Genomic DNA, 115,343 nt, shown 5'->3' with positions numbered 1-115,343 from the left:
CTCAAGCATCGCGCCAGTGTGGAAATTGGCGGTTTGAAAATGGCGTTGATTGGTCGTGTGCCGGGCTCTATCGCTGGTGGCGTGTTGCTGGTGATGGTCTCGACCGACATGCTCGCGCTTTGGCTCGGTTTATTAGTGCTGTTTGCCGTGGCGGTGAGTCTGCTGCCTTTTCGTATTGAGCCAACCCCCGTCAAAATGGGCATCGCAGGTTTCTTTTCTGGCTTTTTTGGTACTAGCAGCGCCATTGGCGGGCCGCCGATGGCGCTCTTGTTGCAGCATCAAGAAGCAAACCAGTTGCGTGGTAATCTCTCGGCCTTCTTTGTCTTTAGCTCGATCATTTCTTTGATGATTCAAATGCCAGCGGGCTTTTTGAATTGGCACCATGTCTGGATCACCGTGCCGCTGATCCCTGCCGCTTGGGTGGGCTACAAGCTAGCTCAGATGACGACGCATTCGTTACCCAAAGAGAAAATTCGCGTGGGCGCCTTATTGCTGTGCAGTATCAGTGGTATAACGGCCGTGTGGCAGGCGCTGGCCAGCTAATGAGCGTGCGAAGCGGTTTTGTGTTTGAATAGATGACCAACAGTGAGTGAGGAGATCTGAGAATGACTATGCTAAGAATGCTAGGCAATGTGATTTGGTTTGTGTGCGGCGGCGTCATTATGGGGCTGATGTGGTGGTTATTTGGTCTGCTGGCGTTCATCAGCATCATTGGCATTCCTTGGGGGCGTGCGTGCTTTGTGATGGGCAATTTTTCCTTTTTTCCGTTTGGCCAAGAGGCGATTTCCCGTGAAGAGCTGACCAATGAGGTCGACATTGGCACCAGTCCATTTGGGCTGGTGGGTAATATCATCTGGTTTCTACTGGCGGGGATTTGGCTTGCGATTGGTCATATCTGTTCTGCGGTGGCGTGCTTTATCACCATCATTGGTATCCCGTTCGCGCTGCAACACCTGAAATTGGCGCTGATTTCGCTCGCACCGATTGGTAAAACGGTTGTGCCCGTCGAGCAAGCCGCTCGGGCACGCTATTCAAATCGCCCGTAGATTCCGCGAGTACCACTCACCAAAGAGCCCCCGCTTACTATATAACAGTGTGTGGGGCTCTCTTTTTGACGCTCTCTTAGACGAACGGTTAGGAAAATGCGTAATTCGCTCAGTGACTCATTGGTTCGCCGTTATTTATTCGCCGTAGATGTCGAAGCTAAAGTATTTGCTGGCGATCTTGTCGTAAGTGCCGTTGGCGCGAATGGCGGCAATAGCTTGGTTAAACTGCTCGGCTAAGGCCGTGTCGCTTTGACGTAGTGCCAGTGCGGTGCCTTCACCAATGTAGGCTTTGTCAGTCACCGCTTCACCCACAAATTCAAACCCTGCACCAATCTCTTTGTCTAAGAAGGCAAGCGCGAGTTGATCTGAGTTACCAAAGGTGACGTCCAGACGACCGTTTTGCATGTCGATGTACACTTCATCTTGACCACTGTAGCGTTTGATTTCAGCCACATCACCAAACTTGTCCGTGACGTAACGGTCGTGAATCGTACCTGACTGCACACCGATCACTTTCCCTTTCAGTCCGGCTTGGCTGATCTCAATGTTGCCTTGCTTAGCGGTGACGAAACGTGCTGGCGTTTGGTAATACTTGTCGGTAAAGAGAATGCGCTTTTTACGCTCTTCAGTAATACGCATCGAGGCCATGATGACGTCCGATTTACGCGCGAGTAAGCTTGGAATTAACGCATCCCAACCTTGTGATACCCAAGTGCACTCCAATTTTGCTTCAGCACATAGGGCATCGGCGATTTCAATGTCAAAACCTGCTGGTTTGCCATCGGCATCCATGTAGTTGAAAGGGGGATAAGTGAAATCAGACGCCAGACGCACGGTTTTCGCCAACGCTGGGGCGGTCATCATAGTGGCGGTGCAAGCAATGAGAGTAAGGAGTTTTTTCATCGTGGTTCCTTTTTATAATGGGTTACTGCGCCGAAGTGGCGGGGTAGCGACACATGAGCTCGGCAACTTCATCCATGCTTTGCTCTGAGCCGATGGTAATACGAACGCAATGCTTCAAACTTGGCTCATGAGCCTGATTGCGCGTGACCACGCCATGCTCGGCGAGGTACTGAAACAGATCCACACCGGGTTTGGTGCGAATTAGAACAAAATTTGTCGCGCTCGGATAGAGGGTCTCGATCCAGTTCAGTGAGTCAATGCGCGCGATAAAGCGCTGTTTGGTCTCAATCAGACGCTGAGTCGCCGCGGCGACTTTCTTTAGTCCCTCGTTGCTGAGCGCTTTAAGCACAATCTCCGCCGTGCTGTCAGGCATCGGGTAAGGAGGGACGAGCTTTTTCACATAGTCCATAACCGCGGGTTGAGCGATGATAAAACCACAGCGTACCGCCGCCAAACCGAAGGCTTTGGATAAGGTTCGGATGACGACTAGATGCGGATAGTGATCGATAAGGTCGACCACGCTCTCGCCAAGTTCAAACTCAATGTATGCCTCATCCACGACCACGATGGCGTCGTTCGCTGTATTTTCGAGCACGGTAATGATGTCTTGACGGGCGAGCAGTTGGCCCGTCGGATTATTCGGCGAGCAGAGAAAAATAAGGTTAACCTTTGGCACTGCGCATTTGATGCCTTCAACATCTAACGTAAAAGCATTGCCCATCAAAGGGACATCGATAGTGTCGACCGCGAAGGATTTGGCGCAAAACTCATACATGGCGTAGGTTGGCGAGCAAATCGCGATCTTGTCTTTACCTGGCTGGCAAAAGGTTCTGACCAATAGATCAATCGCCTCATCGGCGCCGCGCACGGCCATCACATCCTGATCGGTATTGCAGTACGCTTGGTAAGCGCGCGCGATGTCGTGAGGCAAGTAGTCAGGGTAGCGGGAGTAATCGGATTGTTGTTCATCAAAAAAGATCGGGGTCTCTAACTCGTTGGCGTTGAGCCACACGCGCCCATGACCACCTATGCGTCGAGCAGATTGATAAGGTATTAATTTTTTTATGCTCTCAGGCGCTAATTTATCCGCTAATGAATCCATTTACGTTCCTTTGACTGATTTTATAGTCGCTCACAATGAAAAATTATTTCTTATAAGCGGTTTGCATTGCCAATTTAGTCAAAAATGGGAGTTGGATGAAACGAAAATAATACATGATAGCTATGCATTTTTATCATGGCTTGTGCTAGGAGTTTTAACATGACCTGTGCTAGAGTCGTGGCATTCTGGCAGACAAGTATTGACGATGAATCATCGACTTCCTTCGACAAAAAATTTGCAAGCCTTCTTGGCAACGGCGGAGCATCTCAATTTTACTCATGCGGCGAGTGCGATGGCGATGACGCAAGGGGCGATCAGCCGTCAGATTCAGTCACTTGAATCCATGATGGGGGTGAGCCTGTTTTATCGCCACGCTCGCGGTTTGGCACTGACACCAGACGGACTCAAGTTTGTGCCACTGGCCGAAGCGGTTATTCACCAATTGCAAAATGCGGTGCGTGAGGTCGCAGAGAGCGCCAACCGCATTAAACTCAATGCACCTAGCTGCATCACCACGTTTTTGCTGGAAAAATTGACGGCCTTTCAGATTTCTCATCCGGATATCAATGTCGAGCTTACCTCGACCACCAAGCATCAGCTCCACCCTAACTTTGATAGTTTTGATCTGGTGATTATGTATGGCCGAGCGAGTGCGACCAAGCGTGTGAGACAGGTGCTTTTGTTTGAGGAGCGCCTTTCCCCAGTTTGTGCACCGCAGATCTGGCACCAAGCGCAGCAAGAGGGGGGCGGTGATGCTTACCAGTCATTGCGGCGCGTTAACTGGCTGCACGCGAATGCGGAGCAATCCGATTGGCAGTTGTGGCTTGATAGTATTGGGTTAAGTCAACTGCGCGGCGCACGTAACCAAACCTTCGCCACATTGGATCAAGCGATGAATGCCGCGCAACTGGGCTACGGGATGACAGTCGGCGATCTCACTCTGGCAGCGCGTCAAATCGAGCATCAGCAATTGATTCAGCCCTTTGAACATGAGGTGCTGTCGGGCAAGGGCTACTATTTGATGGCACCCGCAGACAGCGACAATCCGAATTTGAGCGCCTTTGTTGAATGGTTGGCGTCGGTGAATACGCCTTAGTCTTTGGCCAGGGAGAGATTAATACGCCTTGATACCGTAAGCGCGCAGTTTCGCGGGTAAGCACTCATCGAGTGTCTCGACCTCTTCTGGGTGTATCTCAATCAGTTCAAAACCGTGTTGAGCGTAGAGGGCGCGAAGGGGCTCACGTTGGTCATCTGGCATTGCGCCGCTGTCTGAGCCCCAATACTGGATATAGACGTTGCCTGTAGGTAGATAAAAATCGCTTAACACATCTTGCTCAATAGGCAGCGGTCTATCGTAGGCGTGGACAACGCCGTTCATGTACAGCCAGTTATCAATCAGTAGCTCACCTTTTGAGCGAACATAGTGCCCGTCTAAGGTGCGATGTTTGGCTTCAAACTTTTGCCGAAAGCTAGAGAGGGATTTATCCGTCGCGTGCGCGTGTGCATCTTGACCGGAAAACTCGACCACCGTTTGCCTCAGGCGTTTGTTGCGCGCTATTGAGTCATGCCAGACGACAAATTTCTGGCCGCTCTGTTTATCCTCACGTTGGTAACCACCGACACTGAGCCCCGTCTGGCTCACTTGCCAGCCTTGCTCGGTTTTTTGGATCCAACCGAGTTCTTGAAGCAGTTGATTGATTTTTTTCGCCGCTAGGGAAAAGCGCTCGCCAAGCTCGGTGGCGGTGAGCGTTTTGCCGCTGGTGGCGTCACTATCAATCAGTAGGTTGCTTGGCCAGACGATAAACTGGCCAAATTTGGGGTGGGTGGCGTAGTCACCACCAAACTTTTTGCCCAGCTCCGTTAGCACCCAACTCTCGTCATCACGATTGATGTAGCCAGCCAGTTTCAACTGATTGAACAAGGCCTTGGCCTCCAAGCCGCGCTGTTTTGCCAGCGCGGTGGTAGAGAGTTTGTCGGCCACTGGCTTAACTTGCCTTATAGTGGAAAATCGCCATCGATCCTGGCGCGATGAGCACTTGTTTGTGATCAATGGTTTGATGCACTTCGTGCGAATCGGTGTTGCAGATCATCATCCACTCTTGTTGATTTTCTGCAGGCAAGGTAAAGCGCGCGGGCGCGGTGGTTTGGTTGATGCAATAGAACAGTTCGTCACCTGCTTTGTCGATGCCCAGTTGCAACGCGACGCAACTCAGTTGGTTCCAATCTTCATGTTCCATGAAGGTGCCATCAATGCGTCGCCAAAGTACGCGGTTTTCATTGCGGGTATCGCCACTAAAGGCGCGAATGAACGGCACCATGTAAGTTTGACGTGCTTTCACCATTAGTGCCAACCACTCACGAAAGCTCTGCTTTTCTTGGGTCATAGACCAATTGAGCCAGCTAATTTCGTTGTCTTGGCAGTAGGCGTTGTTGTTGCCCCCTTGGGTGTGAGAGAGGACGTCGGCAGTCAAAATATGCGGAATGCCGAAAGCGAACAGTAAGCTGGCCATGAAGTTGCGTTTCTGCCGCTCGCGTTTTTCGATAATGCGCGGATTATCGGTTGGCCCTTCGATGCCATAGTTTGCGGAGCGGTTATCCCCGTGACCGTCCCGGTTCTGTTCGCCGTTGGCGTCATTGTGTTTTTGCTTATAGGAGACCAAGTCCTGCATGCAAAAGCCATCATGATAGGTGATGTAGTTAACGGTCAGTTTATAGGGCCAATTCGCAGCGCTGTAGAGGTCACGCGAGCCCATAATGCGCGTTGCAAACTCTTTCATAAAGCCTTGGTCACCGCGCCAAAAGCTGCGGGTGATGTCTCTTAGGCGATCGTTACACTCATTCCAGCCAACCGGAAAATTCCCCACTTGATAGCCGTTCGGGCCAATGTCCCAAGGCTCGGCAATCAGCTTCACCTCACGCAAGATGGGATCTTGGGCGACGGCTTTAAAGAAAGCGGTATTGGGGTTAAAGGCTTCACGTTCACGACCCAAGGTTGCGGCTAAATCAAAGCGGAAACCGTCCACTTGGAACTCCTGCGCCCAATAACGCAGCGTGTCCATGACTAAGTTGAGGCTCGGCTGGTAAGAGAGATCCACTGTATTGCCACAGCCAGTGTAGTTGGCGTAGTGATCGTCGTGACGCAAGTAGTAGTTAACATCTAGTGCTTTGAGGTTAAACATTGGGCCATCTGCGCCACCTTCGGCGGTGTGGTTGTAGACCACATCCAAAATCACCTCGATACCGTGGCGATGCAGCTCGCGAATGGTGGTTTTCAGCTCAGTCACGGCATCGTGCATCGCGTATCTTGGGTCAGGCACCATAAACAAGTATGGGTTATAGCCCCAATAGTTGACCTTATCCATCTTAAGCAGGTGCGGCTCATGCATACAAGCAGCGACAGGCAGCAGTTGCAAGGTATTGATGTTCTGTTGCTTATAAAATTGGATCATCGCTTCGCTGACTAAGCCCAAGTAGGTCCCGCGCGAGTATTCAGGCACATTCGGGTTAAGTTTGGTGACCCCTTTGACGTGTGTTTCAAACAGCACCATTTCGTCACGCGGGCGATGAGGCTTAGCGACACCTTGCCAATCAAAACAGGTTTTAGTGACGACGCACTTGGCTAATTGGAAACTTTTTTCAGCATTGAAAGGGAGGTCATAGAAGAGAGGCTTATCGAGGGCTTTGGCATAAGGGTCAGAGAGATAATGCTCTGCATTGTTGACCCGGGTAATAAAGCCGTATTTTTGCCCCGCTTTAATCCCTTCTATATAGGTGTGCTTAACACCCGCGTCTTCATTATCGAGCGGGTACGTCGTATAAGAGCCATCGGCTTTAAAAAGCGCGAGTTGTAAGTCTTGGTTAGAAGGCGAAAAAATCGAGAAGTTACAACCTGCTGCATCCAAGGTGGCCCCTAATGGGTATGGGCGAGAGCACTGCATTGTCTTTTACTTATTGTCGTGTGTTTTTCAATCTCACTTTAGTAAATAGTTTTGTTTATAGCAGGTCAAGCCTATTACCAAAATAATTCTCAATGAAATTTAATTACAATTTAATGAAATCAAAAAATCAAATCGTGAGCCGTGTGTCATTTGGTGCGAAACTTTGTTTCGAAATCCTCCTCTACTCCTCCCGATTAGTGTGATCTCAACCAAATCAACGGCGTACTCCCACATTCCTCCTCCCTTCTCATCCCCCTCAAATTAATCTGAGGTGGAGGAAGTCAGCCTTACCCCGCTTCGTTAATCTAGCCACAGTTGAAACGAACGAGGATGAAGCGCAAGCCAAGTCCTATCTTACCTCTCTTTTTCAAACACTCCGTTACTGCCTTGCGGGATGTCCTTAGAGGAAGAGAGCAAAAGAATAATAATCCCTATAAATGGAGTTAAATAATGAAAAAAGTAAGTGTAATTGCTGCTGCAGTGGCTGCGACATTATCTGCTGGTGCTTTCGCAGCTGATGTGGAATTCCACGGTTACTCTCGTGCAGGTGTTGGCCTGAGTGGTGAAGGTTCTCACGTAACTTACGAGAAAAACAAAGTAGGCCGTCTTGGTAATGAAGACGACCTCTACGCAGAAATTGGCTTGAATGCTGAGCTGTACAACAAAGGCGATGTCTCTTTTAAACTGGAGTCTTTGGTTGCTTACGGCCAAGCGGGTAACAATAACTGGGAAGGTAATTCTAACGCTTTACGCGTGATGAACGTGCAAGCCAAAGGCTTGATCGATTCAGACAAAGACGCCGTTCTATGGGCTGGCCAGCGTTACTACCAACGTAAAGACATTCACATCACTGACTTCTATTTCCTAGACACGTCTGGTGGTGCAGGTGGCGGTATCGAAAACCTATCTCTAGGTGGCGGTAAACTGTCTGTTGCTTTGATGCATGATGATGGTAGTCAACAGGTTGTGGACGGAAAAACACTTAAACTATCAAAGGCCGGAGAAGCAAATCTCAAGGCATGTAATGGTGACCTAAAGTGTGAAATGGATGTTAAGAACAACAGTGCAAATTACGAAGAAACGGACGCATTTAAAGATGAAACAGTTTCTGGTTACACTTTAGATGTAAGATATGCCGGTATCGATCTTTGGGAAAATGCCAACTTAGAACTCGCCTTAGCGTATGATTTTGCTTCTGAAGCGAAAGGGCAAACAGTGGCGGCTGATGACGGTGTGTTGCTAACGGCAGTCATCGGTCAAGGCTTATCGAATGGCTTCAACCAAACTGTTCTTCAATACGGCACCTCTTCTTACGGTAAGCAAATGGCGACCTATGGTGGCGGTGGCTGGTTTGATCGCTCAGGTGGTAACAATGACGCTGATGGCTTCCGTATCATCAACTGGGGTGTAACAGGTCTGGGTGACGCTTGGGAATTGGGTCACGTAGTCATGTATGCACAAGCTAATGATACTGACAAAGGTGATATCACCGCATACAACGCAGTTGTTCGCCCAATGTATAAGTGGGATGAGAACATGCGCACTATCTTTGAAGCGGGTTACTTTGCTGACGAAACAAAGTCTGGTGGCACGACGACAGACGCGTCTGGTTCTAAGCTAACGATTGCACAAGCATGGTCTGCGGGTTCTAGCTTCTGGGCGCGCCCTGAAATCCGTATCTACGGTTCATACTTCATGGATCACGAAGCAGATAGCTTTGCAAATGATACCGATGACACAGAGTTCAGTGTTGGTATTCAAATGGAAGCTTGGTGGTAATATAGTTTCCTAGTCTTATAAGTCCATAAATCCAAGCCGGCTTATTGTAGTCGGCTTTTTTCGTTTAACGCAGAGGTAGCGATGAAACAACTCGTATTAGGCTGTGCAATCAGCATGGCACTACTTGGCTGTACTACGACGGAAACCGTTGTCTTTGATTCCGCGGGTGTTGCTCAAGTGGCTCAGTCATACTCAGACATTCAATGGGTTGAGGTAACGCCAACCAAGCGAATTAATTTTGCTATTGATAAAACCAACCAGACCTACACCTTTACGACAGGTCAAAGTGCCATTGCCGCGTTTACTATCGATACGCAAGGCAAAGAGTTGGAGTTAGAACTCGTTAGTCATTTTAAAAAAACGGTCTTTTACCCCAATGCGTTGCTGCTCAATGAAAATAATCAAGTCCTCAAGCGTTTTGGAAAAGACGATTTTGAATACAAACATGCGTACGCGCTTGATGGCGATCGCCTTGTCAGTGAAGTGACGGTTCAGCCTGTAGGTAAACAGAAAGTAAAATTGTTGGTCTTTACTACGCCTGAGTTGGTCGCGGGGGAGTCTGAAGTCTTGCATCCCGTTAAGCTTGACGCTATTGCTCGCGGAAACTATCCGCCGGATGTCCCTAACCCAATCATTCCTCATGCAGAATTTGGCCAGCTGACACTGGTTGCAACCGTGGATGATGCGGTCATCGTTGAAGAGCCGATCACCGTTGCAAGCACGGATACCGCTCATGCTCAGTTCCAAAAAGAGTTGGCAGAGAAGAAGAGCACCGCGAATCAACTGACGTCGGAGGTTGCGGTGATCAGCACCGATGAAGTAGCAGAGTCGTCATTGTTGACTGACGCTCAGCAGTCTTTCTACTTGTCTAGCATTGAAAACGCGGTCAATGCAGGGTTACTCGACAAAGCCTTGAGTCTGCTAGAAGAAGCCAAAGCGCTCAACGTTGAAGGCGCACAAGAGACCTTTATCAAAGCGGTGAATGCACGTTAACCACTAGAACGTAGTTAACCGTACGATTGGTTAAAAAGAAGCCCATGTGGATGATGAATCCCATGGGCTTCTTCGTGATTATATAAACCAACTGTCTGGATGGCATAAGCGAGGCAGTGATGGGCGCCTCGTTGGTTAGCCTCACCACTGAAAGTAGGGTCTATGTCTTTTCGTCATTTATGGTGTTGTTTACCGTGCGACTGAGTTTTTCCCATTCGTGATACCTTTGGTTGGCAGAAGTATTCACACACAACCAAAAATAACAGTCGCAGATCTGAATTTATCAGATTGGTAGGTTAAATTGTAAAAAAACTCATTTAGAATCGGTGCTTTAGTTGACAACGACAATTGATCACCACGGATGGAAAAATGACGTCAATAAAACTCGGCAGCAGTGAGATTACCCCTAGCAAAATCGTCTGTATTGGCCGCAACTATATCGAACACATTCACGAGTTGGGTAACGCCGTTCCAGAGCAGATGGTGGTGTTTAACAAGCCAGCCAGTGCGATTACGTCAATCTTGTCCTCTTTTCATCAAGAGCCGCTTCATTACGAAGCAGAGATTTGTTTTGTGGTGACGAACGGAGAGTATAGCCATGTCGGGCTAGGGCTTGATTTGACCAAACGCGGCTTGCAGTCGTCTCTCAAAGGGAAAGGGTTACCCTGGGAGCGAGCAAAAGCGTTTGATGGCTCTGCGGTGCTTAGCCGTTTTATGCCACTCGATGGCATAGAGGTGAATGCGCTGAGCATTGAGCTCTACATCAACTGCGTGCGCGTTCAAAAAGGTGCAGTCACGCAGATGATCTATTCTCCACAAACAATTTTGCAAGAGCTCGGCAGCTACACCACGCTACATGACGGGGATGTGGTCATGACAGGCACGCCACAAGGGGTGGGCGAAGTGCACAATGGCGATCGCTTCCTTGCGCGGTTGAAAACCGATGACACCACCTTGATGGAGATTGAGTGGATTGCACATTAATCGGATGTGTGAGTTACATCAGTTTCAATAGTAGGAAAAGACACATACTGATGACGGTGGTCAGTAATACGTTTTTGGTTTTCCAAGCAATCAAGGCCGCAATCACTGCGCCCACTAAATAGGGATTGCTGTGTGACAGCCACAGATCTCCTTCCGGCATAAAGACAATCGGTGCCCAAATGGCGGTTAATACCGCAGGCGCTGAGTAGCTGAGCAAGCGCTGCATACTATGATTGAGCTTGAGTGGTAATTTGGGCTCAAGAAACAGGTAGCGGCTGAGAAACACCAACGCCGTCATCGCTAAAATTGATCCTAAAATCATGCTGATCTCCCTTTCACTTGCTCCGTCACATAACCTGCCAACATGCCACTGATACTCGCTAGCATCAGTCCTCCATCGAGTGAGAAATAGTGACAAGTGACGGCGACGATCAGCGAGGTGAGTACGGCAACGATCACTGGCGACGACTGAATATTGGGCACGACGATGGCAATAAATGTCGCCGCAACCGCAAACTCGAGACCGAGCTCATTCATCATCGGGATTTGATTGCCAAGCACAATGCCCGCTAATGTGGCTAGGTTCCAGCACAGATAAAAACTGAGGCCAGCGCCCAAGGCATACCAGCGATCGAACTGCTGCTCAGATTGCTGACCACAGATAGCAAACAGTTCATCGGTCAGCAAAAAACCGAGCGTCAGACGCCATTTTAGTGGCAGTGGACTGATTCGATTGCGCATCGACACGCTGTACAGCAAATGACGGGAAGTAATAAAGAAGGTGGTGAGCAACATAGTGGCAAGCCCTGCGCCCGCTTTAAACATGCCCGTTGCGACTAATTGCGCGGAACCCGCAAACAAAATCGCCGAGAGCGCTTGGCTCTCTATACTGGTCAATCCCGCGTCGATGGCAAACGAGCCTGCGAGCAATCCCCAAGGGATCACCGCAATACTCAGAGGCACCATAGCAAGGCTACCTTTGAGAAGTTGTTCTCGTTTACTGGTTTGGTGGGTGGGGAGTGTGTCGGTGTCCATAAGCCTCAATTATCCGTTTTGCACTGGTCTCTATTTTTCGCCAGGTGAAAAGCCAGCGCGATAGGCGACATGCCATTGATTCTGCTAGCTTATCGATAATGAGGCCGTTATACAAAGCGCTTTCGTGTCACAAAAGCGCTTGAGTGCTAAAGGTGCGTTAAGCTGGTTTGATGTTCACTGATGAGCAAATCCATCACTTGCTGAGCGTGGCTGCTGGCTTCGGCAAAACTTTGCTCAGGTGGGAAGGCTTCGACCACTTCGTAATAACATTTAATTTTAGGTTCAGTGCCGGAAGGGCGAACAATCACACGCGCGCCACCCGCGAGATGATAGATAAGCACATCACTGGCCGGTAAATTTATGGTCTCCACTCGACCATCTTGATGGGTGGTGGTGAGCGTTTTGAGATCGTCGACCCGTTCGATGTCACGCCCTGCAATTTGGCTGACTGGTGAGGCTCTTAGGCTCTCTCCAATAGCGGGGGCGCTTGGGTCAAGGGCAATACTGCGCTGCGCATTGACCACCATGCCATGTTGACGATAAATCGTCTCCAGTTGATCCCACACGGTTTTTCCTTGGCGTGCTAACTCTGCCGTCAACTGAGCAAACGCCACCAGCGCTGACAGGCCATCTTTATCCCAGACAGTGGTGCCAATGGTGTAACCTAACGCCTCTTCATAGGCAAACAGGAACGGGCGATCACTCGATACTTTACTCATGGCAACGTTAGTCAGCCACTTAAAGCCCGTCAGCGTTTGGTAGTACTCACCGCCAAGCGAGCGTGCGATGCTGGCGAGCAGCGTTGAAGAGACAATGGTATTTCCCACTAGCGGCCTGACACCTTGGCTACGATCAAAATGACTCAGTAGATAATGACCAAACAGCGCGCCCACTTGATCGCCGGTTAACATTTGATAGTCGCCTTGCGCGGTTCTTGCCGCCACCGCAAAGCGATCCGCATCGGGATCATTGGCGCAGGCGAGATCGGCGTTGTGCGCCTTGGCTAATTCAATCACTTTGTCCATCGCGCCCGCTTCTTCTGGGTTGGGGAAGTTGACGGTCGGGAAATGGCCATCTGGCTCACGCTGATCTTTGACGCTGTATACTTGGTTAAAGCCCGCATCGCCGAGCAGGGCTTCTGCCATCTCTGCGCCGACACCATGCATGGCGGTGTAGCTGATGGTGATGGGGGCTGGCGCTTGGCTGAGTTGCGGGTGAGTGTTGATGGCCTGTCGATAGGTGTTGTAGTACGCGTCATCAAGCCAAACGAGCAAGCCTTGATCCTCAGCATCACTAAGATCCATCAGCGCGAGCGGCGCCGTCGCGGCGTCTTCAATGTGCTTCGCAATGCCGGAATCATGCGGTGGAATGATCTGAGCGCCATTCTCCCAGTAGACTTTAAATCCGTTGTATTCCGGTGGGTTGTGGCTAGCTGTCACCACCACCGCCGCTGCCGCGCCAAAGTGTTTGACACCAAACGCCACGATAGGCGTCGCGGCAACGTGATGCGTGAGAAAGACTTTAATCCCAAGGGCCGTCAGTACCGCAGCGGTATCGTGTGCAAACTGTTTGGAATCGATGCGGCCATCGTAGCCGACCACGACGCCGCGCTCAGCTGCCTGTGGGATTTGTGCTAGCAGATAGTGACCTAGCCCTGTAGCGGTTTCTTGAATCACCAACCTATTCATACGGTTAGGCCCACAACCCACTTTGCCCCTTAGGCCCGCGGTGCCAAATTCGAGCCGTTGGCTAAAACGATCGTCCAGTTCTGCTTGTTGCTGCTGCTCGATGAGACGTTGTAGCTCTTCACGGGTGGCGGGATCGGGATCGCGTGCTAGCCATTGATCATACTGTTTCATGTTAAGAGTTCCTCGTAGGTCTTGCGACTGACGGTTTGTATGTCGTTCTCTTTGTATTGTAGCTATCTATTACAGCAATGGACGACAGCAATGGACGACAGTGTAAATAGGGTTGTGATGATTTTAATTGATATCAATTATCATTTATAGGAGCGCAATCGTTAAATCACTATGCGGCCAAAATGGCTATGCCGACAAAATTACTTTGCCGATAAAAAACATTGGGTCACAAAAAAATCATTGGACCTGATCAACCGCTTGCACAATCTGAAAACGCCAACTAGCTTTTAATTACACTCATTTTGTTAACATAAATATAACAAATTAAACCAAATTTCGCTGTTTATAGGAATCAACTGAGCGACTCCCTTCGGGTGATGTGTAGTAGGCCGAGGTGCGGTGAGGGAACGCTGAGTTCAAGCGAGTTAGCCAGTAGGCTACCGAGCAAAGGAGACATCGTTTGAAACGAGTACAGCAGGCACTGTGGCGATTACTTGGGCAATGGCTTGGCTATGGAATAACCAGTGTGTGGTTGGTGTTACCCGCCCACGCGTCAGCCGAGGAAAGCCCCAAAGACACCACCTACAACATGACACAAGGTGTGACCAATATCAGCGGTCAGGTGTATGAACTGCACATGCTGATTTTTTACATCTGCTGCGCCATCGCACTGGTGGTGTTTGGCATCATGTTCTATTCCATGTATCACCACCGAAAATCCAAAGGCGCGGTTGCGGCCCATTTCCATGAAAGTACCAAAGTCGAAGTGATCTGGACGGTGATCCCGATAGTCATCTTGGTCTTGATGGCGATCCCCGCCACCAAAACCTTAGTGGCCATGGAAGACACGTCACAATCGGACTTAACGATCAAAATCACCGGGTCGCAGTGGAAGTGGCACTACAGCTACTTTGATGAAGACGTTGAGTTTTTCAGCTTGCTCGCGACCAGTCAAAAAGCGATCGATGGCATTGAAGAAAAAGGCGCCCATTACCTGCTGGAGGTCGATAACCCGTTAGTGTTGCCGATCAATCGCAAAGTACGATTTTTGATGACGTCCGATGATGTGATCCACTCTTGGTGGGTGCCAGATTTTGCGGTCAAGAAAGACACCATTCCAGGATTTATTAACGAAGCGTGGACGCGCATCGATAAGCCAGGGGTGTATCGCGGCCAATGTGCTGAATTGTGTGGGAGGGCGCATGGTTTTATGCCCATCGTGGTCCACGCAATGGAAGAAGCAGAGTACGAGCAGTGGCTAGCGGATAAAAAAGCACAACTCGCTCTAGCCAAACAAGAGGCTGCGGCGTCACTGACGGCAACACTCTCTCTCGAAGAGCTCGTCACCTTGGGCGAGAAAGTCTATCTCGATCGCTGCGCGGTATGTCACCAAGCCAATGGCGCTGGTATTCCGGGGGCGTTCCCGGCAATCACGGGCAGTAAAGTGGCGACGGGTGAGATAAACAATCACATTGACACCATTGTCTATGGCCGCCCGGGCACTGCTATGCAGGCGTTTGCTAATCAATTGTCCGACAAAGAAATTGCGGCGGTGGTGACTTATCAACGTAATGGACTGGGTAATAATACGGGTGACGTCATACAAGCGTCAGACGTTGATGCCTATAAAGCTTCAAAAAGCGCTAACAATGCTGGCGCAGCCGAGGAGGGACAATGAAAACGTCCAAATCTGACTCTATGACGGCGGACAACGTCAAATCTGCGCCTGTAACGGATGCGGAGCTAAGCCGCGCTGGACACGCTGAAGGGGTGATAGAAGATCATCATGACGATCACCACGATGCGCCAAGCGGTATTTACCGCTGGATTTACTCCACCAACCACAAAGACATCGGCACGCTCTATCTTTGGTTCAGCTTTATCATGTTCCTTACTGGCGGCGCGATGGCGATGGTGATTCGCGCTGAGCTGTTCCAACCGGGTCTACAACTGGTGGAGCCGCAGTTTTTTAACCAAATGACCACGGTTCATGGATTGATCATGGTGTTTGGCGCCGTAATGCCGGCTTTTACTGGGCTTGCAAACTGGATGATTCCAATGATGATTGGCGCGCCGGATATGGCGCTACCTCGTATGAACAACTTGAGTTTTTGGATTCTGCCTTTTGCGTTCTTGATTCTGATTGCCTCGCTGTTTACTGAAGGCGGTGGCCCCGATTTTGGTTGGACGTTTTATGCGCCGCTGTCGACCACCTATGGCCCTGATAGCACTGCGCTGTTTGTCTTTTCTGTACATATCATGGGCATCAGTTCCATCATGGGCGCGATCAATGTGATCGTCACCATCGTCAACATGCGCGCGCCAGGAATGACTTGGTTCAAAATGCCGTTGTTCGTTTGGACTTGGCTTATCACCGCGTTTTTGCTTATCGCGGTGATGCCAGTGTTGGCGGGGGCGGTCACCATGGTGTTGACCGATAAGTACTTTGGCACCTCGTTTTTTGATGCGGCTGGGGGCGGCGATCCGGTGATGTTCCAGCACATTTTCTGGTTCTTTGGTCACCCGGAAGTGTACATCATGATTTTGCCCTCATTCGGTATCATTTCGGCGATTATCCCCGCTTTTAGTGGTAAAAAACTCTTTGGTTATCACTCAATGGTCTATGCGACGTGCAGTATCGCGCTGCTCTCTTTCTTGGTTTGGGCGCACCACATGTTTACGACCGGCATGCCGGTGTTTGCAGAGCTGTTCTTTATGTATTGCACCATGCTTATCGCGGTGCCGACTGGGGTGAAAGTGTTTAACTGGGTCGCGACTATGTGGCGAGGGGCGATGACGTTTGAAACGCCGATGCTGTTTGCTATCGCGTTTATCATTCTTTTCACGATTGGTGGATTTTCGGGCTTGATGTTGGCGATCGTTCCCGCGGATTTCCAGTATCACGATACCTACTTTGTGGTGGCACATTTCCACTATGTCTTAGTCTCGGGCGCAGTCTTCTCGATCATGGCGGCAGCGTATTACTGGTTGCCGAAGTGGACGGGTCACATGTATGACCATAGGTTGAGCTTGTGGCATTTCTGGTGCTCGGTCATCTCCGTCAATATCTTGTTCTTCCCGATGCATTTCCTTGGTCTTGCGGGGATGCCAAGACGCATTCCTGATTACGCCATTCAGTTTGCCGACGTCAATCAAATCGTCTCCATCGGTGGGTTTGCCTTTGGTCTCTCTCAACTGATCTTCTTGTGGCTCGTCATAAAGTGTATTCGCGGCGGCGAAAAGGCAAGCGCGAAACCGTGGGAGCGTGCAGAAGGTTTGGAGTGGAGCGTGCCTAGCCCTGCACCACATCACACGTTTTCAACACCCCCTAAGATTGATTGAGGTGAGAGATGAGCCAAGCAAATGCGAACCAGAAATTGACCTTAAAGCTGTGCGCTGCGGTCGTCGCTATGTTCGGTTTTGGCTTTGCACTCGTGCCGCTGTATGACGTGATGTGCGATGCGTTGGGCATCAATGGCAAAACCAACAGCGAGTCGGTGGTGGCACCTGCCGGGTTGAGTATCGATACCTCGCGTACCGTGAGAGTGGAATTTATGGCGCACAATAATCCGGGTATCGAGTGGCAGTTTCAGCCCAAAATTACCCACCTCGATGTGCACCCGGGCGAGGTGATTCAAACCGCGTATCAGGCGAAAAACCTCGCCAATCATACCGTAGTGGGGCAAGCAGTACCGTCGGTCTCACCCGGCCTAGGGGCCACCTATTTCAACAAAATAGAGTGCTTTTGTTTTAATCAGCAACCCCTAGATTCAGGGGCAGATGCCGAGATGCCACTGATTTTTTACATCGAACCGGACATTCCCGATTCGATTCATACACTGACACTCTCTTACACCCTGTATGACATCACGCAAAAAGAGACGCCATCCGTTGTTGATGACACCTCAACGCCTGTCACTGCGATGGCTCGGGTCTCATCGGTGCCACTGGCGGCTCAAGACATATTCCGTCAAGGTAGTCGGAGTCAAGGTAATGGACGTCAAGGGAATGGAAGTCGAGGTATTGTGAGTCAAGAAAGGGTGAGTCAAGGAAGCCTTGAGCAAGGAGTTACCCCATGAGTACGAAACATCAACCGTATTTTGTTCCCGCGCAGAGTAGCTGGCCTATCGTCGGCGCCGTGGCGCTCTTTTTAATTGCTGTTGGCGCCGGGATCACGGTGCAGAGTATGGCAGAAGGGGGTGATACCAGTGTCTTCGGAAAGCTGATTTTAACCGCAGGCTTACTGTTTTTACTCTATATGTTTGCAGGTTGGTTTAGCAATGTGATCACTGAGAGCATGAGTGGCAAATACTCCGAGCAGCTTTCTCGCTCGTTTCGTCAGGGAATGAGCTGGTTTATCTTCTCGGAAATCATGTTCTTTGGCGCCTTTTTTGGTGCGCTGTTTTACGCGCGCATGGTTTCTGTCCCTTGGCTTGGCGGCGCGAGTAACAACGCCATGACTCATGAGGTGCTGTGGCCCGCTTTTGAGGCGTTGTGGCCGCTCACCACCACTCCCTCAGGCACGACCACCACAGCGATGCCTTGGCAGGGCATCCCGCTGATCAATACCTTGTTGCTGCTGACTTCCTCCATCACGCTGCATTTGGCCCACACCAGTTTGGAAAAAAATCACCGTATGGCCCTGATCGTTTGGTTGGAGCTGACGATTGTGTTGGCCTGCTTCTTCCTTTACTACCAAGGGGTGGAATATGTGCACGCCTATCAAGATTTAGGGCTCACTCTGCAATCCGGGGTGTACGGCAACACCTTCTTTTTGCTGACGGGATTTCATGGCATGCACGTGCTGCTCGGGACAACGTTTTTGATCATTTTGCTGGCACGTGTGGCGAAAGACCATTTTACGCCGAAAGACCATTTCGCCTTCCAAGCGGGCAGTTGGTATTGGCACTTTGTGGATGTGGTGTGGTTGTGTTTGTTTGTCTTTGTCTACGTGCTTTAAAGAGGTAGACGACGCGGTAGACAAAGAAAAAAGACAGGCAGATGAGAGCGGTTAATAGGGGCGCACGTTCGGCTCAATGAAACCACTAAGAAGCGCGGCAATTAACAGAATAACCGCGAGAGCAGAGAGGAACACGCGTCGCCCCAAATAGTGACTCATGGGTTTGTTGTCTTCTTTGGAGGTGTCTTGGCGCGGGCCTTTGACCATCTCAATTAATGCAAGGCCAAGATTAAACAGAATGAACAGTAGTAAGAGAACGAGCAGCAGTTTAAACAAAAAAATCATCCGAGATTCCTTACGTCGCCGGTTTTATACCCGAGGCTTTGCGTTGATGGTTCTGTTAACTGTGGTTGCCTTTTGCTTTTTGGTCAAACTTGGCTTGTGGCAGCTCTCGCGAGCAGAAGAAAAAGCGCAGATCGCGCAAAGCGTCGCAGAGCATTTGCAGCAAGGCCCTGTCGCGCTTAGTGCGTTGTCTCAAGCGCAGAGAGCGCAGCCAACCGGTGTGATGGTGCATTTCGATTACACCCCCATCGCAGGAAAAACCGTCTTGCTCGACAATCAGTCATACCAAGGCAAGGTTGGCTACTTAGCGATTCAATTGGTGGATGTGCGTGGTGTGGATGAGCATCTGTTGGTCGAGCGCGGTTGGGTGGAAGCAAAAGCAACACGAGATGTATTACCTGAGGTGGAGTGGTTGCGCGAGCCCGGTTCGATGAGCGCAAGGTTGTATCAGAAATCGTTCAACCCGCTCAGCAATGAGCTGTATTACGAAGCGGGCAACCCCGCGCGGGTGCAAAACATCAATACAGAGGCGCTTACCAAACAGTGGGCCGCACCGATGGCGACATTTATCGCCCAGCCTACCACTTGGTCGATGGGGGCAACCACTGGGGAAAGTTGGCCCTACCCTCAGCCGTGGCAACCCATATCGATGAGCCCAGAGAAGCATTTGGGTTACGCCGTGCAATGGTTCTCTATGGCGTTGGCTTTGCTACTGATTGTCTCACTGCTGCTGTTTCGTACCATCAAAAGAACGCTTGCAGAGGTCAAGGCGCATCATCGCAGCCTAGACTCTACTCACAAGGAGGTGTCGCATGACTCATGCCGCTAAAATGGGAACCCCGAATTCGATCGATACACGTCGTGTCACCCGAGGACGCTTGACGCTGATCGCGTTGGTGCTGTTTTTCACTCTTCCCGTGATTGCCGCCAAGGCGATTTTGGTCAAGCAGTGGTACAACTCGGGCGTGACCAATCAAGGGACTCTCATCGAGCCGCTCACCACCTTTGAGTCGCTCGGTGTCGCCAATCCTTTTCAGCACAAACATTGGCAACTGGGCTACGTTGTGCCGAGCGAATGTGAGGCGCGATGCCAACAGCAAATTCACCTTCTTGGTCAAACTCACATTGCACTAGGAAAATATCAAGAACGCGTCACCCCAGTATTGCTGCGCACCGATAAAAGCGCACCGCTAGAAGAGGGCGCGCTGACCAGCATTGCGATCAATGACGCGTTTCATCAAGTGGTCGGGGACTTTGAATATGTGATTATCGACCCATTGGGGCAGCTAGTGATGCGTTACCCGCCAGAGCAAGATCTCGCCCAACTACCCGCGCAAAGCAAAGGCTTACTGGCGGATTTGCGCAAATTGCTCAAGCTGTCTCGGGTTGGGTAAGGGGGAAGTATGATTACGTTACTAAGAGCCAGTTTACTGCTCACCTTGATGGTCATTCTTCTTGGCGCCTATACCCGTTTGGCTGACGCAGGGCTCGGGTGTCCGGATTGGCCCGGTTGTTATGGCCATTTAACGGTGCCCAACGAAAGCCACGAACTGGCCAAAGCGAACGCGCTTTACCCTGAGCTGACGGTAGAAGCAGACAAGGCATGGCTTGAGATGATCCATCGTTACTTTGCCGGCAGCCTCGGCTTGCTGGTGTTTGCCATCGCCTACCTTGGCTTGAAGCATCGAGCGTTACCTGTTGGGCTGTCTCTCGCACTCCCTGCCGTGATTGTGTTTCAAGCGTTACTGGGGATGTGGACGGTCACGATGAAGCTGATGCCGATTGTCGTCATGGGGCATCTGCTTGGTGGTTTTACGTTGTTTAGCCTGCTCTGTTTGAGCTATTGGCATGTGACTCGTTATCCGTTGGCGCACCGACTGGGTGACATTTCAGTATCTCGTGGATTGCGCTGGCTGGCAGAGAGCACGGCATTGGTAGTGGTAGCGCAGGTGGCATTAGGGGGGTGGACCTCATCAAATTACGCCGCGCTGATGTGTACTTCTCTGCCGATTTGTGAGGGAAACTGGACGCAATATTTGGATTTTGAGACGGCCTTTGAGCTTATCCAGCCCAAGAGTGAGAGTTACGAATTCGGTACTCTCGACTATGGCGCGCGAATGACGATTCATGTCACGCATCGTTTTGGCGCTATGCTGGTGATGCTGTTTGTTCTCGCGTTGGTGGTCGCGCTTAAGCGTTATCGGAATACGGAGTTTACCCTCTGTGCCCATTGGCTACTTGGGCTGTTGGTCCTTCAAATCGCACTGGGAGTAAGTAACGTACTGCTCAGTTTACCTTTGGCTATTGCCGTTGCACACAACCTTGGCGCAGCGCTGCTGTTGGTCGCCACGCTGAGAGCCAATTACTTGCTGAGCCAAGTCAGTGCGTCAACGAAAGCGACGCAGTGCATCAGCCCTAGAATCGCCGCGTCTGTGAGGGCGCAATCCCCAAAGCGCCAGTCAGTGATCGACATTAAGGAGAGTGCTCATGAGTAAAACCGCGACGTTTACCTCCAGCGCGGAGAAATCACTCGCGCATCACTATTTCACGCTCACTAAACCGAAAGTGGTGGCACTGATGCTGCTTACCGCACTGGTGGGCATGTGTTTGGCCGTGGAAGGCCCACTACCCATACAGCAAACGGTGCTTGGGTTGGTCGGCATCGCCTTGATGGCGGGTTCAGCAGCGGCGTTTAATCACCTGATCGATCGCCGAATTGACGCGATTATGGCGCGTACTTATCAAAGACCTCTGCCCTCTGGTCGCATCAAGGCGGTCAATGTATTTGTGTTCGCTTTTGCTCTTGGCGCCGTGGGGATGGGGGTGTTGCTCTTTGGCGTCAACGCACTCACGGCTTGGCTGACGTTAGCGAGCCTTCTTGGTTACGCGGTGGTGTACACGCTCTACCTTAAACGTGCGACACCGCAAAACATTGTTATCGCAGGCATCGCTGGCGCTATGCCTCCCTTACTTGGTTGGACGGCGGTCACCGGTGAGATGCACGCACACGCTTGGTTGCTGGTGATGATCATCTTCATCTGGACCCCGCCTCATTTTTGGGCGCTGGCTATCCATCGCAAAGCGGATTATGCCAAAGCCGACATCCCCATGCTGCCTGTGACGCATGGCGAGGAGTACACCAAAACCTCGATCTTGCTCTACACCGTGCTGTTGACCTTGGTTTGCTTAATGCCTGCCTTAGTCGGTATGGCAGGCACCATGTATTGGGTCGGGGCAACTCTGCTCTGCCTCGGCTTTGTTGCTCATGCCTGGAAACTGAAATTCGCCCCCACCGACAAGTCAGCCATTGAGACGTTTAAGTACTCAATCTATCAGTTAATGCTGCTGTTTCTGCTGCTTTTAGTTGATCATTACTGGATGTAAATATTAATGTACGGATGGTGTAAATTTTAAAGTTGGAGATAATATTGCCTTTTAAATAAAATAATGCTTGCAAGCCTTGTTTTTGGCAGATAAGTTACTGGGAACAGAGTGACGAGAGATTGAACATTTTTGCATCACTGTCTTTGATGCTGTGTTCAGGCCAAGAAAATAGGAAGAAGTAAGCGATGTTTCAAACTGATGATGTACGAATTAACCAAGTAAAAGAGTTATTACCCCCTGTTGCTGTTTTAGAGAAGTTTCCGGCGACTGAGTCTGCTTCTTCAACCACGTTTCGTTCGCGTGAAGCGATTTCTAATATTTTAAAAGGCGATGATGACCGTTTGTTGGTCATCATCGGGCCTTGTTCTATTCATGATCCTGAAGCGGCGCTAGAATATGGTCAGCGTCTTAAAGTTCTGCGCGATGAGTTAGGCGATCGTCTTGAAGTCGTGATGCGCGTTTATTTTGAGAAACCGCGTACCACCGTTGGCTGGAAAGGCTTGATCAACGACCCGTACTTGAATGACTCATTTGCGATCAATGATGGTTTGCGTATGGGGCGTAAATTACTGTTGGATTTGACCGACATGGGCATGCCCACCGCAAGCGAATTTTTAGACATGATCACCCCGCAGTATGTGGCGGATTTGATCAGCTGGGGTGCGATTGGCGCACGTACGACAGAGTCGCAAGTGCACCGTGAACTCGCCTCGGGTCTCTCATGCCCGGTTGGGTTTAAGAACGGCACGGATGGCAACATCAAGATCGCGTCTGATGCAATTCGAAGCGCTGGCGCATCGCACCACTTCCTTTCGGTGACCAAATTTGGCCATTCAGCCATTGTCGAGACAGCAGGCAACCCAGATTGCCACATTATTTTGCGTGGTGGTAAAGAGCCAAACTACAGCGCCGATCACGTCGGCACCATCAAAGCGGAGCTGGAAGCCTCAGGTTTGCCACAGAAAGTGATGATCGACTTTAGCCATGCGAATAGTTCAAAGCAGTACCAAAACCAGATGGTTGTAGCAGAGGACGTGGCAGGACAAATTGCAGGCGGTGAAGACGCAGTATTTGGTGTGATGATTGAATCTCACCTTGTGGAAGGTCGCCAAGATTTGGTGGCGGGCTGTGAGCTGACGTACGGTCAATCGATTACCGATGCGTGTATTGGTTGGGATGACACCGAGAAGGTACTGCGCCAACTCGCTCAAGCGGTCGAAACGCGTCGTAATAACCGTTAATTCTCACCTTCTTGAACTCTTTCCAAGAAAAACGGGCTCCGCGGAGCCCGTTTGCTTTTCTATTGCACGCGCTAATGTGCGTTAGCGGCTAATGCTCTCATTCACTCTTTACTCGCGCTTGGTGCCGACAAAGGCAACAACGACCTTGTCGTCTCCTAAGGTGCGAGAGAAGACGTACTCTTGGTTGTTGTCAATCACGCGGTGTACTCCGCCGCCAATCGCTGGGTGATTCTGACGAAATTGACCCACACGTTGCCAGTGTGCAAGAAGTGCCTGGCGCTCTTTATCCAGTGTCCAAAGCATGTCTGAGCGTGTCCCTTGATGGAAGTCATCGGCATAAGGGCCTATTTCGCGTCCCACTTCATCGCCGTAATAGACTTGGACCGCCCCCGGGCTGAGCAGCAGCGCGTTGGCTGCACTGCGCTGCACATCAAGCGAGCTGAAACGGCTGAAAAACAGTTCGGTATCGTGTGATGACATGTAGCTCACCGGGGTAAAGTCCGGCGTTTCTTGCATGGAATCTGCGTAGTTTTGATAGGTGCTTTGCATCTTGCTAAAGCAGGCGGCGCCCTTATCCATTTTCTTTTGTAGATCAAAGTTGATTAGGGCATCAAAGCCTTGATCGGCATAGGGAGAGCGGTAAGCTGAGTGTCCCCAGACTTCACCCATCATCCAAAACGGCTCGCCCGATTGACCATTGGCTTCACGCCACTGCTCTAGACTTGTGCTAGCTTGTTCTTTGAGCCGTTGCCATACTTCGCCCTCGACGTGTTTGACGGTATCAACACGAAAACCATCAATACCAAAACGTTTAACCCAGTCACTCTGCCATTCAATCAGATAATCCGAGACGCGATAATTGTCGCGGCGTTGAACGCGTGTGCCCGGGTTGTCCAATAGCCATTGCGGCGGTGTCACAAATTGTTGTGATTCAGTACGGAAATCAGGTAACCCAGCCAGTGTCATTTCGATGTCGCTGGAGCCCGGTGCAGGGTAGCCCGGTAGGCCCGCTCTGACCCAATCGCCACCCCACCAAGATTGCCATTGTGGGCTGTTGTAATCGATGGCTTGGTGGAAACTGTGCCAATTCTCATCACCGTTTGGTTGCCAATCTTGCCAAGTGGCCGGCATTTTACCTGCATTGACAACGTCGATGTTGTCGGTTTGCAGATCGGCTAAGGTGGCGTACCCCGAATGGTTGATCACGGCATCGAGGAAAATCTTCATACCGCGTTTGTGGGCTTCGGCGACTAACGTTTTCAGGTCGTCCTCTTGCCCAAAGTTGGCGTCAATTTTCGTGAAATCACGTGTCCAGTAGCCGTGATAGCTGTAAAACGGGAAGCTGCCCTTTTCGCCGCCACCGACAAAGCCATGCACCTGTTCTACTATGGGCGATAGCCAAATCACATCCGTTCCTAGGCTTTGAATGTAATCGAGTTTTTCTATCACCCCTTTAAGATCGCCGCCGTGGAAGGTGCCCACTTCATCTTTGCCATCCTTGCGACGACCGTAGCTGGCATCATTACTGGTATCGCCGTTGTGGAACCTGTCCACCATAGCGAAATAGATGTTGGCGTTACGATAGGTAAAGTCTCGCTCTACTGGCTCGGTGAGCACTGGTTCAAGGAGTAGGACGCCACCACTGCTCTCACTAGGTTCGAGTGAGACTTGGCCGTCGCGAACGGTGACGATTTGACCGCTTAAGGCCTCTTTTAGCTCGGTACCATCGGGGAAGGTGTCACCTAAGTTTAGCGTGACGGGGCCGCCGACGTATTGACGACAATTCACATCCGGCAGCGGCCGTTTGAATGTCGTGGTGGTGTTTTTCTTCGCTTCGCGGGCGATCACCAATGTATTTGCTTCGGCATCGTATTCGAAGGAGTAATCGCCGCTAAAGCGGATGTTGACGGGCAGAGTCGTTGACGTTTGACAGTTCAGGGCAATCGGCTGCCTAAACTTGACCTGCTCGAGGTTTGTGGTGGGGCAGTCTCCACCGGTAGCGGAAATGTGTAGCGTATACTCTTGCTTGGGCAGCGGTAGGACCAAGAGCGTATCGCTATTGAGAGGAAAATCTCGGCTGGTGGTTGTGGTTGAGAGAGTGAGCGTGGGTGACGCGAATGCAGTCGCACTCAACAGCCCACCAATCACTATGCAGTGTGGTTGATATCGTTTCACGTTCTGTCCTTGTTGTTTTTTTAGACAGAATACTGCGAAGGAAGCGGCGCCACATCCTACCCCCGATCTACGCCCTAAATTTTGCTTTTAGTCACAGTTCTTTCGGGCTGTGACGATGAAGAAATTGCAGCATCGACGCCTGGTCAAGATAGCCATCGGGTTTTTTATGGGCGCGTAAATATTGGTATGCCGCGATCACCTTGCGATGTTGCTCGATGGGCTCTGGTGTTTGGCCCATGACGGTCTCATACGCCATGGTGTAAGCGGGCATATCGACCACTTCCGCTTGCCTGTAGAGATACCCACACCCTGTGGCTAACCACTCCAGTGAGCAGTTGGCCTTCATCGCGATCTGATTCGCTTTGGCCAAGCTAGGTTCACTGCCTTTGAGATATTTGCGAATCAGGGCTTCGGAGAGCTCGACCCGACGCGCAAAACCAGAAATGGACTCTTCACCGATGAGGGCTTGAAGACGCAGTGCAAAACTCATTTTCGTACTCCAGTTCGAAATTCTGCACAGTATACGTTGTAGGTTGAAACAAACAAGAATAGGGTAGAAGCGTTCTTTTTTTAGGAGGTAAAAGATGGTGTCTAAAGTAACAATTGCGCCGCAGGGCCCCGAATTTTCACAGATGATTCAAGGCTACTGGCGTTTAGCAGAATGGGGTATGACGCCGCAAGAGCGTTTGACGTTCCTTAAGCAGCACATTGAGCTAGGCGTAACCACGGTAGACCATGCGGACATTTACGGTGGCTACGAGTGTGAGCAGCTGTTTGGTGAAGCGTTGAAGCTGGATCCTTGTGTACGTGACCAAATTGAGATTGTCACTAAGTGCGATATCAACCTATGCGTGGACAAGTTCCCGCAGCGTAAAGTGAACCACTACGACACCAGTGCGGCCCACATTTACCAATCGGTGAATAATTCACTGGAGCGTTTGGCAGTGGAGCAGATTGATGTATTGCTGATCCATCGTCCAGATGCCTTGATGGACGCAGACGAAGTGGCAGAGGCTTTTACCGAGCTACGCAAAGTAGGTAAAGTGAAGCACTTTGGTGTATCGAACTTTTCTCCTCGTCAGTTCGAACTGCTGCAATCGCGCGTTTCTCAGCCTCTGGTGACCAATCAGGTGGAAATTAACCCACTCAATTTTGATGTTGTCCATGACGGCACCCTAGATCAAATGCAAATGCTTCGCACGCTACCGATGGCGTGGTCTTGTCTTGGTGGAGGCAGCATTTTCAGCGGGGACACAGAGCAAGCAGCTCGCGTACGTGATGAACTGGAAGCGATCCGCGCTGAAATCGGCGCAAGCAGCATCGATCAAGTGATCTACGCCTGGGTACGTCGTCTACCGTCGAATCCGCTGCCTATTATCGGTTCAGGCAAAATTGAGCGAGTGAAATCGGCCGTCGAGTCGCTTCCGTTCGAGCTCACACGTGAGCAGTGGTATCGTGTTTGGGTTGCATCGAAAGGGCACGGTGTGCCATAGAAATCGCAAAAGAATAATAATAATGAGAAGGGAGTCAGCATTTGCTGGCTCTTTTTGTTTTATCGTCCCCTATACTGAAAGTGTCAAATATCACTGTTGAGACTGTGGCGAAAAAGCTTAATCTTTTCTTACTCTCGCTGTGAGATTGAGTGATGATGTTAGATGTGCATGTTTTTTGCTTCTCTAAAATTACAACTCTAATAATAAATTCTCGTTTCAGTCAGTTCGCTTTAGTGCAACACCCGTATCCACGTCAAAGACGTGGGACGCTAATTCACAAAGGGAAATGTTATGGACGTAGAAGTCATTCGCCAGCCAAGTCGTGTCAAAGAAGTGAATGGTGATGTCGTGATCGCCTCGCCCAACGGGGAGGCGCGCAAAGCGCAAGTCGGTGAGAATATCAACATCGGTGAGATGATCATCACCGCTCAAGGTGGGACGCTCGTTCTCGAAGACGTATCAGAAACACTGTTTATTGATGAAAATTGCGTCAGCTGCATAGAACCAGGTGACGGATTGGGTTGGGCAACCGCGCCAGTCAGCGGCGACATTCAGGTTGATGATGCGCTACTTGGTGAAGGGGCAATGAGCGGTGATGAATTGGCGGCCATTCAAGAGGCTATTCTTGCGGGCGCTGACCCGACGGCGATTTTAGAAGCCACGGCAGCGGGTGCAGGGACGAGTGGCTCAGCCAACGGCGGCTTCATTACTATCGCGTACAATAATCCCGAAGTACTGGCGAGCACCTTTTTCGAAACCGCGGGTTTCAATGCTCAGGCCCAGTCTGAAACGCAAGATACTGGACGCCGCTTTCAATTTTCTCAAGGTGGCGAGAGCGTAGCAGCCACCCTGTCTGAAGGTTCGTTATCTCTCGGGACCTATCCTGCCACTATTGTCAGCAGCACTCTCATTGCTGCCGGGGATCTTACTCTCGATCCCGAGTCTTTTTTTCCTGAGACCTCATCCATAGCCGCGCTGCTCACAGAACTCAATAGTGATATCACTTCGAATGGCGGGGATGTCCTGTTTTCCTATAATGACTCGCAAAATGCAATTATTGGTGTCAATGTGCAAGGGGAAGTATTACGCATTGACATTAACGCAGCCAATATTGGTCGAGACATCAATCTGGAGATCACCACAACGCTGAGTCAACCGATCGATCATCTTCCGTCAGTGGCGGGAGGATTGGTGGCGATTAATGATGACCAAATCACGATCAACATTGAGATTCAGGGAGCGGATGCTTTAGGTAACCTATTACGCTCACCCGTCAGTGTGAGCACGGCGATCAGTGACGGTGAGGCGCCGACACTGTCTCCTATCGACGGTAAAACGGCACTAGAATCAAGTTTGGCGACGGGAACGGAGGCAGGCAGTGTTAGCCCGATTGTAACGGGAACGATAGCCGGTCAGCTTGGGAGTGATCAAGTGGTGGATGTTCGCCTGGACGTCGAGGCATTCAACCAGAGTCAGCAGGCCAATGGTCTCACCTCTGCAGGGCAAATCGTGACTCTTGAGGCTAACCCGTCGCAACCGGGTGAGTATGTTGGGTTTGTCATACAAGGTGAGGAGCGAGTCGATGTCTTTTCTCTCATCATTGAGAGCGTCAGCAACCTGAGTTCTGGCGGCTTTGAAGTCGCGTATCAATTCGAACTGCTTGCGCCGCTTGACCATTCAGAGCAGGGCAAAGACGACGTTTTAGTTTCATTGCCTGTTTTCGCGATTGATGCCGATAACGATACTACCGCCAATAGCAACTTAGTCATTGCCGTCGTGGATGATGTTCCTTTGGTATCTGATGCGAAGATTGTGGTGACCGAACCGGATGTTCAATATGGCAACGAATCTCAGTCTATCACGCTCATCAGCGCCTCGGGCGCCGAGCAAGGCGTGGTGACGCAATTCACCTTTGATGGCGGCGATCCGATTACGCTGGTTGACGGTCAAAGTGAATACTTGGTCACCGATGGCAAAGTGATCGTCTCTGCCGATGGCACGCTCTCGTTTGCGCCAGACAGAAACATCGACCACTCAACCAGTGACGTGGTGAGCCATACCTTAATCGCGACCATTGAAGATGGCGATGGTGACGTGTTGACCAGCACGGTGATTATCGATATTAAAGATGGCAATGACCCTGTCATCACTCAAATCGAGACTGCGCAAGTCTCAGAATCTGGGTTAACCAGTGGCACTGAAGACGGCCAAGCCGCGGTGCAAGACAGCGGCACCATCACTATCGATGTGGGCAGTGATGACATTACCGCGCTGAAACTCGATATCACGCGCTTTACCGAGCAATCGACATTGAAAGCGCAAGGGCAAACCGTGCGCTTGATAGAAGACTCTGATGTGCCCGGTCAATACCAGGGGGTGATCACCGTTGACGGGCAAGAGGTGCCTGTTTTTGAGGTCGCGCTCGATCAAACCACCCTTAAAGATTACACCTTTACCTTGCTCAGACCGCTCGATCACAGCGGTGATAATGATGAGAGCTTGGTGATTAACTTGCCGGTGGTCGCGGTGGACAGCGATGGTGATGACTCGGCGTCGGTGAATCTCGCGATCACCGTCAATGACGACATTCAGACGGTGGTAGATGGCGAGATAAAGGTCACCGAGCCCGATACGCAGTACGATAACGAATCACAGCCGATTACGCTCATCAGTGCGTCGGGCGCTGAACAAGGCGTGGTGACGCAATTCACCTTTGATGGTGGCGACCCGATTCCGTTAGTCGACGGTCAAAGTGAATACTTGGTCACCGACGGTAAAGTGATCGTCTCTGCCGATGGCACACTCTCGTTTGCGCCAGACAGAAACATCGATCATCACTCAGTCAGTGACGTGGTGAGCCACACCTTAGTGGCGACCATTGAAGATGGCGATGGTGACGTGTTGACCAGTACGGTCACTATCGATATTACCGATGGTAATGACTCCGTCATCACTCAAATCGAGACGGCGCAAGTCTCAGAATCTGGTTTAACGAGCGGCACCGAAGACGGCCAAGCTGCTGTGCAAGACAGTGGCACCATCACTATCGATGTCGGCAGTGATGACATTGCCGCGCTGACACTCGATATCACGCGCTTTACCGAGCAATCGACATTGAAAGCGCAAGGGCAAACGGTGCGCTTGATAGAAGACTCTGATGTGCCCGGTCAATACCTGGGAGTGATCACCGTTGACGGGCAAGATGTGCCTGTTTTTGCGGTCGCGCTCGATCAAACCACCCTTAAAGATTACACCTTTACCTTGCTCAGACCGCTCGATCACAGCGGTGATAATGATGAGAGCTTGGTGATTAACTTGCCGGTGATCGCGGTAGACAGCGATGGCGATGACTCGGCCTCGGTGAATCTAACGATCACCGTCAATGACGACATTCAGATGGTGGTGGATGGCGAGATAGAGGTCACCGAGCCCGACACGAAGTACGATAACGAATCACAGCCGATTACGCTCATCAGTGCGTCGGGCGCTGAACAAGGCGTGGTGACGCAGTTCACCTTTGATGGCGGCGACGCGATCACGCTGGTTGAGGGGCAAAATGAATACTTGGTCACCGATGGCAAAGTGATCGTCTCTGCTGATGGCACACTCTCTTTTGCACCTGATAGAAACATCGACCACTCAGCCAGTGGCGTGGTGAGTCACACCTTAGTGGCGACCATTGAAGATGGCGATGGTGACGTGTTGACGAGTACGGTCACTATCGATATTACCGATGGTAATGACCCCGTCATCACTCAAATCGAGACGGCGCAAGTCTCAGAGTCCGGTTTAACGGGCGGCACGCAAGCAGGCCAAGCTGCCGTGCAAGACAGTGGTCAAATCACCATCGATGTCGGCAGTGATGACATTACCGCGCTGACACTCGATATCACGCGCTTTACCGAGCAATCGACATTGAAAGCGCAAGGGCAAACCGTGCGCTTGATAGAAGACTCTGATGTGCCCGGTCAATACCTGGGAGTGATTACCGTTGACGGGCAAGATGTGCCTGTTTTTGAGGTCGCGCTCGATCAAACCACCCTTAAAGATTACACCTTTACCTTGCTCAGACCGCTCGATCACAGCGGTGATAATGATGAGAGCTTGGTGATTAACTTGCCGGTGGTCGCGGTGGACAGCGATGGTGATGAATCAGCATCGGTGAATCTCGCGATCACCGTGAATGACGACATTCAGACGGTGGTGGATGGCGAGATAAAGGTCACCGAGCCTGATACGCAGTACGATAACGAATCACAGCCCATTACGCTCATCAGTGCGTCGGGCGCCGAGCAAGGCGTGGTAACGCAATTCACCTTTGATGGCGGCGACCCGATCACGTTAGTGGACGGTCAAAGTGAGTATGCCGTTACCGACGGCAAAGTGATTGTGTCTGCCGATGGCACACTCTCGTTTGCGCCAGATAGAAACATCGATCACTCAGTCAGTGACGTGGTGAGCCACACCTTAGTGGCGACCATTGAAGATGGCGATGGTGACGTGTTGACCAGCACGGTCACTATCGACATAGAAGATGGCAACCTTCCTGTGATCACTCAAGTGTCTGGTGGCAGTGTCTTTGAAGCGGGACTTTCCAGCGGTTCTGGAGGAGAGAATACGAATCTCGACGTCAGAGGTACCGTTACCATGACGACAGGCAGTGATGATATTGCCAAGCTGGCGTTTGATTTGGAGCAGTTCAATGATCTCAATAACGAAGGTATCTACGCCTCCGGTCAACGTATTAGGGTCGAAGAAAAGTCTGCTGAGCCAGGCAGTTATGTAGGCTATATCGAACTTGATGGTGAAAAACTACCCATATTTGAGCTGGATTTAGGTCAGCCGTCGCTGAGTGACTATCACTTCACCTTACTGGCTAATATCGATCACACCGTGCAAGGTCTTGATAGCCAAATCATTGCTTTACCCATTGTCGCGATAGATGCTGATGGCGACGCGTCCTCAAGCGCAGACATTGAAATCAGTGTCACCGATGATATTGCCAGCATCGACGGGTTAAGTAATACCAGCGAGTGGAATGTCGAAGAAGCCAATATTGAGGGAAGTGGTGCATGGGTCGAAGGGCAACTGGAATATACGCAGGGCGCGGATGGCGTGGTGAGTTTTGCGCTCAGCAATCTCGCTCAGACTCAAACTGGCCTGACTTCGGGCGGTACTCCTGTCGTCATTCAACTGATTGAAGGCGCAGATGGTACGACAAGCTATCAAGGTATCGCCAATCAGCAACCCGTCTTTACTTTAGTTCTTGGTGATGACGGCAGTTATCGCTATCAGCAACTGAGGGCTTTAGACCATGCTGAAGACTCCAATGTTCTGACCATTCCTTTTGATGTGGTAGCTGTGGACGGCGATGGGGATCGCTCTTCTGCATTTCGTCTCGGAATCAATGTTGCAGATGACGCACCCACTTTAAATGGTTGGAGTGGGGGCAATGCCGTCGATGAAGATGACATTGAGTCTATTGGTTCAGATCAAAGTGATTCAAGTCGCGTCTCGGGGCAGCTTGCTGTCGATGACGGTGTGGATGGTGTCACCGAGTATCGATTAATGGACGCGGACGCCATTTTGGCCAGTGTCAGTTCGGGTGAAGACGCTTTAGTCTGGCAAGATGTGATTAACACTGGCTCCACATGGAGCTACACCGCCGTCACAGCAACCAATGCAACCCCGGTTTTTCGAATCATATTTGATACGCAAGATGACAGTTACGCGTTCGAGTTGTTGGGGCCAATTGATCATCCGGTCGCAACCAGTGAAGACGATGTGACACTCTACTTCACTGTAGCAGCGGTAGATTATGATCACGATGCAAGTAACGTACTGACATTGCCGATTGTGATTACTGATGATATTCCAACCTTGGCTGACCAATCCATCACCAAAGTAGAAGGCAGCGGGTTCGGCCGTACGAGTGTCAACTTCTTTGACCAGATAACGGACCAAGGGGCTGATAGTGCTGAACTAACGCGCCTAGAAGGCGGAGTCAGTGGTGATGGCAATCCGATCGTATTTAGAGTCTCAGCCAATACCTATGAAAGCGCCATTGAACTCTCAAGTGGGCAACAAACTGTGCGAGTCTTTGAGCAGCTAGGTGGGGATGACGCCCCCAGAGAGTTAGGTATGCTGCGTATTAACAGCGATGGCTCGGTTCAATTTAAAGCCAACGGTTATTTGGATCATGATGGTGACGACATCACGTTCAGTGTCCATGCCATTGCCACTGATGGCGATGACGATATCGATCAAGCGACGTTGGACGTCACTGTCACAGACAGAAACGCCCGCACGATCAATTTAAATGTCACCACCTTTGAAGATGTCGGCCGAGATGCATCTATTGTTTACGCCGCTGGTGATGAGCCCGAGCGCGAGAACATCAATGACAATCAATCTGAGCTTGATAATGCACCGACCAAATTGAGCGTGCAGGTCAATCTCTATGATGTCGATAATGACGAGTCGATTGGCGCGTTGACCATCATTGGTGGTAATTACGCAGGGACATTCTATTACCAAGACAGTACCGGTGTATTCCACGCCATTAAACAGGATACGGATGGAAAACTGCGTTTAGATGGCAGTGAACTGGTGCAGAGCCAAGCTCAAGATGGCAACAATGTCATTGCCACTATTGATAACCTCTACTTCGTGCCTGATCGTAACTTGGCCACCAATGGCAATATGACTGTGCGGTATTCACTGGATATCCTCAACGGCACCGAAGTGGATCACAGCGTGAATGGCCGAATCCGAATAGACGTTCAGTCGGTTGCAGACATCGCTGTTTGGGATGAAGCAAATAGCATCGATCACTATGAAGTGCTTGAGGATGATAGCAACGTCACACTGACTCTACACGCCCAGACCCAAGACAGTAGTGCGCCAGAGACCATTACCTATGAACTTCGAGCAGTGACGGGAGACTTCGAACTGCTCGATAAAGACGGTCAGCCGCTGACGGCAAATAGTGAGGGTGTTTATCTTGTATCTTCCAGCGATATCAATTCGATTCAGATTGATCCTGCGGAGCACTTTTCGGGGCAAATTCAACTGAGTGTGGTTGCAATCAGTGAAGAAGAGGTGAATCCATACATCGTCGGTTCTGTCGATAAGTCGACGGCGCGATCCGAGGCGAAAACCATTACTATCGATGTGGCGCCACATGCCGATACTGGCACACTCAAAGTGAGCCGGATTCGCATCAATGAAGACAACATCGCAGACCCAGACAATACCGAACTGCAAGGCAATCGTGATCCATTGACGTTGGATGAGGTGATTGAAATGTTGCCTTCGGCAGACGCAGATGACTCTGAAGTCCTGTTTGTGCGTATCGCCAATATCACCGAGGGTGCGTCGCTGGCTTGGGTCGGTACGGGCGACAGCCCAATTGTGGAGATCAACGTCGATGGCGTAACGTACCAAGAGATCCCATATGCCGTTATTTCGCAGGTTGAAGTCGTGCCCGCTGCGCACAGCAATGAAGATTTCCGCTTTGAAGTGACGGGTGTCGTGAGAGATAGTGCGTCACTGTCTGATGACGCGACGTTGAGTGCTACACACGACGCCTACATCGGGCCTAAAGTGGTCAATGTTGAAGTGAAAGGGGTGGCTGATGTTCCGATACTCAACGATGAATTTGATTCGGGCTGGGTAGCGGTGACCGATAATGGCCAAATGCGTATCGAGACCACCATTGAAGAGAGCCAAAATGCGAGCAATTTTGCACAACTTGATTTTGAAGTGATCTCCGGTGAAAGGGCGCAAGAGCTGACGGATAACTCAGAGACGCTCAGTGTGATTTTGTCGAACATTCCACAAGGGGTGGTAATCGAGGATACGGATGGCAGTGTCATTGACTTAAACTTCGTCGGCTATGTGAATGGTCAACCTAGCTACGAGGCGAACATTACCGGTGCGATCAATGATTCTGGTATCGTTATTCGCCCTGTCGATTCTTCAACCCAAAATATCGATATTACCGCCACCATTGTCGTCACAGAAAACGATGGTCACAGCTTAAGTTTTGATACTGACATTCGCGTCAATGTCGCCCCTGTCATTGATGCCTCAGAGCAATACACCAACCGCTCGGTGGGCAATGAGGATTCAGCTATTAATATCGATTGGCACCCCAAAGGGAGCGACTATATTGATAGCGATGAGCACTTTACGTCGATCACGATCACTGGTATTCCAAGCGGAGCGATGATTAACGTCAACAACCCAGACGTCAATGTCGACGTGACACAAGACGCCAATGGGGTAAGTACTTTGGTCGTCACGCCTAACGGACTTAGCCATGAGGCGTTCACTCAAGTCGCGTTAGAAGCGGACTTTATTCAACTCACCCCTGCCAAAGATGCCAGTACTAATTTCACGCTCTCGACAAGCGTCGAGATAGAAGAGCGCGATGTCGAATACACCAGTGATGATATTGTCGGTGAAGGCGGTCGTGTTAGCGCGACACTCACAGGCTCAATAGAAGTGGTGGTGCGTCCAGTCGTCGAGCCACAAGATGAAAACAATGGCCTGCGTTTATCTAATGAGCAAGGCGTGGTGTTTGAACCTCTCTCTTTGACAGGAGATGGGCAGCTAAACTATGTGCCTATCGTCGCGACGTCGGGTGCGATTACGTTTACCACTAATCAAGACAATCCTGATCTCAATGATGAGGTCATCATCTCGTACCAAGAAACGGATAACTCGTCGGTCGAGTTGGTCTCTCAAGTGGTGCTTGAACTGAGTTATGTACCAGACCCTAATAATCCTCTTAAAGATCTAACGTTACCAGACTCTGTACTGGATCAGTTGCTGGTGACAGGGGCGGCCTATGAAGGCAATGGACGCTGGGTGATTACTGACGAGAGTAATTTCAGTGTCAAAGCACCAGAAGGACTTAACTTTGGTGATATCGATTTAACCGGTACGAATGAGCTCCAGATGACCCTGCACACCCAAGTGGTCGACCCCGGTGATATTGATGCCAATGGTGAACTCCTGGAGCCGAATGAATCATCGACTGGTGCTCAGCGCTCAACCAGCGTTGTCATCGCTTTTGCAAAACAGATTATTCCAGGAGATGAGGTGGCTGCAGAGGTCGCCATCACAGACGATCAGATTGTGACGGCGCAAGAAGATACGGTTGTCAATCTCGGTCAGCAGATGACCACACTGAGCGTGTTGTCGTTGAGCGGCGCTATCGATGGCTCGCCTGATGAGGTCACCTTGGTGTTTGAACCAAGCGTTGAGATAGGAGGTGTTGTTTATCCGATCACGATTCAAGGGGGCGATGTCGATTTCGTTAATGGTAAGTTTGTTTATCAGACTCAATACAATGACGGCGCTTTGGGTTCTATCGATGGGTTGTCGCTTGTGCTGCCAAACGATTACTCCGGTGATTTTCTATTACCGTTTACGGTGATCAGCAAAGATACCACCAGCGGTGATGAAAACGTCGCGTCTGCCAGTGTGATCGTGCAAGTTGCCCCTGTCGCCGATGTGGAGAGTGGTAACAGCGCCAAGCCGAGTTTTTCTATCGATGTTCTAGGTTCACTGGACGACGACATGAGCGCGATTGACGCTGATAACAACGGCCAATCCGATGCTATCGGCTATGAAGACAGTTACATTCAGCTTGCCGTCACCCACGCCATTGCTGATCAATTGAACGGTGAGACTGAAGGTGGCCAAGAAACCTTGAATCAAGTGATGTTGACGCTGGCCAATTCTAATGTGGGCGCCTTTTATCAAGTGGTCGATGACGGAACAGGTGGTCAAGTTTATCAATGGGTAGGTACCTCGGTGTCATTTGATCAGCAAGCCATCAATGACGGAGCATTAGATACGTTATTGTTCAAGCCAGCGTTAAACTATCCGTCTGCAGATGGCAATAATCAGGTGGTGGTGAATATTAGTGGTGAAGTTGTCGATAGCGCGGTCTTCAATCAGTCACCATCAACCGGAGAGGCAACCGATAGCCAAACGTTCACCACGTCGGTGAGCTTTGAGGTCATGCCAGTGGTTGATGACGTGATCGTGTCAGGGCCTGGAAACTCTGCGGAAACGATAGAGATTGAAGGTAATGAAGATGAGCTGATAGCGCTTAGCGCATCGGGACCGATCGATATTGCGCTCACCGACGATGATGGCTCCGAGCAGTTTGTGTCGATCAAGTTGACTGGGGTACCCGAGGGATTTTTACTGCTTGCCGATGCGGATAGCGACTACAGCGTGAAAAACAACGGCGACGGTGTGTGGAGTGTGCGTTTACCATCGGCGCAGATGACTCATGTGGATTTGAGTGGAATATCACTTCAAGCGCCGAAAGACTTCAGTGGTACGGTGGAGTTCAACCTAACGGTATTTACTCAAGAGTCACTGCTTGGTGTGCCAACGGAAGTGACAGCGCCGCTACCTAAATTTGTCGTTACCGTGAATCCAATAGGCGATGACGTCGACCTCGACAGCACGGATCGCATCGAAGGCTTGGAAGGAGATAACATCGATATCGAGGTAGATGCGTCAGTGATCGACAATGTGTACAGCGCCTCAAGCGTTTCAGGGGTAAATGAAAATGGTCCAGAAACCCTGCGCGTTACCGTCACAGAGGTGCCTGAAGGCGCGAGCATTTACTATCCCGATGGCGTGACGTTAGCGCAGTTCGACGACGCGACACAGACATGGGTGCTCAATATCAATGCGCCGCATCTAGACAAAATCGTGTTCAATTCAGGTGATCGCAACAGCGATAGCCAAAGTGCGACGGCTATCGATAAGCCGTTGACAGTCAAAGTCCAATCGGTAGATAGCGACGCGCAAGGTGTTGAGGTATTAGGTACTCCGGCTGAGTTTTCGGTGATGCTGCTCATCGATGCAGTAAACGATCAGCCAAGGTTTGTTAATGTTTTGGATGTAGACACCTTAGAAGATACATCGGTGGCACTCAACACTTTGCAGATTGACGATATCGATAGCACGCTTGATGACCCGGATGCTATGTATCATCTCACTCTCAGCGTGGATAAGGGCTCATTGCTGGTGCTCAGTGATGCAGAACTCGTCTATGGCTTGACCACAGTGCAAGGGAGTGACGGTCAATGGATTTTGGAAGGCAAGTTGGCGAACATCAATGCTGCACTTGCGGCGTCTGTGGTCGTCTATCAGCCTGCGGACAATGCGAACGACTTGAATAGTGGTGGTCCTGCTCTCGTCACTGCCGAAGTGAACGATTTAGGTAATTTTGGCTTAGTCGATGATACCAACGCGTCAACCAGTCAGAGTGCACAAACCTCGTTCGCAATTCGAGTCACTGAAGTGAATGATCAGCCTGTCGCGGCCTCGCTGGATCTAGGCACCATGTCTGAAGAAGGCTCGATAGTCATTAGCGCGCAGTCACTGATTGATGCCAGCTCAGATATTGATGGCGATACGTTGAAAGTGATCAATCTTCAACTGATGGAAGGGGTAGGGAACCTGGTTGCAAGCTCTGACGGTTTATCTTGGACTTTTACCGCAGGTGAAAACTACTCTGGGCCTGTGCGGTTTAGCTACACCATCGAAGACAATGGTCAAACCCAAGGCAATGATGACTTTCTTCAAGATACCGCGGAGCTGCAACTGCATGTTCAAGGCGTGAGTGACATACCGACACTGACTATTGCCCCAGAAAATGAGGCAATAAGACACATCACTGCCAGTCAAAGCGTGAGCAACCAAGGTATTGCGTTGCTCGGTATTGTCGCAGCACTCACCGACAGTAGTGAAGAACTGAGCTTGTTGATTGAGGGAGTACCAGAAGGCGCAGTGCTAAGTAGCGACAGCGGTACGGTAGTCAACGAGAGTGGGGATTGGTATGCCAGTGCTGATGCGATTAATTCTCTACAAATACAAAACGTTAGCCTAGGTGAGTATTCCTTGACGTTAACCGCAGTATCGACAGAGATTGAAGAGGGCATTGGGATCGACAGTGCTTTTTCTGAACCCATCGAGTTGTCACTGACGGTGGTAGAGGAGGCCAGTGACATTGATGGCTCTTCACAAACCCGTCCTCAGTGGATCATTGCAGGTGACCAAGATACTCAACTGGTCGGCGGCAGTGGTGATGACATCATTGTCAGTGGTTTAGGTTCTGATATTCTCACCGGTGGTCCGGGAATGGACACCTTTGTGTGGAACAGCATTGAAGATGGCGCGGCAGATACGGTCACGGATCTCAATATCGCAGAGGGCGATAGGATTGATTTGAGGGAACTGCTTCCTGAGCTCAAAGCCAATCAGGTGGATATGGATGTGCTGCTCAGTCATGTCAATGCCAGACTGGTCGATGATGATGATATCGAGCTGGAGATCCATCCCGAGGGAGAAAACGGTGCGCGTCAAACTGTGACATTAAAAGATCTTGGTCAGCAAATCAGTTTTGCTGAGATGGACTCATCGCAGATTGTCTCCACCCTAATTGAGCGCAATGTGATCATGCACGATTAGCGTCATTAAGCTAGCCAACCGAAAGATTGGCTAGCTTGACGCTGACTTCTTAGGGCTTGGAAGTCAGCTATTTGCTGCGAACGTAAGCGGCGCAGAACGTGACCACCGCCTGATCGATGGCGGCGTCAACCGCATCATCACTGGGTGTTGGCAGATGGCCAAGCAGTTGAGGCCAAAAGATCACGGCTTTGATTGAGCCAATAAATTGATCGATGGCGAGTGGAATGTTGGCGATCTCGAGTATACCTGCGTCGATGCCCTGCTGCGCCCAGCGGTACAAGCCGTAAGAATCCTCAATTGAGGAGAATTTCTCCATCATTAAGGCGGACGTCTCTGCGCAGCGCATACACTCGGTCATCACCATGCGCGCCGTCATCTGGAAATCGTCCTTGTTGATGTGACACATCTGTTTGCGTGTGATGGCTTTAAGCTGCTGCTCTATTGCAACAGAAGTGTCAAACTTCAGGTCGTTTTGGTCATCAAAGCGACACATCAGCTTGTCTACAATAACCTCAAACAGGGCATCTTTGTTTGGGTAGTACTTGTAGAGCGTACGTTTTGATACGCCCGCATGGCGAGAAATCCCTTCCATACTCGATTGCTCAAAGCCTTTTTTTGCAAAGACTTCGATGGCGGATTTGATGATATCTTCTTGTTTTATATCGCTTCTAGTGCTCATTAGCCGAACCCAACAAAACTAAAAGTAAACGGTAGTGTTTACTTTTTTAGGATAGAACCTAAAGTATACACCATCGTTTACTTTTTTGGGTAGCCAATAGGTCATGAAAATGAGCAACGTGATTAAAGCCTCAGTGATTTCTGCGTTAGGTGTCGTAGGATTAAGTCAATTTAGCAAAGCCAATCCCGATTCAGCCCTCGCTCGTAGCGAGCAACAGCGCGCTGAGCGCATCGCCCAGTCGCCTCAGTTTCAAGGTGGTAAAGTGATCACTAGAATGCCTTCAGTGCCTTCTCCTGAAAGTATGTCTTCAGTGATGTGGACCTTCTTTTTTGAGCGCAGCTCCCTAAAGCCGCAAGGTTCTCTACCCAATAGGCCAGTTGATATCGAACGCTTGAATCAGCGTAGTGATGAGATGCGTGTCACTTGGCTTGGGCACTCGAGCCTGTTTATCGATATCGACAAAACGCGCATCCTTATCGATCCGGTTTTCGAATACGCTTCCCCGCGCTTAGCGAAGCGATGGTTTGATCGTAATGTGAGCGCGCCAGTCAGCCGTGAAGCGCTACCTACACCGGATGTGATTGTGATATCCCATGACCACTATGATCACTTAGAAGAGTCGACGGTCCGTTATTATGCCGATAAAGAGGTATTGTTCTTTGTGCCTCTTGCGGTTGGTCGTCACCTCGAAAAATGGGGCGTGCCAGCGGAAAAAATCCAAGAATTCGACTGGTGGGAGTCTGCTCGCGTGAACGGTGTGGAGCTGATCGCTGCACCCGCTAACCATAACTCAGGCCGCACGGGCTTTGATTCCAATACCACGCTGTGGGCATCCTGGGCGATCAAAGGTCAGCATGGTTCACTGTTTTATAGCGGCGACAGCGCGTATGACGATCATTTTGCTCAAATCGGCCAAAAGTTGGGCCCGTTTGACATGGCCTTTATTGAGGTGGCGGCAAACGTTAAAGAGGGCAAAGGCTTCCCCGTTGAAAACTGGGGCCACATGCAGGCCAAACATACCATGCAAGCGTTCTTGGATTTAGAGGCTAAACACCTGTTCCCAGTGCATTGGTCCACGTTTGAGCTGTTTGCTCACAAATGGGATGAGCCGATGACAGACCTGATCGCGGAAGCGAAGCACGCTAGCGCCCAGTTGGTCACGCCGATGATTGGTGAGACGATTTTGGTCAGTGACGACATTCAAACCAGCTACTGGTGGCAAGAGCCTGTGACCTATCTGGCGAATGCCCAATTGAGCTACCAAAATTAGTCTGCGATCATCGCCTAACTTGTAGCTAAAAGCCTGCATTTTGCAGGCTTTTTGTATTTCTGGATGGTCAAACTTGTTCGTCCGGGCCAATTAAGGGTGTTTGATTGGCGTCTATTTTGAGCGTTTGGGTTGGGAAGGCGATATCCGCTCCGTGACGGTGGACGATATCTAAAATCTGCAACAGCACATCTTGCTTTACTTTGTGAAAGCGAATCCAATTGACGGTTTTCGTAAAGGTGTAAACCATGATGGTGAGTGATGAGGGAGCAAAGCCATTAAAGTTAACAATCAAGGTCTGTTTTGCGTCAATATCTGGGTGATTTTGCAGCATGCTTTTTATGTCATTGGCGATCGGTTCGAGTTTGGTGCTGTCGTCATAGCGAATGCCGATGTTTTCGTGAATCCGACGGTTGAGCATGCGAGATGGGTTCTCCACTACAATACTGCTGAACACGGAGTTGGGCACATAAAGAGGGCGTTTATCGAAGGTGCGGATGATGGTCATACGCCAACCAATTCGCTCGACGGTACCTTCAATCTCTCTGTCTGGGGAACGCACCCAATCGCCGACTTTAAATGGGCGGTCAAAGTAAATCATCATCCCGCCAAAGAAGTTTGACAGCAGATCTTTTGCGGCAAAACCGACCACTAAGCCACCGACACCACCAAAGGTAAGTAAGCCTGATAAGCTTAGGCCGAATGTTTGCACAACGGTTAATGCGCCAATGACGACAAAGAACAGGCGCGTCACTTTAGCGATGGCTTGTACCGTGGTTTCATCACGCTTCTTTTGTTTGAGAATGTACTCTTCAACATTGCTGATCAGCCGCATCACTACCCAGATGAAGATACCCACAACGAGAAAATGCTTTAGTGTGCTTAACCAGTTGAGGTTAGAGTCAGTTTGCTCTTGCAAGACAAAGCCGAGAGAGATGGTCGCAGGCCAACACCAAATCAGCGTGCTAACGGGTGTTTTGAGCGCAGAAAGCACGAGGTCATCCCAATGGAAATGCGTTTTCTCCACCAAGACTTCTAAGCGCCCATACACCAGACGCCAGACTATCCAAGCGACAAAACTGGCGAGTGTGATGAAAATAACATTGGTGTTCCACTCTTTGATAAACAGCAGCACATCCTGTTGCCAAGCTAAGACTAACTCATTCATTTTATTTATCTTTGGGTTATGCGCAGAGGGTTCAGTATAGAGGTTTAGGTGAGCTGTGAAAACCAGCCGAATGTCAGAGTTTATTGACTGCTGAAATGATCGGAGAGTGCCGTACGTCGGTGCTTGGCCGCGCCGCCACCTTCTAAATCGACCGTATCTTCATAGCCTTCTTTGATAAAGCGCTGCGTGGGGCTGTTGGGCTCGAGTCGTTTCAATTGCGGAGAGCTAAAAGTGCCCGCAATTTGATAAATGGACTTACCGCCCCCTGTGGTGACGAAGACTTTTTTTCCATCAAACTCGAAATCTGTTGCCACTAATCGGTCGTTACGAAATACCCCTTCGCTACTGAGCGTCAGTATTTCGGTATTGTAGGTGGGTGCGCCAATTTCTATCCAGCGTCCGTAGACATGTTTAGGGTGCACATAGTCTTGATAACTCACATACAAGAGTGCGGAAAAGCCGAGCGCTAAACCGATGATCACAACGGGCAATACCACTTTAAAGATGGATACTTTGTTCATAGTTTCGCTTCGATCTTGTGTGAATAAACAACGTCCTACCAGTCTAACCCCTCGCTCGCCGGTTCGATATCTCAAATGAGACCAATTCAGAACTTAGACAAAAAAGTTTGATCTTTAGCCAAATAATGATGCTTTGATAAGCGGTGACGCAATAGGAATCCAATAAGTATAGCGTTCGATGCGTTGGCGTGATGATGCAGTGGAAAGTCGACAAAGGAAATGCTTGCTCTGTCGGGCGGTTTCGTATAAAAGTTTCACTATATCAATGATAATCGAGTCGTTATTCAAGGAGAGAATCGTGATCAAAGTCAACTCGTACTTCGAAGGGAACGTTCAGTCGTTAGGGTTTAATCAGCAAGGTGAAGCGTCGAGTGTCGGTGTCATGCTCGCGGGTGAGTACACCTTCGGTACAGCAGCACTAGAGCGCATGACAGTGGTGAAAGGGGCATTGACCATCAAACGTGTGGGTGATGCAGACTGGACAACCTATTCCAGCGGCGAGTCATTTGACGTGGCGGGCGATTCTTCGTTTGATCTGCAAGTCAAAGAGGCGACGGCCTACCTGTGTGAATATCTCTGATGCAGTGAGAACCGTATTGGTCTAGATTTGAAACCACGCAATGGCGTGGTTTTTTGTCTCTGCGCCAAAATGATAACGGTTGTTTCGAAAAATCCGAAAGGATAGTCAGTTATTATCAGTTTAATCACGACAGCCATGAACTATACTCATTAGTATGCCGTGATGCATCGTGAGGAGGTGACTATGGCCGTTGTACCCAAACACAAAGACCAGAATAGCCGTTACGATCCCAGCCAGGATTTAACCGCCGACCAGCTTCATCGCTTTGGTAAAGCGGCTAGCAAAGCGCATGAAAGGCGTAAAGAGCTGGCAGAGAGCGGTTCGGTAGTGTCCGCTGCGCGCGCTGCGAAGGATGCGGCATTTCGCCCTGTCTATCGTCCTAAAAAAGACAAACCCAATACCGTTCGTTATGCCGTATGGTTGGTGGTTGTGATGGTATTCAGTTTGTGGCTGATGTACATGTCTCGTTAAACTCACTTCTCATCCAATTACGCAGAATCAACACGTGCTCGTTTTTGAGTTTTTCTTTCGCACAAGCAAAGTAGAAAGCTTGATGCGGATTGAGCACAGGTTGGCCAATTTCGACCAAATACCCCAATTTAATGTCATCTCGAACGAACATTCGGTGCGTAACCAACACGCCCAAGTGACGTGTTGCGGCCTGTACGGCTTGGATGGATGCGCTAAAGCTCAGATTCTTGGCGAAGGTGGGCAGAGCAAGTTGATGGGCTTCAGACCAGATTTGCCAGTCGTTTTTGCGTCGATCGTTGAGCGCGACAATGGCGGGTTGTTGAGTGAGAATGACCGCGGGATCCATCAAATGCGCATCCTCAACGTCACCGGCATAACACTGCCTAGCGACCTCTGGACTGGCGACCAGTACAAGTTCGTCATCGGCGAGTTTTTCACAGTAGTAGTCCTGCCAATCGCTGGTATTGCCATGAATGAGCGCCACATCCACCCCTTCTTCTTCTAAAACGAATTGACCAATCAAGGTGGAAATACGGATATCAATATCGGGCGCGTGTTGATTGAACTGGCTTACCCGCGGGATCCACCAGTGCATAGCAAGCGAGTTAACCATGTTGAGGGTCAGACGGTTGCTATGGCGATTGGCTAAAAGGTGCGAAGTCGCCGCGACGATCTCTTCCAGTGCTGGTGCCACACGGCGATAGTATTGCCGTCCCGCTGAGTTGAGAACCACTTGACGACCAACGCGAGTAAATAGAGGTTGCTCTAGTTGTTGCTCGAGGGTTTTTATCGCCTGACTGATCGCGGAATGACTGACATACAAGGCTTTAGCGGCGGCCGTCATACTTCCGGTTTCGGCAACGGCAACAAACGCATATAAGGATTTCATCGGAGCAACTATTTTCATTTGTAAGTTTTTCTAACAGTTGATGTTGTGATTACTCATTATTCATTGCTGAAAAAGGTCGATAGACTGGGCGCAGATAACGGAGGAATAATGAAAACCACACAAGACATCTCTGCATCACCTGTCCTTTTTATGTTGGCCTCTACCTTCAGTTTGTCACTGACTGGGCTAATGTCAAAACTTTTAACAGATTCTATCGCACCGAGCGCACTGAGTTTTTTGCGTTTTTCGGTGCCTGCACTGTTGATTGGGTTGATGATCAGTCGGTCGTCATGGGCGCCGCCTCGCGGACAAGTCCGAAAAGCACTTTGGGTACGTGCGCTGTGTATTGCTGCGTGTCAGATCTGTTTTATCTACGCCTTGAGCCACCTCAGTTTGGTTGAAAGCGTGGTGCTGTTTGGTACCGGGCCGCTGTTTATCCCCGTGTTGGAAAAACTCATTTTTCGCACTGCTATTGGAGCAAAGGCGCTGTGGGGACTGACGTTGACATTTGTTGGTGTGGTATTGCTTGCTGGGGAGTGGGGAGCGCTGACCTTCAAACCGGCGTTATTGGTTGGGTTACTGGCCGGTCTTTTTAATGCGGGCTCGCAGCTCAGTTTGTACCGAGTCAGTCATTCGTCGATGAGCAGTTTGGCGATTAACCTTTGGACCTTCGTGTTTGCGACCTTGCTGGTTGCCCCCTATTTGATTTGGCAAGCGGTCACCTCTGCGCCGCTTGTTTCTCCTCTGACTGGATATTCGCTCCATTGGGGCTGGGGCTTACTGGCTTTGTTGATTGTGTTGATGTCACTGCTGATCATTAACACTCAGGTATTTCGAGCCAAGGCGTACCGTTTAGCGGCTTCGGGCTCTCAACTTGCTCCGCTTATTTTCACCAATTTAATCTTTTCCACCCTATGGCAATGGGTCTTTTATGATGAGCATTACCATCTATGGCAGTGGATTGGCCTGTCGATTATCGTTCTCGCTAACGTTATGGTGGTGCTAGTACCTCACTGGCAGAATAAAAAGCCCAAGCTGTTATGGAATAGATAGTACTTCGTAAGCCGAGTGCCACTAGTCAATCGATGATGGCTTGATGCGCAAGCCATAAGGCAGCGCACTGAACACCGATTTGTGACGCGACGGTATCGGAGCCTCGTTCACGCCTTGCCAGTCAAGCAGCATAATAGCCAATACGTTGCGATGTTCACCGTAGGTCAAATCAAAATCACCGCTGACTGAAGCGATCATACCGCGCTCAGCATTGATGGATTGTTGAATCGCGGCGCGCGTTTTATCGACAACAGGATCATCCTCAAGCCCCGCCAGTAAAAAGGCGATGCCCACTTCGGCGACAATGTCCTCTTTGGTACGAGCTAAAATGGTGTCGATGTTCTCGCTTAGATAGTGGTAAATCCACTCATACTGTTTCTCGTCAACCGCGTGCTGATAGTAGTGTGATGCGGCAAAAATGATGTGCGTCATACCGTAGATTTTATTGCCGTATTGTTGATTGGATAAGGCAGCGTCTTCGGCATCTGGGTAGGTGCTTCGAAAGGTCTGTGTAAATGCCTCAACCACATCTTGCTCTTCGAGTTGTTGTAGCCAATAGACTTGATTGGCCAGTTGGGCTGCCCACGCTTTGATCATGTCTGGGTCGGTGACATAGCGTTTGAAATCGTAGCGACGGATCACGTTTCGTAGCGCGTTATCATCCAGATGCTCTAAATGATATTCGTTGGCGCGAGCCAGAGAGCCGAGCAGGTCGACACCCAGGTAAATGTACTCTGGGTAGCGCTTAGTCATTTGATAACGGCGTTGACTGCGCTCATCTGAATCCCCTTCATAGCTGCGATTGCGCTTTTGGGCGTAGGCCATGATTTGCTCTGGAGTGTGTACTTGCGCTGCAAATCGGTTGAGTCGACTCGCCACCCTTGCCATATCGCTCCACACTGCGGCTGCGTATTGGTCATCAAGCGTTTGGCGATACATTCTCAAACCGTAATGGCCCTCTTTAAAGGCTGGCAAAGTGTAAAGTTTACGCTCGTAAGTTTGGCGGATAACCTCTGCCGACTGCTCGTACGTCATCGTCTGAGCGTGAAGCAGCGTACTCAAAGTGGTTATGCACAAAATAAGCAAAGTGGTAGGGAGTCGCATTCATGTGTCCTTACAATCGGATACCGAGACAAAAACGGTGAGCGTGGAGTAAAACAAACATTCTTCAATGTTATGTGAGCGCCCCGTCAAATGAAGGCGAATAATGCGTGAGATGAGGTAAAGCACAAGCGATGGAGAGGAGAGGTTGAGAAAGTCACGTCTTTGTTGTTAATTTAGCTATCATTAAATTAACAAGTGTGAATGAAGCGACTGAAAATATTAACAAAGGTGTGTAACCTTATGGGCAATACTGGTAATAACTAATATTTGCGCCAATAATAAATCACTGATCTTTATGTTTTTTATTTTTATGTGTTTCAAAGCCATAGGAGGCTGAGTGAAATCAAGCTTTGGTAGGCAGTGGCCAGTCTATCTCCTGTTTATGCTGTTGTGTGTTTGCTCCGTGAGTTTGGTGGAGTTCCTAGACCGCAGCCAAAAGAGTTTTCTGCGCGATAGTATGTTAGCGCGAGCGAAAGAAGAGTTGTCCATTATTCGCTCAGAGATTGAAGCCTCAATCGTGTCCGATATTTATGTGGCTAACGGCCTCTCTTCTTTGGTTGCTGCCAATCCTGACTTTGACTTTTCTGGTTGGGATTTAATCGCATCGAGCATTATGCGCCGCAGTAATAATGTCATGGTCGTCGCACTGGCACCGGATGATGTTATCCAATACATCTACCCGCTAGATGGTAATGAAAAGGCCGTAGGTTTGGTGTATCAATCGATTCCAGAGCAATGGCGTACCGTACGAAAAGCGCAGCAATTACAAGAAATTTTCATTGCCGGACCCGTCGATCTCGTGCAAGGCGGACAAGGATTGATTGCACGCGTGCCGATTTTTATGGACCCTCCCTACAACAGCAAGTATTGGGGAGTGTGCAGTGTGGTCATGTCACTTGAGTCTCTCTATCAACAAGTCGGGGTGGAAGCGTTTGAATACAAATACCACCTAGCGATGCGAGGGGTAGACTCTTCTGGTGAAGAAGGCGAGATTTTCTACGGCAGCCAAGCGGTATTTGATGACGCATTTTCTGAAGAGATCGTACGCTTCCCCTATGGGAACTGGCAAATTGCTGCGTCAGAGAAAACCGATTTGCTCGCCACTATTGAGTGGTATCGCGTTAACGCCGTGCGCATTTTAGGCTACCCGATGACCATGCTGCTTTTGTTCGCGTTCTCTACTATCTATCGATTGTATGACAATGCACACAAACGCTCCCTGCAAGATGAGCTCACTGGTCTGCCCAATCGTCGCTACTTTATGTACTCACTCCAGCAGCAGTTTGATCTGGTCTCAAGAGATGAGAAAAAAGGCGGCTTTGCTCTTTTGAATATCGACCTAGATGGCTTTAAGTTCATTAATGACACCTACGGGCATGCCGCGGGTGATAAGGTGCTGGTGGCGGTGGCTGAGCGTTTGGTTAGCACGTTACGCGCCTCGGACACTGTAGCTCGTGTTGGCGGGGATGAGTTTTTAGCTATGCTGCCTCGCGTCAATCGTGAAGAGGACGTAGACCGCATTCGCACGGAGTTAACTAAAGCGATTGCCCGAAACCCGATCATATATGAGCAGCACTTGATCACAATAGAGGTGAGTATCGGCCACGCGATGTACAACGCGAATATGCGCAATATTAATCAGCTGCTCAAGCTCGCGGATAGCAGTATGTATGACATCAAACGCCATCACCGCAAGGGATTCGGCACGTCTTAGAGGTGGATGATGAAGAACTTGACTCAATGGCTAGCGGCGTACGGTGAGAGCCATCAAAACCCGATTAATCAGAAAATTCATAAAGTGGCTGTGCCGGGTATTTTCTTGTCGGTCGTTGGGCTGATTTGGTCACTGCCGAGTTTGGAGTTGTATGGGTTCCGTCTCAATTGGGTTTGGGTGGCCGCACTCCCTGTGATGATGTTCTATTTTCGCTTGTCGCTTAGCGTGTTTATTATGATGCTAGGCTTCCTTCTCGCGTGTATTGCGTTAATTTGGTCTCTGGAGATCATGAGGGCCCCGGTGTTGTTGGTCTCCATAGCACTGTTTGCGGTGCTCTGGATAGCACAATTTATTGGTCATAAGATCGAAGGGAAGAAGCCGTCGTTTTTCGAAGATATCCAATTTCTTATGATTGGACCGATTTGGGTGTTTCGTAAACGCTAGTCGATGATTCTATCCCTTGTTCTCTGCGCCGCCCAACCGATGTTGGGCGGCGCTTTTTTGATCTCTGGGAAACTCGATGCGTCATGGTTTGCATTTTGCAATGATCAACATTTTCGCAAAACGCAATTATTCTTATTTTGCTTGACGATTATGTGTTCTGTTTGCATGAAACTGATGACGAAGTGAGCGAAGTGATTGATTTTTGGTTAACTTAAAAGTTGGCACGGTTACTGCTTTATTTATAGTGACCCTTATTAAGCCGAGGGTCACCTAGCCAACTGACGTTGTTAGTGAATACGATTTTGTTCACAATCATATACAGCCAATCACACCGATTTGTGATTGGCTTTTTTCTTTCTGTCTCGCCTTTCTGTCTCGAATGGGTTTCTTCAACCTCTATTCACCACCTTGGCAATTTTCATAACAGCTTGGTTTCCTCGGACACACGGCACCTCGTGAGCATATCACGCGCGCATCTGACTGAATGCCTCGCTCAATCCAGTTAATGTTCAGTATTTTAGCGATGGTGGTGAATTCCCGGCTGATATGACGTGGAATGGGGGCGCTACCACCCTGACTGACGCATAAACTTTTGAGTTCCTGAGCGATATCGTGTGAATTCCCGCCCTGAGCATCAATGGCTGGGTTAAGATCGATGCCTGCGCACAAGACGCGGTTGTTCCCTGCAGGATCGGTCATGTTGACTGACTCACAGCAGTAAATTCTTGGCTCATCCCCGACGTTGAGAATAGAGATCTGCGCCGAGCTACCTTGTTGTGGCTCAGACAAGCGACGGAAAACAGCCCAGTGCTGACACGGGTCATTGACCTTCCGCATGTTGCCCCAAGGAAGCGGGATCCCGTTACCACGATAGACCGCTTTAAGCTTGTTTTGTCCGTACGCATCAAAATAGTGCCAGTGAGGATAGGGCGAAACCACGGTCATACGACGCATCGCAACCGATGGTGATACGCCTGCTTTGAGGTGGACGTCAATCTCATACCCGCTGCGGTCTAGTAATTGTCGGAAAGGGACTTTAGGGCAAAGTAGCGCGCCCGCAAAAAAACTCGACTCAAAATCACGCCACGCTTGCAAAATGTCTTGCGAGTTGAGCTCTGAGCTCGGCGTGGTTTGGTTGTAGTCCTCCCAACTGTTGGCATGCCCCACCGTCAGTACGCTTTTCAACCCTTCTTTGCTGTGCAGAACACAATGGCCGATATAGACCGCCAAATCATACTTAAGGCGAGTCGGATACTCTTTGAGGATTTCATTAAGGAACAGAGTTCCGGGCGGTTCAAAGAAGGATGTCACGACTTGCTTGGCGTTAATCCCAAGCTCATCCACCACATCTTGCGGTGCGCGTTTGACCCAGCGAATGGTGAGCCCAAGGCTTCGGGCAATGCCCATCAAATCTTCCGCTGAGAGGTTCAGGCGTTTGAGGCCCACTTCTTCTGCTGCACGTTCGAGATCAGGAAAGTGGTTTTGATGGCTCTCTTGATGAGCGCGAATCAGCAAATGAGCAAACTGACGACCTGTAATGCCGGTTTGCGAGAGCATCTCCGGAATGGCGATTTGGAGAATTTCATTCGAGAACAGAAAGCTCGGCTCAAGCGCCATGCCGCTGATCCCACCGCGGTTGCCTTTATCAGGCGTGATGTCGGCCTGTTCTGGCTCGTCATCTAAGAACCAAGCGGGATCTTTTTGGAAAACTTGTGCAATGACCTCCAGCATGTCGATGCTTGGCACGCGTTTTCCTCGTTCGATCATTGAAAGGTAAGAGACCGACGGTGCGTATTCAGGGCTAACTCTCACACAGCGTGCAGAGAGATCCTCCATAGTTAAGTGGTTGCGTTTTCTCAGGTTTCTAATTTTTGTCCCGAGGAAATGGGATTGGCGAATCAAGCTTTTTGACACTGGCATTTTGTAAAATTCACATTGTAAAATTTTTGTTGTGAAATTGTAGTCAAAAATTCACTAGTATACAAAGTAAGCAAAGTCACAAATTTGCAACTTGTTAAACGCGAGTTTGAAATATTTGCTCTAGGACATGATGCTGTGAAATATCCGTGAGGGAAACACTATGAATATGCTGACATTCGATAAGACAGAAATCCAAAATCAAAACCGCCCTTTTATCGCTGAAGCAGTCTTCGCGGTAGAGACCATCAACGCTAATCAAGCAAGTGAAAAGCAAACCAAATCGAAGCAGCTGCTCGATAGACTGTTCCCCCTAGAAAATGGGTCGCACAAAAATGTCACAGCGTACGTGATCGACTATCGACACGTTATGGCGTACTTCAAAGACGGCAGTCACAGTGGTCTCAAGCATCCCAAACACTTTGTTGCTTACACAGGAAGTAAAGAGACGCCTGCCTCCTTACTGCTTCGTGATGGGACTGGCAGCCATGTTGAAGTGACCTTTGGCCATCACAAAGGGACAGGTTGTGTGGAGCTCGTGTGTATCGATGACATCCAGCTTGAAACCTGCACCATGTTCCCTCACGAAATGGGTAAGATGTCGGCAATGCGTCACTGGATTAGCCTCGTCAAAGGCGATGAGAAGGGTAAACCACAAGCGTGTACAGAAGAGAAAGAGTACACAGCGAAAAATGGCGACGATTACCAATTAGGCTGTTGCTACACTATGGGCAACTAAGCGCCACTATAGTACAAAGTCAAAAAAGGATACGACATGCGTATCCTTTTTTGTTTATTGGGTTTGGCTTTGAGCCACGCTGCTAAAAATGAAGTTGAATCACTGACGTGACAACAGCACCTGGACGGCGAACGCCTTCAATTTCGACTTTGATCTCGCGCTCCACCTCTAATCCTTTACGGATCGGCGTGACCTTAGACAAAGTACTGACCGCACGGACTCGGTTGCCTGCTTTGACTGGGTAAGGGAAACGCACTTGGTTCAACCCAATGTTGACGACCATCTTAGCCGTCGGGAATAGGCTGTTGTCTGGATCGACACTGTCGGTCAATTTTGGCAGCAGAGCCAAGGTCAGAAAACCGTGAGCGATGGTTGTTTTGAATGGCGATTCACTGGCTGCACGCTCAGGATCCGTATGGATCCACTGCATGTCTTCCGTAACCAAACCAAATTGGTTGATGCGCTCTTGTGAGACATCGAGCCATTCACCCGTATGAATTATCTCGCCTAATTGAGTCTGTAGCTCATCAAAGACAGCTTGGGCTTGCGGTTTAAGTTCGATTGGCTTCTCAACAGGCTCAGATGCCTCATCGTTCACTGCGGGTTGTTGAAGATCGCGCAGTCGAGTGAACAATTGACGGTTATTGGCCTTGCTTAAAAAGTCTCCCCAGTACTCACGTACCGCAGGCGACATCCATTGCATGAGATCAGAATGATGCTTTGAAATTGACTCACCACGATGTTTGAACAAGTCAGCAACTTTCATAACAGCCTCGAATTTATACAGAATACCTAACGAATTTTCTAATTTTGAATTAGTTCACATTATTGTTCAAATACTTTCGGGCGCACATGTGTTAACTGAACAGTGTTTTAATTAATAAATTCAAATAATTAACAATAAAACACTATTTTATTGGCTCATTAAAATTAGAGCTACAACACTAGTGTTTCAAACCAATGACACCCGTTAATTGGCTAAAAAATCACAGTAGAGAGACAGTTTTTGCTCACATTGTCATCACTCGAACAATTCAAAGCAAATTAGCACTTTACAACCTTTCTCCAAGTACCTAATATACGCCTCACCGACGGAGAGATGGCTGAGTGGTTGAAAGCACCGGTCTTGAAAACCGGCATACGTTAATAGCGTATCTAGGGTTCAAATCCCTATCTCTCCGCCACTATTCTAGAAAAAACCGCTGTTTTTACAGCGGTTTTTTCGTTTCTGGGATCTGGTTTTTCTTTTCGAGACACTCTATGTTGAATAGAGTAAGTACCATAGGAAAGGGAACGCATGCCGCTCAGACCATTCAACAAAGGTGATATTGATCAACTCATTGCTTGGATCGATTCTTCTTCGCTCAATTACCAATGGGGCGGGCCTACCTATCAATTCCCCCTTACGAAAAGACAGATCGTTAGACACATTAAACGTCAAGAAGTGACGCCATTTCTCTACGAACGTGATGAACAGAGCGTTGGTGTTGCCGAACTATTTTTTGTTGAAGAGGGGCACTATCGTATATGCCGAGTGTTTGTCAGTGATTCACACAGAGGCCAAGGCGTGGCCAAGCAGATGCTTAAGGCGCTGATCATTCACGCGGCGACAACACTGATGGCCCAAAAACTCTCTCTGGTTGTGTTTGCACACAATCACCCCGCTATCCGCTGTTATCAATCCCTTGGTTTCGAAACGGTGGCGTTTGAGCAAGGTGCACGAAAGCATGACGGTGTGTCTTGGGATTTGATCAAAATGGAAAAATACTTAGATCATAATGACCAAGCGCGTTAGCACTTGGTCATTATGATTATCGCTTAATTCACCACTTCAGACCAAGCGAGCACGCCACGCACGGCGCGTTTCCAACCACTGTAGCGGGCTTCGCGTTTCTCCGGATCATCGTGAGGGATAAAGGTATGATCGATTTCCGCTTTGTTGGAGACTTCCACCAATCCATCCCAGAATCCGACCGCAATACCGGCTAAGTATGCGGCGCCTAGTGCGGTCACTTCAGTCACTTTTGGTCGCTGAACTTGGGTGTTTAAGATGTCAGCTTGGAATTGCATCAAGAAGTTGTTCGCCACAGCGCCGCCATCGACGCGCAGTGTGGAGAGTTTGATGCCAGAGTCTGCTTGCATCGCATCAATCACATCGCGGCTTTGATAGGCGATACTCTCGAGCGTGGCACGAATGATGTGATTCGAACCTGTGCCTCGCGTCATTCCGACAATGGTGCCGCGAGCATACGCATCCCAATACGGCGCACCCAACCCAGTAAACGCCGGCACCACGTACACGCCATTGGATGAGTCTACTTTGGTCGCGAAGTACTCTGAATCGTGGGCATCTTCGAGCAATTTCATTTCATCTCTGAGCCACTGAATCGACGCACCGCCCATAAAGACAGAGCCTTCCAGCGCGTAGGCGACTTCACCTTTTGGCCCGCAAGCAAGGGTCGTGAGGAGGCCATTTTTCGAGGTGACTTTCTCATGACCGGTATTCATCAGTAGGAAGCAGCCGGTTCCATAGGTGTTCTTGGTTTGGCCGGGCTCGACACACATTTGACCAAACAGCGCCGCTTGTTGATCGCCAGCGATACCGGCAATAGGGATGCGAGTGCCGCCTTTACCGCCAATATTAGTTTTGCCATACACTTCTGAGGACGGTCTCACCTCAGGCATCATGGATAGGGGGATGTTGAACTCTTGCAAGATGCGTTCATCCCACTCAAGGGTGTTGATATTAAACAACATGGTACGAGAGGCGTTGGTGTAATCGGTGACGTGCACACGCCCTTGAGTCATCTTCCAAACCAGCCAGGTATCAACGGTGCCAAACAGCAACTTCCCTTCGTTCGCCAGATCGCGGGCGCCTTCAACATTGTCGAGAATCCATTTGACTTTGGTGCCGGAAAAATACGGGTCTAACACCAGGCCAGTGTTCTCTTTGATGTAGCTTTCAAGGCCGGAACGTTGCTTCAACTCTTTGCACAAGTTGGCTGTACGACGACATTGCCAGACAATCGCATTGTAGATGGGGGTACCGGTCTCTTTGTTCCATACCACGGTGGTTTCACGCTGATTGGTGATACCAATCGCGGCGACCTGATCTGAGGTGATGCCTTTTTGTCCTAGCGCTTCGATGAGTGTCGAGCTCTGTGTGGCATAGATTTCCAGTGGGTCATGTTCCACCCAGCCGGCTTCGGGATAAATTTGCGTGAATTCGCGCTGTGCGACGCTGACGATGTTGGCGTCGTGATCCAGTACAACGGCACGAGAACTGGTAGTTCCTTGGTCAAGAGCAACAATATATTGAGTAGTCATAGGGTAATCCTTGTTATCACGTTATGCTTTTTTGTAGGTAGACCTTGTCGAGTTGACGAGGCACCGCGTGCATTATGGGTGCACTTCATTATCTTCAACGACGCAATCATCACATTGCGCTGGGCTGGTGCAGCCGCCATCGTCGGGGAGGTACGCGCCGATGACTTTCGGGTACAGCCAGCCGCCAAAGCAGGCTCCAGCGATGGGTGCGATGATGGGGACGATGAAATAAGGAATCTCTTTCGCGCCAGTGAGGGCGTAGTCCCAGCCCGCTAAGAAAGAGAACAGTTTAGGACCAAAATCGCGCGCGGGATTCATCGCAAAGCCGGTCAAAGGCCCTAATGAACCGCCAATCGTTGCGACCAGTAAGCCAATCAATAGCGGCACCATCGCCCCGCGAGATTCACCACCGTTGTTGGAATCACCAAAGGCCAAAATGCCAAACATCAGCACGGCGGTGATGGAAAATTCCACGGCCATCGCCCCGCCAAAGGAGAGCGATGGGTTAGGGAAGGTGGAGAAAATACCGGCGGTCGCCAGCGCTTCAGGCATGTCTCTTGCGATGCCGTTGGCCAGTTCCCATTCGACGAACAGGTTGCCATATAAGCCATAGATGAGCGCCGCCGCGCAAAACGCGCCAGCGATTTGTGAGCCGATGTAGGGGATGACTTTGTGTTTTTCAAACCCATGGAAAGCCGCAAGCGCGATGGTCACCGCTGGGTTAATATGCGCGCCCGATACACCTGCGGTGCAGTACACCGCCAGAGCGACCGCCATGCCCCATACAATGCTCACTTCCCACTGACCAAATTGAGCGCCTGTCAGTACTAACGCTGCGACGCAGCCCACCCCCCAGAAAATGAGTAATCCGGTTCCTATAAACTCGGCAATACACTGCCCTAATAGAGTGTGATCTTTACGTATAGCCATAATGATGTCCTTAAGGTTGGATGTTGGTTCGGTACAACAAAAACCGATTGAGCGCGAGTGAGTGTATAGAAAAGGTTGGATATGAAACGGTACTTCGCTCTCATATGAAGTTAATTTGAGCGAAAATGTTTTTATTTTGTTCGTTTTTGTTATCTATTCCACATAAATGTCATGGTTAATTGGTGGTGTTAACTAATAGTTAATCATGGATTACGTAGAAATACGCGCTTATAGTGCTTTATTGTTAGTGCTTTATCCTGATCTTTCTCCAGTTGTTCATTAAAAATGTCAATTCTTCTCTTACTCCATCTATGTTGTGAAAATAATCAATTAATGCTCGTTCGAGCATTTGTGAGTGTGATCTCGAAATGATAGCCACAAACCGTGCGAGACTAAAAGCAGAATAGACAAACGGGAGTCGGCGATGGCAACGCGATTTGAAACTCAGGTGGTCATTATTGGCGGCGGCGCAACGGGAGCAGGGGTCATGCGTGACTGCGCGTTGCGCGGCATCGATTGTATTTTGGTCGAGCGTGATGATTTGGCTGCGGGCACCTCGGGGCGCAATCACGGTTTACTCCATTCCGGTGCGCGTTATGCGGTGACGGATGCGCATTCGGCGAGAGAGTGCATTCAAGAAAATCGGATCCTTAAACGCATTGCGCGCCATTGTGTTGAAGACAGCAGCGGGTTATTTATCTCATTACCAGAAGATGGTCTTGAGTACCAAAAAACCTTTGTCGACGCATGCCAAGCCGCTGACATAGAGACAAGACTTCTCAGTGCTAAAGAGGCGCTTAAGCTGGAACCCAATGCAAATCCAAGCCTGCTCGGCGCGGTGCAAGTGCCCGATGGCACTTTGGATCCGTTTCGTTTGTGTGCCGCCAATGTGCTTGATGCCAAAGATCACGGCGCGCGTTTATTTACCCATACTCAGGTCACGTCGCTTATTCGAGTTGCAGATCAAGTGCTGGGTGTACGCTGCCAAAGTAGACGCTCGGGCGAGTCTTTTGAGATCTGGGCTGATCAGGTGGTCAATGCTGCGGGCATTTGGGGGCAGACTATTTGCGAATACGCCGATCTCAATATCACCATGTTCCCAGCGAAAGGTTCGCTGTTGGTGCTCGATTATCGCATCAATAATGTGGTGTTAAATCGGTGTCGCCAGCCCGCTGACGCTGACATTCTGATCCCCGCCGATACGATTTCGCTCATCGGCACTACGTCAGAGCACATTGATTACGATCAGATCGATCGCTTAGAAGTGAGCGCCAAAGAAGTGGATTTGCTGTTAGAAGAAGGGGCGAAACTTGCGCCGATCATGGCGCACAGTCGTGTGCTGCGCGCTTATGCGGGGGTGCGTCCTTTGGTCTCCTTGGATGACAATGGCAGTGGTCGAAATATCAGCCGTGGTATTGTGTTGGTGGACCATGAAAGTCGCGACGGCCTAAAGGGCTTCACGACCATTACCGGTGGTAAGTTGATGACCTACCGCTTGATGGCCCAAATGACCACGGATTTGATTGCTACTAAATTAGGTCATGTGGCGGAGTGTGACACTCACCGCCGTCCGCTGCCCGGCTCTGAACCTCCTCAAACCGCCAAGCGTCGCCATGCATTGCAGGCCAAACCGGCAGAATTAGCCGCGGTGGATCGCCACGGTCAACGCGTCATCAGCTATCTCATGAAAACCCCGCAAAGCCAAAGTGTGATATGTGAGTGTGAAATGGTCACCAGTGGCGAAATCGAATACGCGATTAAAGAGCTTGATGTTCACAACCTGACTGATCTTCGCCGCCGGACGCGTCTTGGAATGGGACCCTGCCAAGGGGAGCTTTGCACCTACCGCGCGGCGGGGCTTTTCGATGAGTTTACCCAATGTAGCGGAATAGAATCAGGCGAGCTGTTGGTCGAGTTTCTTGAAGAGCGCTGGAAAGGGGTGAAACCGATTTTATGGGGAGATGCGCTACGTGAGGCCGAGTTCAGTTATTGGGTCTATCAGGGCCTATTGGGTATCGAACCCACCGACTATAACGCACAGTTAACCCGCAACGAGGAGGCGACAGATGCTCAATTATGATGTGGTTGTGATGGGCGCAGGACTATCCGGCCTAAGTGCCGCACTGCGCTGTTTGCAATTGGGCCTTAAGACAGCGGTGGTCTCTAGTGGGCAAAGTGCGATGCATTTTTCATCAGGCTCGATTGATCTGCTCGCCCACTCGCCAGTGACGGGGCAGGCGGTGCGCTTACCGTACCCAGCGATAGACGAACTGACGCAAGCTTGCCCAATGCATCCCTACGCTAAATTAGGCGCAGACAAAGTGCGACAAGCGATGCAATGGTTCGGCGCTATGATGGCTGAGCAAGGCTTGCCGATGCGCACCTTAGGTCAAGAAGAAAACCACTTGAGACTCACAACGGTGGGCACGCTTAAACCGACGTGGTTTTCTCAGCCTTATGCGTTGTGTACGGATTTTGATGGGTCAGCGCTCAGCGCTTTTCACCGAATTACTGTGGTATCGATAGCGGGCTTTCGAGATTTTCACCCCAACATGACTCGTGATTACCTTGCGCAGCAACCGATGTTCACAGGCAAAACCATCCGCAGTATCACTGTAGACCTGCCTTCGCTGCGTGGGTTTGGCCGTCAATGTGGCGATCTGCGCTCTATTGATTTATCGCGCTTATTGCGACAGCCCCACGTCCTGAACGAATTCGCTCACCAACTTTTACGTGTGTCTCAAGCGGATGATGCCGTGGTCATACCTGCCTTGCTCGGAAATGGCGATGGGCTAATCCTCCTTGAACAGCTGAGAGTGCAGACACAGCGACAGTTATTTGAAGTGGCGACCATGCCACCATCGTTGATGGGCATACGCATTGAAGAGTGTTTGACTCGCGCGGTTCGTCAGTTGGGTGGCGTGGTGCTCAAAGGTGACAGCGTGGTTGGCGGCGAGCTCATCGAGTCGGAATCGGGATATCAGCTGGAGCAAATTTATACCGAGAAGATGAGCAAGACGCCATTGCGTGCGGCTCACTATATTATGGCGACCGGCAGTTTCTTTAGTGGTGGACTGGTGGCTGAGAGACAAGCCGTGCAGGAGCCGCGTTTTCACTTTGACGTTAGTGCCGATGACGAGCGTGACCACTGGGCCAATGACGCGTTTTTTGCTGCCGACTCCCAACCTTTCTTGGCGTTTGGCGTCAAGACCAATGCCGATTTTTCCCCTCTACTGAATGGCGAGACGGTGCGCAACGTGCGTTGCGTTGGCGCTCTGTTGCAGGGCTTTGATCCGATTAAGCAAGGTTGCGGGGGCGGCGTCGCCATCAGCACCGCTTATCACGCAGCCACTGCAGTCGCAAAGAGCCATCAACACGCAGCTTTTAAAGAGGAGGTTGAGGTATGAACGCTCAAGTTGGTCAATTGTCTTTTGAAAACTGCATCAAATGCACGGTGTGCACCGTGTATTGCCCGGTCGCCAAGACCAACCCTCTTTACCCCGGCCCGAAACAGTGTGGCCCGGATGGCGAACGCTTGCGCATCAAAAGCCCAGATTACTATGATGAGGCCCTGTCGATGTGCACCAACTGCAAGCGATGTGAAACCGCTTGTCCTTCTAGGGTTCGCATTGGTGATTTGATCGCGAACGCCAAAGGCTCCTTAGGGAAAAAAACGCTTAGCCCAAAAACCGTACGCGATTACGTGCTCAGCCACACCGACTTGTTCGGTTCACTGGCCACGCCGATGGGACACGTTGTCAACAAGATGACGCAACTGATTCCAGTCAAAACTATTTTGGACAAAACCTTAGGGGTGGATCACCACAAGTCCTTACCTAAATATGCCCAAGGCACGTTTCGCGCATGGTTTAAAAAGCACAAGTCGTCACAAGCAAAGTTTTCCCGACATGTGAGCTATTTTCACGGCTGCTATGTCAATTACAACCATCCGCAACTGGGCAAAGATGTGGTTGCGGTCCTAAATGCGATGAATTATGGCGTGACCTTACTCGATAAAGAAAAGTGCTGCGGCGTACCCTTGATTGCCAATGGTTTTTTAGACAAAGCGCGTAAAAACGCGCGAATCAACGTTGAGCAGATGACCGCTGCGTTACATGGCTCCAGCCACGGCGTGATCTCAACGTCATCCAGTTGCTGTTTAGCATTGAAAGAGGAGTACCCTCACGTGCTAGGGGTTGAGAATGATGCCATTGTCAACGACGTGCATTTTTTCAGTCGTTTTTTGCTGCGCGCGTTTGAGCAAGGCGAGGGGCCGACACTCAAACCATTAAACAAAGTGGTGGTGTACCACACGCCGTGCCACCTTGAGCGGAGTGGTGAGCATCTTTTTACCATCGAACTGCTTAAACGGATCCCCGGTCTAAACGTGATAGTGTTAGACAGTCAGTGCTGCGGATTAGCGGGTACTTATGGATTCAAATCGGAAAACTACGCCACCTCAATGGCGATAGGGGCGCCTTTATTTGCGGCGATGGAAGAATCCGGTGCGGACTATGCGATAACCGACTGTGAGGCGTGTAAATGGCAGATTGAAGAAAATACTTCCCTCGCGTGTCACCACCCGATGACGTTGTTGGCGATGGCGCTTGAGTCTCAATCTCCTTATCCAAGTAATTAAAGACGACATCTTCGATGGCTTAGCGCTATGATGTCAAAGAACAGACAATCAAAAGGATAGGGCGATGAAGTGGTGGCTAGGCTTGAGTATGGTGCTATTGGCATCAGTGGTGAATGCAGAGGAGGAGGCGCATCAGCCCTTTGTACAGGTGTCGATGACATTAGAGTTGGAGGGAGTTGAGCGGGCACTGGATGACACCCGACAGTCGTTAGATACCATTGGTAGCGCGCTTGCAGACATCGCGCAAAGTGAGCACTTGACAGGGCAACAGCAAGAAAAACTCGACCAAACCATTGGCAATCTCAACGAATTGGTATTGCTCTCTAGACAGTCTATGGAGGCACTGCCAAGCGCGTTTCAGCACTCTAAACAGACCATCGCCACAAAAAGTCAGCAGTTCTTTGATGAGCTGCGCCAGCAAGTGCTGGTGGCGATCGCACTGATTGGAGTGGTCATCATCGGGATAATATCGGCCATTTTTTGGTTCGTGTTGCGTCCGATGCAAGCGACACTGCTCGGCGCGACTTCACATCTCTCCTCAATGGCCGGAGCAATAAAGACCACAGCACAGGCGCTAGACTCGATCTCTCAGCAGCAAGAGGAAATAGCCAAACGGTTAGAATCGGCGCAGTCTTCATCGCGTTGATCTCATCGTGGACAGAGTTGACATGGCGGTAGAGTAAGAGTGACCACTTCATTTGGATTGCACGTAAAACCCTCGAACAATGAGGAGTACACATGCAATCTATCAACGTCGTCTGGTTTAAGCGCGATTTTCGGCTGAGCGATCATGAGCCACTTAATCGCGCTTTAAAGACAGGAAGACCGACATTACTTTTGTGTCTATTTGAGCCAGAGTTGCTCGGCAATCCCCACTACAGTGAGCGGCATTGGCGCTTTGTGTGGCAGTCACTACAAGATCTCAATCAGCGACTGGCCCCCTTTGAGGGTGAGGTTCACTGCCTGCAAGGTTCAGCAGAAGCGTGTTTCGAGGCGTTGGCGGAGTGTTACATCATTGCCGCCGTTTACTCCCATCAAGAAATTGGTTTAGATGTGACTTTCCAACGAGATCGGCGCATGAGCCAATGGTTCAAACAAAAAGAGATTGCTTGGTTTGAATCGCCGATGGGCGCAGTGATTAGGGGAGCGAAGAATCGAGACGGTTGGGATCAACATTGGTCATCCGTAATGCGCACATCGATTGAATCTGTGCCGCTTTCCGACGGCAATATCGCTCAACTCGATCAACGCTGCCAGCAATGGCGTGTGGATCCCCCTGAGGCTTGGCAACAAAAAGTGAGTGGCTTTCAAACCGGTGGCGTGACGATGGCGTGGCGTACATTAGAAGATTTTTTTGATCGCCGAGCGATTTCTTATTATCGAAGTATCTCAAGCCCTACGGCTGCTCGACATGCGTGCAGTCGATTGTCACCTTATCTGGCTTGGGGAAATCTGTCGTTGCGCGAAGTCTATCAAGCACTGCTGGCTCATTGGCATAGTCCCGGGTTGAGGCGAAGCATGGTCGCCTTCTCTTCGCGGCTACATTGGCATTGCCATTTCATGCAAAAGTTTGAGTCTCAGTGTGAGATGGAGTTTGTTTGCGTCAATAGGGCGTATGATGCCTTGTTGGCCAGAGAGTGCGTGGAAAGCACAACAAAACTCAATGCATGGAAAGAAGGGCGAACCGGAATACCCTTGGTGGATGCCAGTATGCGTTGTTTGCATCGTACAGGGTACTTGAACTTTCGTATGCGCGCGATGTTGGTCAGTGTGTTGACGCATCACATGAACATCGATTGGCGCTTGGGCGCTGACCATTTGGCGCAGCTGTTTCTCGACTTTGAACCGGGTATTCATTATCCCCAGTTTCAAATGCAAGCCAGTGTCACAGGCACCAATACCATTCGCATTTACAACCCGGTCAAACAGGCGCAGGAGCACGATAGCGACGGAAAATTTATCTACCAGTGGATACCTGAGCTTTCAGAGGTGCCTACACCGCTGCTGTTCAAACCGTGGACCATGAGTGCAATGGAAGCCGCGTTGTATCAGCTGCCCCAAGAGAGCCCTTATCTCAGGCCAGTGATTGATCTCGATGCTGCGGCTAGTGAAGCGCGAGAGCGTTTATGGGGTTGGAAAAAGCGTTTAGATGTTAAACGTGAGGGACGTAAGGTGCTTGCCACTCATGTTCGTGCTTCGTCAACAGTCAACGCGCGGTGATCGATAGCGAGTTGACCGCGTACGAATCGCCATCAGTAATGTCGATGACACGCAGGTAGAACAAGCATGATAGAGAAAGAGTGGAGCGCAGACGATATTGACCAAATGGCGCCGCGTAGCCGTGCTCGGTTAATCAATTCCTTGACAGGTTTTAAGAGCGCTAATCTGATTGGCTCCACGGATGGGCAGGGGAACGACAATCTTGCTATTTTCAGCTCGGTGATTCATTTTGGCTCTAACCCGCCGCTACTTGGTTTTGTGTCGAGGCCAAGACCTGCGCAACGCGACAGCTTAACTAACATCCTCACCACGGGTGTGTTTACCATCAACTCAGTGTCACGCGAGTGGGCACTGCAGGCCCATCAAACCTCAGCGCGTTATCCTAGTGACGTAAGCGAGTTCGATGAAACGGGGCTGACTCGCTATTACCATGACGATTTCGCAGCGCCCTTCGTACTCGAAAGTCCAATAAAAATCGGATTAAAATTGGTTGAGCATATGGTGATTCAAAGCAATCAAACAGAAATGTTGATTGGTGAAGTGGTCAGATTATTGCTGCCGGAGCAGGCAGTGATGTCCGATGGGTATCTTGACCACGAGCAATTGGAAACCGTGACCATCTCGGGTTTGGATAGTTACCACGTCACGCAGAGAGTCCATCGATTGAGTTATGCAAAACCAGACCAACCGCTTCACCCCCTTACCCTAGAGGGCGAACCCTCCTTATGGCAAGCGCTATACAGCGAAGAGGGTTTACCCTAACGCCAAAGCACTATAAGGTGTTGATTCTTCATGTTGTGATACTCAAGGATTTGCCATGAACAGCACCATAGACACGTTATTGAATCACCGCTCCATTCGTCAGTTTACGTCTGAGGCGATTGGCCCTGATCAGCTTGACACTGTGCTCAAAGCGGGATTAGCGGCATCATCATCGAGCTTGTTACAGGTGGTCTCAGTGATTCGTGTGACAGACCCTGGCAAGCGGGCACGTCTGGCCGAATTTGCCGGCCATCAGTCTTATGTGGCGAGTGCGGCCGAGTTTCTCGTGTTCTGTATCGACTACCAGCGCCATGTGGAACTCAACCCAAATGTGCAGGCAGATTTTACCGAGCTAACGTTAATCGGTGCTGTCGATGCGGGCATTATGGCGCAAAACTGTTTGGTAGCGGCAGAGTCGATGGGGCTCGGTGGCGTTTACATTGGTGGTTTGCGTAATCGCGCGGCTGAGGTAGACGATTTGTTGGGTTTACCACAGCACTGCGCGGTGTTATTTGGCATGTGCCTTGGGCATCCCGCTCAAGACCCAGATCTAAAACCGAGATTGCCGCTAGAGGTGATTGTCCATCAAAATCACTATCACCCGCTCGATAAACAGGCCGTTGCACACTACGATGAGACCATGCACACCTATTATCAACAGCGCTCTAGCAACAACAAGCAGAGTGGTTGGTCAGAGCAAGTGACGGCCAAATTGTCGGGCGAATCTCGCCCGCACATCTTGGGTTACTTGAATAGTAAAGGATTGGCAAAGCGCTAACCCTTTATCCACCTCAGAGCTTAGCGAGCGGCGAACCTTTCGGTTTGCCGCTGTTGTTTCTTCTGTTGGCTTTTTTAACCAGTGCGATCAAGGTTGAGCTCGACCAAGCACTGGTTTTTGGTGAAAACTGACTGCGGTTCATCGCCTCCAACTCGGCGTGGATAGATGCCCGCAACTCTTCTGACATCGACACTTCATCCAACCAGATCGCTGCCAGACGGTTGGCTTGCACATAGTCTTGTTGGCGCAGCGCCTCAATCAACGAACCAGCGCTGTTTAGCGTGGGTTCACGGTTTTGTTGCTCAGTGGTCAGCGTGTGAAGCGCGCGTTTGGTGCGCCACCACAGCCCAAGGGTAATCAACCAACCCAGCGCGAGTAGCGCGCTCAGCAAAGGCCAAAAACCACGCTCAATGGTGGCAGTGGGTGGGACAGTCTCGACGGGCGCCGCAGCGGTAATTGAGGGCGCAGTAGAGGTATGGCTTGTGACGGCAGGCTTGATGCTCAGCGTCAAACCATCAACGATTGCTTGGCGCTGGGTCTGTGTGGTGGTGTCCCACCAATCCACGATGACCTCAGGTAGAGTGATCTCTCCGGTCAGTTGAGGGATCAATACTTGTTTTAACTCCATGCGAACGACACCTGGTTGTGGTTCGCTTACCTGCGGTTTTTCGGCGTATTGGCGCACAGACGATGGGTAGGTTATGGACAGGCTGGGTAACTGCTCAGCACTGATCCCAGAGATCTCAAGGGTGAAGGTTCGCGTGATGGAATCGCCTAACTCTAAGCGGTTCGTTGTCTCACCGAGCTCACCTTGTGATGATTGCCACTGCTGACGCAGCGTCAGCTCCGAGGCAGGTAGCCAAGTGCCTTGATAGTCGCTTGGTTTATCCAATACGGTGATGGCGTAGCCCTTCGCAGCAGTGCTGGCATCAATCAGGCGGGTACTCCCGTCACGATCACTGCCGTAGACGATACTACCGCGAAAGCCAATACTGTGCAGTGTTTGTGCACCCGGTGTGGTCGCCGTGACTCGATAGTCTTGATCGACAAGGGTGACCTCTAATCCATCCATCACACTTTGGTATTGGTTGGGTTCTCCAAGCGGCGAGAGCGTCAGCCCTTGAGCTTGAGGGGCGATAACCTGCGGATTTTGTAGTCGACGCGGATTGGCCTTGACGATGAGCCTAGTGCGCAAGGTGGCACTTTCACCTGGATAGAGTGTCTCTTTGCTTAATGTGGATTGGATTTCAATTAAATCCGAGACTTGTGGCGGATTTTGATCGGCCAAGACGGTGATCTCAATCGGCTCAGAGCGCGCACCGCCGACCTCAAAAGCGGGGATCACTGCGGTGCCAATGCGACTGGCAGCCAGTGAGAGATTCCATTCGCTGCGTGTTGAACGGTTGCCATTGATGATGTTGAGCGAGGAGCCAAAGCTTGGTCGCCCTAGATAAAAGTCATCGCTAAGCAGATTAAAATCAATGTCATCCGATTCGGCTTTTTGATCCAGTACCACACGCAGTTGGAATACCTCATTTTTCACGACCCGATTTTTACTCACGGTGACCTGAAGCGTGGCGGCGCTGATGGCGCTAGACCAAAGGAAAAAAAAGATAAAAAGGGATCGAAACGCTGTCATTACCATGTTTTTCCTGTTGATGCTGGGGGAGACTTTTGCTGCGCTTGCAACAGCAGTTGCGCGCGCAATAGGCGGCTAGGATCGCGTGCGGCTTCGACTTGCTCAAGTTTACGCAGCGCGGGATCGATCTCGTTGGTCTTGGTGTCGCCGAGTGTTGCCGATGTGTTAGGCGGCTCAGTTTGGTCGTTTGCCTCCTGCGAACCTCTCTCTTGCTCTGACATCGAGTCTTGTTCAGAAGTCGTGGATTGCTCTGTAGTTGAAGATTGCTCTGAACTAGAAGAGTTCTCAGAAGTAGAAGGTGCCTCGGACGTAGACGGCTGCGAAGGATTGCTCTCTTGGCTTTGCTGAGGTTCATTGTTTGGGCGCGGTGCTTCGTCTTGTTGCTCGGGCTGCGCGCTAGCGTTGCCTTGAGAGTTTTTACCAGATTGGGAATTAGGCTGAGACGCGGCTTGTTCAGATTGCTCACCTGATTCACCCCGCTGTTGCTGCTGTTGTAGCGCTTGTTCCACAATCGCTTTGTTGTGGCTTGCCGATGAGAGCTCTGGGTTAAGCGCCAACGTTTGCTCATAGTGCTCAATGGCGGCGGAATATTGACCGCTTTGTGCGAGTGCATTGGCGAGGTTGTAGTGCTGGTTGGCCGTTTTTGCGCCGCTTAGGTTTTCAATGGCGGCGTCAAAATCGCCCGCTTGATAGTGTGCCAAGCCTTGCCATTGCGCATCGTTAAACTTCTCGGCGGCGGCTGAGTAGTTACCCGAGAGATAATCTTCATACGCTTGGAGATCTTGAGGTTTAAACGGGTTAGCGGCAACCTCCTGACTGGGCGAGAGCCAGAGCAGCGGCACTAGCAGCGCCGACAGCAAGACGCCACGGCGAAACAGTAGAAGCGAGAGCAGCACGATGAGTGGCAGCAGCCAATAGCCTTGGTTGACCTGATTGCTGACCGATTGATGACTGACGGCGCGAGTGGCTTGGTCGGTTTGATTCATCACGCGGTGAATGAGGTTGATGTCGTCGTTTGTCACCTGAACGGGCACAAAAATACCTCCGCTGGTGGACGCCAAGCGGCGCATATTATCAAAATTGCTTTTCGCGACCACCGTTTGGCCGTTATGCGTCAGCAATTGCCCATCTTGCAAAGGGATTGGCGCGCCGCTTTCAGTACCAATAGCCAAGACCGACAGCGACCAAGCACCAGAATCGATCAGCTCGGCGCTGCGTGTTTGCTCGTCATCATCCAGATCATCACTAACAAGCAAGATATGGCCGCGATCTAAGCCCGCATTTTTCATCAACTCAATCGCTAGTTCGATACCTTTGTCTGCCCGAGCGCCCGGGTAGGGCATGATGTCAGGTGAAAGATTTGGCAGCAGGTTGAGCATGGTTTGGCTGTCTGAGGTGAGCGGGCTTACCACATACGCGTCCCCGGCGTAAGCAATCAGCGCGGTGTCACCCTCTTGCCATTGGGCCAATAAATCCGACACCTTGTATCTGGCTTGGCTCAAACGATTGGGTTTGATGTCATTGGCGTACATGGACATCGACATGTCCATCACTATCACTCGCGCTTCGGTGCTGGAAAACGCCGGTCGCTCTGCTTGGCTAAAACTTGGCCCGGATAGCGCAACGATGGCAAGCGTCAGCATTGCGCCTAGCAGTGGCAATAGTCGATGAGTGGGCTGTGATGAGCTCATACCAAGCGCGGCAGCAATGTGCGGCGCAATGAGCGTATGGCTCTTTTGACGTTTGCTGAGCCAGTACAGCAATGCATAGGTGGGCAGCAGTGCCCACAACCACATCGGGTAGAGTAGCGTAAAGTCAGACATGATGCCTCCGCACGATAATCAGGCCGAGTAGGGTGAGAAGGGCGAGCGTGAGCGGGACATAAAACCATTCAGTTTGAGGGCGCCAGACTTGCGTTGCCAACGAGACAGGCTCAAGCGCATTAATGGTGTCGTAGATGGTGGCGAGCTCATCGGCGTTTCTGGCCCGAAAGTACTGCCCGCCGGTTGTCTCAGCGATTGCCATCAAGGTCCGTTCATCGAGATCATGGGCGGTATTGACTTTACGGCTCATAAAGAACTCTTTGACGACCATTTCACCGGCGCCGACACCGACCGTATAGATGGTCGCGCCATATTGCTTGGCAATGTCTGCGGCTTCAAGAGGATTAAGAACGCCCGAGGTGTTCGAACCATCACTGAGGAGGATCATCACGCGCTGCGGCGCATCACTGTCGATAAAGGTTTTGGTCGCAAGGCCAATTCCTTCACCGATGGCGGTTTTTTCACCGATTAAGCGCAAAACCAATTGATCCACTTGTTTGGCGACGGTACGTCTGTCTAGGGTCAGTGGCGTTTGCAGATAGGCGTGATCAGCAAACAGCACCACGCCGATCCTATCGCCTTCCCGTTTGGCGACAAAATCATTGACCACCTGTTTGACTGCGCTCAGCCGATCAATGTAGTCGTCCCCTTGAAGCATGTCTTGCTGGCTCATCGAATAAGAGAGATCGAGCACTAACATTAAGTCACGGTGTTTCGGCTGTATTGTGACGGGATCGCCAAACCACACCGGTCTCGCCGCCGCGAGTAACAGGAGTAGCCAAGTGAGTGAGAGGAGCAGACGTGTGACGCGCAAATTCGGCGTAGCCTGGGCTGCGCCCTGAGGTAAAATGGGCAGATAGAGCGGCGTTCGCTGCGCGCTGGCAGGAGCGAAGCGGTAAACCAACAAGGGCAGCGGCAGTGCAAACAGCACCCACCACCACAGCAGTTGCCAATCAGCCTCGAACAGGGCCACGAGATTTCCTCCGTTTCTTCGGTGGCAGCGCGTGCTCTATCCAATGGGCGCAGTGTTCGATCAACGCCTGAGACTCATCATTGTGTTGCTTGCTGTAGAGTGCATGTTGCCATTTATCGTAATTGTCGGCAAAGAGCGGGGTGCTCAATTGCTCATCCAAAAATAGATACCACTCTTTTCCTGTTAGCTGAGCGATCTCTTCGCGTGGGAAATAGCACAACGCCGATTGGCGAACCAACTCAATCGCTGATGAAGGTGTGCTGCCTTGTTTCAAAATGCGTAGGGCGGCTTTTTTCGGTGCAAGGCGTTTTTTCTTCCAGTGGGTGAAGCCCCAAATAGCGAGCAGCGTCATGATACCGGCGGCGATACTCGCCCACCATGCCCAGGTAAGCGGTAGCCAACTTGGTGGCGAGGGTAATATCATAGGGTCTAGCGGCAGCAATGAAGATTGACTGTTCGAGCTCATTCTAAAATCCGTGTAATTGTTGTTGTAGTGGTTGTGCACTAGAGAGTGCGCTGACGCTCATTCCTAGTTTAAGCGAGAGCCTAGAAAGCTGATTTTGCTTGGCTTTAAAGGCGGCTTCAATGTTTTTTCGCGTTGTTTTTTTTCCAAAATCAATCCATTGGGTATGCTGACGATCCGTCACCTGTTCGCAGCCGCGAAAATCAGTGACGCCTTGCTCTAGAGGATCCCACAACTGCACGATGCGCACGCGATTGTGGGTGTTGAGCCCAGATAGGGTGATCTCATCTTGTTCTGTCAGTCGGGTGAAATCGCTCAGTAAGATAATATCGCTGCCCTTGGGACAGAGACGGTTGAGTGCTTCCAGCGCGGGTGCCATCGAGCTGTTTTGCGTGACGTGATGGTTCATCAGCGCTTTTTGGTGTTCATTGACCAAAGCGTGATTGAGTGCCAACGCCCCTCGCTGCCTTGGAAGGGGCTTGAGGTCAGTCAGTGTTGAGCCGGTATCGATGACGGCGCCGATTCTATCTTGCCCTTCGGTGGCTATCCACCCGGTGAGCGCGGCAAAATGCGCCGCTTGCACCGACTTTAGTAACAACGTTGAGCCGAACCTCATGCTCGGACTGAAGTCGACATAGACGATAACCGGCTTTTCGCGTTCTTCACTAAACAGTTTGGTGTGTGGCTTGCCTGTGCGCGCCGTGACGCGCCAGTCGATGCTTCGAATGTCATCGCCATGTTGATATTGTCGTACTTCACTGAAATCCATCCCGCGGCCAAGTTGGCGACTTTGGTGTTGCCCTGCCATTTGTGACCACAAACTTTTGGCTGGTGGCAGCCATTTCACCGCGTGCTGCTTAAGATGAAGCAACTCCTTCATGGTGAGGTTCACACCATCACTATGAGGCGGCAGTGTCGGCGTAGGGAGGACGGTATTTTCTATGGCCATGTTTATGCGCTACCGACCAGAGAGAGCAAGGTAGAGACCACGTGATCGCGGCTGATGCCTTCTGCTTGGGCTTGGTAGGTCAGCAGTAGTCGATGTCTTAGCACAGGGTAGGCCATTGCTTGGACGTCTTCTGGCGTAACAAAATCTCGCCCGGCCAACCAAGCGTGAGCGCGTGCGCATCGATCCAGTGCGATGGTGGCGCGCGGGCTGACGCCCATCTCCAGCATCGTTGCAAGGTTGTCGTCGTACTGCTCGGGCTCGCGGGTCGCCATCACCAATCGGATGATGTACTGCTCGACGCTCTCAGCCATATGTACGTTGAGCACTTCTTGTCTGGCGGTGAAAATATCGTGTTGCGAGAGTTGCGGTTTCTGCGCGCCGACTTCGCCTTTGGCTTCACCGCGGTTTAAGCGCAGGATCGCGAGCTCACTGTCGGCGTCAGGGTAGCTGACGTTAAGGTGGAGCAAAAAGCGATCAAGCTGAGCTTCAGGTAAGGGGTAGGTACCTTCTTGCTCTATCGGGTTTTGTGTCGCCATCACCAAAAACAGCTCGGGCAGCGGGTAGGTTTGTTTGCCGGCAGTAATTTGCTTTTCTGCCATGGCTTCTAGCATTGCGGCTTGCACTTTGGCGGGGGCACGGTTGATCTCATCAGCGAGCAGCAACGAATGGAAAATCGGGCCCGGTTGGAAGCGAAATTCCCCGGTTTCTGGTCTAAATATGTCGGTTCCTGTCAAATCCGCCGGCAATAAATCCGGTGTAAACTGCACGCGATGGAAGCTGCCTTCAATGCAATCGGCTAGGGCTTTTACCGCGCGTGTTTTAGCAAGCCCCGGTGGTCCTTCGACAAGGATGTGGCCGTCAGCCAAGAGTGCAACAAGCAATTGCTTGACCAATTCACTTTGACCAATCACTTGACCGTTCAAATAGTGTTGCAGCTGTGATAGAGCGTGAGTGTGCATGAGCCGTATCTCTCCATGAGTTCTCGCCATAGGCGATAGCGCAGGTTAAGTCTCTGATATTGAGAACAATTAGAATATGGGTATTTTCCCTCGAGATACAACTCTTTCCCCGGTCAATTGACCAAAATTTTGCCAATGGGCATAAGACATTGTGGAAATACAACCAAAGTGTGAGCTAGTCTAAATGAAAGAGGTAAAGTAATGCTTAAACCTTACGATATAAGTAAAGTGAATAGCACACTCGATGGCTTAGACTCTGTGAAAGCAGTCTGTCGCGGGATGTGCTTGTTTGTGCAATAGGGCTAGGATCAGCATGATAAATTTGAACTCCATTAGTATTAAACAGAAAGTGGTCGCAGGGATTACCTTTGCGGTACTGGCGTCTACCATCATTGTCGGCGTGATGGCTCAACGTCAAGCGAGAGCAGTATTAGAGCATCGCTTGATCGATATTGAGTTGCCAACCATGCTGGAAAAAATCAAAGGAGAAATCGACAACGAAGTGACCCAGTTGTTGATGGCAGCACAACAGATCGCCAACAATGAGTTCACCCAGCAAGCGATCAACACTCGTAATATCGATGCCGATAGCGAGCGTCTTTTGGTGAAGTCACTAAATAACGTCCGCACGCAGTACAAGCTCAACGATGCGTCAGTGGCCAACCGAGAGACCGCCTACTACTGGAACCAAAATGGCTTCCTACGTGAGCTTAACAAGCAGCAGGATGGTTGGTTCTTTGGCTTCACGCAGTCAGGCAATGCGACTATGGTCAGCATGTTCCAAGAGGCCAGCGGTGAAGTGAAGATGTTCGCTAACTTCCAGCAAGTCGACGGGTTCTCCATGTCAGGGGTGTCAAAATCAATGGATGATATGGTGAAGCTACTGAATGGATTCAAGATTGAGCAAACCGGCTTTGTCTTTTTAACCAACGCCAAAGGTGAAGTACAAATCCACCGCGACCAAAGCCAATCAAAAGCGACATTGGCGCAACTCTATGGTAGCAACGCGTCTGATCTATTGGATAAGTCAGACTTTAACCTTGTCCAAGCGAATTACAACGGCCAAAACGTCTTTGTTTCTTCCACTTATATTCCGGTCATGGATTGGTTTGTAGTGGGCGTGGTACCCGTAGATGAAGTGTTCGCGGATTTGACCAAAGTGGCGCATCAAATGCTGATCACGACCATTGTCGTCGCGGCACTGTTTATTTTGATGGGGCTGTTTTTGGCCAACAGCATTGCTAAGCCGATTCGTGCGATTGCACTGCGTTTTAGCGATCTGGGCAAAGGTGATGGCGATCTTTCTCAACGTATCGAGATCAAAGGTCGCGATGAAATCGGTCAATTGTCAGAAGGGTTTAACGGCTTTATTGAGAAGATTCATCAATCAATGAAAGAAGTAGCCTCGACCAGTAGTGCGCTTCAGTCAGCGGCGGATGGGGTCTCACACAAAGCCAATACCACACACGACAATAGTCAAGTGCAGCGTGATCAAACCATACAAGTCGTGACCGCGATCAACCAGATGGGCGCCACCATCAGTGAGATTGCCACCAACGCTGCCACTGCTGCAGAAACTGCCACCCAAGCGTCCGACAACAGTGAAGTGGGGCAACAAGTGGTTAGCAAAGCGAAAGATGCCATTAGTCGTCTCGCGCTTGATATCGAAAATACCGGTCAAGTGGTGGAGCAGTTGGCGTCGACAACGCAAGAAATTGGCTCCATTTTGGACGTGATTCGCGACATTTCCGAGCAAACCAATTTGTTGGCGCTCAATGCGGCGATTGAAGCGGCACGTGCGGGCGAGCAAGGTCGAGGCTTTGCGGTTGTGGCGGATGAAGTCCGTAACCTCGCCAGTCGAACCGCCGATTCGACCGAAGAGATCCAAAAGATGATCAACCAGTTACAAAGCGATGCCAAAGACGCGGTAACGGCGATGGAGGCGGGTAAATCCGTCACGGGTGAAGGGGTGTCTGCGTCGGACGAAGCGGTAAAAGTGCTACTGAGTATCTCAGAGCGTATCCATGACATCTCGGATCGCAACACTCAAGTGGCGACAGCGACGGAGGAGCAATCTACCGTGGTGCACACCATCAACCAGAATATTGAAGAGATCAACGCCATCAATGAAGTGACCACTAGCACGGCGGAAGAGTTGGCAGCAGCGAGTACTGAATTGAAAGAGTTGTCCGTTCGGTTGGACAAAATGGTCGGCAGCTTTAAGTTATAACGACGTTCAACGCTTTCACGTGTCAAACTAGAAACTCTGGGGTTAAGTAGGTAAACTTGCCCCAGTTTTATTTTGGTAAGGGTATGTCAATCATGAGTGATGTTGAAAAAGAACTGGAGCTGATGTCTCAAGAAATGGGGGATGAGCCAGAGGTGGCATTGCCATCAATTGAAGAGCAAAAAGCCATCGCACAAAAGCTGAAAGAGCTTGAAGCCGAAGGTAAATTGACTCCAGAGGTATTGGAAGAGTACTTTGGAAAATTCTACGCCAAGACGGACGCGCCGATTCACTGATTGCGCTGGTTTTCTTGGTCAAGAAAGCAGAAGAGAAGGTTGGCATTGCCAGCCTTTTTTGCTTTTTATCCCCTATGGCCGTTGTGTTGATCGACGTGGGCGCGGCGCCAACGACTATCTGGCGACGACTTGGTTTCTCCCCGCCTTTTTCGCCTCATACAGCGCTTGGTCAGCGCGTGATACCGCTTCACTCCAAGTATCATGCATGTTGAGGCTGCTGACGCCAAAGCTTGCTGTGCAGAATTCATCGTGTTTAGGAAGCAAGTGAGTGCGCTCAATGACCTGACGCAGCTTCTCTGCGACAAATTCAGCGTCTTCAAGTGACGTCTCGGGCAAAATGAGCAAGAACTCTTCACCGCCGTAACGAAAGCAAAAATCGTTGGCGCGCGTTTCCACGTGCAGAATACGACCGATACTGTTTAACACGCGATCGCCTGTTTGGTGGCCATAGAAATCGTTGATCTCTTTAAACCGATCAATATCCAGCAACACGAAAGAGAGGTCGGTTTGAAAACGGCGTGCTCGAGCGGACTCTTTGGGTGCTAATTCAGACAGTGCACGTCGATTATAGAGTTGGGTGAGGTCGTCTTTCAGGGATGTGTCGTAGATGGTGGCGACCAAGCGACCGGTTAGGAGCCAAGTGATCGAAAAACCAATAAAAATCACCATAGAAATGAGAGAGATGAATGCCAGTTGGTGCACTAAGCCTGACTGCATGAAATCCTGAATTTGTTGTTGGAACGGCAGAGTAGCGACGCGAAAGAGGCTGTATCCACCTTGAATAATCATGGCAATAGAAAGTAAACGTTTTGAGCCAGGGATGTCTTTGTGCGTCCCTTTGAGGTTGGCGTATAAGGTGAGGAAAGACATTAATGCAATAAAGCTTGCGACCAAAAAAATCCGTACATTAGTCGAGGGGGAGAAATAGGTAAAGTAGGTCAGCCCCAAAATGATCAACGGCAAGCCATAGTAGCCGATGTTCGCCAAACGATGAGGAAAGCTGCGCAACAAGCACACGCCGTGGAGCAGCAAAACAAAGCTGAGCACAATCGCTGAATTGGCGGTGATTTTTGAGATCCAATAAGAGGTGTGATTACCAAAACTCAGCAGCAGAAAACCAACGCCGAGCAAAAGCAGCGCCAGCGCTATAGTATTGATTCCCCTAATGTTTGGCTGTAGGCGCTGAATCAGCAAAAGCCCAAACGCGTACGTAAACGACAAAAAAACACAAATCACCGACAAGGTCGGAATATCTAAACGCGGCAAGTTTATGATCCATTTGATTTATTTGTGTTTAAGTGTAGTTGATATAATTGTGTTTAATAGAAAAAGACCACCGAATTCGGTGGCCTTAGTCAATAAAAGTGCCCGATGGCTCGATCGCGTGCTGGGTGTGGCTTATTTCACACGCCAAGCGATGGTTTCGCCGCCACGAATAGGAACCACGATGTCGTCACCAAACGGCATGGTTGGTTCGACCGACCAGCTCTCTTTCACCAAAGTGACGGTGTCGCTGTTGCGAGGGATGCCGTAAAAATCGGGGCCGTTGTGGCTGGCGAAGGCTTCCAGTTTGTCCAGTTTTCCTTCGTTCTCAAACACTTCAGCGTAGAGCTCTAACGCTGCGTGTGCAGTGTAAGAACCCGCACAGCCGCAAGCTGCTTCTTTTTTGCCCTTGGCGTGTGGCGCCGAATCGGTGCCCAAGAAGAACTTCTTGCTGCCACTGGTAGCCGCTTCAATCAACGCTTTTTGGTGGGTGTTGCGTTTAAGGATCGGCAGGCAGTAGAAATGTGGGCGAATACCGCCGACAAGCATATGGTTGCGGTTGTAGAGAAGGTGGTGAGCGGTAATCGTTGCTGCGACATTGTCATTGGCGTTATTCACAAACTCAGCGGCATCGGCAGTGGTGATGTGCTCAAGAACAATCTTTAGATTAGGAAAGTCATTGACGATTGGCGCAAGTACAGTGTCTAGGAACGCTTTCTCACGATCAAAAATATCCACTTCGTGATGAGTCACTTCGCCGTGGACTAACAGCAGCATGCCCACCTCTTGCATCGCTTCAAGCACGGGGTAGATGTTTTTCGCATTGGTCACCCCAGAGTCGGAGTTAGTGGTCGCACCCGCTGGGTAGAGTTTCGCTGCCACCACTTTGCCTGATGCTTTCGCTTGGCGGATATCCTCGGCGGTGGTGTTGTCAGTCAGATACAGCGCCATCAATGGTTCGAACTGCTCGCTTGGCTTTTCTGCCAGGATGCGCTCTCGGTAAGCCAGCGCCATCTCGGTGTTGGTCACAGGTGGGATAGTGTTTGGCATGATCAGCGCGCGGCCGTTGTAGCGACTGATGTCACGCACGGTGTCTTTGAGTACGTTACCGTCGCGTAAGTGAACATGCCAGTCGTCAGGACGTGTGATCGTAAGTGTTGTCATTGATTGCTCCCACCATAGATTGAATTATCGGATTGGAGCCTAAACGCGGCGAAAAGTGTGAAGGCAAACGCTTACGTTTAGGCGACAGGATGATAGAGCAAAGTCACTGGGATTTCATCTACTTTCTCGGATTTTGACCGATTTCGCCTTAAGTATCCGCGCGCTGCAGCGTATACTGCTGAGACAATCATTACGCTTAGGATTAGCAATGTCAGCGCCAGATTCTTCACAACAACCGCAACTCTCCCAAATCAATGTCTACCCCGTCAAATCGGTGGGCGGTATTGCTCTCTCGACCTCGTGGGTGGAAAGACAAGGCCTCACGTTTGACCGTCGTTTTATGCTTGCGACTGCCGATGGTCAAATGGTCACCGCGCGCAAGTTCCCGCAGATGGTCATGGTTCGTTCCAGTTTAATGGCAGATGGGCTGGCGATAACCGCCGAGGGGCATGCGCCACTTCGCTTACGTTACGACGCCTTTAAAATGCAAGCGGCGTCCGCTCAAGTGTGGAATGACCGATTTACTGCCTACACCACTACGGATGAGGCCGATGACTGGTTTAGCGCAGTCATTGGTCAACGGGTTGAGCTGCTTTATACCGGCGAACAGTCCAATCGTGTGCGTGAAAAGCTGGGCCACAATGTCAGCTTCGCTGATGGTTATCCGCTGCTTATTATCAGTCAGTCGTCGCTTGATGAACTCAACCGCCGTAGCCCTGAACGCCACGATATGGATCAGTTTCGTACCAACTTAGTGGCGGGAAACACTGCGCCTTTTGAGGAAGATCGCTGGAAGCGCATTCGAATCGGTGACGTTGAATTTGAAGCGGTGAAGCCTTGTGAGCGCTGTGTGTTGACTACAGTGGAAGTCGAAAAAGGCGCGTTTCGTCGAAGTAAAGAGCCTTTACAAACCTTATCGCAATTTCGCGCCAATGAGCGCGGTGGCGTGTTCTTTGGTCAAAACTTGGTTGCAAAGAACGAAGGCTTGATTCGACAAGGTGATGAGATAGAAGTGTTGGAGTACAAAGAGCCAGAGCTCTACGCTGACAAAGGTCAGCTGAGTCTCTCTGCTGTGGAAGCGCCAGTGCCGGACTCAGTAAAATCGCTGACCATCAGTGTCAACGGCAACATCTTCAGTGGTGATAACCAACGCACCTTACTTGAGCAAGCGGAGGAAGCGGGTATCCCGATGGCAAACAGTTGTCGTGCTGGGCTGTGTGGTGCGTGCCGCGTTACGGTGGAATCTGGCGAAGTGGACCAAGAAGATGTGCCGGCACTTCATGGCTTTGCTCACGAACCGGGGTTAGCGTTAGCTTGCTGCTGTGTGCCGAAATCGGATATCGAAGTCATCAACTAAATAGATCAGTTAAATAAAGAGATACCCTTATCTCCGAAATGAAACAAGCCCCAATTGCGCGGAAAATATGCAGCATATAATCCGTGCGATTGGGGCCTTGATGTGAGAGGGGCTCTCACTATCCGCTGACAACAATAACCGGTGTGTCGTTTTCCTGTGCAAACAGCGCAATCTCTTCCGGCGGCGCTTCGTTGGTGATGACTAAATCAATGTCGGCCAAGGTACCCAGTTTTACCATCGCATTGCGGCCAAATTTACTTGAGTCGACGCCAAGAAAGACACAACGGCTATTTTCCATAATTGCGCGTTTGACGCGCACTTCATGATAATCGAAATCCAGCAATGAGCCATCGAAGTCAATTCCGCTGATGCCCAAGATGCCGAAATCGAGGCGGAACTGGGAGATGAAATCCAGTGTCGCTTCACCCGTCACACCGCCGTCCTTACCGCGTACTTCGCCGCCTGCCAAGATGACTTTAAAGTCCGGTTTGCTCATTAATAGCGTGGCGACATTGATGTTGTTGGTGACGATACGTAAGTTTTGATGCTTGCTCATCAGTGCACGTGCGACGGCTTCAGGCGTTGTACCGATGTCGATAAACAAGGTGGCACCGTCAGGGATGTGAGTCACAAGTTCTTGTGCTACTTTGCTTTTTTCCGATTGGTGAGACACTTGACGGATTTGATAGGAAGAATTTTCTGAGCTTGAGACAATGGTCGCGCCACCGTGGTTACGGCGGATCTTGTTCGCCTCGGCCAGCTCGTTTAAGTCACGACGAATTGTTTGTGGGCTGACATCAAAACGCTCAACTAACTCTTCGGTACTGACGAAACCTTGGGTTTGAACGAGCTCGATGATCTCTTGATGACGTTTTAATGCTTTCAAATTCACTTCCTTATTAAATGGCGTACAACACAGAAGTGTACGGACAGTCGCAGAGAAAAGCCAATGAACTTGGTCGTTCGAAGTGAAAGTATGCGCGTTTTCAGAAAATGTTCACAAAAACGCGCGTGACGAGTTTAAGTTTTCAGCGGAAAAACTCGGACTCGCGCATCCGGAGTGTGCAACTAGGCCGTCTCTTTGGCCACAGGTGATGCCAATAGCGGTTTGTCACGCCCCAGTTTGACCTGCGACAAAATGACCCCAGTGATCACCATCAACCCTCCGACAAGGTGATAGAAATGCATAGTTTCACCCAGTAACACAGAGGCCAATGTCACCGCTAAGATCGGCAACAAGTTCATAAACATTGCGCTTGAGTCTGCGCCGATCGCATCTATCGATTTGACCCACATCCAAGGCGCGAGCACTGAGGCGGCGATGCCAGCGTAAGCGATAAGCGGCAGAGCATCGCTACTGGGTATTGGCGACGCGCTGGTGACGAGCAGTGGAAATAGCATCATGAGTGCAAACACGCCTTGTAAATAGATGACGACCCAGTTTGAGAGCGGCATTTTCCAACGTTTAAGCAACACGCAGTAGGCGGCGTAGCAAAGTGAGGCTAACAGCATCAAGCCGTCTCCTGGCGTCATATCTTGATGGAGGAAATAGGTCATATCGCCTTGGCCCAACATATAGCTCAAGCCGATTAAAGAAAGTATGCCACCGAGAATACTCACCGCAGAGATCGATTTACCCAGCAAGGGGACACTCAGAAACACACTAAGCAGCGGGACCAAAGAGGTGATGAGCGCCATGTTCGAGGCGGTCGTTGTTAAGCCTGCGTAGTAACCGAGCGACTGGTTGAGCACCATGCCCAGCATTGCAAGAAACGCCAGTTTCGTCAGGTGTTGTTTGACGTGGTGCCACTGTTTCACCACGCTCGGAAGACAAAAAGGCGATAGAAGTACCACGGCAACAAACCAGCGATAGAAACTCATCGCACCGGGTTCAATGTGGCTGGCGGCCAGTTTGGTTACGATGGTATTCCCGCCCCAAATGAATACGGTAAACAGTGGAAGTAAGTAGTTCATGTGAGCCCCATCGCAAAGTAATCAGTGGAACCGAGTGTGACAGGTCTATATAATTATAAATATCTCCATAAAGACATTGCGCGTCATAGGAAGACAATCTTGAGAAAATCGGCAAAACACCTTCATCCTTCCTTATCCATTGATAAGGCACCATCAGACGTATTTATGAATTTCGAGGCGTTTCTTTCGAATACAGAAACGCGTATGCATAGCCACCCTTGGGGGCAAGTTCAACTGATCAGTGGTGGGATATTGGAGATGGAAGCCGAAGATACGCGCTTTTTGGCTCCGCCCCATTTGGCTATTTGGGTGCCTGCGGGCGTTCGTCACACCAGTTACAATCGCAAACCTATTTCCTACTGCTCTCTCAATGTGGCGCAATCGCTGACGACAAATTTCCCAGATAGAACCAGCCTGATTAAAGTGACGCCGATTGTTTCCGCGATCATTGATGATTTTCGTCAGCGAGATATCAACGTTGCTGATTCTGATGCGGATAAACGCTTGGTTCAGGTGCTGCTTGACCAATTAGCCACCCGAGATACTCAGCATCACTTCTTGCCCTCGAGCGATCATAAATATTTGGCGCCGATTTTAGCCGCGGTGGAAGAGAACCCCATCGATAACACGAGCTTGTCGCAATGGGCTGAGCGCGTCCATACGACGGAACGCACGTTAGCCCGTCACTGCCAAGCCGAGCTGGGGATGAGTTTTACCGAGTGGCGATTGCGCGTTCGTTATTTGCATTCGATGGAACTGCTGCGTAATGGTCACTCGGTGAAAGAAGTGGCGTTGACGCTCGGATATAACCAAGCCAGCCCCTTTATTGGCATGTTTAAGAAGTACTCTGGCCAAACGCCAGAGCAATACAAGAACAAACTACTTCATCCGGACAAAGGCTAAGATAGCCGCAAGCGTGAGCCAAGTAGGTCGGATTACTCCAATTCCACTGGCGGTCTAAAGACCATTTCATGAATGACGACATCGTCGGGTAGGTTCAATAAAGTGAGGACGGTCTGTGCCACGCTAGCGGGCTGCATATAGTTAGGGCGACTGGCAGCGCGAAATCCAGTGTCTGTACCACCTGGGAATAAGTTGGTGACTTTAATGCCGTGTGGTTGCGCTTCTTTCATCAATACGCCCGTCAGACCTGCCAATCCTTGCTTCATCGCCGTATATACCCCCATGGTTTCACTGGAGCGTTTGGCCACGGTACTGGCGACGTTAATGATGTAGCCGGATTGCTGCGCTTTCATCAGTGGTAGTGCTTCTCGGCAAAGAAGAGCGGGAGCACGTAGGTTGATCGCGTATTGCTGGTCAAACTCTTCTAGGGTGAACTCATCAAGGCCACACTTTCGGCTGTTCATGCCGGCGTTATTGATCAGCACGTCTAGCCCACCTAAGGTGTCGGTCGCTTGCTTGAATAGCGCTATGCACTGGTTGGCGTCGGCAAGATCAAACGCTGCGACATGGCATCCGGTCTCTTGTTGTAAGGTGGCCAGTGCTGCTGCATTTCTTCCGGTGGCAAACACTTGGTGCTGCTGGGCGCAGAGCTGCTGCGTCAGCGCGTAACCAATTCCACCACTCGCGCCAGTAACCAGTATCTTCATCATCCTTTCCTTATGTTGGTGTTGCTCTGTTTGGATGAAGTCTAACAGAGGCGCAGTGAAAAGAATTGGTCAACATACACAGGAATTGACTAACTCGGGTACATAAACAAAAATCCCCCCTCGCTGCGCATTAATTTGAGCTCAGTGAGGGGGGATGTGATTAGCCAATGTCGTTGTTAGTCTGTACACGCTTCGCGCCAGATGTGTTTTGTAAATCTAGAAGAGCGATCTCGGTTTGCCAAATAATTGTTGATAATGATATCGATTATTCTTCCTAAACTGTGATCTCACTTCAAAATTGTGTAAGGTCACCACGCTATCGAGTTCCTATCTCTACTCAATCACTGAAAGGGCGGGATGCAATCTTTATCACAATCTCATTAAACACCTTGCTAAATAACTGAAAAATTTGGCGAATACCATTACGCTTATTTGGATGATGACAAGGAGATGAGGTGTTAGATGAGAGTATTGTTGGGGCTACTCAGCCATCTCTTGGTGTTTGCTGCGGGGATTGGACTGGGTATCTACGCATTGCCGATTATTACCCAGCCTCCGTCTCCAGATATCAGTCAGATTAAAGCCTTGTCTCATATCGCGCTCTACAGCGCCACATTTGATAGAGCACGCCAAGACAGTGATTTTCTTCATTGGGGTGAGGGCTCTGTGTCGATTACGCCAGATGCTATCGGGTTTATAGGTCAGCTTGCACCGGGCCCAGATTATAAACTCTATCTTTCGCCTCAATATGTGGAAAGCGAAGCGTCGTTTTTGGACCTTCAGGCAGAAATGGTGCTGATTGGGGATGTGAACACCTTCGAGCGTTTTTATCTCACTATTCCTGCTGGCGTCCATGTGGAAGAGTACAACACGGTGATCGTCTGGTGTGAAACCTTCAAAGAATTTATTACTTCTGCCCGTTACAAATAAAGCGTGTTTGACGTTCAAAACACGAGCCCCTTGGTCAAAGTCACTTATTTATTCTCTTCATCCATTGTTTGTATGGTTAGGTATTCAGTACACTAAGGACAAATAATATTTGCGGTGCTCGGCGATGGGCACTGTGCAACATAACGAGGTTTGGTGTGGACAAAATTCACCTAGTGATTGACTTCCTGTTGACTCACAAAATGGTTTTTACAGCGCTGATTATTTTGCTGATTGCTTTGGTTCGTCGCGTGGTATTGGCTAAGATTCGTGGGGACGTGGCTTTTGTCAGTGAAGAGCAACGCAGCTGGATGTATCGCACAAAAAACGCCGCTTTTGCGGTCACTGTGGTGTTGCTGTTCACATTGTGGAAACCGGAAATCAGTGAATTCGCCCTCTCAGTGACGGCGATTGCGGTGGCCATTGTGGTTGCCTCAAAAGAGATTATCCTCTGTTTCACGGGCTCCATTCAGCGTGCGAGCTCGCGTTCGTTTCGCATGGGCGATTGGATCGAAGTGGGCAAAAGTACTGGTGAAGTCATCGAACACAATTTGATGGCCACCGTGATTCAGGAGATTGATATCTATCACGGTGAGTACAACTACACAGGCAAGACCATCACCTTACCAAACAGCTTATTTTTTACCTATCCGGTTAAAAACTTGAACTTCATGAAGCGGTATGTGTTCCACCATTTCTCAATCATCGTGCCGGATTTTGTCAATCTGTATCCGATGCTTAAAGATGTCGAAGATAAAATTAACGAACGCATTCATTACTTTAGTGAAGTCGCCAAACGATACAATGCCATTATTGAAAAGCGAGCGGGGGTCGATTTGCCCGGTTCAGAGCCTCATATCGCGGTCACTAGTGCGGCGACGGGTGAGCAAATTGTTCAGTTCACTCTCTTTTGCCCTACAGACAAAGCGTCTCATCTAGAGCAGGGGATTCGTATGGATTTTATGGCTTTGTATGAGCAGCGTTTTCCTAAGGTAGCGCCGTAGCGCTATCAAGAAATTCTTAAGGAGGAGAGCATGATCAAGCAAGTGGGTCCGACAACAATTAAAGAAACACACACGCTAAGTTGTCACTGTGGTGCGGTTAAACTGGCGCTCTCTTTGCCTAATGGGATTGAGAAACCGCGCCGTTGTGATTGCTCCTTATGTCGTCGTAAAGGAGCGATAGTGGCCTCTGTGCCATTGGATGGGATCACCCTACTGCAAGGAGAAGAGAGCCTGACTCTCTATCAATTTAATACCCACACAGCAAAACACTATTTTTGCAAAATATGTGGCATCTACACTCATCATAAGCGCCGTTCGGACCCGACAGAGTATGGCTACAATGTCGGATGCCTTGAAGAGGTGAACCCGTTTGATCTTGGCGACATAACGACGATGGACGGAGTGCACCACCCCGCCGATAGGTCTTAGAACATGCCGAGCAGATCCTCGGGATTGGGTTTGCTCAACCTGTAATCAGTAACGCATCTTCATTTTCAACGCAATAGCCAGTTCAAAATTATTCCCTGTCGCGGTAAATCCAATTTCGAGAGGCTGTTATGCAACAGATAAAGCGATCGTCATCACGCCGTCTCAAAAGTAGGATGCTCCGATGTTTATGCCAGTATGGAAATTAACCAGCATAAAATGCTAATCATTCATGGTGCTAATGCTCTAAATCAGTGGGTTTTATCTATTGAATTATTAATAGGACATGTTGCGCTCTGTATTCAGTGTTTTGTGATATCGAGCCCTAAAAAGAGTGCTAAATTTACAAAATAATAACAACAGCGACGAATTCAACATCATACCCAGTGTGTGACGTTGGAAGCAGTTCAAAGCAATAACGATAAAATCGATTCAGAATGGCTAGGAAAACAGGTATGAAACCACTAAAAATCAAGGACGTGTCCATTGCGGTCAGAGCATGGTCAATCCTAGCGCTATTCGCGCTGGGGCTTATTGTTAACACTCTACTTAACATCGACAAATCCCGAGAGCACATGCGTTACAACTACGAGCATGGGGTTGAAACCTTAGTGCAAAGCGCGATGGGTGTCGCCAATCGCTACTACGAATTAGTCCAAAGTGGCGAGCTGACGTTGGAAGAGGGGCAAAAGAACGCCCTTCAATCGATCTCTGCAATGCGTTTTGACGAGGGGAACTACATCTTCGTGGGAGACAAACACGGTGTCCAATTGGCAACGGGTGTCGATTCTTTGCTAGGCAAAAACATCATGGAGTTCAAAGACAGTTCTGGACATTTCTTTGTTAAAGACTTGTACAAGATGGCGCAAAGTGGTGGCGGCTTCGTCAACTACACTTGGAAGAATCCAGATAAAAACACCATCGATCCGAAAACCAGTTATGTGATGCAGTTTGAACCCTGGGGTTGGATGATAGGGTCTGGGATGAACATGGTGGCGCTTGAAAATGCAACCAGAATGTCGGAAATCGCCTCATTGAGCTACGCTCTGGGGATTTTGGTGGTCTTATCCTTGATTGTCGGTTACTTCATAAAAACCATCACTAGCCCAATTAAACGCACGGTGAGAGCGATGCGTGAGTTGTCAAAAGGTGAAGGCGATCTGACTCAGCGCTTGCCGGAAGAGGGCAGTGCAGAACTGATATTACTTGCGCGTTATTTCAACCAGTTTATTGCCTCACTACAGACCATCATGCAGAGCATCAGCGATGCCGGGGCTCAAGTCTCAGCATCCGCTTCGCAACTGACACACTCGGTGCATCATATTGATGACAGTTTGAACCAGCAGCAAAACGACGTCGATATGTTGGCGACGGCGATGACTCAAATGCTCGCGACGGTGGAAGAAGTGGCCAGTCGCACCGTTGAGGCCAATGATGCCAGTGGATTAGCGGCGAAAGAAGCCTCGAATAGCCACGCGATTATTAGTCAAAATGTCACGGTCGCCAATGAACTTGCACAGCAAATCGAAGCAGCAACAGAGGTGGTGCAGCAACTAGCGAGCGATGCTAATAACGTTGACACGGTTCTGGAAGTCATTCGAGGCGTCGCTGAGCAGACCAACTTATTGGCGCTCAATGCCGCCATTGAAGCGGCGCGCGCCGGTGAACAAGGTCGAGGCTTTGCCGTGGTCGCCGATGAAGTAAGAACGCTATCGGTGCGAACGCAGGAGTCGACATTAGAGATCCAGAGCATTGTTGAAAAACTGCAAGCCGGCGCGAAAAATGTGGTGGAGGTGATGAACCAAGGCGCTGAAAAAGCGGGCAGTGCGTCTGCGTTATCGAGCCAAGCGGGAGATGCGCTGAATCTCATCAACAAAGAGGTACACACGATTGAGGAGATGAACCAGCACATCGCAACGGCTGCGGAGCAACAAACGGTCACGGTCGGAGACATCAACCGCAATGTTGTCAGCCTGCGTGATATGGCGTCAGAAGTGTCGGTAGAGTCAAAACAAATGGCGTCATCAGGTCAAGAGTTGAACCGTGTCTCCAATGATCTACTGGCCATGATTCAGCGCTTCAAGCTGGCATAAACGTCTCTCAACACACAAGGCACGTCTTTCGACAACTGAGGTAAATCGCCAGCTCTGATGATAGAATCACGACCCATTATTTAGAGCAACATCCATCAGAGCTGCGCGATTCATTATGAGACACCTTAGAACTACTCTTCACCCCGATATTGATCACCTAGACGAAAAAACTGTGTTTAAGCGTAATGCTGCACGAGCCATTGTCATTAGTGGAGAGGATATCCTCTTACTCTATACCGCGCGTTACCACGATTACACCATCCCTGGTGGCGGCCTCGATCCCGATGAAGATGTCATCGCAGGCATGGTGCGCGAACTGCAAGAAGAAACCGGCGCGCAAAATATTCACGCCATCAAGCCATTCGGCCTATATGAAGAGTTTCGTCCTTGGTACAAAGATGACGCCGATGTGATGCACATGATCTCCTACTGCTACACCTGCAAGGTGGACAGAGAGCTCGGTGAGACGGCCTACGAAGATTATGAAATAAAAAACGGGATGAAACCTGTGTGGATGAATATCCACGATGCCATCGCTCACAACGAGAAAACCATGGCGCAAAGTGACAAAAAGGGCATGAGCATCGAGCGCGAAACCTTCTTGCTGCAACTGATCGCCAAAGAGATGCTGTGAGCGAACATGGGTTTCGTACAGCCCCCATGCTCGTTTGACATGATGGCACTATCTTAGTATCGAGCAATGATATCGCTGCGCTCAATTAATACGGTGCCATGACCAAAGATGAAATCGACGGTGCCACTGATTTGTGATTCGTCAAAATAGGCGCGCCCTGCACGAAAATATAATGTGTCTTGATAACTGTTAACGGAAACATCTCGAAATTGAGCCCGATCCCCTCGATGGGAAATAAGCAACGCCACCGCTTGAGTCCCATTCTGGCGGCCTGGATCGTCTTTTGCTTTCTTTTGGTTTTGTGGGAAATCAAAGCCATTTTCTATCATGAGGCTTCGAGCTTGAAAGTCAGCGGCATCGACACTGACCGTACGACTGCCAAAGGTGCCAAACTTCTTCCCGTTCTCATCCATCATACTGTTTGCTGTGACAATATGCAGGGCTGACGTCGCTCCGATTCCAAGAATTACCAATCTATTCACGCTGTAAATCCTTTTTTTTATTTCATTGAAAATAAATAGAAACACTGTTTTATTATGATCTGATTCAGGTTTTTGATTTGCCTTTACTAAGTGTTTTTATATTAATTTATAGGAGTTTAGTAAATATTATTTAAATCACATTTAGTAACGCAATTTATTAAAACATCGTTTCACTGATCGCGTTTTGGTTAAATACCACTTTCAAATAAGGGTCTTTAAGGCGTAAGTTAAATTGAACTTAACGAGAACAAAGCGGTGTTTCGAAATGAAAAATAAAATTATAACTTCTGCTATCCTACTCGCACTAACCAGTACAGCGGCGCATGCGGTCTCTATCAATATGCGTCACGAGTGGACGCCTAAATTTGAGGGCAAAGACCAAGTCCATAAAGACCGTATCGCGGTTTCCCATCGCCATGCGAATGGTGTCGGTTGGGAAGTGGAAACTAAGTGGCAAAGTGGTGACGGCTTCTTTGACTTCGACCAGTTTGTTGATGCGGGTAACCAAGCCAACATCAGCTACCGCTGGAAGCTTGATGGCCAATTTACTCTAACCCCTCAGTACAAATGGGAAACGGGCAGTAATAAACATGCCCACCAGTTTAACCTAACGTTGGGTTACAAAATTAACGACGATTGGTCGACATCTTTCCGTCATCGTTACCACTATGAGATCAAAAATGGTGGCGACGATAACTCACACTACAACCGTTGGACTGTGGGCCTAGGTTACAAAGGCATCGACAACTGGTCGCTGAGTGCATCGTCAGACTACACCTGGAAACAAGAGGGTGAAGATGTGTGGAAAGGTGACAGTGACGGATTTACTGAATTCAACTTCAAAGCAGAGTACAAAATGGGTGGCGGATGGTATCCGTTTGCTGAATTTGGTGTGACACCAGATAAGAAAGAGAACAGCTCTGAGAAAGATGCTTGGAAACCTCGTTACCGTATCGGCATGAAATACAGCTTCTAATCACCATCTTGACGATACCTAAAACCCTGTTGGTACTCCGGTGCCAATAGGGTTTAAATGAGGATACCCATTATGCAAAAAACGCCCATTGCTCTGTGTATCGCGGCGGCGATGTCTATCACTGGATGTGCGACCGATACGCAACAATCACAATCTCTCTCTCCTGATACGCTCACTTGGCAGGCCATTACGTTTGGTCAATCCACCGATTTAAACTTTGGTTCAACCATACTGCCGGAAAAAGTCGGCACCAATGAAGTGCTCGTTAATGGCCAACCGGCCACCGCAGGTGCTTTGGCGGACACCTTTACCATTGAAAGCCGTGGCGGCAAGCTCGCTAACTCTCATGAAGGTGTGACTTTTTACTACACCAAAATCCCAACCGATGTGAATTTCACCCTGTCTGCGACCATCACCTTGGATCAGCTTGGCCCTGAAACCGGTTCAAAACCCAACCGCCAAGAAGGGGCTGGGATCATGGTACGCGATATTATTGGTGAACCAAGATTGAATCCTCAACCTGAAGGTTTGGAAGAGTTTCCTTCGGCATCGAACATGGTGATGCATGCGCTGCGTGCAAACAAAAAAGCGACCAATGGTTTGGTGAACATCAACGCCAATTACCGTGAAGGTATCTACCAACCTTGGGGTACGGGCGGCAACCGCATGAGCCGTGATGAGTTCATTAAAGGCGTGCCATTTGGCTCAGATAAGCCCTACAAAATGTCGCTAACACGTACCGACAGCGGCTACCTTGTCACCTATGATGATGGCACAGTGCAGCAGAGCGAAGAGATCAAAGGTGCGAATGCCAATATTGTTCAAGTGCAAGATCCGAATTACCAATATATCGGTTTCTTTGCCTCTCGAAATGCAAAAATCACCGTCAGCGATGTGGATCTCACGCTAACTCCAGCCAACACAGTTGATGCGCCGTTGTACAAAGCCACATTAGAAGACGTGGTGCTGCAACAAGCGTCACCTGATCGCAGTGCGATTGATAACTATACCTTGCAGTCGCGTGCCAACTACTCGGGCACGTTCAGCGTGAGCCAAAACGGTCAGACCTTGGTCGATAACGTGGCGGTCAGTGCCGGTGAGTTTTTCAACTACGATGCCACGCTCAAGTACAACCAAGCGCAATTTACTGTGACTTATACCCCTGTCGAAGGGCCGGATCTGAGCGCGAAAAGCTACGTTCAATCGGTTGAAAAAGTCACGGTGAGCGATCCAATGAACCTCACCGTTAGCCCTAACAGCCAGCTTGATCTTGCGGCAGCTGTAGAGCTAGTGGCACCGGGTGGTACCATCACATTAGAGCCGGGTGTCTACCCAGGTTTGACGCTGCCAGTGTCTGTGAGTGGTACCCAAGATAAACCCAAGCATCTGATCGCAAAAGATGGCGTGACCTTTAGCGGCGATATTTTGCATGACGCCAGCTACTGGAATGTGAAGAATATCGAGGTGGCAGGTGCGCGCTATATCGTTCACGGCAGCCACAACCACTTTGATCGCATTGTGACGCACAGTGCACCTGACACAGGTTTCCAAATCACCTCACAGGCGAAGATTGGCCGTGCACTGTGGGCAAGCTACAACGTGGTGGAAAACAGCGAAAGCTACAACAACATGGATGAGTCACAAATCAATGCTGACGGTTTTGCTGCCAAAATGCGCATCGGTGACGGGAACACCTTTATCCGTTGTGTTGCCCATCACAACATCGATGATGGCTGGGATTTGTTCAACAAGGTTGAAGATGGTGCCAATGGCGTCGTGACTATTCTAGATTCTGTTGCGTACCAAAATGGACAAACGCTTGAAGTAGCAGGTAAAGGCGGTTCACGTGGTAATGGCTTTAAGCTCGGCGGTGAAGGTTTACCTGTGGCGCATATTGTGCGCAACAACTTAGCCTTCCACAACCACATGGACGGCTTTACCGATAACTTCAACCCGGGTGCATTGCAATTGGAAAATAACGTGTCTATCGACAACAAACGTTTCAATTTCCTCGTACGTAAGAGTCCATACACAGAGACAGTGAAGCAGGGTACCTTTACGGGTAACCAGTCATACCGCTTCTTTGTTGACAGTGACTACAGTGATGTGGTGAACGCGGATGTGAAGCAGAACAACTACCTGCTTGCGGATGGCATTACCGTCAACGACCAAGGTCAGGCGATAGAGTCGCAGCGTTTGGTGGAGCTGAAAAAAGCATCGAAAATTTCCGCTACCGAACCGGTTCCCGGTCAATCGGAAGCGATGCGCTTAAAAGCGTTGTTATCACAACCCTAACCACCGAAAGGCTTAGCAAACGCTAAGCCTTTTTTTATCGCTTTTTATGGAGTACAACACGATGAAAATCGCCTCACTTTTCATTCTTCCATGTACCATGTTGGCGCTACCCACATGGGCAGCGTGTTCACCTGACACCGATTCGACGCCAAGCTCTGTTGGTGCAACAGGCTGGGCGACTGGTGTGACGGGGGGATGCGGCGCGACACAAATCACCACAGTCACCAACCGTCAAGAGCTGATGGATGCACTCTACGAGGGTCAACCAAGCATCGCCTCAGAGGGTGCGTGGGTTGAGCCATCTCATCAGGCAAAAATCATTTACGTCAAAGGTTTCATCGATTTGAACAGTGATGCGACAGGTCAACCCATCGCACCTGAGCAGTATATGGCACATTGTGACTCGCCATACGATAGCTACGACGATTTCTATGCCGCTTATTATCAGGCCTATCGTCCGCAAGAGTGGAACAAACAATCGCTTGTAAACGGTCGTCCGCCGGAGTTAACGGGTGAACTGGAAACTCTGCGTCAATGCTTTAGTCGCCAGCAAAACAACCATATCGTGCTGCGTGTCGGCTCGAATACATCACTGATTGGCGTTGGCACCGACGCGGAAATTTAGCATGGTCAGTTGCGATTAGGTCAACTGCGCTATGACAGAGAAAAGAATCAAGCCAAACCGTACAACTATCATGCGCAAAATATCGTGATCCGAAACCTTCGCTTTACCGATGCGTTTGATGATTTTCCAGGGTGGGGACCAAGAGATTCGTTTAAAGTCGACAAAAAAGAATTTGGTCAAGGAAATTGCAGTGAGACGTTTGTTGATGACAAGGTCAATCCAACCGGGTGCACGCTGCGCGGAGGACGTTGGAACTCTGAGTACGACAACATCACAGTAGAAAACGCGTCTATGGTTTGGATTGATCACAACAGTTTTAGCAATGGTGAACGGACTGACGATCGCTTCCCACCCGTTTGGGACGCTCCATACAACGAAAAGACGCAAAAAGTGCAACACCACGACGCCTTGATCGATATCGTTGGCGCGTCAACCAAAGTGACGGTCTCGAACAACCACTTCAAGCATCACGATAAGGTTGGCTTGATTGGTTACAGCTCTAGCCAAAGCAACAAGAAGAAGTGTCTTAATGCGGGTTGGAGCGAAGCAAAGTGCGGCTCTTATTACTTCGCGCACAACAACTGGTTGAACGGTCAGCCCGTTGAGTTGAACGAGGTTGCCCACGCGAAGGCGAAAAAAGGCAAAAGCAATGCGCCGCTGATCTCGCTAGATCCGGCTCAAGAGGCGCGTTTTTGGCACCCAAGCCAACACTACGCCTATGATGTCAAAGCACCCGAAGAGTTGCTTAACATATTGAAAGATAAGGTTGGTGCGGGCAAGCTGAGTCAATAATTCAAACGGTATTGTCGCCAAACAAAAAAGCAGCCATCTGGAAGGAGGCTGCTTTTCTTCATTGCGTTTCTGACAGCGCGTCTATTACCGCGTCACCGAGGCCAAAAACTCACCAAAGCGTTGCCACGATTTTTCGTCGGCGTCTTTTCGATAGCGGTCGCTGTCAAACACGGTGAATGCGTGGGGCGCGCCGCTGTAGGTGATCATTTCATGGGGCACTTGGGTCGCTTCTAACTCGGTTGCGAGCGCGGCAAATTGATCCATGGTAATGGCCGTGTCCGCGGTACCATGCAGCACTAGGATAGGCGCTTTAGTTTGTTGATAGGATTGCCCTTCAGGCGTCGATAGGCCGCCGTGAAACGTCGCAAAACCCTTTGCTTGCATGCCTGCACGCGCCGATTCAAGAACTGCGGCTCCGCCAAAACAGTAACCCATGACCACCGCGTTGCTGACATCGCCCCCTAAGCTGGCGGCAAAGTCTAAACTGCCTTGCATCAAAGCACGCAATTTGTCTCTGTCTTTATAGAGCTCGCCAGTGTGTTGGCGACGATCTTCAATTTTCTCAGGCCGAATCCCTTTGCCGAACAAATCCGCAGCGAAGACGTTGTAGCCTTGCTCTGTCAACATCTGTGCCCGTTTCATTTCATAATCGGTCAACCCATCCCAGTCGTGCACCAGTAAGACCAACGGGGCATCGTCACCCGCTTTGGACCAGTAGCCCTCGTATTCACTACCATTTACATTGTAAATTTTACTTTCGCCTGCCAACGCATTGACGCTCATCAGCGCGCTACTGAGTAGCGTTAACCCTAACCCGATTCTCTTTTTCATTGTTCACCTCCGTTGTTTCAACAAGCTTAGTACGTATTGAGTCAAAATACGTTATCGCTTGTCTTACGTAAGCGGCGCACAAAGAGCGCAAATCGAAGCCATGTTTTTATAGGGGAGGATTAGGACGGCGTCGACACCTCATCCACCAAGTACAGAATCGATTGATACGGGATGCCACTGTGATGGGACAATCCGATTTCACAGGTGCGACTGTTACTAAATCCGCGGCGACACCCTTCGGGAACTTGCGCTTTGAGCGATTCGAGCGCTGCTTGGTTGAGCTCCGGTGTGGTGAAGCCTTTGTCGCCCGCCCAGCCACAACAGGCGATGTGCTCAGGTAGCACGACGTCGGTGGCGCACGCCTTGGCGAGCGCGAGCATGTCGGCTTCCAATCCCATGCGTCTTGCGCTACAGGTGACATGCAACATCACGGTTTCTTGTTTGGGCGTCAACGTTAAGTGTGGCAGCAAGTAACGATGAACGAAGCCCGTCGGCTCGACAATGGTCAGCGGCTGGGTAAAGTGCTCAATACTTCGCTTCGCGCACGGGCTGGTGTCCATCAAAATAGGATACTCCCCTTGGTAACTGGCGGCGTAGAGCATTTTTTCCAGTTGTAGGGATTTTTGCTTGGCGAGATCCGCCATTCCTTTGCTGTCATAGGGCATGCCACAGCAGAGGCTGTCGAGCTGGTCTGGGATGATCACTTCAAAGCCTGCTTTTTTGATCAGCGAGAGTGTGACTTGAGTCAAGCTGCGTGAGTCTGGGTTGTCCGCTTGCTGGCCCATAGTTCTTGAAGCGCATGAGGGCAGATAGACCACTTTTTTATCGGATTTGACCAAGAGTTCCATCGCCTTATTGACGCGGTGGCGGTTTGCGGTGGGAATTTCTGCTAACCATTGTGGCGTTTTGCCTTTGGTGATTCGGCGAATTTGGCTCATGACCGCCGCCATATTGTTAGGGCGTAGTAGGGCAGAGGCGATACGGTTTGCGCCCAGCGCGGCGCGGGTTAACGTGGTCGTAGTGGCGAAGTGATCCGCTGTCCAACGTGCAATCCGCGTGAAGGACTGATACTTGGCACTGCGCAGTTGCTTGACCAGATCACCCGTGTTGATGCCCACCGGGCAGCGATCGGCGCACAGTCCGGTGGCGGCGCACGTATCCAAACCTTGATGTTCAAACACTTGCTCTAGCTCATGCGCGCTAGGCAGTTGATGGCGTTTGCGGTGCTGGATCTCACGATACAACACAATCCGCTGGCGAGGGGAAAGCGTTAAGGTGCGCGATGGGCAGACCGGCTCACAGAAGCCGCATTCAATGCAACGATCGACAATCGGATCCGCCGCAGGCATCGGCTTCAAATCCTCAAGGTGCGCGTTGGGGTTGTCGTTGATGATGACGCCGGGGTTGAGCAGTCCGTCGGGATCAAACAAGCGTTTAATTTGCTGCATTAATTGATAGCCGTCCTGGCCCCATTCGAGCTCGACATAAGGGGCCATATTGCGCCCTGTGCCATGCTCTGCTTTAAGTGAACCTTGGTATTTCACCGCGACCAACTCGGCAACGTCATCCATAAATGCGCCATAGCGGGCGATCTCTTCTTGGCTATCAAACCCTTGGGTAAAAACAAAATGGAGGTTGCCTTCCAGCGCATGGCCGAAAATGATCGCCTCATCGTAGTGGTAGCGATCGAACAGTTGCTGCAAATCGCGCACACCGTGGGCCAAATGCTCAACGGGAAAAGCGACATCCTCGATGATAACGGTGGTGCCCACTTCACGAACGGCGCCGACTGCAGGAAACATGCCTTTTCGAATGCCCCACAGCGTGGCGACGGTGTTCGCATCGCGGGTAAAATCGACCGATTCGATAATCGCGTAATCGGTCAGAGCCGCCATCACACGCGCACATTGCGCCTCGAGCTGATCAGCACTTTCTGCGTGGGTTTCAACCAACAGCGCGGCTGCGTCCGTGGTCAGTGTCGACATAAAGTCGGGCATACCCGGTTTATCGGCGACGGATTTCAGCGCGCGGCCATCCATCAGTTCGACGGCGGCAATGGGCGATTGGGAGAGAGTCGTGACGGCGCGACTGGCGGTCTCGATATCAGCAAACACCAGTAACGACGAGGCTTTGAACGGGTGATCGGCCACGGTGTGGTAAGTGATGTCTGCGATAAAGCCTAAGGTGCCTTCTGAGCCAATCATCAGATGTTCGAGCACTTCAATCGGATCATCAAAATCGACCAGTGCGTTAAGGGCGTAGCCTGTGGTGTTTTTTAGGCGATATTTGTGACGAATGCGTTCGGTGAGTGTGGGGTTAGCGCGCGTTTTTGCCACCAGTTGGGTTAAGCCGTCAATGATGTCAGGGCGCTGGCGTTTAAATGCCTCGACACTGGCTGGGTCAGCACTATTGAGCACGGTGCCATCGCTTAAAACCAGTGTCAGGCTATCGATGGTGCGATAGGAGTTTTGCGCCGTACCACAACACATTCCACTGGCGTTATTCGCTGCGATGCCGCCAATTTTACAGGTGTTGATTGAGGCGGGATCGGGGCCAATTTTACGCTGATAGGGCGCAAGGTAACGGTTGGCGTCAGCGCCAATCACACCGGGTTGCAGGCGGATTTTTTCGCCATTTTCGATAACCTCATGGCCGCGCCAGTGATCGGTCAAGGTGATCAACACCGAATCCGACACCGCTTGGCCTGAAAGGCTGGTGCCTGCGGCGCGAAAGGTAAAGGGCACCGCAAACTCGCGGCAGGTGCGGATCACCCAAATCACTTCATCGAGGTTGGACAACTTGACCACTAGTTTTGGAATCAAGCGATAGAAACTGGCATCGGTGCCATACGCAAGGCGCTTGGCGTCATCGGTGATCAGTCTATCCTTATCAAGGCGCTGGCTCAGCGTCTCAATCAAGGCCGAATAAGGATGAGAGTTTAACGTATTGGGCATATCCGCTTCCTGCTGTGTAGAGTGGGGCTATCATGGCCTAACCACTTGTTTTTATTATGTCGTTTGGTGCCTGTCTTGCTGCACGGTTTGCTGATTATATTTGGCTCAGCGCATCGAGATTGAGATCCGCAAGTGATTTTGCGCCAGTCAGTGTCATCGCGACGCGCATTTCACTTTCATACAGGCTCAGTAAGTGTTCAACCCCGGCTTGACCTTGCGCGGCCAAGGCATAAATAAATGAGCGACCGAGCAGGGTGCAATCGGCGCCAAGGGCGATCATTCTGACGACATCAAGGCCGCTTCGAATGCCCGAATCGACCATGATCTTCACCTCACCTTTGACGGCGTCGGCGATAGCGGGGAGGGCTTTGGCGCTGGAGAGGACGCCGTCGAGTTGGCGTCCTCCGTGGTTTGACACCACAATGCCATCGGCGCCAAATTTCACCGCGTCTTTGGCATCCTCAGGATCTAAAATGCCTTTAATAATCATTGGGCCTTGCCAAAATTCACGAATCCACTCGAGATCTTTCCAACTGATGGAGGGATCGAAATTGGCCCCCAACCAGCCAATGTAGTCCTCTAACTGAGTCGGTTCACCGCGATAAGCTGAAATATTGCCCAGATCATGCGGCTTACCGTTGAGACCCACATCCCATGCCCACTTTGGGTGACACGTCGCTTGCCAGACCCGCTTTAGCGCGGCGTAGTCACCACTCATGCCTGAATGTCGGTCACGGTATCGAGCGCCGGGTACGGGCATATCGACGGTAAAGACTAACGTGGTGACGCCGGCCGCTTTGGCCCTTTCAAGAGCGTGTTTCATAAAGCCGCGATCTTTGAGTACATAGAGTTGAAACCACATCGGGCGCGCCATCACAGGGGCCACTTCCTCAATTGGGCAGACAGACACCGTCGAGAGCGTAAACGGGATGCCTTTGTTGTCAGCGGCGCGCGCCGCTTGCACCTCGCCACGCCGAGCGTACATACCGGTGAGCCCGACGGGGGCTAGAGCAATAGGCATCGAGAGGGTGTCGCCAAACAGATCGCAAGAGAGTGACAGATCTTCCATGTTGCGCAGTACCCGCTGCTTAAGTGCAATGGCCTGTAAATCCTCGCAGTTGCGGCGCAGCGTATGCTCCTGATTTGCGCCGCCATCAATATAGTGAAACAGAAAGGGAGGTAAGGCACGTTGAGCGGCCGCGCGATAGTCGGTAGGGGCGGAAATGATCATGGCGATGTCCTTACGGCGTTACATTGTGATTGAATTGTTTCTTAATTGTGAATTTATCGCTTTCCTTTTTCTCGGTATAGGGAAATAATGAAAATGATTAATTCCAAAAATGACATAATACGATGCGCGCAGACGATCTTATTCTCTTCTCTCAAGTGGTGGAACTGGGCAGTTTCAGCAAGGTGGCAGAGCAAAATAACCTGACAAATTCGGTAGTTAGCAAACGAATCGCAAGATTGGAGCACGATCTCGGCGTGCAGCTTTTATATCGTACAACGCGCAAATTGACCCTGACAGAAGCGGGCAAAGCCCTGACGCAAGGTGCGAAAAGTGTGAAGCAAGCCGCGCAAGAAGCGCTCGATACGGTGTCAGGGTATGGCGAGAGTATATCGGGTCACATTCGCATGTCGGTGCCGACCATCTCGGGCGATTTGATCTTGGCTGATGCGGTGGCGGAGTTTTGCAATCTTCACCCCGGTTTAACGGTCGATATGTCACTGGATAACAAGTTTGTCGATTTGCTGGAAGGGGGTTTTGACTTAGTGATCCGCACCGGTTACCTGGAAGACTCGAGCCTGATCGCGCGTCATATTTTAGACTCGCAGTGGGTGGTGTGCGCGTCCCCTTCCTATATTGCCAAACAAGGCAAGCCGATTGAGCCTCGCGATCTGTTGCAGCACAACTGCCTGCAATACGCCTATCAAACCACGGGCGCCAGTGAGTGGGAGTTCAAGGGCAAGCAGAGCCATTATTTTGTTAAAGTCTCCGGCAGTTTTTCCACCGATAACGCCACTGCTCTGCGCAAAGCGGCGCTCGGTGGTCACGGCATTGCCTATGTACCGCGCTGCTTGGTTTACCATGATTTGCGCAGCGGTCAGCTGGTTGACCTCTTCCCAGAACAAGTCGCTAAGCGGCTAGGCATTTACGCCGTCTATCCTTTTACTCGCCAGCCGCCCAACAAGGTCAAGCTGTTGATTGAACACATCCGCACCCGATATCTGGCGATTTCGCACTATTTTTGAGTCCGCTCTCTATTCGAGCACCGATGCCTGTTTAAGCTGATGAATATCCGATTTCAAATCGCTGATGATCCCTTGGTAACTGCTCATTTGGCTGTCCGTTTGCTTTACCTCAGCATCATAAAAATGGGGGTACTCTTTTTCTAGGCTTTGGAAAGCCATAGTGGTGATCGCGAGCTGCGCCATCAAGTAGGCATCATGCGTCGTCGATTCCGCAATCAAGCTATCGAGTTCATCGCGTGTCAGGGCGAGTTCGTTTTGCAACTGCATGAAGGTGCGTTCACTTTCCGGGGTCAATGTGTGTTGATCATCGTCTAGTTGCGTTAATGTCGCGTTATGGGTGAGCAGAGTGAGTAGTTTCGCGACCGATTGAGAGAACCGTTTGGGCTCGCTAAGCATGCCGGATTGATAGGCTTGGCACAGCGCAAAGGAGGCACCTCGATAGAGCTGAATGCTTTGCGAGCGTTTGTATTGATGAGAAACCCCGGCGGAGTAGGCACGCAGCGCTTCAATCTTCAGTTCATTGGAGTCGGATTCAAAGGCGGTGTTGACCATCAGTGCGAGCGCTTGCTGATTGACAGCGCTGGTATCACCAGCATGGATAATGCAGGTGCGATAACGTTCTTGCTCAGCCATGATCGCGTCTTCGTTTTTCCACAGTGAAGTCAAAATAGAGCTGGTGGCGCTGTTGGAGCTACATCCTGTTAATAGGACGCTGCCAAGTAGCAACAGGGCGGTGCGAACGGAGCGAATCTCTATGATGGAGTCTAGGGTGACAGGCAATGTCGATGTCGTATATTTCACGCTATTTGTTCCTTAATTAAATATCTTCCTCAATTAAAAGAAGTAACCTAACCCGATCCCGTACGTCACTTGTACATCGTCCCCTTGTTGAGCGGTGATAGTGCTGTGTTTGGCATCGTTAGTGAGTTGCTGCAGATAGACGCCTGCACCCAGTGCCCAGTGGCGATTGAGGCGATGGACTACTCCCGTCCAGGCGTAGTATTGACGTAGCCTACCACTGGCTGCAAAAGGCGCAATGCCGGTCAATTGGCTCTCTTGGTCACTGACGGAAAAGTTGTGGCGCATAAACTCGCCGTTGGCCCAAGTCAGACCCGCACCAACGCCGACAAACGTTTCTTGGTTAACCGGCACCCAGACACTGTTGTAGAGGTTAATGTTGGCGCCTTCGGTGTCACCGCTAAAGGCATGGCTTGCGAGTGCGCCAGCGCGATAGCGAAACGGTAACGCGTAGTCGGTGTTCACGACGCTGTAGCCGACAAACAGCCCCAACTCGGTGCCGGACTCTATGGCGTTGAGCTGATCCACCGCCGAATTTTTGACCTCATCTCGACCCAGTTTGTACAGCACGGCGGGACCATATTCAAAGTGTGAGTCAGTGTTGACTTTAATGCCCGCATAAGGCCCATACCACTCCATATACCTTCCCGATTCAAACGCGTAGCGTCCGCCGGGTACTGCGCCTGTCATGCTCTCTTTGGCGCCGTGATATTCCGGTGTTTTGCCAATACCAATGCCGAAAAAATCGGGAAATCGATATGGCGTCGCCGTGACATGGCTCGAATACAGGCTGGTAATAAGCAGCAGATAGAGACATAAGCGAGCAATGGGCGTTGGGGGCGAGCTGAGAGTCATAGTCATCAAGATGTCTTGGTTGCAAGGGGAAGAAAAGCGCCTTGGAGCGCGCGATTGGCGCCATTTTAGTGATCTTGATTCATCACCGTACAGGCATGCTCAGTTATACATTGCATAACAAGTGGAGATGTAATGGTGCGGGATTGCTGAGGAAATGTGATCTTCTTGGCGATGGTGGCGCTTTCAAATCAGAAGAAGGGATTGGGTTGATCGAGAATTCATCAGATTCATAACGATTGAAGATGTTTTGAATAAATTTGGCTTTATGTATTTCACGCTTATCGAAAATTATTATGCACACCGTTCAATTACCAATAATTATTCGAGGGCTTACAAATGAACAGCAACAAAACACTTTTGGCTTTGGCCATCGCATCGCTAACGGCAACCTCTGTGTCGGCTTCAGAAATTTACAATGACGGTAAAAACTCTATCCAAATGGGTGGACGCGCAGAAGCGCGCGCGTCAGTCATGGACGGCGAATTCGAAGATCGCTCACGTATCCGTCTTAACTTCTTAGGTAAAGCGGAATTGGCCAATGGCTTCTACGGCATCGGCTTCTACGAAGGTGAATTCACCACCAATGAGCAAGGTCAAGCGACCGATACTGACGCAGATAACCTCACCAACCGTTACGCATACGCAGGCTTTGGTTCCCTGTTTGGTGAAGTGACTTACGGTAAGAACGAAGGTGCGCTGGGCGTCATCACCGACTTTACCGACATCATGGCTTACCACGGCAACTCGGCGGCGTACAAAATCGCTATCGCTGACCGCACCGACAACATGCTCACCTATACCGGTAAATTTGGTGGCTTGGGCGTGAAAGGTTCGTACCGCTTTGCAGACCGTATTACTGAAGATGCGACAGGCAAACTCGATAAATTCGACAACAATGACGCGGATGGTTATTCACTCTCCACCACCTACGCGTTTGATATCGATGAGTTTGGTATCAACCTTGGCCTAGGTTATGCCGATGGCAACGAGTTTGATGAGCAAGGCTACGTGATTGAACGTGACCAATTTATGCTCGCAGGCTCGGTTGCGTTCCGTGACTTCTACTTCGCCGCTGCGTATGTCGATGGTGAAGACAAAAACCGCACCCTAAGACAAGCGTCGGATCTGTCAGGTTATGAAGTCGCGGCGTCGTACACACTGAATAAAGCGGTCTTTACTGCGACCTACAACTACCTAGAAGAGAAAAACAAATACACCGGTGAGAAGAGCGACGCAGCCGATAACATCGCGATTGATGCGACCTACTACTTCCAGCCGAACTTCCGTGGCTATATCTCATACAACTTCAACAACTTGTCTGACAGCGATGTGCAATACAAGTGGCAAAAAGAAGACGAGCTAGCGCTTGGTATCCGCTACGACTTCTAACGTTATCCCCCGCACCGAAGTGGTTTGGCCGCTTCGGTGCGTTCAATCTCAACCGATTGTCACGAGCCAGTGGCTCACATACCAATAGGACCCTAACCCATGAATACGTTTACGCACAACAGTTTACTGGTGGCGATGGCGCTCGGCTTAACCGCGTGCAGTGAAGGCGAGGTGACCCTGCCGTCGACTGCCGTAGAGCAAACCACCGTACAGGTGGTTGAGCTTAAAAGCCCTTTCTCGCAAACCCTCAAGCACTTTAATGGCATCATCAGCTCGCAAAATAGCGCAGGGCTGTCGTTTCGCGTGGCTGGCACCATAGAGACGCTGCTGGTCGATGAAGGCGACTTCGTTGAAAAAGGCCAACTGCTCGCCACACTGGATAAGCATGACTACCAAGTCGCGCTTGAAGAGCTAGAAGCGAAGATGCTGGAAGCTAAGTCGGCGCACGCTCTTGCCAGCAATGAACTGAAACGCGTTAAGCAAGCGCGCGCCGATGACGCGATCGCCAGTGTCAATCTTGATCGTGCTATGAGTGCGTATGAGCGTTCGGCGGCGATGGTCAAAGTGGTGGAGAAGAACATTCAGCGCGCGCAAGATGCGTTGCGCTACACCGAGTTGCGCGCCCCGTTTTCTGGGCTAGTGGGCCGTATTGCGTATGATGAATTTGAACAAGTGCTGCCGGGCGCGGCGGTGATTGGCTTGCAAACCCCTAACGCGCTGCAAGTGGAAATTGATGTGCCGGAAAACTTGATTGCCTCTATCAACACTGGCCAAGAGGCGACATTAAGCTGGTACGGCAGCGAGGCTCAGCGTGCGGCCAAAGTGACCGAAATAGCACCGTTTCCTCACCTTATTAAACAAACCTACACGGTCAAACTTGCGCTGTCTGAGCCAAGTGACGAACTCTTTATTGGTAAATCTGTTGTTGTGTCGACCACTAACGCTCAGCAGGTACCGGCTTACTGCTTGCCTTACTCGGCCTTGATGGGCGAGCAAGACACACTGCACGTACACCTCATCCGTGATCAGCAGGTTGAGAAGCGCGCTGTCGCCGTTCGTTCACTCAATGCCAATACTGCGTGTGTTGACGGACAACTCTCGGCAGGTGAGCAGGTGGTGGTGAGCGGTACGCACTATTTGTCTGATGGACAAAAAGTGGCGAATGTTTTGGTTCGAGCAGATTAAGGGTGAGATGCAAGCATGATGAATCTAGCCGAATTTGCTATTCGACAGCGCACCTTTGTGCTGTTTTTTACTGCGTTGAGCGTGATTGCCGGTCTGTTTTCCTATTTTGATCTTGGCAAGCTCGAAGATCCCAGTTTTACTGTCAAAACCGCCGTGGTGGTAACGCTTTATCCTGGTGCGAGCGCTGAAGAGGTCGAGCAGCAAGTCACCGACACCATAGAGACCAAGCTGCAAGAAATCGGCGCGTTGGATAAGCTGCGCTCCATTTCTGTTCCGGGGCGTTCGATGGTGTTTGTTGATCTACACGAGTCAACCAATTCCAAAGCGTTACCTCAGCTTTGGGACTTGATGCGTCACAAGATCAATGATGTCAAATTGCTGCTGCCATCCACTGCGCAGATCAGCATAGTGCAAGACGAGTTTTCAGAAGTCTACGGCATGCTGTTCGCCATTCATGGCGACGACGCCAAACCGGAAGAGCTGCGTCGCTACGCCGAGACCTTGCAGCGCCAACTGAAAGCTGTGTCTGGTATCAAAAAGATTGAGCTACACGGCGTGCAAAAGCGCGTGGTGCACATTGATATGCCCGATGAGCGCTTGGCGCAGTATGGCTTGTCAGTGACTCAAGTTTTGAATCAACTCAACGCACAAAACACGACTTTTGATGCTGGCAGTTTTGATGCGGGTTCACAGCGTATTCGCGTCGAGCAGAGCAGTGAGTTTCAATCCATCGATGACATTCAAAACTTGGTGATCAAAGGCGGCGTCAGCGAGCTGAGCACGGGTTTGATTCGCTTGGGCGATGTCGCGGATGTGACGATGGGCTATCTAGAGCCGGCGCTCACTCAAAGCCGTTTTAACGGCGAACAAGCAGTGACCTTGGCGGTAAGTCCGGTTGATGGCATCAACGTTGTCGCGCTTGGAGATACCATCACCGAGATGATCGCGCAATTTAATGCTGAACTGCCTCTGGGTGTGAGTGTATCCACCGTCGCTTATCAGCCAGAAGAGGTACAGAAGTCGATCGATGAGTTCGTTGGCAACTTGGCCGAGAGCGTGGCGATTGTCTTCATCGTGTTGCTGGTCTTTATGGGATTCAAAAGTGCGGCGATTGTCGGCGGTAGCTTGATCCTGACCATTCTGCTGACCTTGATTTACATGAACGTGCGTGAGATTGATTTGCACCGCGTCTCACTTGGCACCTTTATTTTGGCGCTCGGTATGTTGGTGGACAACGCGATTGTGATCACCGATATGATGATTGTCAAAATCAACAAAGGCGTGCATCGCACTGTTGCCGCGATGGAGTCGTTCAAAGAGACCGCCATCCCTCTGCTTGGCGCGACCGTGATTGCCATCATGGGCGCAAGTCCTGTGGTGTTCTCCCAGACGGATGCGGCGGAATTTGCAGAGTCGGTGTTTGACATCATCGCAGCCTCATTGCTGCTCTCTTGGCTAGTCGCCATGGTGTTTACCACCTTGATGTGTTGGTTGTTTATCAAACCCAGTAAAAAAGCGCAGCAGGGCGAGGGCAGCAGTCATCGACTGGCGAAGATCACTGGCTGGATTGTCGATAACCCGAAAAAGGCGTTGTCAACCCTAGTGCCAACTATTCTCGTGACGATTGCGTTAGTGCCGTTTGTTGGATTGAACTTCATCCCGCAATCGGATCGTGAAATCGTGTTCCTGGATTACTGGCTACCGAATGGTGCGAAAGTCGAGCAGACCTCCAGTGATATGCGCCAAATCGAGCAATGGCTGCTCGCTCAGCCTGAAGTCGAAAGCATTTCGACGGCGGTGGGTGCAAGCGTGCCGCGCTTCTCAGTGACGGTGGAACCGGAGCCATTGGATGCGGCTTATGGGCAGATCCTCATTAATACGCACGATTTTCACGGCATTAAAGATCTGGTCGCTCGTGGTGATCGCTACCTTGCGGAGCAGTTCCCGAATGCGCAGCCACGTTTTCGCGCCTTGAAGCTTGCGACGTCTGATAAGTTTGCCGTCGAAGCGCGCTTCTCAGGGCCAGATGCCAATGTGCTGCATGGGTTATCTGAGCAGGCTCAGGTGATTTTTGCTAGCCACCCAGACGCACGTTATGTGCGTGACGACTGGCGCCAGCAGACGCAAGTGATGAAGCCGGTTATCAACCAAGACAAAGCGCGCCGCGCTGGTATTAACCGTGCCGACATTGCGCTGGCGATGAAACGTGCATCCGACGGGTTGACGGTTGGCATGATGAACCTCAACGACGAACTGATCCCCATTCAAGTTCGCGCGACAGAGCGCACTATGGCGTCGCTCGAAACCTTGCCAGTGAAATCGATTCTTGGCTTGCACACTGTGCCGCTTGGTCAGGTGGTGGATGGTTTCGAATTCTACCCAGAGGAGTCGATGATTTGGCGCCGCGACCGAGTGAAAACCATTACAGCGCAAGCGGGTGTCGCTCGCCATGCCACGCCAGCCCAAGTGCGTGACGCGGTGAAAGATCGCATTGAAGCAATTGAACTGCCAGACGGTTACTCCATGGAGTGGGGCGGTGAGTATTACGATGAGCACAAAGCGGTGACCGATATTTTGATGCAACTGCCTAAGGCAATGATCATCATGATCATCATCTTGGTGGCGATGTTTAACGGTTTTAAACAGCCGATCATCATCCTCGCGACCATTCCACTGGCTGCAACAGGGGCGGTGTTCTCGCTGGTGGCATTTGATAAACCGTTTGGCTTTATGGCGCTGATTGGCGCGGTCACTTTGACCGGTATGATCATCAAAAACGGCATTGTCTTGATGGATCAAATTGAGCTTGAGCGCAAAGCGGGGCTTGGCTTGGCCGATGCGGTCAAAACCGCGACGCTTAACCGCACCATGGCGATCTCGATGGGCGCGTTGACTACAGCGCTAGGCATGATTCCGCTGATGAGCGATCTGCTGTTTGACCAAATGGCAGCCACCATTATCGGCGGTCTAGCCGCGGCTACCGTGCTGTCACTGATGGTGATGCCTGCGGTGTACATGCTCACCACCAAAGACGAACCGACGCGCGGCGATGACGCGTTTAACTTCGATACCCAACCAGCAGGGCAATGATCATGATGACACGTTTTACTTTCAAACTGCTGCCTGTTGCGATGGCGTTATCGCTCTCGGCCTGTGCAGTCGGCCCCGATTACCAAGCGCCAAGTATGACCTTGGCCGAGACTTACCTCAACGCCGAGCACAGTGAGCAAGCAACCCAAGATTTGTGGTGGCAATCCCTCGGTGATGAGACGCTCAATCAATTGGTGGCACAGTTGCAGCAGCAAAATATCCACCTGAAAACGGCAGCAGAGCGCATACAAATGGCTAATGCGTACCAAACCATTGTGGAGTCGTTCAAAGTGCCCACCGTCAATGTGGGCGCAGGGTACTACAACTACCAGTTCAGTAAGAACGATTCGGCGCTAGGCCCGATCCTTAACCCGCTTGGTCAAAGCGTGCCGGGGCTTGACAACATTGCTCCGGGGCTCGGTTCGATGACCTTGATGGACAATCAACATGACGGATTCGCTTTAGGCGCGAATCTCTCATGGGAGTTGGATCTGTTTGGCCGCATTGATAAGCAATCGGAAGCGGCGAAAATTCGTGTCGAACAAGCCGAGATCTACCGTGAAGGGTTGAATCTGGCGCTCAGCGCGGATCTGATTCACAACTACTTGCAGTATCGCGGCGCCCATGAGCGCAAGCAATTGGCGCTTGAGAACATTGAGGATCAAAAGAAGACCCTCAAGTTGGTGACGAGTGTGGTGAACAGTGGCTACGGCTCGGCGCTTGACCAATCGCAAGCCGAAGCCATGCTGGCGGCCACGCAGGCGATCATTCCGCAGTTAGAGATTGCGGAGCAGGTACATAAGCATCGCATGGCGATTTTGCTCGGTGTGCCGCTGACTCAAATCGATACCCAGTTAGCGACGCATCAGGATGTGCCTGAGCTGCAAGGTTTGATTCCGGTTGGTTTACCGTCGGAACTGCTGACCCGCCGCCCGGACATTCGTATCGCGGAGCGTGATATGGCCGCCATCAATGAGGAGCTCGGCGCAGCGATGGCCAATCGCTATCCGAAGTTCTTTATTACGGGCACCCCAGGTGTCTCTGCTGGCAGCTTTGATGATCTGTTTAAAAGTGATTCCTTTGGTTGGGCGGGCAGTGCCGGCGTGAGCTGGAACGTATTTGATGGCGGACGCGGCAAAGCGAATGTAGAGATTCAGGAATCTCGGTTGAACAACGCCGCGCTTCGCTACGAGCACACGGTCAACAGTGCGATTGCTGAAGTGGACTCGACGCTATTTGCCTATGGCCGCAGCCAACAAAACCGCGATCAAATTGACATTGCGATGCAGGCGACCGATCGGGCGCTGGATAAAGCCAAGTCACTCTATCGCGCGGGGCTGATTGACTACATTGCGCTGCTGGACGCCCAGCGTCAGCACCGCGTGATGCAAGATCGTCAAGTAGCCGCCAAGCTACAAGCGGCGCAAGCGACCGTGGCGGTGTACAAATCGCTCGGTGGTGATTGGTCGGTGCAATAACGCGGGTAAACCTAACCATTAATCAAAGTCTTACTGCTCGATGAGTACTGGTCCTCCTCATGGGCAGTGAGGCTTTCTTCTCCAAGGAATTGACATGAAACCCAACGCTTGGGTAGTGTGTAGCGCCATTGCTTTGGCTGGCTGCTCATCGATCCCCGAAAAAACCAACCAACCACTGACGAGTTCGGCTGAACCGCGTTATACGGTGAGCGAAAAAATGGCCACGCTGCCAGACAATACGGTGGTGTTGTTGAGCTTTTCTGGCGGTGGCACTCGTGCAGCGGCGTTTTCCTACGGTGTCATGAAAGGACTGCGTGACTACCGCTATGAGTACCAAGGGCAAACCCATCGCTTGCTCGATCAGGTTAACGCCATCAGCTCTGTCTCTGGCGGCAGTTTTACCTCTGCCTATTACGGCTTGTACGGTGAGGCCATTTTTGACGATTTTGAACAGGCGTTTTTGTACAAAGATGTGACGACCAGTTTGAAAGACATCGTCATGAGCCCCGAGTACTGGTTCTCCAAACATGCGCGCTCGGCCGCGGCGGCGGACTATTACAACACGCATATTTTCCAAGATACCACCTTCTCGGCGCTACGCGATGAAGGGCCGATGATCATTATCAATGCCACCGATCTCTCGACCGGCGCGCGTTTTTCATTTACCCAGGAGTATTTTGACCTCATTTGCTCCGACTTAAATAGCTACTCAATTAGTGACGCTGTCACAGCGTCCAGTGCTGTTCCTCTGCTGTTCTCACCTGTCCTGCTCGAGAATTATCCCGGCTGTGAGAGAGCGCTCTACAGCGCGCAGAGTCGGCACCGTACCTTACACAGCGCCACCAATCGTTCGCTGAAAAAATTTGAGGACAGAGAGCGTTATCAATATCTGCATTTGGTCGATGGTGGCATCAGTGACAACCTCGGGCTGCACGCCCTGTATGACTTAGTGACGACCCAAGATTTTGGCTTAGTTGCTGAGAAAGATCGCCTGCAAACCGTGGTGGTGATTTCGGTCGATGCTGCGGTGCGTCCAGATTGGGAAATCGGCCATCAAAAGCAAGAGCCGACAATGGCGAATCTATTGGGTTCGGCCAGTGACGTGCAGATCCACCGTTACAACGATTTGTCCAAAACCTACCTCAGTATGATTTTGGATGAATGGCAAGCGCAGCAGCCTGATAGGCGCTATCTGTTTGTCGATATCAATCTCTCAACGGCGGAGGACCAGGCATTTGTTCAGTCCATCCCGACCGATTTTCATCTCAAAGAAGCGCAGGTCACGCGGCTGATTGAACACGGTTACCAACAAGTAATGACACACCCAGAGCTGGCGCATTTCATCTATCAAGGCACTCACCCACAAGAGGCAAACAGAGAGTAATATGGCCCTATCGGAGACATCGGTGATCGACACCATCGAAGTGGTGGATTTTGTATCCTTCACTATCGCTATCATCCTACTTTTTATCGGTAAGTTCGTCTTATCGCGCAGTCGTGTGCTGCAGAAATACAGTTTACCTGAGCCGGTGATTGGCGGCTTTATCTGTACTTTGGTGGTCGCCTTGGTCTACTACCTGTTTGGGAAAGAGATCCAGTTCAACTTGCAGGTGCGTGACATTTTGCTGCTCTACTTTTTTGCCGGAATTGGCCTTAAAGCAGACATCGACAGTTTGCTCAATGGCGGTAAGCCCTTGATGGTATTGTTGCTGCTGGCGAGCGTCTACATCGTACTGCAAAACGTACTCGGTATCAGCGTGGCGACCTTGTTTGGTTTTGACCCGAAAGCAGGGTTAATGACAGGTTCGATTTCGCTGATTGGTGGCGTAGGCACTACCGTTGCGTGGGCGCCCACCTTTATTGACGATCTCGGTATTGCTAATGCGATGGAACTCGGCATTGCTGCCAACACGCTAGGCTTGATTTCGGCGTGTGTCATCGGCGGCCCGATTGCGGCGTACTTGATGAAGCGACACGCCATCAGCGCCAACACCACTCACGACTTGGACATCGGTATGGCGCACACCAGCAGCAAAAAAGACATCTCGGTGGATTATTTTGGTGTGCTGCGCGCTTGGCTATGGCTGAATGTCTCTTTGATTATTGGCTACTTTTTGGATTTGTCGCTAGAGGCGGCGGGGCTCAAGCTACCCATGTTTGTGGCGTGTTTGATAGGCGGTATTGTACTGGGTAACTTAGGTCGCTGGATTTTGACCAAGCTGCGCAGCGAGGAGTTTAACACTTACGCCGAAGACGCCGAAAAAGGGCTCTCACTTATCCAAGATATCTGCTTGGGGATGTTTTTAACCATGGCGCTGATGAGCCTCAAATTGTGGGAGCTGCAAGGCAGCGTGGGTTACCTTGCGGTGGTCATGAGTGCTCAAGTCTTGTTGTCGATTGTGTTTACCGTCTGGGTGGTATTCCGCGCGATGGGCAAAGATTATGAAGCAGCTGTCATGTGCGCCGGTTTTGGTGGGGTGACCTTAGGCTCGACCGCCACCGCGATTGTCAATATGACCGCGGTGACGCAGCAATACGGAGCCGCGCATAAGGCGTTTATCATTCTGCCTTTGGTGTGCGGATTTTTCATCGATGTGGTCAACGCCTTGGTAATTAACTATTTTGTGACTTGGTAACGGGTGTTATTGGGTTGAGAACAATCCAAAATCAAACGCGGCGCCTGAGGCGCCGCGTTGCTTTGTAAGAACGTTGACCCAAACTCAGTGTTTGGCGCTCGCGATGTATTGCTTAATTTTTTCGCGCAGCCAAATACCGGCATCGGAGTTGCTGTCTCGGCGGTGCCAGATCATCGTATGGTTGATAGAGATGCTGTCGAGTGGGTAAGGGAGCAGTTTGATGCCTAAACGGTGTTCGACTTGTTGGCCCAGTAGGTAACTGGACGTGCACAAGCAATCCGACATACTAGCGAGATGCAAAGCGCCAAGCAGAGAGTCACTGACGGAGCTAATGTCGCGGGTTGGGATGTAAGATTTAGTGAATCGCTGAGCAAGCGACATACTGCCGCGCTCCATCATCATAATGATGTGCTTCTCAGCGTAAAACTGCGCTTCGTTGATGTGATCATGAATACGTGGATGATCTTGGCGACACGCTACCACGCAGTGATCCTCAATTAACAATTCACTCATAAACGCTTTATTCTGCGGCACATAAATATCGATAGCTAAATCGAATTGACTTAAGCTCAATTGTTCTTCTAATAATTCTTCGGAAATAGGAATAGGATGCAGTTCGATTGTAATATTTTTGAGTTCGTTATCTCGCTCTATCGCTGGATGTAAAATATTTAGCATTGCTTCGTTAACTAATACTTTAAATGTGCGATGTTGTGCGGGAGTAAATTCAGAAAGAGAGTCAACCGCATCATCTAATAAGTAAATGGATTGTTTCAGTTGTTCCGCAAAGTTAATGCCTTTTTGCGTAGGAGTGATAGAGCGCCCTTGGCGAACAAACAAGGCGGCCCCGATCTGGTTTTGCAAGCGTTTTATGGCAGTACTGACACCCGGTTGGGTCATATCCAGTTTATCCGCGGCGGCGGTAATTGAACCAGTACGATAGACTTCCAAAAATATTCGAAGCGCGCTTAAATCAAGTTTACTTTTATCACAACTCATCGGTTGACTCCCAAATATGATAGCTATGATTTTCATCAAATCAAGTAAGAAGTCAATATATTTTATTTCGATAAGAACTATTAATGATATTGGCAATTGTAACACTGAATTAATTATGAGGAATGAGTCGAATTTTTTGGATAAAAACGCAGGTTAAATAATAATTTGATTTCAGTTTTAATATTTATTTTCCCGTATCAAGGTGTAGATATTTAATTTAATGAACTTCGATGGCTGCATTTAGGGTTTTGTCAAATACTCTTCTCTTCAACGTGGCAAAGTGGTGATGGGCTTTTTGTATCTCTTGTAGTTCTAGCATCCATTGTGCACTGCGCTGAGCACTGCAAAATGCGGTCATATGGTGGAGCAGATCCTCGCACTGGTGGTGCAGGATATGACTGATGGCCTCAACCAATGGGTTGGACTCAATCGACATAAACTGAAGTTGGGCGTAGGTTTGGTTGAGCAGTTCAAAGGCACGTTGATGTTGCCCCATTTTGTTGAGGATTTCTGATTGTGTGATGGCGGCATTTCGTAATGCTGTCGTCAAACAGCGAAACTGGCATGGCTTGGTGTTGTCATCCTCCATCGCCTGTTGGACATGGCTGGGTAGGTAGGCCAACACTTGATCGTACAGGTAATAGGCTTCAGGCCAATGTCCTTGCTCCAGCAATTGTTCGGCTTTGAGATAGTGTGTCCAGCATTGCTGTAAATCCATTGATATCACTCCACATTAAACGGCACACTGCGTATTTAAATGCAATTGATTATTATATGCAAATGGTTATCATTTGTTATTTTGTTGGGGCGATTTGATGGTTATTTGAGCAGTTGAACGTGAATACTGTGTAAGTCACTAAAAACTAAATAAAACTGACCTAAACTAAGGAAACAGAACAATAACAATGAAGGACCGAACTATGGCTATTCAAAGACTTGAGGCGAGCCAGTTGTATCATTTTGCGGAGCTAGAAAAGCTCGACAGCAAATCAACCAAAGAGTTGGCCCCTATTGATGAGATTGTCGGTCAAGAGCGCGCGCAGAAAGCGGTAGAGTTTGCGATGTCGATCAAGGAGAAGGGATACAACATTTATGCGATTGGCCAGAATGGACTGGGCAAGCGCACCATGATTTTACGTTACCTCAACCGCCACAAACACGATGAGAGTGCGTTGTACGATTGGTGCTATGTGGCGAATTTCGAGGATATCCGTACGCCAAGAGTGTTGAAGCTCCCTTGTGGTGTCGGCAGCCGATTAAAGCAAGACATTGAAAAGTTGATGGGCAAGTTAGTCAATGCGATGCCTCTCGCGTTTGATAACGAACTCTACTACAGCCGTGCGGACAAATTGAAAAACCAATTGGCCGCCAAGCAAGAAGCTGAGCTTGCCAGTATTACTAAAGAAGCGAAAGCCAAAGGCATCAGTCTTACCATCACGACGCAAGGCGATTATCAGTTTGTTGCGATGAACGGCGAAGAGATGCACACCGAAGAGTCGTTTGATGCACTGAGCAAAAAAGAGCAGGAGTACTTCGGCGCGACCATTGATGAGCTTGAAGTCAACTTGAGAAACATGGTGCGTCAGCTCACCGAGTGGGAAGAAGCCTACAGCGAAAAAATCAAAAAACTCAATGATGACGTGACACTCGATGTGATTACGCACTTTATCAAACAGTTGAAAAAGGATTACTCAGGATACCCAGAGATCAAATCCTACCTGAGTGAACTTTCACAAGACATCGTCGAGAATGCCGACATCTTTCTTGAGCAGAGCGCTGAGCAAGGAGAGGTGGCCGCGGCTTCACTGGACAAAAAATTGCCTCGCCGTTACAAGGTTAACGTTTTGGTAAGCCGTAAAGAGAGTAAGTTCCCCATTGTGGTGGAAGAGAATCCGAACTACCACACTTTGTTCGGTTACATCGAAACCGCTACCTTTAAAGGCACAGTCTTCACCGACTTCTCGTTGATACGCGCGGGGAGTTTGCACAAAGCCAACGGCGGTGTATTGCTGATGGATGCGCAAAAGGTGTTAGAACAGCCCTATGTGTGGGATGGGCTTAAGCGGGCGTTAAGGGCGCGTCAGCTCAGTTTAACGGCGCTAGAGAAAGAGGTGACACTCACCGGCGCCGTCTCACTCGATCCTGAGCCGATTCCTTTGGATGTAAAAATTATCCTGTTTGGTGACTATCGCACCTATCAGTTGCTGCAACACTACGATCCTGAGTTCAGCGAACTGTTCCGTGTCACCGCCGATTTTGAAGATGAGATGACGCGCACGCCTGAATCGGAATTGCACTATGCGCGCTTTATTTCAAGTGTCGTGAACGACAACAGTATGCTGCATTGTGACCGCAAAGCGATTGCGCGCATCATCGAACACAGTTCACGATTGGCGGGCGATCAAACCAAGTTATCACTCCATTCGGCCAATATCGCCAATTTGTTGCGTGAATCGAACTACGTCGCGCGTCAAGCCAACTCCAATATGATACGCGTCAGCCACGTCGAAGAGGCACTGGCTAATCAAGAGATGCGAGTGAGCCGTTTGAAAGACACCGTGATGGAAGGGTTCACCAACGGCACAACTCTGATTCGAGTGGAAGGCGAGGCGGTCGGTCAGGTCAATGCGTTGTCGGTGCTCAGTACCAGCGAGTACATGTTTGGCGCGCCGAATCGCATCACCGCCACCACCTGTTATGGTGATGGTGATGTGATTGATATTGAGCGCAGTGTCGACCTTGGTGGCAGCATTCACTCCAAAGGCGTGATGATTTTAACCGCCTATCTCTCATCGGTGTTTGGTAAAACCGCGAAAGTGCCGCTCAGCACCACGATTACGTTTGAGCAGTCCTACGGCGGGGTAGATGGCGACAGCGCCAGCATGGCGGAGTTCTGCGCGGTGGTGTCGGCGTTTTCTAAGCAGCCCAATCGTCAGGATATTGCGATCACCGGTTCGATGAACCAATTTGGCGAGTCTCAACCGATTGGTGGCGTGAACGAGAAGATTGAAGGCTTCTTTGATGTGTGTACCATCAAAGGTCGCTCGCCAAATCAAGGGGTGATCATTCCTCGCTCAAATATGCACAATCTGATGCTGCGTCCTGACATTGTCAAAGCGGTGGAGAAAGGCGAGTTCAACATTTGGGCGATTGATCATGTGACGGAGGCGATTGAGTTGTTTACCGGCAAAGCTGCTGGTCAGCCGAGCGATGAGGGCAGCTACCCGATTGACACCATCTTTGGTATTGCGCAGGCCAAACTTAACGCTCTGCGCAAGTAGTTCGATTGCTTATCTAGGCTTGTCACCCTTGGGTATGACAAGAAAAAAAAGAAGTAAAAAAGAGAAGAGAAACAAAAGAGAGACCTCGCCTTAGCGAGGTATCCTTATTTGAGCGGTTCTGTACTGAAGTGGCGATGTTCAACGTGCGATGTTCATGGAGAGCTGTAAATCCAACGACAGCGAGGCGAGTTTGGTTTTCAGCACTTGACGCATGGTGTCCAACTCCGAGACTTTTAGCTGTTTCTGGTCGGTGGTAACATCGAGGCGGACACGCAGTTCTCGACCCACTTTCGTCACGCCAGCGACTTCAAGTTGCGAGCTAAGTTGCGCGTCAAGGGCGCTCACTTCTTTGTCCACGCGGCGCAGAATTTCATTGCTTGGTGCCATCATCAGTAGTTCTCGCATCGCATCGCGAATCATATCAAACGGTACTTTGATAAAGTAAAACGACATGGCAATCATCATCATCGGGTCTGCGTATACTGCGTAGTGCGCGAACGGCGAATAAGTTAGCGCCAAAGCGAGTAAGAAACCGAGCGTAACCGCGACACTAAGCAGTGTATCCATTTGCCACTGCTTGGCTTCCGCCTCAATCAGGCCAGAGGAAAAACGCTGAGATTTTTTCGCGATCATCCACCATGCATAACCACAGCCAATGACGTTCACGATGCCAAACAGAGTCGCAATCGAAGGATCAACCTCGCGGCCGCCATTCGCAACAGCGATGAGTGCGGAGTACAGCGAATACCCAACAATCGATAAGATAACCGCTCCTTTGATGGCGATGACCACCGGCTCTAACACCGCTTTACCAAAAGGAAAATGACTTTTCTGTGGGCTCTGAATGTAACGTGATACCGCGAGCGACAATAAAGTTAACAGTAAACTAACAAGTGAGTAGACGCCGTCAAAGACGATAACCAGTGATCCAACCAATGAACCGAGTACCAAACCACCCACAGCAAAGCCAGACGCAATAAGGGCTGAAAAGGTCAGTATTCGTTTTTCATTCAAGCTGGTTTGAGCACACATAACATCATCTCTGTCGTAAACACGCTTATAGTTTTTACTCAAGTGGACATTTAAACAACTGAGAAATGTGCATGGTCGAAGGGTGAAAGGAAGTGTTGGTAAATATTTTATTATAAATCAGCTGGTTAACAAGAAAATTATGTGTCAATAAATTTGACGCTGGCTGTCGGTCGATTTAGAAATCAAACAAATATTCATTGAGGCGATCCGCAAGCCAAGTCATCCCTGGGTGCTCCGCCATGCCCGCAGACGTAAACATGCAGTAATCTTCCTGAGTAAGTCCGTAGGTATGTTTGATGACCGAGAGCTTTTGCTGACGCAACAAATGGCGAATCAAGGGTTCAGGTAACACGCCCCATGCGTCCTCTTCCATAATGGTTTTGAGCATATAATCGAAGCTTGAAAAACCGATGTGTCGCAATGAAAAAGGCTGAAGTTCTGGGTTGTCTTTCTCATTAAGATACACCATGACCGCTTGCATGGCATTGCGCAGCTCATCGTCGGATACTCGGCGCAACTGACTGAGCTTATGATCCGCACTGCATACTGACATCATGCGGATTTTGCCTAAGGGTTGGTAGGCGATGTGTGGGTCGTCGATGCGTTCGTAATCCACACCAAAGGCAAAATCGACTTGCCCGGTGGCGACCAAGTTTGCCAAGTCGCCACTGGATGCCAAGACGAGGTTGAATGAGGTGGCAGGGAACTGGTTGTTGAGTTTGTGGGAA

Annotated in this window: 92 protein-coding genes, 1 tRNA gene and 2 pseudogenes (1 of these 95 running past the window's edge); 55 read left to right on the top strand and 40 right to left on the bottom strand. The window is 50.2% G+C overall.

Annotation, left to right across the window (positions count from 1 at the left end; all coding sequences use genetic code 11):
• Both AC6R0S_RS04545 and AC6R0S_RS04540 read left to right on the top strand, forming a co-directional pair.
• A protein-coding gene (locus AC6R0S_RS04545; protein ID WP_487903702.1) for a sulfite exporter TauE/SafE family protein crosses the window boundary here: on the top strand, nt 1–543 show its 3' portion. Its footprint begins 189 nt before the window's first position; the window shows 543 of its 732 coding nt (coding positions 190–732); its start codon lies beyond the left edge, outside the window; it ends in the stop codon at nt 541–543.
• A 68-nt stretch (nt 544–611) separates the two neighbouring features.
• A complete protein-coding gene (locus AC6R0S_RS04540; RefSeq protein ID WP_334552219.1) occupies nt 612–1,046 on the top strand; it encodes a YccF domain-containing protein in 435 nt (144 codons plus the stop codon).
• 135 nt (nt 1,047–1,181) lie between these two features.
• Here the strand turns inward: AC6R0S_RS04540 and AC6R0S_RS04535 are convergent, their stop codons facing one another.
• Nucleotides 1,182–1,949: an ABC transporter substrate-binding protein gene (locus AC6R0S_RS04535; RefSeq protein WP_487903701.1), complete on the bottom strand. Its 768-nt coding sequence runs from the start codon at nt 1,947–1,949 to the stop codon at nt 1,182–1,184.
• 22 nt (nt 1,950–1,971) lie between these two features.
• Complete coding sequence (hisC, locus tag AC6R0S_RS04530) at nt 1,972–3,051, bottom strand: histidinol-phosphate transaminase (RefSeq protein WP_500637317.1); 1,080 nt, start codon at nt 3,049–3,051, stop codon at nt 1,972–1,974.
• Between the two features lie 205 nt (nt 3,052–3,256).
• Between hisC and AC6R0S_RS04525 the strand changes: the two genes are divergently transcribed.
• Nucleotides 3,257–4,147, top strand: a complete 891-nt coding sequence (locus AC6R0S_RS04525) for a LysR substrate-binding domain-containing protein (protein WP_334552173.1) — start codon at nt 3,257–3,259, stop codon at nt 4,145–4,147.
• A gap of 18 nt (nt 4,148–4,165) precedes the next feature.
• Here the strand turns inward: AC6R0S_RS04525 and AC6R0S_RS04520 are convergent, their stop codons facing one another.
• Both AC6R0S_RS04520 and glgX read right to left on the bottom strand, forming a co-directional pair.
• Entirely contained in the window at nt 4,166–5,032 is an 867-nt protein-coding gene (locus tag AC6R0S_RS04520) for a glycerol kinase (protein WP_500637316.1), read from the bottom strand.
• Between the two features lie 4 nt (nt 5,033–5,036).
• Entirely contained in the window at nt 5,037–6,989 is a 1,953-nt protein-coding gene (gene glgX / locus AC6R0S_RS04515; protein WP_500637315.1) for a glycogen debranching protein GlgX, read from the bottom strand.
• 450 nt (nt 6,990–7,439) lie between these two features.
• Here glgX and lamB point away from each other — a divergent pair, with 450 nt between their 5' ends.
• The 3 genes from lamB to AC6R0S_RS04500 all read left to right on the top strand — a co-directional run bounded on the left by lamB (nt 7,440) and on the right by AC6R0S_RS04500 (nt 10,745).
• Nucleotides 7,440–8,768: a maltoporin LamB gene (lamB, locus tag AC6R0S_RS04510; RefSeq protein WP_500637314.1), complete on the top strand. Its 1,329-nt coding sequence runs from the start codon at nt 7,440–7,442 to the stop codon at nt 8,766–8,768.
• A gap of 81 nt (nt 8,769–8,849) precedes the next feature.
• Entirely contained in the window at nt 8,850–9,761 is a 912-nt protein-coding gene (locus tag AC6R0S_RS04505; protein ID WP_500637313.1) for a MalM family protein, read from the top strand.
• A gap of 369 nt (nt 9,762–10,130) precedes the next feature.
• A complete protein-coding gene (locus AC6R0S_RS04500) occupies nt 10,131–10,745 on the top strand; it encodes a fumarylacetoacetate hydrolase family protein (RefSeq protein ID WP_500637312.1) in 615 nt (204 codons plus the stop codon).
• A gap of 13 nt (nt 10,746–10,758) precedes the next feature.
• Here AC6R0S_RS04500 and AC6R0S_RS04495 read toward each other — a convergent pair whose 3' ends face one another.
• The 3 genes from AC6R0S_RS04495 to AC6R0S_RS04485 all read right to left on the bottom strand — a co-directional run bounded on the left by AC6R0S_RS04495 (nt 10,759) and on the right by AC6R0S_RS04485 (nt 13,639).
• Complete coding sequence (locus AC6R0S_RS04495) at nt 10,759–11,067, bottom strand: AzlD domain-containing protein (RefSeq protein ID WP_500630203.1); 309 nt, start codon at nt 11,065–11,067, stop codon at nt 10,759–10,761.
• Nucleotides 11,064–11,780: an AzlC family ABC transporter permease gene (locus AC6R0S_RS04490; protein ID WP_500637311.1), complete on the bottom strand. Its 717-nt coding sequence runs from the start codon at nt 11,778–11,780 to the stop codon at nt 11,064–11,066. The genes AC6R0S_RS04495 and AC6R0S_RS04490 overlap by 4 nt, the downstream gene beginning before the upstream one ends.
• A gap of 146 nt (nt 11,781–11,926) precedes the next feature.
• Nucleotides 11,927–13,639: a phospho-sugar mutase gene (locus AC6R0S_RS04485; protein WP_500637310.1), complete on the bottom strand. Its 1,713-nt coding sequence runs from the start codon at nt 13,637–13,639 to the stop codon at nt 11,927–11,929.
• Between the two features lie 517 nt (nt 13,640–14,156).
• Here AC6R0S_RS04485 and coxB point away from each other — a divergent pair.
• From coxB to AC6R0S_RS04465, 4 genes and pseudogenes are all read left to right on the top strand, one after another.
• Nucleotides 14,157–15,317, top strand: a complete 1,161-nt coding sequence (coxB, locus tag AC6R0S_RS04480) for a cytochrome c oxidase subunit II (RefSeq protein ID WP_500637325.1) — start codon at nt 14,157–14,159, stop codon at nt 15,315–15,317.
• Nucleotides 15,314–16,981, top strand: a complete 1,668-nt coding sequence (ctaD, locus tag AC6R0S_RS04475; RefSeq protein ID WP_500637309.1) for a cytochrome c oxidase subunit I — start codon at nt 15,314–15,316, stop codon at nt 16,979–16,981. Before coxB ends, ctaD begins: the two co-directional genes overlap by 4 nt.
• Before the next feature lie 8 nt (nt 16,982–16,989).
• Nucleotides 16,990–17,550: pseudogene (locus AC6R0S_RS04470) on the top strand (cytochrome c oxidase assembly protein); the annotation flags it as partial.
• Nucleotides 17,551–17,714: 164 nt separating this feature from the next.
• The gene (locus AC6R0S_RS04465) at nt 17,715–18,599 is read left to right on the top strand and encodes a cytochrome c oxidase subunit 3 (protein WP_500628470.1); all 885 of its coding nucleotides are present in this window, start codon (nt 17,715–17,717) and stop codon (nt 18,597–18,599) included.
• Nucleotides 18,600–18,650: 51 nt separating this feature from the next.
• On the opposite strand, the gene AC6R0S_RS04460 is transcribed toward AC6R0S_RS04465, so the two are convergent.
• Nucleotides 18,651–18,884 (bottom strand): DUF2909 family protein, encoded by a 234-nt coding sequence (locus tag AC6R0S_RS04460; RefSeq protein WP_487902182.1) that lies wholly within the window; start codon nt 18,882–18,884, stop codon nt 18,651–18,653.
• Nucleotides 18,885–18,930: 46 nt separating this feature from the next.
• Between AC6R0S_RS04460 and AC6R0S_RS04455 the strand changes: the two genes are divergently transcribed.
• The 5 genes from AC6R0S_RS04455 (at nt 18,931) to aroG (ending at nt 23,506) form a co-directional block, all read left to right on the top strand.
• Entirely contained in the window at nt 18,931–19,710 is a 780-nt protein-coding gene (locus AC6R0S_RS04455) for an SURF1 family protein (protein WP_500630201.1), read from the top strand.
• Complete coding sequence (locus tag AC6R0S_RS04450) at nt 19,694–20,275, top strand: redox-active disulfide-containing membrane protein (RefSeq protein ID WP_500637308.1); 582 nt, start codon at nt 19,694–19,696, stop codon at nt 20,273–20,275. Before AC6R0S_RS04455 ends, AC6R0S_RS04450 begins: the two co-directional genes overlap by 17 nt.
• Nucleotides 20,276–20,284: 9 nt before the next feature.
• Nucleotides 20,285–21,376, top strand: a complete 1,092-nt coding sequence (locus tag AC6R0S_RS04445; RefSeq protein ID WP_500637307.1) for a COX15/CtaA family protein — start codon at nt 20,285–20,287, stop codon at nt 21,374–21,376.
• Nucleotides 21,369–22,265 (top strand): heme o synthase, encoded by an 897-nt coding sequence (gene cyoE / locus AC6R0S_RS04440; RefSeq protein ID WP_500637306.1) that lies wholly within the window; start codon nt 21,369–21,371, stop codon nt 22,263–22,265. The genes AC6R0S_RS04445 and cyoE overlap by 8 nt, the downstream gene beginning before the upstream one ends.
• Before the next feature lie 185 nt (nt 22,266–22,450).
• Complete coding sequence (aroG, locus tag AC6R0S_RS04435; RefSeq protein ID WP_487902187.1) at nt 22,451–23,506, top strand: 3-deoxy-7-phosphoheptulonate synthase AroG; 1,056 nt, start codon at nt 22,451–22,453, stop codon at nt 23,504–23,506.
• Between the two features lie 108 nt (nt 23,507–23,614).
• Here aroG and AC6R0S_RS04430 read toward each other — a convergent pair whose 3' ends face one another.
• Both AC6R0S_RS04430 and AC6R0S_RS04425 read right to left on the bottom strand, forming a co-directional pair.
• Nucleotides 23,615–25,681: an alpha-amylase gene (locus tag AC6R0S_RS04430; protein WP_500637305.1), complete on the bottom strand. Its 2,067-nt coding sequence runs from the start codon at nt 25,679–25,681 to the stop codon at nt 23,615–23,617.
• 91 nt (nt 25,682–25,772) lie between these two features.
• Nucleotides 25,773–26,171 carry an XRE family transcriptional regulator gene (locus AC6R0S_RS04425; RefSeq protein WP_500630195.1) on the bottom strand — a complete coding sequence of 133 codons (399 nt, stop codon included), beginning with the start codon at nt 26,169–26,171 and terminating at the stop codon, nt 25,773–25,775.
• Between the two features lie 94 nt (nt 26,172–26,265).
• Between AC6R0S_RS04425 and AC6R0S_RS04420 the strand changes: the two genes are divergently transcribed.
• Nucleotides 26,266–27,174, top strand: coding sequence for an aldo/keto reductase (locus tag AC6R0S_RS04420; RefSeq protein ID WP_500632838.1), 909 nt, complete (start codon nt 26,266–26,268; stop codon nt 27,172–27,174).
• A gap of 291 nt (nt 27,175–27,465) precedes the next feature.
• A complete protein-coding gene (locus tag AC6R0S_RS04415; protein WP_500637304.1) occupies nt 27,466–39,681 on the top strand; it encodes a retention module-containing protein in 12,216 nt (4,071 codons plus the stop codon).
• A gap of 67 nt (nt 39,682–39,748) precedes the next feature.
• On the opposite strand, the gene AC6R0S_RS04410 is transcribed toward AC6R0S_RS04415, so the two are convergent.
• Nucleotides 39,749–40,360: a TetR/AcrR family transcriptional regulator gene (locus AC6R0S_RS04410; protein WP_500637303.1), complete on the bottom strand. Its 612-nt coding sequence runs from the start codon at nt 40,358–40,360 to the stop codon at nt 39,749–39,751.
• 109 nt (nt 40,361–40,469) lie between these two features.
• Between AC6R0S_RS04410 and AC6R0S_RS04405 the strand changes: the two genes are divergently transcribed.
• Nucleotides 40,470–41,630 carry an MBL fold metallo-hydrolase gene (locus AC6R0S_RS04405; protein ID WP_500628462.1) on the top strand — a complete coding sequence of 387 codons (1,161 nt, stop codon included), beginning with the start codon at nt 40,470–40,472 and terminating at the stop codon, nt 41,628–41,630.
• Nucleotides 41,631–41,697: 67 nt separating this feature from the next.
• Here AC6R0S_RS04405 and AC6R0S_RS04400 read toward each other — a convergent pair whose 3' ends face one another.
• Together AC6R0S_RS04400 and AC6R0S_RS04395 are read right to left on the bottom strand one after the other, a co-directional pair.
• Nucleotides 41,698–42,795, bottom strand: a complete 1,098-nt coding sequence (locus tag AC6R0S_RS04400; RefSeq protein ID WP_500637302.1) for a mechanosensitive ion channel family protein — start codon at nt 42,793–42,795, stop codon at nt 41,698–41,700.
• Nucleotides 42,796–42,875: 80 nt separating this feature from the next.
• Entirely contained in the window at nt 42,876–43,316 is a 441-nt protein-coding gene (locus AC6R0S_RS04395; RefSeq protein WP_334552145.1) for a DUF2850 domain-containing protein, read from the bottom strand.
• A 298-nt stretch (nt 43,317–43,614) separates the two neighbouring features.
• On the opposite strand from AC6R0S_RS04395, the gene ppnP reads away from it, so the two are divergent.
• Both ppnP and AC6R0S_RS04385 read left to right on the top strand, forming a co-directional pair.
• Nucleotides 43,615–43,896, top strand: a complete 282-nt coding sequence (ppnP, locus tag AC6R0S_RS04390) for a pyrimidine/purine nucleoside phosphorylase (RefSeq protein ID WP_500637301.1) — start codon at nt 43,615–43,617, stop codon at nt 43,894–43,896.
• Between the two features lie 183 nt (nt 43,897–44,079).
• Nucleotides 44,080–44,367 carry a hypothetical protein gene (locus tag AC6R0S_RS04385; RefSeq protein WP_334552143.1) on the top strand — a complete coding sequence of 96 codons (288 nt, stop codon included), beginning with the start codon at nt 44,080–44,082 and terminating at the stop codon, nt 44,365–44,367.
• Here the strand turns inward: AC6R0S_RS04385 and AC6R0S_RS04380 are convergent.
• Entirely contained in the window at nt 44,336–45,274 is a 939-nt protein-coding gene (locus AC6R0S_RS04380) for a LysR substrate-binding domain-containing protein (RefSeq protein WP_500637300.1), read from the bottom strand. The two genes, AC6R0S_RS04385 and AC6R0S_RS04380, sit on opposite strands and share 32 nt — an antisense overlap.
• A 90-nt stretch (nt 45,275–45,364) precedes the next feature.
• On the opposite strand from AC6R0S_RS04380, the gene AC6R0S_RS04375 reads away from it, so the two are divergent.
• On the top strand, nt 45,365–46,309 hold the full coding sequence (locus AC6R0S_RS04375; RefSeq protein ID WP_500637299.1) for a DMT family transporter: 945 nt from the start codon (nt 45,365–45,367) through the stop codon (nt 46,307–46,309).
• A 21-nt stretch (nt 46,310–46,330) separates the two neighbouring features.
• On the opposite strand, the gene AC6R0S_RS04370 is transcribed toward AC6R0S_RS04375, so the two are convergent.
• A complete protein-coding gene (locus AC6R0S_RS04370; protein WP_500637298.1) occupies nt 46,331–47,413 on the bottom strand; it encodes a DUF3541 domain-containing protein in 1,083 nt (360 codons plus the stop codon).
• Nucleotides 47,414–47,795: 382 nt separating this feature from the next.
• Here AC6R0S_RS04370 and AC6R0S_RS04365 point away from each other — a divergent pair, with 382 nt between their 5' ends.
• On the top strand, nt 47,796–49,127 hold the full coding sequence (locus tag AC6R0S_RS04365; protein WP_500632130.1) for a diguanylate cyclase: 1,332 nt from the start codon (nt 47,796–47,798) through the stop codon (nt 49,125–49,127).
• Between the two features lie 9 nt (nt 49,128–49,136).
• On the top strand, nt 49,137–49,571 hold the full coding sequence (locus AC6R0S_RS04360; protein ID WP_500637324.1) for an Mpo1 family 2-hydroxy fatty acid dioxygenase: 435 nt from the start codon (nt 49,137–49,139) through the stop codon (nt 49,569–49,571).
• Between the two features lie 396 nt (nt 49,572–49,967).
• Here AC6R0S_RS04360 and AC6R0S_RS04355 read toward each other — a convergent pair whose 3' ends face one another.
• A complete protein-coding gene (locus AC6R0S_RS04355; RefSeq protein WP_334552139.1) occupies nt 49,968–51,491 on the bottom strand; it encodes a DUF3612 domain-containing protein in 1,524 nt (507 codons plus the stop codon).
• A 160-nt stretch (nt 51,492–51,651) separates the two neighbouring features.
• Here AC6R0S_RS04355 and AC6R0S_RS04350 point away from each other — a divergent pair, with 160 nt between their 5' ends.
• Complete coding sequence (locus tag AC6R0S_RS04350) at nt 51,652–52,227, top strand: aldolase/citrate lyase/malate synthase family protein (RefSeq protein ID WP_500637297.1); 576 nt, start codon at nt 51,652–51,654, stop codon at nt 52,225–52,227.
• A gap of 82 nt (nt 52,228–52,309) precedes the next feature.
• Here AC6R0S_RS04350 and AC6R0S_RS04345 read toward each other — a convergent pair whose 3' ends face one another.
• Nucleotides 52,310–52,993: a MaoC family dehydratase gene (locus tag AC6R0S_RS04345; RefSeq protein WP_500637296.1), complete on the bottom strand. Its 684-nt coding sequence runs from the start codon at nt 52,991–52,993 to the stop codon at nt 52,310–52,312.
• A 327-nt stretch (nt 52,994–53,320) separates the two neighbouring features.
• Between AC6R0S_RS04345 and AC6R0S_RS04340 the strand changes: the two genes are divergently transcribed.
• A tRNA-Ser gene (locus AC6R0S_RS04340) sits at nt 53,321–53,411 on the top strand.
• Between the two features lie 113 nt (nt 53,412–53,524).
• Nucleotides 53,525–54,022 carry a GNAT family N-acetyltransferase gene (locus AC6R0S_RS04335; protein ID WP_500637295.1) on the top strand — a complete coding sequence of 166 codons (498 nt, stop codon included), beginning with the start codon at nt 53,525–53,527 and terminating at the stop codon, nt 54,020–54,022.
• Between the two features lie 23 nt (nt 54,023–54,045).
• Here AC6R0S_RS04335 and glpK read toward each other — a convergent pair whose 3' ends face one another.
• Nucleotides 54,046–55,554, bottom strand: coding sequence for a glycerol kinase GlpK (glpK, locus tag AC6R0S_RS04330; RefSeq protein ID WP_500637294.1), 1,509 nt, complete (start codon nt 55,552–55,554; stop codon nt 54,046–54,048).
• A gap of 72 nt (nt 55,555–55,626) precedes the next feature.
• The gene (locus tag AC6R0S_RS04325) at nt 55,627–56,484 is read right to left on the bottom strand and encodes an MIP/aquaporin family protein (RefSeq protein ID WP_500637293.1); all 858 of its coding nucleotides are present in this window, start codon (nt 56,482–56,484) and stop codon (nt 55,627–55,629) included.
• Nucleotides 56,485–56,908: 424 nt separating this feature from the next.
• On the opposite strand from AC6R0S_RS04325, the gene glpA reads away from it, so the two are divergent.
• The 7 genes from glpA (at nt 56,909) to nfsA (ending at nt 64,883) form a co-directional block, all read left to right on the top strand.
• The gene (glpA, locus tag AC6R0S_RS04320; RefSeq protein ID WP_500637292.1) at nt 56,909–58,564 is read left to right on the top strand and encodes an anaerobic glycerol-3-phosphate dehydrogenase subunit A; all 1,656 of its coding nucleotides are present in this window, start codon (nt 56,909–56,911) and stop codon (nt 58,562–58,564) included.
• On the top strand, nt 58,551–59,891 hold the full coding sequence (glpB, locus tag AC6R0S_RS04315) for a glycerol-3-phosphate dehydrogenase subunit GlpB (RefSeq protein ID WP_500637291.1): 1,341 nt from the start codon (nt 58,551–58,553) through the stop codon (nt 59,889–59,891). The genes glpA and glpB overlap by 14 nt, the downstream gene beginning before the upstream one ends.
• Nucleotides 59,888–61,123: an anaerobic glycerol-3-phosphate dehydrogenase subunit GlpC gene (gene glpC / locus AC6R0S_RS04310; protein WP_500637290.1), complete on the top strand. Its 1,236-nt coding sequence runs from the start codon at nt 59,888–59,890 to the stop codon at nt 61,121–61,123. Before glpB ends, glpC begins: the two co-directional genes overlap by 4 nt.
• A gap of 64 nt (nt 61,124–61,187) precedes the next feature.
• The gene (locus AC6R0S_RS04305; protein ID WP_500637289.1) at nt 61,188–61,769 is read left to right on the top strand and encodes a hypothetical protein; all 582 of its coding nucleotides are present in this window, start codon (nt 61,188–61,190) and stop codon (nt 61,767–61,769) included.
• A gap of 92 nt (nt 61,770–61,861) precedes the next feature.
• Nucleotides 61,862–63,343, top strand: coding sequence for a cryptochrome/deoxyribodipyrimidine photo-lyase family protein (locus AC6R0S_RS04300; RefSeq protein ID WP_500637288.1), 1,482 nt, complete (start codon nt 61,862–61,864; stop codon nt 63,341–63,343).
• Between the two features lie 66 nt (nt 63,344–63,409).
• Entirely contained in the window at nt 63,410–64,105 is a 696-nt protein-coding gene (locus AC6R0S_RS04295; protein WP_500637287.1) for a flavin reductase family protein, read from the top strand.
• Nucleotides 64,106–64,160: 55 nt separating this feature from the next.
• Nucleotides 64,161–64,883, top strand: a complete 723-nt coding sequence (gene nfsA / locus AC6R0S_RS04290; protein ID WP_500637286.1) for an oxygen-insensitive NADPH nitroreductase — start codon at nt 64,161–64,163, stop codon at nt 64,881–64,883.
• A gap of 13 nt (nt 64,884–64,896) precedes the next feature.
• Here the strand turns inward: nfsA and AC6R0S_RS04285 are convergent, their stop codons facing one another.
• From AC6R0S_RS04285 to AC6R0S_RS04260, 6 genes are read right to left on the bottom strand one after another with little or no spacing between them, the layout of a single operon-like run.
• Nucleotides 64,897–66,522, bottom strand: coding sequence for a protein BatD (locus AC6R0S_RS04285; RefSeq protein ID WP_500632098.1), 1,626 nt, complete (start codon nt 66,520–66,522; stop codon nt 64,897–64,899).
• A complete protein-coding gene (locus tag AC6R0S_RS04280; protein WP_500632099.1) occupies nt 66,522–68,345 on the bottom strand; it encodes a VWA domain-containing protein in 1,824 nt (607 codons plus the stop codon). The genes AC6R0S_RS04285 and AC6R0S_RS04280 overlap by 1 nt, the downstream gene beginning before the upstream one ends.
• Nucleotides 68,338–69,318, bottom strand: coding sequence for a vWA domain-containing protein (locus tag AC6R0S_RS04275; RefSeq protein WP_500632100.1), 981 nt, complete (start codon nt 69,316–69,318; stop codon nt 68,338–68,340). The genes AC6R0S_RS04280 and AC6R0S_RS04275 overlap by 8 nt, the downstream gene beginning before the upstream one ends.
• Nucleotides 69,299–69,784 (bottom strand): DUF4381 domain-containing protein, encoded by a 486-nt coding sequence (locus AC6R0S_RS04270; protein ID WP_500632101.1) that lies wholly within the window; start codon nt 69,782–69,784, stop codon nt 69,299–69,301. Before AC6R0S_RS04270 ends, AC6R0S_RS04275 begins: the two co-directional genes overlap by 20 nt.
• A 1-nt stretch (nt 69,785) precedes the next feature.
• The gene (locus AC6R0S_RS04265) at nt 69,786–70,730 is read right to left on the bottom strand and encodes a DUF58 domain-containing protein (RefSeq protein WP_500637285.1); all 945 of its coding nucleotides are present in this window, start codon (nt 70,728–70,730) and stop codon (nt 69,786–69,788) included.
• A gap of 2 nt (nt 70,731–70,732) precedes the next feature.
• The gene (locus tag AC6R0S_RS04260; RefSeq protein WP_500626746.1) at nt 70,733–71,689 is read right to left on the bottom strand and encodes an AAA family ATPase; all 957 of its coding nucleotides are present in this window, start codon (nt 71,687–71,689) and stop codon (nt 70,733–70,735) included.
• A 313-nt stretch (nt 71,690–72,002) separates the two neighbouring features.
• Here AC6R0S_RS04260 and AC6R0S_RS04255 point away from each other — a divergent pair, with 313 nt between their 5' ends.
• Both AC6R0S_RS04255 and AC6R0S_RS04250 read left to right on the top strand, forming a co-directional pair.
• Complete coding sequence (locus AC6R0S_RS04255) at nt 72,003–73,919, top strand: methyl-accepting chemotaxis protein (protein WP_500632103.1); 1,917 nt, start codon at nt 72,003–72,005, stop codon at nt 73,917–73,919.
• A 92-nt stretch (nt 73,920–74,011) separates the two neighbouring features.
• Nucleotides 74,012–74,212: a restriction endonuclease subunit S gene (locus AC6R0S_RS04250; RefSeq protein WP_334552116.1), complete on the top strand. Its 201-nt coding sequence runs from the start codon at nt 74,012–74,014 to the stop codon at nt 74,210–74,212.
• Between the two features lie 114 nt (nt 74,213–74,326).
• Here the strand turns inward: AC6R0S_RS04250 and AC6R0S_RS04245 are convergent, their stop codons facing one another.
• Entirely contained in the window at nt 74,327–75,478 is a 1,152-nt protein-coding gene (locus AC6R0S_RS04245; protein ID WP_487902219.1) for a GGDEF domain-containing protein, read from the bottom strand.
• A gap of 132 nt (nt 75,479–75,610) precedes the next feature.
• Entirely contained in the window at nt 75,611–76,639 is a 1,029-nt protein-coding gene (gene pyrC, locus AC6R0S_RS04240) for a dihydroorotase (RefSeq protein WP_500629144.1), read from the bottom strand.
• Nucleotides 76,640–76,847: 208 nt separating this feature from the next.
• On the opposite strand from pyrC, the pseudogene AC6R0S_RS04235 reads away from it, so the two are divergent.
• Both AC6R0S_RS04235 and AC6R0S_RS04230 read left to right on the top strand, forming a co-directional pair.
• Nucleotides 76,848–77,717, top strand: a pseudogene (locus AC6R0S_RS04235) (MOSC domain-containing protein); the annotation flags it as partial.
• The gene (locus AC6R0S_RS04230; protein WP_500637323.1) at nt 77,712–77,996 is read left to right on the top strand and encodes a 2Fe-2S iron-sulfur cluster-binding protein; all 285 of its coding nucleotides are present in this window, start codon (nt 77,712–77,714) and stop codon (nt 77,994–77,996) included. The pseudogene AC6R0S_RS04235 and the gene AC6R0S_RS04230, both read left to right, overlap by 6 nt.
• 118 nt (nt 77,997–78,114) lie before the next feature.
• On the opposite strand, the gene AC6R0S_RS04225 is transcribed toward AC6R0S_RS04230, so the two are convergent.
• Together AC6R0S_RS04225 and AC6R0S_RS04220 are read right to left on the bottom strand one after the other, a co-directional pair.
• A complete protein-coding gene (locus AC6R0S_RS04225) occupies nt 78,115–78,882 on the bottom strand; it encodes a DeoR/GlpR family transcriptional regulator (RefSeq protein WP_334552112.1) in 768 nt (255 codons plus the stop codon).
• Nucleotides 78,883–79,064: 182 nt separating this feature from the next.
• A complete protein-coding gene (locus AC6R0S_RS04220; RefSeq protein ID WP_500637284.1) occupies nt 79,065–79,970 on the bottom strand; it encodes a DMT family transporter in 906 nt (301 codons plus the stop codon).
• A gap of 99 nt (nt 79,971–80,069) precedes the next feature.
• On the opposite strand from AC6R0S_RS04220, the gene AC6R0S_RS04215 reads away from it, so the two are divergent.
• Nucleotides 80,070–80,873, top strand: a complete 804-nt coding sequence (locus AC6R0S_RS04215) for an AraC family transcriptional regulator (RefSeq protein WP_334552110.1) — start codon at nt 80,070–80,072, stop codon at nt 80,871–80,873.
• 32 nt (nt 80,874–80,905) lie between these two features.
• Here AC6R0S_RS04215 and AC6R0S_RS04210 read toward each other — a convergent pair whose 3' ends face one another.
• Nucleotides 80,906–81,583 (bottom strand): SDR family oxidoreductase, encoded by a 678-nt coding sequence (locus AC6R0S_RS04210; RefSeq protein WP_500632107.1) that lies wholly within the window; start codon nt 81,581–81,583, stop codon nt 80,906–80,908.
• Between the two features lie 459 nt (nt 81,584–82,042).
• Here AC6R0S_RS04210 and AC6R0S_RS04205 point away from each other — a divergent pair, with 459 nt between their 5' ends.
• The 5 genes from AC6R0S_RS04205 (at nt 82,043) to AC6R0S_RS04185 (ending at nt 86,664) form a co-directional block, all read left to right on the top strand.
• Entirely contained in the window at nt 82,043–82,510 is a 468-nt protein-coding gene (locus AC6R0S_RS04205) for a DM13 domain-containing protein (protein ID WP_500637283.1), read from the top strand.
• Nucleotides 82,511–82,710: 200 nt separating this feature from the next.
• Nucleotides 82,711–83,511 (top strand): mechanosensitive ion channel family protein, encoded by an 801-nt coding sequence (locus AC6R0S_RS04200; RefSeq protein WP_420378201.1) that lies wholly within the window; start codon nt 82,711–82,713, stop codon nt 83,509–83,511.
• Between the two features lie 30 nt (nt 83,512–83,541).
• Complete coding sequence (locus tag AC6R0S_RS04195; protein ID WP_500637282.1) at nt 83,542–83,940, top strand: GFA family protein; 399 nt, start codon at nt 83,542–83,544, stop codon at nt 83,938–83,940.
• A 452-nt stretch (nt 83,941–84,392) separates the two neighbouring features.
• Nucleotides 84,393–86,030: a methyl-accepting chemotaxis protein gene (locus AC6R0S_RS04190; RefSeq protein ID WP_500626738.1), complete on the top strand. Its 1,638-nt coding sequence runs from the start codon at nt 84,393–84,395 to the stop codon at nt 86,028–86,030.
• Between the two features lie 115 nt (nt 86,031–86,145).
• The gene (locus AC6R0S_RS04185; RefSeq protein ID WP_500637281.1) at nt 86,146–86,664 is read left to right on the top strand and encodes an NUDIX hydrolase; all 519 of its coding nucleotides are present in this window, start codon (nt 86,146–86,148) and stop codon (nt 86,662–86,664) included.
• Nucleotides 86,665–86,717: 53 nt separating this feature from the next.
• On the opposite strand, the gene AC6R0S_RS04180 is transcribed toward AC6R0S_RS04185, so the two are convergent.
• Entirely contained in the window at nt 86,718–87,146 is a 429-nt protein-coding gene (locus AC6R0S_RS04180) for a pectinesterase family protein (protein ID WP_500637280.1), read from the bottom strand.
• A gap of 265 nt (nt 87,147–87,411) precedes the next feature.
• Between AC6R0S_RS04180 and AC6R0S_RS04175 the strand changes: the two genes are divergently transcribed.
• The 4 genes from AC6R0S_RS04175 (at nt 87,412) to AC6R0S_RS04160 (ending at nt 91,834) form a co-directional block, all read left to right on the top strand.
• Nucleotides 87,412–88,122, top strand: coding sequence for an oligogalacturonate-specific porin KdgM family protein (locus AC6R0S_RS04175; protein WP_500632111.1), 711 nt, complete (start codon nt 87,412–87,414; stop codon nt 88,120–88,122).
• A gap of 72 nt (nt 88,123–88,194) precedes the next feature.
• A complete protein-coding gene (locus tag AC6R0S_RS04170; protein ID WP_500637279.1) occupies nt 88,195–90,417 on the top strand; it encodes a right-handed parallel beta-helix repeat-containing protein in 2,223 nt (740 codons plus the stop codon).
• A 61-nt stretch (nt 90,418–90,478) separates the two neighbouring features.
• Nucleotides 90,479–91,042, top strand: a complete 564-nt coding sequence (locus AC6R0S_RS04165; RefSeq protein WP_500637278.1) for a hypothetical protein — start codon at nt 90,479–90,481, stop codon at nt 91,040–91,042.
• Between the two features lie 9 nt (nt 91,043–91,051).
• On the top strand, nt 91,052–91,834 hold the full coding sequence (locus AC6R0S_RS04160) for a pectate lyase family protein (protein WP_500632114.1): 783 nt from the start codon (nt 91,052–91,054) through the stop codon (nt 91,832–91,834).
• An 84-nt stretch (nt 91,835–91,918) separates the two neighbouring features.
• On the opposite strand, the gene AC6R0S_RS04155 is transcribed toward AC6R0S_RS04160, so the two are convergent.
• The 3 genes from AC6R0S_RS04155 to lldD all read right to left on the bottom strand — a co-directional run bounded on the left by AC6R0S_RS04155 (nt 91,919) and on the right by lldD (nt 96,850).
• Nucleotides 91,919–92,665 (bottom strand): dienelactone hydrolase family protein, encoded by a 747-nt coding sequence (locus AC6R0S_RS04155; RefSeq protein ID WP_500632884.1) that lies wholly within the window; start codon nt 92,663–92,665, stop codon nt 91,919–91,921.
• A 119-nt stretch (nt 92,666–92,784) separates the two neighbouring features.
• A complete protein-coding gene (locus AC6R0S_RS04150; protein WP_500632885.1) occupies nt 92,785–95,619 on the bottom strand; it encodes an FAD-binding and (Fe-S)-binding domain-containing protein in 2,835 nt (944 codons plus the stop codon).
• A gap of 94 nt (nt 95,620–95,713) precedes the next feature.
• On the bottom strand, nt 95,714–96,850 hold the full coding sequence (gene lldD, locus AC6R0S_RS04145) for an FMN-dependent L-lactate dehydrogenase LldD (protein ID WP_500626733.1): 1,137 nt from the start codon (nt 96,848–96,850) through the stop codon (nt 95,714–95,716).
• Between the two features lie 122 nt (nt 96,851–96,972).
• Between lldD and AC6R0S_RS04140 the strand changes: the two genes are divergently transcribed.
• Nucleotides 96,973–97,872, top strand: a complete 900-nt coding sequence (locus AC6R0S_RS04140) for a LysR family transcriptional regulator (RefSeq protein ID WP_334552215.1) — start codon at nt 96,973–96,975, stop codon at nt 97,870–97,872.
• A 9-nt stretch (nt 97,873–97,881) separates the two neighbouring features.
• On the opposite strand, the gene AC6R0S_RS04135 is transcribed toward AC6R0S_RS04140, so the two are convergent.
• On the bottom strand, nt 97,882–98,673 hold the full coding sequence (locus AC6R0S_RS04135) for a hypothetical protein (RefSeq protein ID WP_500637277.1): 792 nt from the start codon (nt 98,671–98,673) through the stop codon (nt 97,882–97,884).
• A 33-nt stretch (nt 98,674–98,706) separates the two neighbouring features.
• Nucleotides 98,707–99,531, bottom strand: a complete 825-nt coding sequence (locus AC6R0S_RS04130) for a MipA/OmpV family protein (protein ID WP_500637276.1) — start codon at nt 99,529–99,531, stop codon at nt 98,707–98,709.
• Between the two features lie 330 nt (nt 99,532–99,861).
• Between AC6R0S_RS04130 and AC6R0S_RS04125 the strand changes: the two genes are divergently transcribed.
• From AC6R0S_RS04125 to gltS, 6 genes are all read left to right on the top strand, one after another.
• Entirely contained in the window at nt 99,862–100,914 is a 1,053-nt protein-coding gene (locus AC6R0S_RS04125; RefSeq protein WP_500629127.1) for a porin, read from the top strand.
• 99 nt (nt 100,915–101,013) lie between these two features.
• Nucleotides 101,014–102,099 (top strand): efflux RND transporter periplasmic adaptor subunit, encoded by a 1,086-nt coding sequence (locus tag AC6R0S_RS04120; RefSeq protein WP_500637275.1) that lies wholly within the window; start codon nt 101,014–101,016, stop codon nt 102,097–102,099.
• Nucleotides 102,100–102,114: 15 nt separating this feature from the next.
• Nucleotides 102,115–105,189 carry an efflux RND transporter permease subunit gene (locus AC6R0S_RS04115; RefSeq protein WP_500637274.1) on the top strand — a complete coding sequence of 1,025 codons (3,075 nt, stop codon included), beginning with the start codon at nt 102,115–102,117 and terminating at the stop codon, nt 105,187–105,189.
• 2 nt (nt 105,190–105,191) lie between these two features.
• Nucleotides 105,192–106,667 carry an efflux transporter outer membrane subunit gene (locus AC6R0S_RS04110; protein WP_500637273.1) on the top strand — a complete coding sequence of 492 codons (1,476 nt, stop codon included), beginning with the start codon at nt 105,192–105,194 and terminating at the stop codon, nt 106,665–106,667.
• 94 nt (nt 106,668–106,761) lie between these two features.
• Nucleotides 106,762–108,051 (top strand): patatin-like phospholipase family protein, encoded by a 1,290-nt coding sequence (locus tag AC6R0S_RS04105; RefSeq protein WP_500637272.1) that lies wholly within the window; start codon nt 106,762–106,764, stop codon nt 108,049–108,051.
• A gap of 1 nt (nt 108,052) precedes the next feature.
• Nucleotides 108,053–109,303: a sodium/glutamate symporter gene (gene gltS, locus AC6R0S_RS04100; protein WP_500637271.1), complete on the top strand. Its 1,251-nt coding sequence runs from the start codon at nt 108,053–108,055 to the stop codon at nt 109,301–109,303.
• 84 nt (nt 109,304–109,387) lie between these two features.
• Here gltS and AC6R0S_RS04095 read toward each other — a convergent pair whose 3' ends face one another.
• Nucleotides 109,388–110,302 carry a LysR family transcriptional regulator gene (locus AC6R0S_RS04095; RefSeq protein WP_500637270.1) on the bottom strand — a complete coding sequence of 305 codons (915 nt, stop codon included), beginning with the start codon at nt 110,300–110,302 and terminating at the stop codon, nt 109,388–109,390.
• Between the two features lie 217 nt (nt 110,303–110,519).
• Entirely contained in the window at nt 110,520–111,020 is a 501-nt protein-coding gene (locus AC6R0S_RS04090) for a hypothetical protein (RefSeq protein WP_500637269.1), read from the bottom strand.
• Between the two features lie 202 nt (nt 111,021–111,222).
• Between AC6R0S_RS04090 and AC6R0S_RS04085 the strand changes: the two genes are divergently transcribed.
• On the top strand, nt 111,223–113,583 hold the full coding sequence (locus AC6R0S_RS04085) for a Lon protease family protein (RefSeq protein WP_500632127.1): 2,361 nt from the start codon (nt 111,223–111,225) through the stop codon (nt 113,581–113,583).
• A 138-nt stretch (nt 113,584–113,721) separates the two neighbouring features.
• Here AC6R0S_RS04085 and AC6R0S_RS04080 read toward each other — a convergent pair whose 3' ends face one another.
• Together AC6R0S_RS04080 and AC6R0S_RS04075 are read right to left on the bottom strand one after the other, a co-directional pair.
• Nucleotides 113,722–114,615, bottom strand: a complete 894-nt coding sequence (locus AC6R0S_RS04080) for a cation diffusion facilitator family transporter (protein WP_500637268.1) — start codon at nt 114,613–114,615, stop codon at nt 113,722–113,724.
• 175 nt (nt 114,616–114,790) lie between these two features.
• Nucleotides 114,791–115,343, bottom strand: a 553-nt coding sequence (locus AC6R0S_RS04075; protein WP_500637267.1) for a LysR substrate-binding domain-containing protein, incomplete at its 5' end; no start/stop codon positions are given.

This window comes from Vibrio sp. R15-SG3-ISO1B, from assembly GCF_059833835.1.
This window is presented reverse-complemented; position numbering and strand designations above follow the sequence as displayed.

What these genes read in the sequence shown, in the direction of transcription:
- AC6R0S_RS04540 (WP_334552219.1), top strand. Translation starts at nt 612, where the DNA reads ATGCTAAGAATGCTAGGCAATGTGATTTGGTTTGTGTGCGGCGGCGTC.
- AC6R0S_RS04535 (WP_487903701.1), bottom strand. Translation starts at nt 1,949, where the DNA reads ATGAAAAAACTCCTTACTCTCATTGCTTGCACCGCCACTATGATGACC.
- hisC (WP_500637317.1), bottom strand. Translation starts at nt 3,051, where the DNA reads ATGGATTCATTAGCGGATAAATTAGCGCCTGAGAGCATAAAAAAATTA.
- AC6R0S_RS04525 (WP_334552173.1), top strand. Translation starts at nt 3,257, where the DNA reads ATGAATCATCGACTTCCTTCGACAAAAAATTTGCAAGCCTTCTTGGCA.
- glgX (WP_500637315.1), bottom strand. Translation starts at nt 6,989, where the DNA reads ATGCAGTGCTCTCGCCCATACCCATTAGGGGCCACCTTGGATGCAGCA.
- lamB (WP_500637314.1), top strand. Translation starts at nt 7,440, where the DNA reads ATGAAAAAAGTAAGTGTAATTGCTGCTGCAGTGGCTGCGACATTATCT.
- AC6R0S_RS04505 (WP_500637313.1), top strand. Translation starts at nt 8,850, where the DNA reads ATGAAACAACTCGTATTAGGCTGTGCAATCAGCATGGCACTACTTGGC.
- AC6R0S_RS04500 (WP_500637312.1), top strand. Translation starts at nt 10,131, where the DNA reads ATGACGTCAATAAAACTCGGCAGCAGTGAGATTACCCCTAGCAAAATC.
- AC6R0S_RS04495 (WP_500630203.1), bottom strand. Translation starts at nt 11,067, where the DNA reads ATGATTTTAGGATCAATTTTAGCGATGACGGCGTTGGTGTTTCTCAGC.
- AC6R0S_RS04490 (WP_500637311.1), bottom strand. Translation starts at nt 11,780, where the DNA reads ATGGACACCGACACACTCCCCACCCACCAAACCAGTAAACGAGAACAA.
- AC6R0S_RS04485 (WP_500637310.1), bottom strand. Translation starts at nt 13,639, where the DNA reads ATGAAACAGTATGATCAATGGCTAGCACGCGATCCCGATCCCGCCACC.
- ctaD (WP_500637309.1), top strand. Translation starts at nt 15,314, where the DNA reads ATGAAAACGTCCAAATCTGACTCTATGACGGCGGACAACGTCAAATCT.
- AC6R0S_RS04465 (WP_500628470.1), top strand. Translation starts at nt 17,715, where the DNA reads ATGAGTACGAAACATCAACCGTATTTTGTTCCCGCGCAGAGTAGCTGG.
- AC6R0S_RS04460 (WP_487902182.1), bottom strand. Translation starts at nt 18,884, where the DNA reads ATGATTTTTTTGTTTAAACTGCTGCTCGTTCTCTTACTACTGTTCATT.
- AC6R0S_RS04455 (WP_500630201.1), top strand. Translation starts at nt 18,931, where the DNA reads ATGGTTCTGTTAACTGTGGTTGCCTTTTGCTTTTTGGTCAAACTTGGC.
- AC6R0S_RS04450 (WP_500637308.1), top strand. Translation starts at nt 19,694, where the DNA reads ATGACTCATGCCGCTAAAATGGGAACCCCGAATTCGATCGATACACGT.
- AC6R0S_RS04445 (WP_500637307.1), top strand. Translation starts at nt 20,285, where the DNA reads ATGATTACGTTACTAAGAGCCAGTTTACTGCTCACCTTGATGGTCATT.
- cyoE (WP_500637306.1), top strand. Translation starts at nt 21,369, where the DNA reads ATGAGTAAAACCGCGACGTTTACCTCCAGCGCGGAGAAATCACTCGCG.
- aroG (WP_487902187.1), top strand. Translation starts at nt 22,451, where the DNA reads ATGTTTCAAACTGATGATGTACGAATTAACCAAGTAAAAGAGTTATTA.
- AC6R0S_RS04425 (WP_500630195.1), bottom strand. Translation starts at nt 26,171, where the DNA reads ATGAGTTTTGCACTGCGTCTTCAAGCCCTCATCGGTGAAGAGTCCATT.
- AC6R0S_RS04420 (WP_500632838.1), top strand. Translation starts at nt 26,266, where the DNA reads ATGGTGTCTAAAGTAACAATTGCGCCGCAGGGCCCCGAATTTTCACAG.
- AC6R0S_RS04415 (WP_500637304.1), top strand. Translation starts at nt 27,466, where the DNA reads ATGGACGTAGAAGTCATTCGCCAGCCAAGTCGTGTCAAAGAAGTGAAT.
- AC6R0S_RS04410 (WP_500637303.1), bottom strand. Translation starts at nt 40,360, where the DNA reads ATGAGCACTAGAAGCGATATAAAACAAGAAGATATCATCAAATCCGCC.
- AC6R0S_RS04405 (WP_500628462.1), top strand. Translation starts at nt 40,470, where the DNA reads ATGAGCAACGTGATTAAAGCCTCAGTGATTTCTGCGTTAGGTGTCGTA.
- AC6R0S_RS04400 (WP_500637302.1), bottom strand. Translation starts at nt 42,795, where the DNA reads ATGAATGAGTTAGTCTTAGCTTGGCAACAGGATGTGCTGCTGTTTATC.
- AC6R0S_RS04395 (WP_334552145.1), bottom strand. Translation starts at nt 43,316, where the DNA reads ATGAACAAAGTATCCATCTTTAAAGTGGTATTGCCCGTTGTGATCATC.
- AC6R0S_RS04385 (WP_334552143.1), top strand. Translation starts at nt 44,080, where the DNA reads ATGGCCGTTGTACCCAAACACAAAGACCAGAATAGCCGTTACGATCCC.
- AC6R0S_RS04380 (WP_500637300.1), bottom strand. Translation starts at nt 45,274, where the DNA reads ATGAAAATAGTTGCTCCGATGAAATCCTTATATGCGTTTGTTGCCGTT.
- AC6R0S_RS04375 (WP_500637299.1), top strand. Translation starts at nt 45,365, where the DNA reads ATGAAAACCACACAAGACATCTCTGCATCACCTGTCCTTTTTATGTTG.
- AC6R0S_RS04370 (WP_500637298.1), bottom strand. Translation starts at nt 47,413, where the DNA reads ATGCGACTCCCTACCACTTTGCTTATTTTGTGCATAACCACTTTGAGT.
- AC6R0S_RS04365 (WP_500632130.1), top strand. Translation starts at nt 47,796, where the DNA reads ATGCTGTTGTGTGTTTGCTCCGTGAGTTTGGTGGAGTTCCTAGACCGC.
- AC6R0S_RS04360 (WP_500637324.1), top strand. Translation starts at nt 49,137, where the DNA reads ATGAAGAACTTGACTCAATGGCTAGCGGCGTACGGTGAGAGCCATCAA.
- AC6R0S_RS04355 (WP_334552139.1), bottom strand. Translation starts at nt 51,491, where the DNA reads ATGCCAGTGTCAAAAAGCTTGATTCGCCAATCCCATTTCCTCGGGACA.
- AC6R0S_RS04350 (WP_500637297.1), top strand. Translation starts at nt 51,652, where the DNA reads ATGAATATGCTGACATTCGATAAGACAGAAATCCAAAATCAAAACCGC.
- AC6R0S_RS04345 (WP_500637296.1), bottom strand. Translation starts at nt 52,993, where the DNA reads ATGAAAGTTGCTGACTTGTTCAAACATCGTGGTGAGTCAATTTCAAAG.
- AC6R0S_RS04335 (WP_500637295.1), top strand. Translation starts at nt 53,525, where the DNA reads ATGCCGCTCAGACCATTCAACAAAGGTGATATTGATCAACTCATTGCT.
- glpK (WP_500637294.1), bottom strand. Translation starts at nt 55,554, where the DNA reads ATGACTACTCAATATATTGTTGCTCTTGACCAAGGAACTACCAGTTCT.
- AC6R0S_RS04325 (WP_500637293.1), bottom strand. Translation starts at nt 56,484, where the DNA reads ATGGCTATACGTAAAGATCACACTCTATTAGGGCAGTGTATTGCCGAG.
- glpA (WP_500637292.1), top strand. Translation starts at nt 56,909, where the DNA reads ATGGCAACGCGATTTGAAACTCAGGTGGTCATTATTGGCGGCGGCGCA.
- glpB (WP_500637291.1), top strand. Translation starts at nt 58,551, where the DNA reads ATGCTCAATTATGATGTGGTTGTGATGGGCGCAGGACTATCCGGCCTA.
- glpC (WP_500637290.1), top strand. Translation starts at nt 59,888, where the DNA reads ATGAACGCTCAAGTTGGTCAATTGTCTTTTGAAAACTGCATCAAATGC.
- AC6R0S_RS04305 (WP_500637289.1), top strand. Translation starts at nt 61,188, where the DNA reads ATGAAGTGGTGGCTAGGCTTGAGTATGGTGCTATTGGCATCAGTGGTG.
- AC6R0S_RS04300 (WP_500637288.1), top strand. Translation starts at nt 61,862, where the DNA reads ATGCAATCTATCAACGTCGTCTGGTTTAAGCGCGATTTTCGGCTGAGC.
- AC6R0S_RS04295 (WP_500637287.1), top strand. Translation starts at nt 63,410, where the DNA reads ATGATAGAGAAAGAGTGGAGCGCAGACGATATTGACCAAATGGCGCCG.
- nfsA (WP_500637286.1), top strand. Translation starts at nt 64,161, where the DNA reads ATGAACAGCACCATAGACACGTTATTGAATCACCGCTCCATTCGTCAG.
- AC6R0S_RS04285 (WP_500632098.1), bottom strand. Translation starts at nt 66,522, where the DNA reads ATGACAGCGTTTCGATCCCTTTTTATCTTTTTTTTCCTTTGGTCTAGC.
- AC6R0S_RS04280 (WP_500632099.1), bottom strand. Translation starts at nt 68,345, where the DNA reads ATGTCTGACTTTACGCTACTCTACCCGATGTGGTTGTGGGCACTGCTG.
- AC6R0S_RS04270 (WP_500632101.1), bottom strand. Translation starts at nt 69,784, where the DNA reads ATGAGCTCGAACAGTCAATCTTCATTGCTGCCGCTAGACCCTATGATA.
- AC6R0S_RS04265 (WP_500637285.1), bottom strand. Translation starts at nt 70,730, where the DNA reads ATGGCCATAGAAAATACCGTCCTCCCTACGCCGACACTGCCGCCTCAT.
- AC6R0S_RS04260 (WP_500626746.1), bottom strand. Translation starts at nt 71,689, where the DNA reads ATGCACACTCACGCTCTATCACAGCTGCAACACTATTTGAACGGTCAA.
- AC6R0S_RS04255 (WP_500632103.1), top strand. Translation starts at nt 72,003, where the DNA reads ATGATAAATTTGAACTCCATTAGTATTAAACAGAAAGTGGTCGCAGGG.
- AC6R0S_RS04250 (WP_334552116.1), top strand. Translation starts at nt 74,012, where the DNA reads ATGAGTGATGTTGAAAAAGAACTGGAGCTGATGTCTCAAGAAATGGGG.
- pyrC (WP_500629144.1), bottom strand. Translation starts at nt 76,639, where the DNA reads ATGACAACACTTACGATCACACGTCCTGACGACTGGCATGTTCACTTA.
- AC6R0S_RS04220 (WP_500637284.1), bottom strand. Translation starts at nt 79,970, where the DNA reads ATGAACTACTTACTTCCACTGTTTACCGTATTCATTTGGGGCGGGAAT.
- AC6R0S_RS04210 (WP_500632107.1), bottom strand. Translation starts at nt 81,583, where the DNA reads ATGATGAAGATACTGGTTACTGGCGCGAGTGGTGGAATTGGTTACGCG.
- AC6R0S_RS04205 (WP_500637283.1), top strand. Translation starts at nt 82,043, where the DNA reads ATGAGAGTATTGTTGGGGCTACTCAGCCATCTCTTGGTGTTTGCTGCG.
- AC6R0S_RS04200 (WP_420378201.1), top strand. Translation starts at nt 82,711, where the DNA reads ATGGTTTTTACAGCGCTGATTATTTTGCTGATTGCTTTGGTTCGTCGC.
- AC6R0S_RS04195 (WP_500637282.1), top strand. Translation starts at nt 83,542, where the DNA reads ATGATCAAGCAAGTGGGTCCGACAACAATTAAAGAAACACACACGCTA.
- AC6R0S_RS04190 (WP_500626738.1), top strand. Translation starts at nt 84,393, where the DNA reads ATGAAACCACTAAAAATCAAGGACGTGTCCATTGCGGTCAGAGCATGG.
- AC6R0S_RS04185 (WP_500637281.1), top strand. Translation starts at nt 86,146, where the DNA reads ATGAGACACCTTAGAACTACTCTTCACCCCGATATTGATCACCTAGAC.
- AC6R0S_RS04175 (WP_500632111.1), top strand. Translation starts at nt 87,412, where the DNA reads ATGAAAAATAAAATTATAACTTCTGCTATCCTACTCGCACTAACCAGT.
- AC6R0S_RS04170 (WP_500637279.1), top strand. Translation starts at nt 88,195, where the DNA reads ATGCAAAAAACGCCCATTGCTCTGTGTATCGCGGCGGCGATGTCTATC.
- AC6R0S_RS04165 (WP_500637278.1), top strand. Translation starts at nt 90,479, where the DNA reads ATGAAAATCGCCTCACTTTTCATTCTTCCATGTACCATGTTGGCGCTA.
- AC6R0S_RS04155 (WP_500632884.1), bottom strand. Translation starts at nt 92,665, where the DNA reads ATGAAAAAGAGAATCGGGTTAGGGTTAACGCTACTCAGTAGCGCGCTG.
- AC6R0S_RS04150 (WP_500632885.1), bottom strand. Translation starts at nt 95,619, where the DNA reads ATGCCCAATACGTTAAACTCTCATCCTTATTCGGCCTTGATTGAGACG.
- lldD (WP_500626733.1), bottom strand. Translation starts at nt 96,850, where the DNA reads ATGATCATTTCCGCCCCTACCGACTATCGCGCGGCCGCTCAACGTGCC.
- AC6R0S_RS04140 (WP_334552215.1), top strand. Translation starts at nt 96,973, where the DNA reads ATGCGCGCAGACGATCTTATTCTCTTCTCTCAAGTGGTGGAACTGGGC.
- AC6R0S_RS04130 (WP_500637276.1), bottom strand. Translation starts at nt 99,531, where the DNA reads ATGACTATGACTCTCAGCTCGCCCCCAACGCCCATTGCTCGCTTATGT.
- AC6R0S_RS04125 (WP_500629127.1), top strand. Translation starts at nt 99,862, where the DNA reads ATGAACAGCAACAAAACACTTTTGGCTTTGGCCATCGCATCGCTAACG.
- AC6R0S_RS04120 (WP_500637275.1), top strand. Translation starts at nt 101,014, where the DNA reads ATGAATACGTTTACGCACAACAGTTTACTGGTGGCGATGGCGCTCGGC.
- AC6R0S_RS04115 (WP_500637274.1), top strand. Translation starts at nt 102,115, where the DNA reads ATGATGAATCTAGCCGAATTTGCTATTCGACAGCGCACCTTTGTGCTG.
- AC6R0S_RS04110 (WP_500637273.1), top strand. Translation starts at nt 105,192, where the DNA reads ATGATGACACGTTTTACTTTCAAACTGCTGCCTGTTGCGATGGCGTTA.
- AC6R0S_RS04105 (WP_500637272.1), top strand. Translation starts at nt 106,762, where the DNA reads ATGAAACCCAACGCTTGGGTAGTGTGTAGCGCCATTGCTTTGGCTGGC.
- gltS (WP_500637271.1), top strand. Translation starts at nt 108,053, where the DNA reads ATGGCCCTATCGGAGACATCGGTGATCGACACCATCGAAGTGGTGGAT.
- AC6R0S_RS04095 (WP_500637270.1), bottom strand. Translation starts at nt 110,302, where the DNA reads ATGAGTTGTGATAAAAGTAAACTTGATTTAAGCGCGCTTCGAATATTT.
- AC6R0S_RS04090 (WP_500637269.1), bottom strand. Translation starts at nt 111,020, where the DNA reads ATGGATTTACAGCAATGCTGGACACACTATCTCAAAGCCGAACAATTG.
- AC6R0S_RS04085 (WP_500632127.1), top strand. Translation starts at nt 111,223, where the DNA reads ATGGCTATTCAAAGACTTGAGGCGAGCCAGTTGTATCATTTTGCGGAG.
- AC6R0S_RS04080 (WP_500637268.1), bottom strand. Translation starts at nt 114,615, where the DNA reads ATGTGTGCTCAAACCAGCTTGAATGAAAAACGAATACTGACCTTTTCA.